The organism is Rhodococcus sp. AG1013, assembly GCF_003350365.1.
Lineage (GTDB): Bacteria > Actinomycetota > Actinomycetes > Mycobacteriales > Mycobacteriaceae > Prescottella.
Genome location: NZ_QQAT01000008.1, coordinates 1 through 115343 on the forward strand (window position 1 = coordinate 1; position 115343 = coordinate 115343).

Consider the following 115343-nt stretch of genomic DNA (forward strand, 5'->3'; position numbering starts at 1 on the left):
TCGACCCCCACGCCGGCCACATCCTCACCAACCGAGGGACGCCGACCACTTGGAGTGAACTCACGACAAGTCGTGTGTCACTACATACCGTCTAGGGCGTGTCTCCCGAATACGCGTAGTCGGTGCGCGACACCGTTCAGTGTGTCGCGCACCGAGTATCTGACCGATGAGCAGTGGTCGTTGATCGAACCGTCGCTTCCCTCGTCCGACGGATGTCGGGGCCGCTCGTTCCGGGACAATCGTCGGGTTGTCGAGGGCAGCGTCTACCGCTATCGGGCGGGGATCGCGTAGCGGGACGTGCCGACGGATTTTGTTCCGTGGCAGACGATCTGGAAGCGTCACCGCCGCTATGCCGGCGACGGGACCTGGGACACGATCTTGAATGCGCTACTTGCACACGCCGATGCGAATGGGCTGGTCGACTGGACCGTGTCGGTGGACTCGACGATTCGTCGAGCCTACACGCACGGCTCGGACCTCGCGCGCGACACAGAGCGATCTGTCGAATTACACGAACCTTTTCGCCGATCCGGCTGACCATGCTCTCGGACGTTCGCGGGGTGGGCTCGGCACGGAGATCCACCAGCTCGCCGACGGCCACGGCCGACCTCTTGTCCTACTGATCGGGCCAGGTCAGGCCTGCGCCACGCCAAATGTTCCCGATCATGATGAACGCGTTGTCGGTGCCCCGGATCGGGTCTGGTCGAGCCCGAGTGCTGTCACTGGAACTGATCCAGATTTGTGTGATCTGGAGGCCTCGTAAAGTGTGATTACCAGCTGGTCAACCTATCCAATCCGTATGCAGCCCAGCACGCTCCGCCATTCGTGAACACCCTTCCATCACGCTTTTCACCGCACCATCATCGAAACCGGCACCACCTCATACCGACTCAGTCACACGCGAACGCAGGGCTGACCCCCGCGAGTCAGGTCAGCGAACGTGCGAACTTGTCGACACGTTCGGCTACTTCGTCACACCAATGCGGTTCGAACTGCCCATGCGGCATGCCAGGGACAACATCAGCGGTGACGCCGAACCTCCTGGCAGTTCTTCGTGCTTCCTTGACCGTGAAGATCGCATCATTCTCACCGGCAATGACCGTCATCGGGATGGCGGGGATGTTCTTGCGTCGAGGAGGCAGTGCGAAGGTCATGTCGACGACGGCACGATACGAATCGTCTTGAACATGGCTGTGAATTTCGAGCACTCGCTCTTCGGTCGTTTCGGACCCGAGAACCCATTCACGAAAGTAATCCGGCCTTTCCAGGATCGGCATCAGGCTCAGCGTGAGATGACAGCGAAGCCACACCAGTGGATGGCGGCGAATCAAACGTATTGTGAACCCGCGAACCCCCGCCGCCGGCACCGGCGTGAGTAACACGGCGGCCGCAGCGGGGTGTCCCTTCGTCAAATACCGTTGAAGGACAAACCCGCCCATCGAGTGGCCGACAATCAGCGGCGGCGTGGGCAGAGAATCCGCGACCGAGCGGACATCGTCAACAAAGTTCTTGATGCTCGCCCAGCGGAGTTTGTCCCTGCCCTCACTCTTGCCGTGACCGCGCAGGCTCAGTGCATACACTTCCCAGCCGAGCTCGGTCAGCTTGTCGATGAACCCGTAATCCCAGCACCAAGCACCAACCCAAGCGCCGTGCACCAGCAGAATCGGCGGGCCGTTCGGAGTTCCGGCTGGTTTGCGATGAATCAGTTCGAGTTTCGGCACGATCTACCCTCCGTAACAGCAGCTTTCAACAAAAGCTGATCTGCAGAGTGCGACTTCGTCGAACACGGCGAATGTGTTCCTTTTGACGGACCGCTCACCGCTGGGTCCCCAGGTCGCATCACCACTCAACCACACGTCGGTGGTCTCGAATCAGAGCGTCATGTGGTCCTGAATGGGGTTGGCGCATGGTCCCCCCGGCCCCACGCGACGCCCTAGACCCTGCCAGCTCCGCCACGGCACTCGTACACCGCTGCCACTGAGTTGCCGCGTACACCCAGCGACTCCAATTAGCCACCATACCCCTCACAGCAGTCTCCATGAAGACCCCTGAACGGGGCCAATCTCCGCGTGAGGGAATCGTTCGCGGTGTCGATTGGTGAACCCAAACGGGCATTCTGGGTGAACACCCTATGGGTGGGTGAGCGCGTGAGCGCGAGAGAGAGGACCGTGCGAGAGATCGATGGACCGAACCGGGCGAACCACCTGTGAGAGCACCACCGATGGATAGAGGGACTCGACCTGGATGGAGAGGTGTTCACCAATGGCGCCGGCCCTGGACGGCAGACTTTGTGGCTAGACCGACCGATCGGTAGTCACACTTAACGAGGGCCCCTGATCACACAAATCTGGATGAGTTCCAGAGTGCAGGCCACTTGTCTTGTCACCACTGAATGCCGCAGTCCCCGAAAATACTTCGCGCAGGCGGCTCGGATCGGATGGCGTAAGGCAATGTCGAGGGCGTGGCGGCCCCGCTGGTCTCGGGTCGCCACATCGCCAACAGCGAAAGGATTGGCAAGGTGCACACGATCAGTGGGGTGTCGATGGGGACCAGAAGGTCGCCACTACGTGCACAGTGACGTCAGGGGACGACCACGTCCGTCGAGACCGGAATGCTCGGGTGGTCGGTCCGCATGGTGAGCCGAACACGTCCCGGGCCCGTACCCACATGCACGTATACCGGCCAGGCGCTCGTGTTGCTCGCAGGGATGTATCGACTCACTGTGCCGGTTTGACCGGTATCGAGGTTCTGCCAATCGATGATCGCAGTTGCGTTGCAGGCCAGGACAGTCGACCCCCACTCGCCCAAAGGTGAGAGGCCCTGCGTAACTCGCAGTTCGACGGAATGGACCGCCCCTGGAGCGCTGGAGTACTCCGACAGTGGTCCGTCGAACGCATTCCCGGAGGCGACCAGCATCCCTGGACAGATGCCGTCTCCCAGTGTCCACACCGGGGCCATCCCGACGTCTGTCATAGCGCACGTTCGTGGTCCCACATTCGACCACCCGAGCTGGCAAGGATCAGCGGCGCTGGCCACACCCGGCGCCGCAACGAACATGGCAGCGCCCATGAGCCCGGCAGCCGCGGCTGAAGTAAATCGATGTGAAATGTTCATGCTCCAAGCATCGCACGGTGTGCCGTGTTCAGTACGTATTGTGTGGATCCTGCTGTGCAGGAACCGTTCCGGCTTCTCTCGATAGGCGGAGGCTCGGCGAACTCGCGCGCCGCCGCCCGCTCCAACGACAACCGAAACATGCAGCGGATCGCCGATGCGGTGAACAGCACCAGCATCTGCTCGAGGAGTCCATCCGTGCGGGCTTCGACGACGGTTTGCCCGCTGAGGCAGATTGATTCGCTATGTGCTCGGTCGGTGACCACACTTTTCGGAGGCCCCTGACCACACGACGCCTGTCGACCCGATATGGCGTCGGACCTCACGACTTCCCGGTAGAGGTGGCCGAAAGTGGGACGACACCTCGCAGATAGGCAGTGAGGATGGATTCCAGGGGGGTGGTTCCGCGGATGACCGTTCGCGTGAACACCAAGGAATCCGTGAGCGAGATCAGCTCCTCGATCCGTTCGTCGGAACTGGGAAGGCCCGCGCTGGTGAGGAGTGACGAGGTCACCTCTCGGGTAACCGCATGGACTTCGGACTGCGTAGTCAACTTCCCCTGAAGCAGGGGAACGTCATCGAGTTCGAGGATGAGTGCGTAGCGGGCTTTCATGTCGTCGCGGCGGTCCGAGAGTCTCTCGACGAGTGCGCCGATCACGTCTGCAAGCTCGGTGATGTTCAGCTGGTGTTCGCCCTGAGGCGTTGCGGCCAGGGCGTCTGCGGCGTGCTTGGCGTCAGCTATCGCGCGTTCGGCGAGCGTGTCGACTACAAGTTCGAGTAGCGCGAGCCTGGTTCTTGCATGATGGGAGGTCGACCCCTGCGGGATCCCGGCTTCCCGGTCGACGGCTCGGTGTGTGAGCGCCCGAAGTCCGTCGCGGGAAATGATGCGGATGGCGCTGTTTGCGACCAGTTCTCGGCGTTCATCGGCGCCGGTTGCTCGTGTAGACACAACCACATGCTACAGGTGTAGCGTACTGGTCAGAATGTGCTACACCTGTAGCGCAACCTCGCGGTGAGGGTTGCTGCGCAGGGGTGGGATTCGGTGGCCTGGGTTTGGTCACCGAGCGCGTGCCGGCCCTGTAGAGCGACGTGAAGAGATGGTCCGGACGAGGAGGGCGCTCAATGATGATCGATTTCGTTCCCGACGAGACCCTGTATCCGTTCGAGTCGCGATGGTTCGACTCGTCTGTCGGTCGGGTGCACTACATCGATGAGGGATCCGGACCGCCGATTCTGTTCTGTCACGGCTCACCGACGTGGAGTTTCCTATACCGCCACATCGTGAAGGGCCTGCGTGACCAGTATCGGTGCATCGCCGTGGATCATCTGGGCTTCGGACTGTCCGAAAGGCCGGAGAATTTCGACTACAGGATCGCTGAGCATGCGACGGTCCTGGGCGAACTGATCGACCATCTGCAACTGGACGGCTTCGTCGTGATGGGGCACGACTGGGGCGGCCCCATCGGGCTGAGCGCGGCAACCGCGCGGGCAGATCGAGTCAGAGGGGTCGTGCTGGGCAACACGGTGTTCTGGCCGATCGATCCACTGGTCAATAGGGCATTCAGCGTGATCATGAGCAGCCGCCCCATGCAACGTCGCATACTCGGGCAGAACCTGCTTGTGGAGCGATTCCTGCTCGGGGAGCTGGGCCGCACGCTCACCGAGGCAGAGGCCGACCACTACCGCATGGTGCAACCCACCGACGAAGCGCGACGGGGGCTCACGTTCATGCCCAAGGAAATTCGCGCCGCACGCCCGTTATTGGACCAACTCGCCCAAGACGTACCCGCCCTGCTGGGACACAAGCCGACGCTGGCAGTGTGGGGGATGCGGGACATGATCTTCCGTCCGAAAGTGTGTATCCCGCGGATGCATGCCGCATTTGCCGATCTCGACGTCATCGAGCTACCCCGTGCGCGGCACTTCATCCAGGAGCGCGAGCCAGACGAGATCATCTCGGCAATCGCCAATCGGTTCCCGTGAACAGCGCGGAGGGTGCGAATGCGTGCGCCCGGGTGGCTCATGATGGCTGGATGGCGGCTGGCTGAGGAAGAGAACCGTGAGATGGAGTGGAGTGGATGGATGGATGGAGAGGTGTTCACCTGTAGCTGGTCCTGTTGTGCCGTCGGTTCATTGCGTGAACTGACGGATCGGTAATCACGCTTGGGAGTGGCCGCTGATCACGCCGAATCTGGACTGGTTCCACGGTTGGCGGCGGTCGGGTAGGCGGGGCCGTCGCGACAGGTTGCAGCTTCGCACCTCTGCCGGTGAAAAGCCGAGCACTCGCAAGCGTCGTCGGATCAGATGCCCCCCCACGGCAGGTAGCGTCGCTGTCGTGGGGACAGATCAAGCGCGGTCGTGGTGGGACGAATACAACGACGATATTCTCCGCGCACGCGAAACCGGTTGGGGACGGTACGAGCCGCTGCTGTCCCGACAGATGTGCGAGTTACTCGCCGACGTCGACGCGGCATTCGCGACCACCGGTGCAGCCACTCCTGGATGGCCGCACCCCTACAAGGATGGCCACGCTCCTGACGCGGCAGCGTACGAGAAAGTCACCAACCCGGAGAAGTTCCTGATCGTGGTGGCCAGAGCGCGAGCGTGGACGAAGGTTCTCCTCGACCGCGGCTGGGCGCGAGAAGCATCGCAAATAGATTGGGCGCTCCGCCCCTTTGATACAGGCGGTGCCGACACCGTCCTCGAGCCCGCAGCCGACGGAGCAGTCCCCCTGGTTCTGACGACGCACACACCGGTGGACAACGACCACATCGTCACCGTCACCGTTGCAGCGGGAGACCCTGCAATGAGGTTGGCATCGATTCCCGATTGTGGATGCGACGCGTGCGATCGCGGGTCCGCTGAACTGCTCAGAGATATGGACCGATGGGTGCTGTCCATCGTCGACGGTTCCCTCGCCGTTCACCTCACAGCCAACCGCTACTCGGTGCGCGCATCATTCGCCAATGAAGGTGGCACCGTTCAGAATGTTGCCGAACCCACATCGTTCACAGCAGCACCGTGGCCCCCGAACTGGGTGTCGCGCCCCGTCTGAAACCAGGTCGAAACTGCCGCTCGCAGGACCAGCGTTTCCATGATCGGTTGTGGCCCCAACGGATGGGTGGGCATCCAACCATCCAAAGGGGGGTCACCCTTTCATGCCCGTTGTGTTTCACCGACGGAGAGAGCGCGACAGTGGAAAGGTGTTCACCTATGGCGGTTTGTTCTGGGTTGCATGCGGATTGGATGGGTTGACCAGTCGGTAATCACACTTGACGAGGGCTTCTGATGACACAGATCTGGATGGGTGCCACTTGGTGCAGTAGCCGAGTGCCTGGCTCTGGGTTCAGTGTTCGCGGACAAGCTCGGGATGGCCCGTCTTCCACTTTGCTGACTCGCTCGTGCTGTGGGCACCTCAGCGGCGATGTGCTGCGTGGAAGCCGGACACGCACGGCACCACCTCTATCCGAGCGTGAGCATCGCCTCGGTGACCTCGCCGACCGCCGCATCGGGTATCGCGGTGGCGGCCTCTTCGAGGACGAGCAGCCGTGCCGTGGGGATCTCGCGCGCGATCGCCTGGCCGTTGCCGACGGGGAAGAACCGGTTGCGGCGGCCGTGGACGACGAGCGTGGGGACCTCGATCTCGGGCAGGCGCTCGCGCCAGCGGGGTTTGCAGCCGAGCCTGGAAAACACCAGGCCCATCTGGTTGGCCATCTGGACCGGGGGTGCGGTGCCGGGCGTGCGGTCCCAGATGCGCGCAGCGATTGCACGCGCGGCGACGGGGTCGTCGCCGAGGATCTCCGCGCCGGCGGCGGCGAACTCCGCGACCGCCTCGCGGTCGGTCCAATCGGGCATCGGGCGCGCGAACAGTCGGCTCATCGTCGCCTGGTCATGGTCGGGGAGGTCATCGTCGGGCGGGCCAGGGGCAACCGGGCGGGTGCCGACCAGGGTGAGCGCCGAGAAGGCGCCCGGATGGTCGAGCACGGCCACCTGGGCGACCATCCCACCGACGCCGATTCCCGCGAGGTGTGCAGGCCCGCCGCCGAGCGCGTCAGCAAGGGCCGCCGCGTCGGCGGCGAGGCCGCGCAGGGAGTAAGCGGGCGCCTCCGGATCCGTCGTCGTCGACTCGCCGCTATCGCGCAGGTCGTAGCGCACCACACGGCGTCCGCCGGCGGCGAGGCGCTCGCACAGCGCGTCTGGCCAGGAGAACATCGTCGTTCCGCCCGCGAGCAGAACGAGCGGCGCGCCGACGTCCCCGAGCGACTCGATGCCCAAGGCAATCCCATTGGCGTTGATAGTGGTCATCGGATCACCCTAAGACGTTGTAGATCGGGTGCGTCGCGGTCGATGTCGAGCTGGAGGTCGCGGCCGAGGACGACGGCGCCCGAGCGGGAGGTCCCCTCGCGCAGGATCCGGCGGTCGTCGGGGTAGTCGAAAAGCGCCCACGTGTGCAGGGCCTCGCCGCCGGTGCCCAGACCGTAGTCCGGGCTGGGATCGGGCCCGGTGACGAAGCCGTCCAGAGAGACCGAGATGTCGGCAACAATTCGAGTCATGCCAAGGCAGACCCGATCCGCCGCCCAAACTCATCGCTGACGCATGAATGGTATGGCGGATGCAACTCGATAGCACGACGCGTGTGGCGGCACGTCGGATGTACACCGGACGATCGCCCGCGACCATCTAAGAGGCGCATATGCACGGGTGAAAGCACATGGCTTCATTGGTGTTCGGGGTGGCCCGGTGAACGTTGGTCACGTCCATGCGTCCACGTTGCGCCGCCGCTTGGAGAGATGGCCCCACGGTGGCCGCCGGTGTGAGTAGTGGATGGATGATGGAGCGAGCGAGCGTGAGAGAGAAGAAGATCGCCAGCTGGCTGGAGAGAGATGGAAGAAGTGGAGGGGTGTTCACCAATGCCGGTTCATTCTGGCCTGCATGCGGATTGGATAGGTTGACCAGTCGGTAATCACACTTGAGGAGGGCTCCCGATCACACCAATCTGGATGAGTTCCAGGTTAGTGGCGTGCGGGTTGCCCCTAGGGGCGGTTCCACCGCGCAGTTGGGCGCTGAACGCATCCTGAAGTTGTGAACAGCGAGGGTGGCGGGGCCCGCCTACGTTCCGTCCTCCTGGCTAATCCCGAGTGCTCCGGTCGTCTAGAGCAGATTCTCCTGTTCCGTGTCTTGAAGACGCGCCTTGGTCGGGGCGACTGCTGATCTACGATTCGTGCATGCCTCGCGGTCCTGTCTTCGACCCGCTTGATCGAGAGCTCTTCGACACGCAACGGCAGCGCTTTGACTGGAGTCTGTTGCAGAACGGATCCGTGTACAGGTACGACACCCGATTCGGGCTCGACTGCGCTTCTCGGCGACTCGATGAACTCGGCTACCTGGTCCATCGGATCGATCTGCAGCACAGCATCACCGTCACCGACGTGCACACGGTGTTGGCCGGTGCACTGTCCTTCCCCGCTTTCTACGGCAAGAACCTCGATGCCTTCAACGACCTGATGTACGACGTCGGCGAGTTTCGATACGGCAGCGACCCGGATACCACCGGCACAGTCCTCGCCCTTGCCGGCTACGACGCCCTGGTGAACCTGGACCGTCACACGGCAGATGCGCTGCTGACGATTTTCGCGGAGCATGCGCGCCTGGCGGCGCTCTTCTCGCACCCGATGTTGTGCATCGTCGAATCGACCGCCCACGATCTCGGTCCCGTCAATGGACGACCGGTCCAAACGGGGAGCCTCTGGGACACACCACCGAGTTCCTGGCGGATCACAGCGAAGGAGATCGTCGAGTTTGAATTCGAAACGACCAACGCTGATGCCGCGGCGATGATCGAAGTCATCGCGTCCACGCTCGTGGAGCGGGTTGGTGGGTGGGCGAAGTGGCAGATCCTCGACCCGGTCCAACTCGATTCTGCTGATTCAGCTGAACATCCCGCAGAGCCGCAGCGACAGCGTTGTGATGTGGTCGTGTCGGTGGGAATACGCGGGGAGGGCGACCTCGGCGAGATCGACGAGGACGTCTATAGGGCGTTGCGTGATGCCGGCCTGAGAGTGGGTTTTTCAACGGGCGCAGGCTACCCTTTCGGCGCGGAGAGGGAGCGCGTCCTCGGTAAGTACAGCGAGCTGCGCGATAGCTCCGACGATCAGTAACCTGCCAGCATCCGCCCATGCTCAAGCCATACGCCGCGCGACAATGTTGCCCGCCGCGAAGGCCTCGTCGCACCCGTAAGGGGCGGTGATCGCGGCGCGGCTGGAATTTGGCGCTGACGCTGTCCCTGAACGCATATTGCTGTTCGGTGTGCCCAGTCCATCACGATGCCCCAGGGGATCTGCCGCCTGAAATCGTGCGCTCGGAGCTGTGGAAAGAGACGGCGCGGCGCGATGGAGTGGATGGGTGTTCACCAATGGCGATTCGTTCTGGGCTGCATGCAGATTAGATAGGTTGACCAGTCGGTGATCACACTTAACGAGGGCTCCAGATCACACGAATCTGGATGCGTTCCAGCTTGTGTGCGACGGTGGGCGAACCGTCCGAGTGACCTGTCAGGTCAGTGGATGGCCGTCGGCGCGCGACTTAGACTGGGCGGCAAGCGTTTCGGATAGGTTGACCGGGCGGTGATCACACGCAACGAATGCCCAGATCACAGCAAATCAGGACCGATTGCGTCGCCGCTGCTTCTTGTCGTCCGCCGACGATTCTTGACGGAGGGCCGGCCGCCCGGCCACAGTGCTCTCAAGCGATCCCGAGTCCGCGGCCGTCGTGCCGCGGTTCGTCGAGTGCTCGGGACATGAAATGCACAGGTTCACCGAACCAACCCAGTTCCCGCCGATTTCGACATCATCACTGTCTTCGTCGACGATGGACTCGTGATGCAGCCGAGTAGTGAATCCCTCTGGCGTCCGGGGGCCTCCACGACAGGGGTGTTTCCCCTGGACGATCCGCGTTGGAAGGATTTGTCGACCAGAGACGGTGATGCTGCGTGGGTGCCCGACTGGTTGCGCGCACTGGATGCGGATCCTGTAGACGGCGAGCGCTTCACCGCGCAGTGGCCCGCACTCGTTTCGGAAGGCACCACCTGGCCGGCCGCTGTCGCTGCTTTTCCATACCTGGTCAGCATCGCTCGGCGCGTGAGCGCCGAGCAGCGACTCGAATACGTCACCGTGCTCGGGCTCATCGTGAGTGACTCCACGCCCAGCATGTGGCAAGAGACGATCGCCGCCGTTTCGCCTCGGGACACGGGGCCTGATCCTCATGCCGAGGCTCTCGTCGAGGCGCGAAGGATCACCGCCGAGACTGCCACGCTTCCCCATCGGGACGAGCGCGACCTCCGCTACTTGCTCATGACCCTCGCCGCGCTCAACGGCCACTCGGAACTCGCGGCAGTAATTGACAACCTCGACGACGAAGAGACATGCTCGCGCTACGCAGCACATCTCTGGGGAGCGGGCGGGGGTGCCGACAGCTGATTCGTCCGCGCAGGCCGCACTCGTGTTCGTCGTGCGAGCCGCCGATGGCAGCGTCACGTTGCGCGGTGAGCTCGGGCCTATGCAGGCGTACTGGAGAGACGAGAGAGAGACGCGCCACGCCTATGAGCGTCTGACTAACTGAATGAATGTAGAGAGCGCGTGGAGTGGAGCGATGGGCAGCTGGAGGGGTGTTCACCAATGGCGGAGCGTGCTGGGCTGCATGCGGATTGGACAGGTTGACCGGTCGGTGGTCACACTTAACGGGGGCTCCTGATCACACGTCTGGATCAGTTCCAGTTGCTTTGGCCAGCCCTCTGGTCGAGGGTGGGCGCGGATTCCGAACGCCGGCGTGGCTGTCGCAGGCGCATCCAGGTCTTCTGGGCCGATCGCCCCAGTGTCACGTCGCCTGCTGCACGGCCTGGATCTCCGTTGCCTGTGACCAGATCGCCTGCCAGCGGCCGTCGCGGAGTTCGTAGCTGTCGGTGTGCCAATAGCGTGTCCGGGGAACGCGGTACGCGCCGAAGACGATCTCGAGCATAGCCCGATAGCGAATGATCGCCGCGTCTCCGAGCACACGAACCTCGATCTCGTCGGGTTCCCACAGTCGGTAGTCGATCTGGCCCGCGGCGATCGCGCCTAGATACTCGTCTCGGGTCAGCGCGGCACCGATGGGTGTGATGAGTTGGAAGTCGTGGCCGTGCATCGCCTGGGCGGCTTCGATGTCGGCGGCGACGAGCGCGCGTAGGCGTGCGGTCTCGGTAGTGCGGATGAGCTCCATCGTCGATCTCGTGTCTGCAGGTGAACTGGTGGAACCGTGGCTCTCGGGGTTCATGTGGTTCTCGGTCATGGGTGTTTCCTTTCGATTTGGGTGGAATGCTCGGCGCGTGCGGGGTGAAGCCCAGGCGGTCAGGGCTGGACGATCCCGGAGTTGATGAGGGAACGGCCAGTGTCGTGCAGGGTCGCCGACACGGGTCGGGGCTCCCAGCCGAGGAGCGAGCGCGCCTCGGTCGTGTCGACGCTGAGGTCGCGGCCGCGGGAACCGTCATGGCTAGCAGGTGGGCCTCGGCGACGTCTCGCACATCCGCAATGGAGAAGCCGAAACGGGGGATGCCCCGAATCGGCCGGACATGAGCGCAACGAGCAGTCCGAGCGAGGATCCGATCCGCGGGTGCAGGAGCGGGCCGAGGACAACGCCCGGCTTGGCGACGGCGAGCTCCGTGCCGTTCGATTCTGCGAAAACCCACGCGGCCTGCTCTGCAAGGGTTTTCGACCGGTCGTAGGCGGTGGCCCGCCGGTCGGCGACGTCGGTTCAGTCCTTCTCCGTGTACGGCGGACGGCTGGCCCCGCGGTTGGTGGCTGCGAACCGAGGAGGTCGGCATGACCCGGGCTACGCGGGCCCGGTGCGCCGCCACGAGGACGCGCAAGCTGCCCTCCCGGGCTGGATGGATGACCTCCTCGGCGTTCCGGGGCGCGGCCGCAGGGAAGCGCGAGGCGGTGTGGATGACGAAGGTGCAGTCGCGGACGGCGGCGCCGCATCCCGCGTCCGCGTTGAGGTCCGCCGTGACGATCTCGAGTCTCTCGGAGGGGACCCCGGCGGTGGCGGTGACGAGCGTACCGAGCGTCGCCCCGCGGGAGCGGTCGCGCACCGTCCCGCGGACCCCGGTATCCCGCCGCGAGGATCCGAGTGGCGATATGGCCGCCCAGGAATCCGGAGACTCCGGTCACCAGCACGGTCGCGCCCGTCGCTGGCTTCGCGATTTCGGTCATCGTGGCTGGCCCGACCTCTCGTTGATGCGGACGATTCCGCCCATGCATGGACACTCTGACAGTATTTGTCTAGGTGCACAAGTGGACGCCAATGGTCCAATCTGTCAGGCTGTCGTTTGTGGCTGACGACGAAAAGACCGGACGGATCCTCGATGCGTCCCTCGCTGTCTTCTGTCAGTACGGTTTCGGTAAGACGACCATGCAGGACATCGCCCGTGCGGCCGGGATGTCCCGCGCGGCGCTCTATCTCCACTTCAACAACAAGGAAGATCTCTTTCGCGCCGGATCCGAGCGCGCCCATCTTCAGGTCATGAGCGAGGTCGACGCCGCCCTGGCGGCCGATGGTGACGTCATCGACCGCATCGATGCTGCAATGACGGCCTACCTCTGCGGCCTCATGGAAGAGATCAGCGCCAGCGCGCACGGCGCGGAACTCTTCGACGCGGGCCTTGCTCTGACAGGCGAGATCAGCCGCAATACTCAGACCTGGCTCGTCGAGCGGCTGGGGGAGGTCCTCGACTCTGCCGCCACCGCGGGTGAGATCGACCTCTCCGGGGTCGAGGCGGCCCCAGCTGAGCTTGCTGCCATGATCCTCGCGACCGCGGACGGCATCAAGAACACGCAGGGCGGCGGTGCGGCGCTGCGCACGGGCGGCTCACTCTTGATGCGTGTGCTGCGGGCGGCGCTCATCCGCTGAGCTGCAGCGCTCGACAGATTTGCCTTGATTGCAGTCACCCTCTCGGTCCCGCTCAGTGCGTAGTCGCATTGGGTACGCGGCGCCCCGCCTGTCGTGCAAGGCATCTCATGGTCTTGCGGACGCCATCTCACGTCGGGGCCGTCGACGACGGCTTGACCTAGTTCCGCGCGTATCGCCTCGAGACGGTCGCATCCGCTCGCTGTGTGCATCAGGAATTCCGGGCCGATGATCTCGTGTCGCTCGACGGACAGGCGGAGGTCAGGGGCGTGGGGTTCGGAGTCCAACCAGTTCGTGGTCGCCGCGTACCAGTGTCCGGCCCGTCCGTCGCGACTGCGCCCGCACAATCCGCTATCTGAGTTGATGGATAGAGGAGTGGATGGACGCGCCCCGCCGCTGACAGAGAAGGGTATTCACCCATGGCGGTCTGGGGTGGCGTCATCTGGATTGGATAGGTTGACAGGTCGGTGATCACACCAAAGGCGCCCCTAATCACACAAATGTGGATGGGCCGAATGCCGATGCCAGCTGATCGCGGACGAGTCTGCGCGCAGTGGCAAGTTCTCGATGTCGGCCGGAACGATTTGATAGTGATGCTGACGCATGAGGAAGACGGCATGCGCGTCTGTCGGTCGGGACTCGGTCTGTATTGAACTCGGTCCGGTTCAGTGCTCCCGACGGATTCTGCGATGTGCCATGAACGAGCCTTGGTGGAGGACGACGCTCGACGATTGCCGCGACGACCCGATCGACGGCTTCAGTCGTCGTTCAGCAGTTCGTCGACAAACTTTCTCGCTGCGAGAGAGTCGCGATCACCGGTGAACGGGCGCGCGACCTCCTCGACTCTCTGCGCAGCCTCTGCCTGTGCCTTCTGAATTGTGTCCCGCAACAGGTTGCTCAGCTGGACGTCGCCGAGGCGTAGTGCCTGTGGCGTGAGACGGACGTCGGTGACTTTGGCCTGTGCGTCAACCGCGATACTGAGTTCACCGTTGCGAGAATTGGTTCGAACCTTGATCTCAGCCAGTGCTTCACGCAGTGACTTGTTCTTCCGCCGCCAGCTGGCAACAGCAGCACGCTGTGCAGCGTTCCACTCATCCAAGTACTCCATTGCAAACTCCTGAAAGAAGTATTTTCGTCCGACCAATCGTGCTTTCTCACGGGATGGTCGGACTTGGCGTTCGCGGGAATCGGCTAACGTCCGTGGTTCGTCGGTGTACTTTCCGAACTCAGGAACGAGCGACGCAGGTGATCTATATCCGAACGGTTCAACCTGACGTCGGCCTGAATTGGTCGGCGTCATTCATCGTAGAACCCAACCTGGTAATCCTGCGAATCGTCAAGCTTGAAGGTCTCGTCGATGTACTCCGCGAAGCTGGGGAGCGTTTCTGGTGGAATGTCGTAACCCCCCGCTTCGAGTGGGTACTTAACCCCGCCAATTTCCACGGTGTCGCCGAGGTTGAGTAGCTTCTTCAGCGTGGCCGTGTTCAATCCGGGCATGGCATAGTCACGAACTTGCAGCGCGGACTCCCTGTCGAAAGCCTCCAAATACCACATATGGTTCATCGCTCCGGTCTACGTTTCGGATCAGCTGGCTTTGTTTGCGCACCGGTGTCGGGATTATACTCGCCTTGATGCTTTCCGTTCTTGTCATATTTCTCGATCGCGCCGTGCTGATAGTCCCACTCGTACGTATTTCCCTTGTCGTCTTGCCATCTTTTTCGGTGGCCGAGTCGTTTCGCTGGCCGCGCATTAGGGAATCCCGACAGATTCTTCGGCGGCGTGACGTAGTTGTGTGCGCCTCCACCCCCGCCGCTAGTCGTGGTCGAGTTGAACGTGGTCGGGTTTGCTTCGAGCAAGGGTTGTAGGTCGGTGGCCACTCCACCGATTGCGACACCGGCGGCAACCGTCGCGCCTACTGCGGCCGCGGCCGCGGCGTCGAAGGTGATGAGGACCGTGACGATGGATGCTCCGGCTGCACTGCCGGCTGCACCTGCAGCGGCCGCCGCCCCGGTCCCGGCCGTGAAGAAGCCCGCGACGCCCCCGATGATGAGGCCTGCACCCAGGGCGCCGGCGAGGATTGCGAGGATCTTGTGGTGAGCGTCCTCTATCTTGTCGGCCCAGTCCTCACAAGACGACGCGAGACTCTCGTATTGGGCCGCCACTTGCTCGGTGTCGGTGAATACCAAGTCCATCTGTGCCAAAGCCTGAGGTATCTCGCCCGAGACGATGTCCTCGAGGAGGGGGAATGCCGATCCGGTCTCGTCTCCTGCGCTCCGGAGTCCTTTCGCGGCGGCACGCCACGCATCGCCGAGCGCCCGCAGCTTGTCGGGGTCTCCGTTGGGCCACGTGTGGCCTTGTAGCCAGCTGCTGACCAAGCCCCACCCGAACGGCTCGTCGGTGTCACCGCCGAACGCTCCCTTGAAGGTTGGCGACGTGCTGCTCGGGAGTTGTGGCGGCGGTCCGTCCGGGGGTTCCGGGGGATTCTTGTTGGCCTTCTCGACATTTTCGTGGTTGAGGGCGGTGAAGGCGAGGAGATCGTGCATCTTGCCGAATGCGTTGACGATGTCGGTCCCCGCGGCGATAGCGTCGAATGCCGCCGGATCGTAGCTCGCTGCCCAAGTGGCGCCCGCGCTGTCGCTCCCGGCGCAGCCCCAGTTCGCGTCGAGCACCGCCGCGAGAGTGATGGCCACTTCCTGCCCGCTGGCTTGTGCTGTTCCGTACAGTTCCGCCGCATCGGCCAGCAGTGAGGCGTCCATGGTGATCGGGGCCATCAAGGCCACATCCCCATGTTGTGCTCGACATTTGCAATGTACCTGTCATGCGCGCTCTGTGTGGCGGTCTCGAGTGCAGCCAAGGCGGTCTGCATATCCATCATTTCGCGGTGCCAGGTAGCGGCCTTACCTCGATGCGCATCGGCGGCATCTCCTTGCCAATCAACATGTAGCGCAGCAACTTCACGTTCAACCTCGGCGATGCGCTGCTCGAATTGTCGACCGATTCGGCGGGCTTTCTCGACAAGCGCGAGAATCTGTTCTGTGTTGGCGACGTAGCCTGCCATCAGGCGTCGAGCTCCAGCCTGAGACTGTCTGCTTCGCGCGCATTGCGGTTGTCGGCATTCGTGTAAGCGTCTGCTGCTTGGTGCAGCAACCCGGCGTCGCCGCTCAGCGCCACGGACACGCGTCGCGCCGAATCGACCCACTCCGCCCACAGCGCCGCATGGGTGTCAGCCGCATCGCCAGCCCAGTCGTCCTCCATGAGGTTCTCGGCCTCGCGGCGGAGATTCTCGACATCGTCCCAGAATTCGTCAGCCAATGTGGCCACCCGATTCGCGGTCGAATGCATCCGCTCCGGATCACTTCTCATCATCACCCCTGACCCGCCGGTAACGGGTGACCCCCACCCCGTCGCGAGATTACCAGCGCCTGTCCTGAGCTCAGTTGACTCGCGGGGTGTAGAGGTTCAGGCGGCGAGTGGGACCTGGTTGAGGGGCACATGTTCGACAGGAGCCAGGCGTCCGAGGTCGCGTTGGCTGCATCGGCGGTGGCAAGTGCGTTGAATCAAGCGGATGATCGCCAGTCGCAGTTTGTCGCGGTGGCCCAGAGCTGCCGGTCGAGGACGTTCTTCTGCGGCAGCGAGGAGAACGGCTCCATCGCCGTGTCAATGGAGAGGGAGGGATGGATGGAATGGTTGGAGAGATGGATGGAGGGATGTTCACCAATGGCGGAGCGTGGTGGGCTGCATGCGGATTGGATAGGTCTACCGGTCGGTAATCACGCTTAAGGAGGTCTCCAGATCACGGAAGTCTGGAAGAGTTCCAGACTTTGTAAGTCCGGGTGCGCTCGAGTCCGGTGTAGGCCACCTTTCCCGGACTGAATGCAGGACGGTTACCGGGACGCCTGCGCCGGCCGCTGGGCGAGGTCGTCCCGACGCTGTGCCGCGTGGAGGGCGGCGAGGTACGTAGCGGACCTGCCAGCACAGATCACCGCCTGCGCCCAGGAAACCGAGGCGCTGCGGCGTGCCGACATGCGGATCGGACAGATGATGGACCTGCGCTCGGTTCATCCTGTAAATCCCAGCCGGATCGTGTCCAGCTTCTGGGTACCCCGTGGGGCCATCGCCATCATTTCCAGGTCGGTGGGGGACTCTACGCCGAACTTCCGCAATGCCGCTGTGGTCTCCGCGGCGATCCGGCGGCCTGATTGGAATGCGGGTGGGTACGACCGCTCGAACGGCTCAGCTCCCGGCAGATGAATTTCCAGACCCGCACCTTCGTCGGAGAACCAACCTCGAATGAAGATTCCGGGCTCCTCGGCCACCCGAAATCCCCACAAAACCCCGGTCGCATACGGAGCGAGCAGCGCCAGGTCACGCGCCAGCGACGGGAACAATTCAGCGATGTAGTCGTCGAGCATCGACCACGTCACCGCGCGCCGTTCCGGGACCCACCAATCCCGGGTCCCGAAGCGAACTCCGTCGGCACCAGTCGTCACCCGCCAACTCTCCGGCGGGTTCCAGTCGTCACCCCACTTCCACTCCCAGTACTCCAACCCTTCGACGGACTCGGTCGGCGTTGCGGTGAAGGACAGCCCACCACCGGAGTTCGACAGCGTGTAGGTGACGTTCGCTCCGCGCCAGATCGCCTGCGCGTTAGGGCCTCCGACGACAGGCGGTGGACCGAGCAACTCGACGCACGACCGGAGTGCGGCAGCGTAGGCCTCCGGCACGACTCGCCACGACAGCGACTGGCGCAGAGTCAGTCGCCAGTACTCTCCGAAACCCCACCGGTCGGCATCCATGTAGTCCTCAGTCCGACTGGCATGCAACGAGGCCCGCACCGCGTCCCCGTTCAGTTCGGCTACCAGATCTTCTCGGAACAGGCGTCCCTCACTGATGTCGATCGGCCACCCGACCGCCTCGAACAACGGATCCAGATCGGAGCGGGACCACGACCCCAAGTGCGCGTTCGCGATTCGCGGTAGCACGGCGAGGAACGGCGCAAAATCAGTGCGCTGCTCATCCCGTTCCCGCCATGTTTCAACCGACCTGTGCGCTTCAGGGCTGAGCAGGCGGTAGTACGCGCCATCCGTCAGACAGTGCAGTTCGACAACCACCTGCGGCAACACCCAGACGAGACTTCCGGTTTCCCCGTAGATATCCGAATCAGGCTCGCTCCAAGCCTCGATCAGATCCATACGAAGGGCAGCGAACCCCGTCCGCAACGCGTCGCGCTCCGCATCGTCGACCGAGTTGTTGCTGATACCCGCGATATCAATTATCACGACATCGAGTTCGGTGGTCGTCGCCGAGTGCACCTTCGAACCACGCAACTCGATCGGGGCGAGCAGGCTTTGCAACTGCTCGATATCGCTGGCCGACCACGACCATTCGAATCGCTCCACCCCCCGCGCTACTCGCATCGCTTCAGCAACATCAAACACGGGCGATTCGCTCACACGGCGCGACGTTACCATCAGCCACCGATACCCTGACCATGCATAGAAGGACCCCGCGCTCGGCGAATTGCTCGACCAGCAACCGTAATCCCGCGCACCTCTATGCGATGGTGTGCGGGAGTTCCTGCCTCGCTCTCAAGATGCTGGCGATAGCGCGCGCGAGTGAGCGAAAGTGGCGCTGGGTGAGCGCTCCTACCAGCCCGACTCTGCGGCGCCGGGTCGTCCGCATCGGGAGAGTCCCCTGGAGTGGTGGGAATCGGTGAGGCTCTGACCAGCTGACCTTGCTGCGTGTCGCTGCCAGGTTCGGGGTGGGCCACCGCGTACTTGGTGCGTTTGCGGAGGAGATGGACCGAGACGTCTGGATAGTCATCGTCTCGTCGGAAGTAAGTCTGGATGGAGCTCTGGAGCCGATGACGGGAATCGAACCCGCGTATTCAGCTTGGGAAGCTGATGTTCTACCATTGAACTACATCGGCATGCAGGGGTTTTACCGTGATCCGAGGATCCGGCCCTGCAAGCGGCAACTGTAGCAGAAGCCTCCGCGTGCGTGTTCGATGCCACTGAGTGTCCTGGTGTCGGCCGGCGATCGCCGAGGTCCGCGCCCGTCACAATGGTCGCCCCGGTAGCCTCTTGCTGTGCTGCTCTCAGATCGTGACATCCGTGCCGAGATTTCCTCCGGACGACTGGGCATCGACCCGTTCGACCCCGAGATGGTGCAGCCCTCCAGTGTCGACGTCCGACTCGACGGACTGTTCCGCGTCTTCGACAACACCAAGTACACCCATATCGACCCTGCGCTCCGTCAGGACGAGTTGACGTCGCTGGTCGAGCCGACGGCGGGGGAGCCGTTCGTACTGCACCCGGGGGAGTTCGTCCTCGGATCCACCCTCGAGGTGTGCACCCTTCCCGACGATCTGGCCGGCCGGCTCGAGGGCAAGTCGAGTCTCGGACGCCTCGGCCTGCTCACCCACTCCACCGCAGGGTTCATCGATCCGGGGTTCAGCGGCCACATCACGCTCGAACTCTCGAACGTCGCCAACCTGCCGATCACGCTGTGGCCGGGCATGAAGATCGGCCAACTGTGCCTGCTGCGCCTCACCAGTGCTGCGGAGAACCCGTACGGCAGTTCGGTGGTCGGATCGAAGTATCAGGGTCAGCGCGGACCGACCCCGTCGAAGGCCTACCTGAACTTCGCCACGCATCCGGGCGGCCGTACGCGCTGACCCACGCCCTCGTCGTCCTCTTTCTGAGCGCCGTTGGGATAGTTGAACATTCAGGCATGTGGCGGCTAGGCGTCCGTCGTGTGGGCAGATTCGGCATTCTGCCCGCCATCGTCAAGATGTGATTTCCGACACATTGACATACCGTTTGGTTTGCGCCGCTGGGCGCCATCTCGGCCGCGGTGGTGAATCAATCAAGAGGATCTTCCGTGTCCGTGCGGGGCTGGTCATGCCGCCCCTGTGCGGAGGGAGGGCTTGCCGCGGGCGGCCGAGAAGGCTGCAATGAGGCACTGGGTGCGGATGGTCTTCGCAGGTCGATTCGGTTACCAGAGAGTAGTACCGCTGTACCAGTAGTTGCTAAAAGGTCAGTCTCCCCGTTAATTTCGGGTAGGGACTTTGTTCCCTGGTGTGCCGGCATTGTGGACGTTCGTCCAAATCCTTGAGTCCGTGAACCGGACGAATGCCCAACTCTTCCAGTCGGTCTCTTCGACTTTTGGCGAGCATCGGGCCGTGCTAGAACGATTCCGTACAGCTGAGGGTGCAGCGGCATTTCGCACCCGATGCGCATCTGTTCCAGGGGTGAATTCACGACTCGCGCAGGCTCTCCAGTCGGCGGGTCGGGGGATGATCCCGAGCCGGTGTCGTCGCCTTCGTGCGCCGGGCCGGGGGGACTGGGACAGGTGATGCGGACTGTGCGCCTCGACCGTGTCGAGCGCGGAGTTCGGGCTCGACAACAGATCGACCCGTCGGGGGTCATGTCATGTGAATGGTCGATGGAGGTGAAGGCGTGACGGCTTCGCGTTACCTGGAAACGGGAGCCGAGGTGGGGTTGGATGAAGGTCCCGCTCCGCTTCGACTAGTGGATGAAGCTTCTCCGCAACATAATTCGCGCAGCCTGTGGCAGCACTGCTACGTCAGTCGACTACGGATGGTCGACGCGGCCATCGTGGGATTGGCCGTCGCGGCAGCGCAGGTTGTTCGATTCGGAACGGCTACCGAGTCGGTAGCAGCCGGAACAACTTCCGGTCTCAGCTACACGATGATGTCCGTTGCGCTGGCTGGTCTGTGGATCGCGATGCTCGCGATCCACCGCACGCGGTCGACTCGTGTCATCGGCGCCGGCGCCGAGGAGTATCGCCGAATCGTCGCCGCGACGTTCCAACTCTTCGGGCTGATCGGCATGCTCAGCCTGTTGTTCCGTGTCGACATCGCCCGCGGATACCTGGCGATCGCCTTCCCTGCCGGACTCGCCGGACTGCTGGTCGGGCGATGGGTCATGCGGAAGGTCGTCACCTACAAGCGTGCCCAGGGCGACTGCCACACTTCCGTGCTCGTTGTCGGGAGCCAGCAATCCGTGCTGACGATGACGCGAAACTTCGAGCGTGAGTCTTCGTCCGGCTATCGCGTGGTCGGTGTCTGCATGCCCGGCTACGGCTACCGCGAGGACGAGCACGTCGTGGTCGACGGTCGCGAGATCCCGGTGCTCGGTAACGAGTACTCGGTGGTCGATGCACTGCGTGCCTGTGGTGCCGACACTGTGGTCGTGACCGCGACCGAACAGCTTGGTCACGACGGAATCCGCAGTCTTGTATGGGATCTGGAGCCCCTGAACGTCGACTTGGTTGTGGCACCGGGCGTCGTCGACGTCGCCGGACCGCGGCTGGTGATGCGTCCGGTCGCCGGCTTCCCGCTGATCCACGTCGAGAAGCCGCGGTACCACGGCGCGAAGCGCTTCGGGAAGACCGCATTCGACGCGTGCTTCGCGATGGCGGCGCTGATCCTGATCTCTCCGGTGATGCTCGTCGCGGCGATCGCGGTCAAGGCCACCAGCAAGGGACCGGTCCTCTACAAGTCGGAGCGCATCGGGCTCAACGGTCGACCGTTCCCGATGTTGAAGTTCCGCACCATGGTCGACGGCGCCGACAAGCAGGTGACAGCGCTGCTCGGCCAGAACGAGGGCGCCGGTGTCCTGTTCAAGATGAAGGACGATCCCCGCATCACGCCGGTCGGAAAGTTCCTGCGCAAGTACAGCCTCGACGAACTCCCGCAGTTCGTGAACGTGCTGCGCCGCGAGATGAGTGTCGTCGGCCCCCGCCCGCCGCTGCGGCGCGAGGTCGAGGCCTACGACGGCACCGTTCGCCGCCGCATGCTCGTCAAGCCGGGCCTGACCGGTCTGTGGCAGGTCAGTGGCCGCAGTGACCTGTCCTGGGACGAGACTGTGCGACTTGATCTTTCATACGTCGAGAACTGGTCGATGATGCAGGACATCCTGATCGTCGGCAAGACCGTCCGCGCCGTCACGGCCGGCAGCGGAGCGTACTGACCAACCGTCGCGGCTTCCGCGATCCCCGAATCCACCGGCAAATACCGGCGATCGTCCGACGCCGGTATTTGTCGATCACGAAACTCGAAGATTGAGGCAGATCATGAGCACTCCGATGGCGGTATTCGGTACCGGCTACCTGGGCGCGACACACGCCGCATGCATGGCAGAGCTTGGGCACCAGGTTCTCGGTGTGGACGTCGACGAATCGAAGCTGGCGAAGCTCGAGGCCGGCGAGGTCCCCTTCTACGAGCCCGGGCTCGAAGAAGTTCTCAAGCGCAACATCGAGGCTGGTCGGTTGCGGTTCACATCGTCGTACGAGGAAGCCGCGGAGTTTGCGGATGTGCACTTCGTCGGTGTCGGAACCCCGCAGAAAAAGGGCGAGTTCGCGGCAGACCTGTCGTACGTCGACGCGGTGATCGACACGCTGGCACCGCTTCTGAAGCGTCCTGCGGTGATCTTCGGCAAGTCGACGGTTCCCGTGGGTACGGCCGCGCGCCTCGGTGCGCGTGCCCGCGCGTTGGCTCCGGCCAAGGACGCGGTCGAGGTTGCGTGGAATCCGGAGTTCCTCCGTGAGGGATTCGCGGTGCAGGACACCCTCCATCCCGACCGTCTCGTTCTCGGACTCGATCGGGAGAAGCCTGGCCGCGCGGAAGAGGTTGCGCGGGAAGTCTATGCGCGTCTCCTCGACGAGAAGATTCCATTCCTTGTGACCGACTTGGCAACCGCCGAGCTGGTGAAGACCTCGGCGAACGCCTTCCTCGCGACGAAGATTTCGTTCATCAACGCGATGGCCGAGGTCTGTGAGGCTGTCGATGCCGACGTCACGGTCCTCGCGGACGCAATTGGTCACGATGCGCGGATCGGGCGGCGGTTCCTGAACGCAGGCCTCGGGTTCGGCGGTGGGTGTCTGCCCAAGGACATCCGCGCCTTCATGGCCCGCGCCGGTGAGCTCGGCGCGGATCACGCGCTGACCTTCCTTCGGGAGGTGGATGCGGTCAATATGCGTCGGCGCACGCGTATGGTCGAGATGGCGCGAGAGGCATGTGGCGGCAACCTTCTCGGTACACGGGTTGCGGTTCTCGGCGCGGCCTTCAAGCCGGAGTCCGACGACGTACGGGACTCTCCGGCGCTCAACGTAGCCGGCCAGATCCAGCTCCAGGGTGCAACCGTCACGGTGTACGACCCCAAGGCGATGGAGAACTCGCGGCGAATCTTCCCCACCCTGAACTATGCGGCTGACGTCAATGAGGCCGTCGAGGGTGCGGACGTGATCCTGGTGTTGACGGAATGGCAGCAGTTCCGGGATCTTCGGCCCGCCAGACTGAGCAAGTTGGTTCGGCAGCGCAGCATCATCGACGGGCGCAACTGCCTGCACCCAACCGCATGGCGAGACGCGGGTTGGAACTACCGAGGCATGGGGCGTCGCTGAGCGGTTCGTTGCGATCGGTCTTCTCCTGGAGTGAGCCCCCTTCGGAATGAACCGAGCATCGACTGGATCGATACGTACGCCATGAGCGGTGACGGCTCTTCCGCCGCCGAACACTGCGCGCCTCACTAAGGAGATTACCTGTGACAGAGAAGCATCCACTGGCTCAGCTCGTACCGCCTCAGGCGCGCGTGCTTTGGGTCGCGTCGTCGGGAGGGCACTTCTCGCAGCTGATGCGAATTGCGGATGCTGCTGACGCAGCTGACGATTCCGATTGGGTTACCTTCGCGAATCCACAGACGTTGGGTGCGCTCGACGGGAAGCGCGCGCACTTCGTGGACTACATCGCACCACGCGATGTGAAGAACGCGGCGAAGGCCGCGCGCTGGGCCGCCGGCCATCTCCGGAACGAGAAGTATGATCTCTGCATCAGTACCGGTGCGGCGCTGGCGGTCTCCGTCCTTCCTGTGGCAGCAGCCCGCGGCATCGAGACGGTATACGTGGAGAGCATTTCTCGTGTCGACGGACCGTCGCTCAGTGGGAGGATGCTGCAGCGTTTCCCGCGTATTCGCACGTTCACCCAGCACGAAGGATGGGCATCGACGAAGTGGCAGTGGAAGGGTTCGATTCTCGACAGCTGGGCCGCCGAGAATCGAGAGACGAGCCGCGAGCCGAAACGATTCTTCGTCACCCTCGGGACCATCCGTCCGTACCGATTCGACAGGGCGATCGACGCAATTCTCGCCGTGCTGCAGCCGGGGGACGAGGTTACCTGGCAGCTGGGCTGCAGCGAGCGCGATGACCTTCCCGGTTCAGTTCACCGTGAGGTGAAGCCCACGGAGTTCCGTAAGCTCGCGCAGGAAGCCGACGTGACTATCACGCACGCGGGTGTCGGTAGCATCCTCGAACTGCTCGACATGGGCATTACGCCGGCCATCGTTGTGCGCTCACAGGACAACGCAGAACATGTCGACAATCACCAACGGCAGATCGCCGCGGCGATGACATCTCGAGGGCTTGCGTTCGAATTGGATCTGGAGCAGCCGTCACGTGGAACCTTGGTGCGTGCTGCGGAGTTCGGCGCCATGAGTGTGTCCGCCTGATATGACGCTGGGGGCAGAGACCCGCTGCGCGGAACGAACTGATGGAGAGCGACAGAAATGACCGAGACTGACCTTCGGCCGAGGATCACGGTGCTCCACGCGTTGGGCAAACCGGACGGAACCACCCGGTATGTCGACCACATGATCGACAGCGCGCCAGAGGAACTGAAGGTTGAGACATTCTCCTGGACCGAAGCTCTGTTCGGTCGATACGATGTTTTCCACATTCACTGGCCCGAGAATCTGCTTCGAGGTCGGCGTCGCGGTGCCGGCGCGCTGAAGAAGCTGATGTTCCTGATGCTCGTGGCGCGCCTGCGGATCACGGGTCGTCCGATCGTCCGTACCGTCCACAATCTCGACCCGCATGAAGACGGCGGCGCGGCCGAGGGGGCACTTCTCAGTTTGTGTGACTCGGTCACGAACGGGTTCGTCCGGTTGAACACGACGACACAACTGCCCGAGGGCAGGTCGTCGACAACGATCCCACATGGACACTACAAAGATCGTCCCGAGTATCAATGTTCGGTCCCTCAGGATCCGACACGACTGCTGTATTTCGGGCTGATTCGCCCGTACAAGGGCGTCGACGATCTCTTGCAAGCTTTCGCTGAGTTGGAATCCGACGACCTGAGCCTTCGGGTGGTCGGAAAGCCTCAGGATGCGGGGCTCGCTGCCCAGATCCACCAGGCTACCGAATCCGACAACAACATCTCGTGCCGACTCGAATTCCTACCCGACACAGATCTGGGGGAGGAGATCGCCCAGGCCATGCTCGTGGTGTTGCCGTACCGGGAAATGCACAACTCAGGCTCCACGATTCTCGCCCTGTCCATGGCGCGCCCTGTCCTGGTGCCCTCGACTCCGGTGAATCGTGCCCTGAAAGACGAAGTGGGTCCCGGCTGGGTGTATCTCTACGATTCTCCCGCACTGGATTCGGAGACACTTCGCAGAATTCTGCACGAGGTGGACACAGATCGTCTGACGAGATCGGGAGAGCCGAACCTGTCCGATCGGGACTGGGGCACCGTGGGTGAGCGACACTATGCGCTGTATCGAGAACTGCTGACCGCGGGCGGCAGTAAGAGTCGCGCACGGGTATGACAGCCGATTCGATCACGGAACGGGAGCCGTCTCTGGGCGCCGTCGCAGCGCGCGGCGCGGCGGTGACGCTTGCCGGTCAAGCGGTCAAGTTCGGAATCCAGTTCGGCGGAATCATCGTTCTCGCCAGGCTTCTCTCCCCGGAGGCTTTCGGACTGGTAGCCATGGTGACAGCGGTCGTCGGAGTCGGCGAGGTACTGCGTGACTTCGGCTTGTCTTCAGCTGCAGTACAGGCGAAGTCGCTCACGCCAGGGCAGCGGAGCAATCTGTTCTGGATCAACTCCGCAATCGGAGCTGCGCTGTCGGTGGGTGTCGTTCTCTGCGCGCCCTTGATCGCCGGACTGTACGGGGAGCCTCGGCTCGAAGCTGTCGCGCGCGTACTTGCGGTCACGTTCCTTCTGAACGGGCTCACAACTCAGTTCCGTGCGAACATGACCCGGCAGTTGAAGTTCGGGAAGCTCGCGGTTGCCGATATCGTCGCCCAGGCATGTGGGCTCGGGGTCGGAATCGGAATGGCCCTCGGTGGGGCCGGCTATTGGGCCATCGTCGGACAGCAGGTGGCTCAGGCGGTTCTGACGCTCGCACTCACTGCAGTGCTCGGGAGGTGGGCGCCGGGCTGTCCGCAGCGACGTGAAGAGATGCGCGGGCTGCTGTCCTTCGGGTGGAATCTGATGGGCACTCAACTGCTGCAGTACACAAGTAAGAACATCGACTCGGTCATCGTGGGACACCAGTTCGGCGCAACGAGCCTCGGCTACTACAACCGTGCCGGGCAGATAGTCAACGGGCCGCTGAACCAACTGAACGTTCCGGCGTCGACAGTAGCGCTACCGATCCTCTCGCGGCTGCAGGACGATCGCCCGCGCTACCGCAACTTCATCTTGCGCGGACAGACCGCGCTGATGTCGCTGGTGGTCGCGGTGTTCTTGTTTCTGTCGGCCCTCGCGGAGCCGTTCGTGGAAATACTCCTCGGCACCGAATGGCTGGCATCGGTTGACATCTTTCGATTGATCGCGATAGGTGCGGCCTTCCAGGGTGCCAGCTACGCAACCTACTGGGTGTTCACCTCGAAAGGGCTCACGCGGTCGATGCTTCGATATGCGGTGGTCGCCCGTACGATTTCGATCGCGCTGTTGTTCGGTGGTGCTTGGTTCGGTGTCACCGGTGTCGCGGCGGCCTACGCGTTGGGAATCGCAATTACCTGGCCGCTGGGTCTGTACTGGACTTCCCGGATCTCGGACGCCCCCGTGTGGGAGATGTTCACCAATGGTCTGCGAACGCTGGCGGTGTACACGGCGGCCGCCGTGGTGGCGTACCTGGCAGCCAGGTCGCTCTCAAATCCAATAGCGGAGGTGGGCGTGGGTGCGGCCGCTATGGCGGGGGCAGCGGCGGTGATGGCGATCCTGATTCCACGATACCGGGCGGATCTCATTGCGATGAGAGAAATCGGCGGTCTTGTGAAGCGCAGGTTGTGAAATGGCGAACGTCTGGTCGTTTCGAGACCGTTCTGCTGTCGACGATGAACTGAAGGGGCTGGTCGGGTGATCTACTACTGGTGCGCGGGTCAAGACGACAATGTCGGTGACATCATTCTGCGTCGGAGGATGTTGCGCAGCCTTCAGGCTGCCGGCCCGAGCTGTGACATCTATGTAGGCAAGGCGACTCGTGACTTCATCGCAGCTCTCGGTGCTCGTCCGGAGGACAAGATCTATACCAGCTTCGTTCGCTTCATTGCAGTAGCCACGCTTCACAGCCTGCGAAAAGACTGGATGTTCGGATTCAATCCCGGAGAGATCAAGTGCAATCGCAAGCAGAGTGTCATGCATGCACTGCTCATCCCGATGATGCTGATCTCGCTCATCCACGGGAAGCGCTGTGTCCGTGTCGGTGTCGGTGTCGGGATGCACGAGTATCGCCAACTGTGGCGGAACCTGATCTGGGTGACTGTGCTTCTGGCAAAGGTCAACGTCTGGCGCGACGCGGCTTCGAGAGATGTGTTCGGAAAGGGAACCGTCGGCCCGGACTGGGCATTCGATGAGGCATTGGAACAGCCATCGGCGGACGAGGAGTCGTCGGGACGCGGGTTGCTTGCGGTCTCTCTTCGGGCGGATAGTCCAGCCACGAGTCCCGAATGGACCGAGGGCATTCGCGAGCTGGCGCGGGAACTTGGGTTGATACCGACTGTTGTGGTCCAGGTGAAGCGGGACTCGGCGAGAGCGCGTGAATTGGCAGCCGCACTCGAGTGCGAGATCGTCGATTGGATCGACGAGTCTCACACAGACCAGGAGAAGAGGTTGCGATACACGTATCGCAAGTGTGAGGTCGTGGTCAGCGATCGGCTACATGTACTGATCATGGCGCTGACCGAGGGGGCCGTTCCTCTGGGTTTGATGGAACACGAGGACGAGAAGGTTGCGAGACACTTCGCTGCCGCCGGGTTTGACGCCGTCAGTTGGGATGTGCGTGGCTGGGACACCCAGGAGATCGTCATTCGTGGTGCCGCCAGGGCACGCGAGCGGAACGAGATCGAGTTGAGCACCCGTATCGCACAGTCGCGCGTTCGCGCGCTCGATTCAGTAGTGAGGGCCTGATGAGTAACGACGGTCGGTCAGCGACTCTTCCGCACGGCGATCTGGAGGGCCGAAGCCTGGAACCCTCGCCGTCGATTCACTATCTGGTCGGGGGTTTCCGTATATCCCTGGGTGATCAGTCGAACACGCCTGGTCCACGGACTCACATTTTGAACTTTGTGCGGGGACTGTCCCAGATCGGAAGGCGAACCGAGCTGCTGACGGCGTCGTCCTTCCCGATGATGGGCCGATTCACTCAGATCAGGCAGTCCGACTATGCAGGCGCGGACGGATCCAAGATCTGGATCGCCGATGTCGTGCGGGGTGCTGCGGCGGTGTGGTGCGGTGTCAACGTTTTCGTCCGAACGGCGAGACAACCCGCGCCGCAACTCATCTACGAGCGAGTGGCCGTGTTGCAGACGCTGACGAGCTTCCACGCACGTAAGGGATCCGCCGTGCGCGTCGTTGAAGCGAACGGGATTCTGTCCAGAGAAACCGCGCAGGACAGGAAGGTCCTGAAGGCCGAGCGCATTGCGCGGTATCTCGAGCGGCGAGTATTGCGTCGATCCGACATCGTCGTTGCGGTCAGTGAGCGGTTGTGTGACGAACTCGTCGAGTTTGCACGGATCGATCGGGACAAGGTGTTGGTGGTTCCGAATGGCGTTGACGAGAGGTTGCTGGACTACCATCGTTCGGAGAGTGCCTGCCGTGTAATAGGATTCGTAGGGTCTGTGGTGAAATGGCAGAACCTGGACCAGTTGATTCTGTCCGTCGCTCGCGTGGCGAATGGGGCGAGCGAACCGGTCCGCCTCGAGATCATCGGAGACGGTGCTGAGCTCGGAAATCTGAAGCAGCTGGTGAAGGATGAAGGGCTGTCGGAGCTGGTCTCCTTTCATGGCCGGATGCCACAATCCGCCGCGTTCGAAGTGATGACGGCGTGGGACGTCGGGATCGCGGGTCACCAGAAGTCGTCCAGCCAGTCGATGTATCACAGCCCCCTCAAGCTGTACGAGTATGCGGCGCTCGGACTGAGCATCGTCTGCACCGAATCCGCCGACGCCGAGTCCTTGGCGCGTTCCGGGGCCGACATCCACATGTTCTCCGACACGGTCGAGTTCGAGGCAACACTGAAAGAACTGGTCGGCGGAGCCAGGCGCTCGAGCGGCGATATCGAGCTGAGTCGAGCAGCAGTTGTGCGCGATCATGCCTGGAGTACGCGTGCGACGGCGGTGCTTGATCGAGCCGGTCTCATCCCACAGAGTGACAAGCGGCCGGCGCGATGACGGTCCAGACCTTGGACATCCGCTCGGGCGATCGTCCAGCCGAACCCACGATCGGACCGGGCGTGGACGACACGCGGCCGGCCGTCAGGTGGGTCGGGCTGTTGCTGGGGGTGGCTGCCGCGGTTCCGGGCGTTCCGGCCCTCGTTCCGGTTCTGGGTATTCGGCCCTGGCACATGTTGGTCGCGGTTGCGATCCTCGTTGCCTGCACGCAGGCCGCCTCCGCCGCTGTGCCGCGGCTGCGTATTACCAGCCTCGATATCGTGGTACTTCTATACACGCTTGCCTCCGTGCTGGCGGAGTACACGAATTCCGGTGACCTCGGATACGGATTCGACCTGGTCGGTGCCGTGACTCCGCTGTTCTACCTTGTTGGCTACATCGCTGCCCGTCTCGTCATCGACAGCAGACAGAGTGCACGTGCCTTCTTGACCTCGTTCGCGGTCCCGGCTATACCCGCCGGAATTCTGTCGGTGCTCCAATTGGGATCGCCGGCCTTCTCCCTCATGGTGCTGAAGATCGCTCCAGGCCCGGGTCTTTCCGAACGCATCGTGGACGGGCGTCTGATCCGGGCAACCGGGCTGGTCGGACACTGGACTGGACTCGGCTTCTACTTCTGCACGGCACTTGCCGCATGCTGCTCGGCGGTCTTGCTCGCCGAGCGGGGACAACGACGGTTCACGCTGCCTCTCGCGGCGGCACTGTTTGCATCTGCCTTCGGAGCTCTCGCGTCGTTGACGTTGTCCGTGCTCGCGACGGTCGCGGTGATCGTCTTGGTGACGCTGTTCGTGATGGGGATCCGTATAAGTCGAGTCGTCGGCCTTGGCGCCGTAGTGTTACTCGGTTACATGCAGTTCGGCAGCTACCTGGACGAACGCTTCACGCAGCAAACCGCCTACCGCCCGGAGTATCTGCCCGGCTGGGTGCCGAACACGATCGCCTACAGGTGGAAAATCTGGACGCAACAGACGATTCCAGCCATCGAGGATCGCTTCTGGACCGGGTGGGGCTCGAGCGTCTACACGGGGCACTGGCGGCCGAGTCAGCTTGTTTGGGGATCGCCCGAGTCGCAATGGTTCGGCACCGCAGTAGCGTCGGGTGTCATAGTGGCGGTTCTGCTCGGTCTGACGCTGCTTGTCGCGCTTCGGTATGTCCTGAGGGGTACGGCCGAACGTCGTGCGCGGTGGAAGCTTCCGATCGGAGCTCTCGTGGTTTCGGCGTTGGTCGCATCGCTGACAGTGCCCGCGTTCACGAATCGTGGTCTGCCGATCGGCCTGTGGGTGTTGTTCGGAGTGGTCCTCGCGCTCGAATTCGCAGCCGATTCGGGAGGCACCGCTGATCGGGGCGGCACCCATCCAACAACGGTCTCGGAATGTGGAAAGGAGTCGTGCCAGTGAGTGTGACCGAAGCGCCGGCACTACCGGCGAAGGTCCAATCTGGGCGAGACTTTCGCGCAGACATCCAGGGCTTGCGGGCGGTCGCTGTCGGAGCAGTCGTCCTCTATCACGCTGGTGTGCCCTGGTTGACCGGCGGATACGTCGGTGTAGACGTGTTCTTTGTGATTTCCGGCTTCCTGATCGGCGGGCATCTGCTCGGCGAGCTCGATCGAACGAACAGCGTCTCGGTGATGCGGTTCTACGCGCGTCGCATACGTCGACTCATGCCGGCTTCGATCTTCGTCGTGCTGGTTACGCTGCTGCTGGCGCGAATATTCATACCGCCACTGGGGTTCGGTGACGTTTCCAAGGACGGAACAGCTGCGAGTCTTGCGGTTTCGAATCTGTGGTTCGCCGTGACGGGCACGGATTACCTGGCCAACGAGGCGCCGTCGGTCTTTCAACACTATTGGTCCCTTGGGCTGGAGGAGCAGTTCTACTTCGTATTCCCTCTGCTGGTCTTGGCGGCGTATCGCATCCTCCGCGGTAATCGACGCGGATTGATGGGCGTGATCTTGTCCGTCACGGCGGCATCATTTGTGCTGTGCGTCGTGTTGACCACGGTGAACCAGCCGGTCGCATTCTTCACGCTTCCCACACGTGCATGGGAACTCGGTGTGGGCGTCTGCTTGGCGGCGGTCGTCGGCCGATTGCGCGGACTCGGGCAGACCAGTGCCGCTGCACTCCAGTGGTTGGGGCTGGGAATCACCCTTACGGCGATCGTCTTCTTCGACCATGGCACGACCTTCCCCGGGGCGATGGCGGCGGTTCCGGTAGTCGGTGCGGCGATGTACATCGCGGGCGGATGTGGGCGACCTGCGGGGCGGCCAAGTTTGATCATGGAGAACGTGGCGATGCAGTTCGTCGGTCGAATTTCCTACTCTCTGTATCTGTGGCACTGGCCGCTCCTGATCGTCCCGGTCATGTACTCGGACCGCCAGTTGACCTGGCTGCAGGCCCTTGGGTTGGTTCTGCTGGCAGTCGTTGCTGCAGTTCTGACAGAGCGGTTCGTCGAGCGCCCATTTCGAGACGCACGTTGGATCGGCGCCTCGCTGGGACGCACGTATGGCTTTGGCGCGGCAACGGTGCTGGTTGCAGTTGTAGCCTGTGTCGCCGCGTCGACTCTTCCCAAGTTGTCGACCGATACCATTGCTACGGAGTGGATCGCGGGGACCCTGCCCGCCGATGTCGCAATACCGGCGGTGGTCCCCGCGAATCTCTCACCTTCCCTTGTGTCTTCGTCGAGTAGCGTGCCCGTGATCTACGCAAATGGGTGCCACGGCGACTTCTCGGCAACCGTGCCGCGCTCGGACTGCGTATTCGGCGACCGAGGTTCCGAACGATCGATCGTCCTCCTGGGGGACTCCCATGCGGCGCAGTGGTTCCCGGCACTCGAAGTAGTGGCATCCACCCACGGTTACCGGCTTGTCACGATGACGAAGTCTTCTTGCCCTGCCGCGGAGGTGACAGTTTGGAGCGATTCGTTGAACCGTCGCTACACGGAGTGCGAGACATGGCGGGAGAACGCTCTGACGATGATCGGCGAACTGGCTCCGGATTTTGTCATCGTGTCGAACTTCCAAGGCCAGAAGCCTGTCGGTGTCGCAGACGCCGACGAAGCCTTCGCCCGCGGGGTCGGTGCTCTACTGAACCAATTGCCGGCGGAGTCTGTTTCGGTTGTGCTCGGCGATACGCCGATGCACGACGTGGCGCCGCCGATCTGTCTTTCAGGTCACCTGTCTTCGACTGCTGAATGCGTCACGAGCGCCGAGCACGCGGTTGCGGCTCGATGGTCACAGAAGGTCGACGAATGGACGACGAAGTCGGGTGGGCGGTTTGTTGATCCCCTTCCCTGGTTGTGCCCGGGAGGTTTGTGCGTGCCGATCGTCGGGAATGTCTTGGTCTACCGTGACAGGCACCATTTGACGACGGAGGCATCGAACCTGCTGGCAGAGCAGTTGAAGAATGCTCTGTACCCGATCGGACTCGCCCACGGGCAGATTCACTGAGGACTGTCCGGATCCTGCTATCGACAACTACGAATGTCCAGATCGAGCGAGGGCTCTGCGATGAAGCTTTGGAGTGCGTATGCCGGTTGAAGTAGTGAACTGGAACCCGCGGAAGCGGCGTGTTCGTGGGCCGCTGGGAAGGGTGATTCCAAGAAGGCCACCTGTCAACAATTTTGGTGATCTTCTCGGTCCGCTGATCGTCGAGGAACTTCTTGCCCGTCAGGGAATCGATCCTGCCGGAACGTCGATCCGTCACCGATTGCTCAGTGTCGGTTCCATTCTTCGACTCGCGAACGACGGAGACGTCGTCTGGGGTTCGGGTGTCAACGGGAAGAGTCTCGACCTCGAGTACCAGTTCTCTGATCTCGATGTCAGGTCGGTGCGCGGGCCCCGAACGGCCGAATTCCTCCGTAGTCGGGGCATTTCGGTACCGGAGGTCTACGGCGATCCTGGACTCCTCGTAGGTGTTCTCTGGCCGCGTGAGAGTTTGGTGGCGCCGCGACTGTCCGCGGGCGTAACTCTCATTCCCAATCTGAACGACGTCGAGAAGTATCGAGGCCACCCGGACTTCTGGCATCCCTGTCGGCCGCTGTGGGACACGATCACACGGATCGCGAATAGTGAGTTCGTCATCGGAAGTTCCTTACATGCAGTTGTCCTCGCCGACTCGTTCGGAATCGAGGCACGGCTGATCGGCTCTGACCACGAACCACCCTTCAAGTACCAGGACTACTATCTCGGGAGTGGTCGCAGCGGCTACACGGCCGCGACGACCGTGGACGAGGCGCTGGCGATGGGAGGCGAGGAACCACTCGAGTGGGATCCCGCTGGCGTCTTGGGTGCGTTTCCGTACGAGCTGTGGGCGCCGTGAGTGAACGTGAGAAGGACTGCATCCGCGGTTCGACAACAAGACATCGAATGATGCTGCGCTAGTGCGCGATGAACCGGATCCTCCATCCGTCCCTGCGTGCGAGACGGAGGACTAGGCGTCTCCTCCTGGTCCTCGTTGTGTACGTAAGCGTCCTTGCGCCGGGAATTTTCGGGGCAAGGACTTACACATACGCAGGCTTCGATAGGTTGACCGACGTCGATGCCATTGTGGTGCTCGGAGGTGCGCACGATGGTCGCGAGAAGTACGCCATGGAGTTAGCGCTCCGTGGCTATTCCGATCATGTGGTTCTCTCGAATCCGTATCGACGGACTGATGTGCGGATGCGAGAGCTTTGTTCGACAGAACACGCCTCATTCGACACCACCTGTTTCGTTCCGGATCCGCCCACGACGCGTGGGGAGGCGACGGCGGTAGCGAGACTGGCATCAGAGAACGGGTGGGACAGCGTCATGGTCATCAGTTGGCGATACCACCTGCTGCGTGCACGGTACATCTTCGAAAAGTGCTTTTCAGGTGCGGTATTCGTGCGCCCGGTACCCCGGGAGTACAGGTACAGCATTCCACGCTGGGCGTACGAGTACCTCTACCAAACAGGAGGTTTCGTCAAAGAGACCTTGCTCGGCCATTGCTGAGGGTGTGTGTCGGAACTCAGCAGCTCGGAACGTCTATCCCGGCATCGGGTTGATCGAGGAGAGGTTGGATGGGCACCGATGCCGTTCCTGCCGTCGCTGGTTCGGTCAGTTCGTAGACGACCTCCGCGGTCTTGCCCTGTCCGATCGGGAACTGGATGTCGAATACCGGGTGTCCCAGTTCTGCTCCGGTGAAGGCGAAGGCCGGCTTACCGTCGACGGTGACCTTGTCGAGCTTTGCGCCGCGGGTTGCGACCAGCGACAGGTTCGTCAGGTTGGTTCCGGCGGGTGCGCCCATTGGGTTGTCGAACATTCCGGCTACATACTTCGTGTAGTCACCGTTCGGAAGCGTATTCGTCAGGCGCACTCTCACGGTGCTCTTCCGCACGCCGTCGGTGCACGACTCAGCGGTGTACGTGATCTCACGGCGGAGATAGTAGTCGAGCTTGTTGCCACCCAGGTTGTTGACGACCACGCCGGCGTAAGGGGCGTCGTCCTCAGGGACGATGTGCCCCAGTGCGGTACCGGCGAGGACGGTCTGTTCCTCGGGGTGTGAACTCCAGACTGCGATTCGTCGTTCGCTGGCCGCTCGTCCCAAGGCTTCGAGCAGCGCCTGCGGTCGGGAGATCTTCCCGGTCATCCGTTCGACCACCTTGGCAGCGACAGTCTGGAGATACGCCTTGCGCGCGGCATTGTCGTCACCGAATCGCGAGTATGCGATGGATTCAGTCAGCTCTACGACGTTCTCGGCGGTGACCTTCTCGCCGTCGGGCATCGTGATCGGTCCCACCACGTCGAGTACGTAGCTGAGTGCGACAGGATCGGTTGCGATGACTCCGTCGACCTGCTCACCGGATTCCTGTGCCCATAGGGATCGCCAGATCTGCGCGGCGTAAGGGAAATGTGAGCTGGCGTTACTGTTCCGGAAATCTGTTGTGGCACGACTCTGCCCGTACTGGCGCTCGAAGTCCGGACCGAGATCGATCGGTTGATTGCCGTTCAACGAGAGTTCCCGGTTGCTGGCGAGCTCATCAACGCGCACGGTGCCGTCTGCAGTACGCAGTTCGCCGAAACCACCGAGCAGCCCACCGGTGCCACGGGCCTCGGCGTTGGTCTGGAATCCTATGAAGTAGGTGCGGGGACCATCGGCGCCGAGCATCGCTGGGGCGATCTCCGCTGCGGTCGAGACGTTTCCGAGGAGGGTGGACAGATCCGATGTCTGCTGTTGGAGTTGTACGCGAGCGTCCTCGATGGGTCCGATGAACGTGCTGCCGACGCCTGCAGCGTCGGCAGCCAGCGCCTCGGCTGCGGTGGCAGTGTCGGCAAGGCTGGGCGCGGCGTCACGCAGGGCCTGCAGGTTGATTCGTGCTCCGTCGAGGATCAACTGGCTGGGTGCCATCGCCGATCCTGCCTGCGCTGCCGGGGTCAGGACATCAGAAGTGAGCCCCCGAACCACGTCGGATATCTGCCGGGTCGTGTCGAACGGACTGCCCAGCCACGGAATCGCTCCGGCGACACGCCAGCTGACCGAGTGGGCGGCGTCATAGGCCTGGTCTGCGTAGCGGTCCGCATCGGCCGCAGATCGTGTGCCTGTCTCCGAGTTACCCGCCAGTAGTGCATCTTTCGATTGCGTCGCGTGATCCGATGCTCGTTCAAGATTCAATCTGATCTGGGTTGCCTCGTACGCGAGATAGCAGCCCCAGGCACCGACGATCGCGACCGCGCACGTTGCGCCGATCGCGATGCGGCGTCGCCGCTTCCGCGCCGTTACCGCAGGTTGTGACGTCCGGCGGCGGCTTGTTCGACGGGCGGGCGCCGGATCGATCTCCGTCGTCCTTGATGCGGCTTCGGGCTCGGACTGCTCCACGTGGTGGACCCCCTTCGGTCGGCATGCTCTGGGCAGGCTAACCCGGATCGAGAATTGGTCGGGCGTTCAACTGGTGAATGGTGCACTCGCACAGTAAGTTATTCCTACCCGATCCAGGCAGGTTGGATCGGGTGGGTTCCGCTCGAGCGCGCTTGCGTGCCAGCGGTGGAGCTGTCGGGATACCTGCCGGATAAGAGGGGGTGCGCGCTTGCGTTCGTTTCCGCTTGCGCCATCACAGAGAGCGCTTCTGTTCGCTCAACAGCTGACGCCCGACACTGCCCTGACAGTCGCGCAGTATCTGGATCTGCGTGGGCCGCTCGATCGCCCGGCCTTCCTGGCCGCATGCGACCGTGCCGCCCGCGACATCGAATCCGGCACGGTTGTTCTCGTCGACGTAGACGGTGAACCGCACCAGCGGCCTGTCCTGGACATCGATGACGCGCCGAGGTTTCTGGATCTCGGTGGTGCGGACGATCCTCACACTGCGGCAATCGAGTGGATGACCGACCGAACGTCCCGACCGATCGACCCGTTCTCGGATCGGCTTGCGGAGATGACGCTCATCCGGCTGGGAAACGACCGGCATTATCTGCACTGTTTCGCACACCACCTCGTGATGGACGGCTCGGCCGCGCAAGTCCTGACCAAGCGCATCTCCGAGCTCTACACCGCGATGGTCAGCGGTGTGGAGCCGCCGCAATGTGCCTGCGCGCCGGTCGAAGAGCTGTACAGGAGTGTCGAGGCCTACTCCGGGAGCCGGCGCGAGGAACTCGACCGCGAGTACTGGCGTGAGCGACTGGCGGCGCTGCCGCAGGTCGTGTCACTGGCCGACCGGGTGGGGACGTTGTCAACACCTGCGCTGCGCACAGCCGGTGTTCTTCCGGAACGCTTTCTCGAGGCGCTGGACCACGCGGATTCCGCACCCGTGCCGGAAGTCCCCACGCTCGTTGCGTCGTTTGCCGCGTACGTGTCGCGGGTGACGGGCGTCGATGACATCGCTCTCAGCCTGCCGGTCTCTGCCCGTACCACCGCTTTGCTGCGCCGGTCAGCAGGATCGGTCTCGAACGTCGTGCCGCTGCGGGTGTTCGTAGATCCTGAGGGCACCGTCGAGGACCTGATCCGACGAGTCCAGTTGGAGATCACCGGTGCTTTGCGGCATCAGCGCTTCCGCTACGACGCGATGCTGGATGAGATGCCGGACTCCGCGGTCCACGGGTCCGGGTTGGGCGGGGTGTTCGGACCGGTCGTGAACATCATGCAGTTCCCTCGGCACTCGGTGTTCGGCGAGGCCGAAGGTGAACTGCATATTCTCTCGACCGGGCCTGTCGACGATCTGTCGCTGACCGTGTATCCAGGGTCGGGCGATCGCGCGACCCGAGTGGATTTCGAGGCCAATCCAGCGCGCTACTCGCAGGATTCACTGGAGCGACACCATTCCCGGTTCCTTGATTTCGCGGGGGAGTTCGTCTCCTCTGGGCACCGACGGGTGGGTGACCTTCCCCTCGGGCGACCCGGAGAGTCGGCGTCCGTCGAGCCTGTCCGCGGCGCCGACATCGGTGCTGAGATCACCTTGCTCCCCGAGGCGCTCACCCGTCACGCCGCGAGCGCGGAAGCCGCCCTCGTCAGCGGCGACACCACACTCACGTATCGGGACCTCGACGCCCGCTCGTCGGCGCTCGCTCGGCGGTTGATCTCGCTGGGCTGCGGTCCGGAAGGTGCCGTCGCGGTTGCACTTCCCCGATCCCCCGCCTCGGTACTCGCGCTGTGGGCAGTGGCGAAGACCGGTGCTGCGTACGTACCGGTCGACCCGGATCTTCCGTCGCTGCGCCTGACGCAACACCTCGATGGCATCGAGGTTGTCTTCGCCGAGCAGGATGTCGCGTTGCCGCCCGAGGTGATCCGCGTCGATATCGCGGCCGACGACTGGTCGACCGAACCGGTCACGGACGCGGATCGCGTCCGGCCTCTGCGGCCGGACAATCCGGCGTGGATCGTTCACACCTCCGGCTCGACCGGACGTCCGAAGCCCGTGGTGGTCTCCCACCGCGGGATCGCCGGACTGCTCTCGACGCTCCGTTCGCGATACGCGGTCACGGAGGACTCTCGTGTCCTGCACATCGCGTCTCCCACGTTCGATGCGTCTATCCAGGAGATCCTGACGGCTGCGGACGCCGGTGCTGTCCTGGTCGTGGCCGATCCGGATACCGTTGCGGGTGAGGCTCTCACGCGTCTGATGGGGGACCGCGCCGTCACCCATCTGGTTTCGGCACCGGCCGTGCTGGCGGCGACGTCCAGCGTGGGGCTGCCGCACCTGCGAATGTTGGACGCCGGCGGTGAGGCGCTCCCGATTCCCGTCGCACGTCGGTGGGCAGAGGGCCGCACGATGGTCAATGCGTACGGTCCCACCGAGACGACGATCCTCGCGTCGGTCAGCGGAGAACTCGATCCCGAGATCCTCACGCGGTTGCCGTCCGTGCCGATCGGGCGGCCTGTCGACGGAACGTCGCTGGTGGTGCTCGACCGGCGACTCCGGGTGGTGCCGCCGGGCGTCGTCGGCGAGCTCTATGTGATCGGTCCTGCCCTGGCACGGGGGTACGGTGCCCGTCCGGGGCTCACCGCCGAGCGCTTCGTCGCCTCGGTATTCGGGGGCGACCGGATGTATCGAACCGGCGACCTGGTGCGTTGGGGTGTCGACGGTCAACTCGAATTCGTCGGCCGAGCCGACAACCAGATCCAGATCCGCGGCATCCGTGTCGAGCCGGGTGACGTGGATGCCGCGCTCGTGACACACCCCGACGTCGACGGCGCCGCGACGGTACAACGTGACGGTCGGCTGCACTCCTACGTATCGGGCCGCTCCCCGACGGCGAGGGACCTGCACAAGTGGCTGACGGCTCGACTCCCGCGCCACATGGTTCCCGACAGGATCCTCGTCGTCGAGTTCCTGCCGCTCACCCCGGGCGGCAAGATCGACCGCTCGGCATTGGCCGCGATGGCGCCGCCCGCAGAGGACGCCGACGCGCGCGCGGTACACGGCCCGCTCGAGGCGTTGATCGCCGATGCGATGGGTGAGGTGCTGGGCGCCGAGGTTCGGGATGCGTCCGCCGACTTCTTTGTGCTCGGCGGCAATTCGCTCGATGCCACCCAGCTCGCCGGCCGCCTCGCATCCGCGACCGGTCGACGGATCACCGTCAAGGACGTCTTCGAGCAGCGCACGGTGGCCGGGCTGGCGGGGTCGGTGGCCGGCGTCGACGAGCGGACCGCGCTGGTCGGGGGTGCGACGGAGTCGAACTCGCTCGCGCCCGCTCAGCGGCGGCTGTGGCTACATGCGCAGACTCGACGCGACAGTACCGCCTATCACGTGCCGTTCGCGGTGGAGATGCGCGGACCGCTGTCAGGTGATTCCCTCACCTCGGCTCTACGGGACGTGATGGTTCGGCACTCCCCGCTGCGTACGGTGATCCACGACGGTGACCTCGGGCCGGAGCGGCACGTGTTGCCTGTCGAGGAGGCGTTCACGGTTCCGACCGTCGTCGACGTCACGTCAAGAGCCGAGTCCGATAGCGATGCAGCAGAATTCGTCAGCCGACCGTTCTCGCTCGCGTCGGACGTGCCGGTCCGATTCAGGCTCCAGCGATTCGACGCCGATCATCACGTACTCGTCGTCGTGGCTCACCACATCGCCCTCGACGGTCTGTCCTTCGGGCCCCTGGTGAACGACCTGGTGAGCGCCTACCGTGCACGGGCGGCGGGCGAGGAGCCGGCATGGGCGCCTCTGCCGGTCACATACACGGACTATGCGCAGTGGCATCAGACTGTGCTCGACTCCGGCGTCCGGGACGACGACCTCGACCACTGGACGTCGGCGCTGGCCGGTGCCGCGGACGTTCCGGGCCTTCCCCTCGACCGGACCCGGGGCCCGCTGGCCGGCTCTGCCGGACGCATCACCACTACGCTCGGCGCCGAGGTGCGAAACGCTCTCCACCGCACAGCCCGACAGCACGACACGACCGTCTTCATGCTCGTGCACGCCGCCCTCGCCGTGGTCCTGTCGGCTCTGACCGGATCCCGCGACACCGTGGTCGGAACCGTGGACGCGGGACGTGGAGATCCCGCCCTGGACGCGCTGGTCGGCATGTTCGTCGGCACGATCGCGTTGCGTGCCCAGGTCACTCCCGAGGAGACCTTCGACCGATTGCTCGACGCGGTCCGCGCCGACGACATCGAGGCATTCGTGCACAGCGCGACTCCGTTCGACAGCGTGCAGGAGCTTCTGGGCGCGGGCGTTTCGTTTCAGGCGGTGCTCACCTACGAGCACTTCGACGATCCGGTGATGCGGGTGTCGGATCTGAACTTCGTCGGACGCGAGCTGACAGGGACTGACGCGCGATTCGACCTTGAAGTCGCCATCCGGGAGCGGCCGGGCACCGAGGTGGAACTGTGCCTCACCTACGACGAGAGCATCCTGGACGGCGGAACCGTCCGCGGGTGGGCGGCGCTGTTGCGTGAAGTGCTCGAGTCTGCGGTGGCGGACCCGACGGCGCGGATTGCCGACCTGCTTCCCGCGGGGCCCGTCGACCGGGGGCCGTCGAACTACGCCGTTGCCACGTTGCGCGAGGTGCTCGGAGGTCCGACGCGGATCTGTGACGAGGAGGGCAAGCTCGTCGACATCGGTTCGGTGGCGGAGGCACTGGCACGCCGTCTCGCGCGGCTCGGTGTCGGTCCCGAGGACTTCGTCGGCGTCCTCCTGCCACGCTCGATCGACGCGATGACCGCCGTGTTGGCCGTCGCTCGGACCGGTGCGGCGTTCGTACCTGTCGACCCGGCCCAGCCGCGGCGACGCATCGAGGCCATCCTCGCGGACGCGGGTACACGATTCGTTGTTGCCGATCGGAGTGCGGTTCTGCCGCAATGGGTCACGCGGATCGATCCCCAGGCGGACAACTCGGTCGCACCGTCGAACAGCGAGTACCGGTTCGTTCCCCCGCATCCGGACAATCCGGCGTACGCGATCTACACCTCGGGGACGACGGGCGCGCCCAAGGGTGTCGTCGTGACGCACCGCGGCCTGGCGCCGCTCGCGACGGCGCTGCGCCGGGAGTTCGCCGTGACCGAGAACTCCCGGGTGTTGATCGGTGCATCGCCGTCGTTCGACGCATCCGTCCTCGAGTATCTGATGGGGTTCGGGACCCGGGCGACCGTCGTGCTCCTGCCGCCGGGAGCATTCGGCGGCCCCGCACTGGCGGAAGTTCTCGAGTCGCAACGCATCACGCACTGGTTCACCACTCCCTCCGTCGCGTCGGGTATCCCGCCCGAAGGACTCGACCAACTACGTGTGGTCGGGCTCGGCGGTGAGGCGTGCGCCGCGGACGTCGCCGTCCGGTGGGGCGCGGGTCGGACCCTTCTGAATCTCTACGGTCCCACCGAGGTGACCGTCGTCGCGACCATCGGTCGACTCGACGACAACGGCGGTTCCACCCCGATCGGCGCGCCGATCGATGGAATGACGGCAGCGGTGTTGGATCGTGGGTTGCGAGCGGTTGCGGTCGGTGTGGTCGGTGAGCTGTACCTGTCCGGTCCGGGACTCGCTCGCGGATACCTGGGGCAGCCCGCTCGGACCGCGGAACGTTTCGTGGCCTCGGTGTTCGGCCCCGGCCGGATGTACCGCACCGGCGATCTGGTCCGGCGGCGTCCGGACGGGCAACTCGAGTTCGTGGGACGTGTCGATGATCAGGTCCAGATCCGTGGTATCCGTGTCGAATTGGGTGAGATCGAGACCGCGATTGCCGGGCATTCCGACGTGGAAGCCGCTGTCGTTGCCCTGCATGAGGGAATCGTCGTCGCCTACGTGCACGGCTCCGGCCTCATCGACACCGAACAGGTGCGCCGATACGCCGCCGACCGACTGCCCCGGCACATGGTGCCGGGCATCGTCCAAGTCCTCGACGCAGTGCCGCTCACGACGGCCGGAAAGATCGACCGGTCCGCGTTGCCGAGTCCCGCCCGTCCGTCGACGTCCGACACGGGCCTCCGCGGGCCGGCGGAGGAGATGGTCGGCCGTGTTGTGCAGGAGGTTCTCTCGGCCGAAGCAGTGGGCCGGGACACGGACTTCTTTGCACTTGGGGGCGACTCCCTGTCGGCCACTCGACTGGTCGCACGCCTCGGCAGCGTACTCGGCAAGCGGGTAGATGTCCGCGATGTTTTCGAGAATCCCACTGTCGCAGAACTTGCGGCCACTCTGTGGGGCCGGGACGATCTGCCGGAGTTCCCGACGGCGCCGGCGTCGTCGGGACCCGCGCCGCTGGCCCCCGCGCAGCAGAGGATGTGGCTGCTGAACCGCGTCGACCGGTCCGGTAGTGACAACATCGCATTCGCATTGGACTTCGAGGGCGACCTCGACACGGTTGCTCTGCGCCGGGCCATCGGCGATGTGCTGGAGCGGCACCCGGCTCTACGGACCGTGATCTCCGACAACGGCGACGGCCCGGTACAGATCGTGGAGGCCCCGGCGCCCGTCCCGGCGGTCGTCGACACTCCGGGCGGGTGTGAATCGGAACTGGACGCGCTCGCCTCGTCGGAGTTCGACCTCGCGATGGAACATCCAGTGCGCCTGCAGTTGTACCGACTCGACGGGAACCATCACACGCTCGCCGTGGTGGCCCACCACATCGCGGTGGACGGGTTGTCGGCGGTGCTGCTCTCCCGTGATCTGGCCCATTCCTACACCGCGCGCCGCGCAGGCCAGGCGCCCCACTGGCCGTCCCTCGAGATCCAGTTCGCCGACTATGCCCGCTGGCACCGGACCGTGCTCGGTGACCCCGCCGCCCCGGAGAGTCGCGCGCATCGGGATCTCTCCTACTGGCGATCTGTTCTGGACGCGGATGCACCGCCCCTCGCGTTGCCCAGCGACCGGCCGCGTGGCGGGCCGATCGAGACTGCAACTTCCGGCACCGTGCGGTTCGAGGTGCCGGCGAACCTGCAGGCGGCGTTGGAAAAGATCGCACGCGAATATGACTCGACCCTGTTCATGGTGCTGCACGCGGCGCTGGCCGTGCTGCTCGGCAAGTTGGCCGGTACAGACGACATCAGTGTCGGATCGCCGGTCTCCGGGCGTACCGATCCTCGCCTGGACGAGGTGGTGGGAATGCTCGTCGGAACCGTCACCCTGCGAACCCGTGTCGATCCGCACCGGTCCTTCGCCGATCTGCTCGCCCGTACCCGCCGCGTCGACATCGATGCCTTTGCCCATGCGGACCTGCCGTTCGACGAAGTCGTCGCTCACCTGACGCGGCGTCCCCCGACCGCCCATCATCCGCTCTTCCAGGTGATGCTCGCGTACGAGAACTTCGTGCCGGACGAGGTCGAGCTGCCCGGTCTGCAGGTGACGACCCGTGAACTGTCCAGTGAGCGAACCCGGTTCGATCTCGAGGTCCGGCTGCGGGCGCGGGACGCGGACATGGGGGAGGCGGCGGGACTCGACGGTAGCCTCACGTACCCGCGTGCACTGTTCGACCACGAGTCCGTAGCAAGGTGGGCGCCGTGGCTGCTTCGGATCTTGGAAGCGGTCTCGGACGATCCGACGATCGTCGTCGGTTCGATCGACCTGAGCGCACGTCCGATGGACGCGCGTCGCCCCCTGCTCGGCGCGGACGCTGACCATTTGCAGGCCGGGATCACCACCGCGGCAGGCTCGTTGGGGGAGCTCTTCGCACAACGGGCTGCCGAGTCTCCAGATGCGATCGCGATCGTATGCGGTGACGATCGCATGACCTACGCCGACCTCGACTCGCGTTCGAGGGCCTTCGCCCGCCGCCTCGTGCGCGAGGGAATCGGGGCGGAGGACGTCGTCGCGATTGCGCTGCCCCGCTCACCCGACCTGATCGTCGCGATGCTGGCCGCGGTCCGCGTGGGCGCGGCCTACCTCCCACTCGACGTCACCCAGCCGCCCGAGCGCCTGAACGCGCTGATCCGCCAGGCGCAGGCTGCGCTTGTGGTGTGCCACGACGGGTTCGCCGCCCCGGAGCGCTCGATCACCCTCGACATGGACTTCGCAGCAAGCGAACTGGATCGATGCGGAAGTATCGATGTGGCATGCGACCCCGACCGCACCGCCTACGTGATCTACACGAGCGGGTCGACCGGAACACCGAAGGGTGTCGCGGTGACCCACGCGAACGTGCTCGCGCTCCTGACCAACACATACGCGGGGTTGGGCTTCGGTCCTTCCGACGTGTGGACGATGTTCCACTCGCCGTCCTTCGACTTCTCTGCGTGGGAGATCTGGGGGCCGTTGACCACCGGGGGACGCGTCGTCGTGGTCGATCACTTCGTGGCCCGCAGCCCCGAGGAGTTCCGGAAGCTGCTCGTCGCTGAGCGGGTGACCGTGCTGAACCAGACGCCGACCGCGTTCGGCCAGTTGGCCGAGGTGAGCGGAGACCCGGCGGACCTGTCGCTGCGTCTGCTGATCTTCGGCGGTGAGCCGCTGGACGGGGACCGCGTTCGTGGCTGGCTCGAGCGACATCGGAACCTTCGAGCGGTCAACATGTTCGGCATCACCGAGACCACCGTGCACGCCACGTGGACGGAGGTCCGATCGGCGCCGGCAGGTCGAAGTGTGATCGGTGTTCCACTGCCCGGTACCGGCGTGCAACTGCTCGACCGGCTCCTCCGGCCGGTGCCGCGCGGCGCGATCGGCGAGATGTACGTCTCCGGACCGCAGGTCGCTCGCGGCTACCGGGGACGGGCGGGTCTGAGTGCCGTCCGGTTCGTGGCGGATGTCGACGGCAAACTCCGGTATCGGACGGGTGACCTGGCTCGGCTACGCAACGACGGGATGCTCGAGTACCGGGGCCGGGCGGACGGTCAGCTCCAGATTCGCGGTCACCGCATCGAGCCAGGCGAGATCCGGGCGGCACTGTCCAGGCTCCCGGAGATCGTCGATTCCGCGATCGACGTGCGGGACGGTCGGCTGGTCGCGTACGTGGTGGGTGCGGTGCCCCGAGTCGGGCGGCAGGACCCGGATATCGACTCACGCACGGTGATCCGTGCATTGCGAACGATCCTGCCGGACTACATGGTTCCCGCGGTGGTGGTAGCGGTCCACCACTTGCCGTCGAGTGCCAACGGCAAGGTCGATCTCGCGGCGCTGCCGACACCGTCGGTACCCGCCCCTGCTGCGGAGACAGCTACCGGGCCACGGGGTCCGTTCGAGGAAATCGTTGCGGGTGTCTACCGCGAACTGCTCGGCGCCGACCGAGTGGGACGTGGCGACGACTTCTTCGAGTTCGGTGGTAACTCGTTGCTGGCAACCAGGCTCGCCGGTCGACTCGCTGCGATCACCGGGGCCGACGTCGGAGTGCGGGACGTGTTCGAGGCGACCACGGTGGCCGAACTCGCCCTGGTCGTCGAGGAACGGGTGGGTGGGGGTGCACGGTGCGAAGGTCCTCGGCCGTCCACGCCGGCAGCGACGACCGGTCCGCTGTCGCCCGCGCAAAGGCGACTCTGGTTCCAGCAGAACTTTGCTCCGGACTCCGCGATGTACAACCTTCCGTTCCTGCTGCACTTCGACGGTGAACTGGTCGAGGACGCGCTGGCGTGCGCGCTCCACGATGTGATCGAACGGCATCGGATCCTGCGCACGGTGTATCCGACCGTCGCGAGCGGACCGGTCCAGCAGGTGCTCGACGTCCCCGACCTCGACCTCGGTCCCGTCGCGATTGCGCCGGACATGTTGTCGGACACGGCTCGAGCCTTCGCGACCGCGCCGTTCGACGTGGCAACCGAGCCGCCGATTCGCGCGCGTCTCTACCGGACCGGTCCCATCCGCCACACGCTGGCTGTCGTCGTTCACCACATCGCCGCCGACGAATGGTCGCTCACACCCCTGCTTCGAGACCTCGCGCAGGCGTATCGGTCCCGGGCAGCCGGGCACGTACCGCAGTTGCCGGTCCCGGCCATCGAGTACATCGACTACGCCCGTTGGCAGACCTCGGCCGGCGAGGACGGACTGGAGTACTGGTCGGCGGCACTGGACGGTGTCCCGGACGAGTGCACCCTCCCGAACGATCGTCCGCGATCCGGCACGAGCTCGACGCGCTCGGCCACCGTCGGGGTGCGACTGGGGACCGAACTGGCGACCCGGGTTGTGGCCACGGCTCGCCGACATCGCGCGACGAGTTTCATGGTCCTGCACGCGGTTCTGGCCGCGGTGCTGGCACGGCACAACGGCTCCGCGGACGTCGTGATCGGTACGGCGGTGGCGGGCCGGGGAGATCCGAGATTCGACGACGTGGTCGGAATGTTCGCCTCGACGGTGGTCCTGCGGACCGATGTCGACGGGGACGGTTCGTTCGCGAGTTTGCTCGAACACGTCCGGCGCCGCGACGTCGAGGCGTTCGCCCACGCCGACACCCCGTTCGAGACGATCGTCGAACGGCTCGCCCCGCTCCGGGATTCCGCTCGCCATCCGCTGTTTCAGGTGGCGCTGTCGATGCGCCGTCCCGAGACGGTGCGGATCGACCTCTCGGGGCTGGTGGTCACGGCCGAGCCCGCGGCGCAGGACACCGTCCAGTTCGATCTCCAGTTGACGGTCACCGAGACCCCGGGTGCCCTCGAACTCGAATTCGCCTATCGGAGTGATCTCTACGATCACGACACCGTCACCGCGTTCGCCGAGCGGTTCGAGATGTTCCTCGACGCCGTGACGGACGATCCCGCGAAGGTGGTCGGAGACGTCGACCTGCTGACCGATGTCGAGCGGGCATCACTGGTGCCGGCCTCGGGGGAAGCCGGCACGCCGGTCGGTCTGTGGGCACTGCTGTCCGACGGGGCCCGCCGTGGCGGCAGCAGGGCAGCGGTCGTGGCGCCAGGCATCGAAGTCTCCTATCGCGATCTCGTCGATCGCGCGGAGGGCCTGGCGGCAGCCCTGGGCGCCCGGGGCGCGGGGCCGGGGGTACCCGTCGCATGTGCGCTGCCGCGGTCGTTCGAGTCGGTGCTCGCGGTGTGGGCGATCTCCCGGACCGGAGCCGCCCCGGTGATGGTCGATCCCACTCACCCGATCCACCGGATCGCCGCGATGCTCGAGCAGTCCCGGGCGCGCCTCGGTGTCACTGCGGCCGATCTCGTGGCGGAGCTACCCGGAGACACGCAGTGGATCGACGTCGCGGCCGTCGGCGACACCGACGTTCCACTGCCCGAGGTGCTTCCGGATCAGCCGGCGTACGTCGTGTTCACCTCGGGCTCGACCGGGCGACCGAAGGGAGTGGTGCTCACGTCCCGAGGCCTCGGCGCGCTGGCAGCCGACCTGCGCGACGTGTTCGCGGCAAGTCCGCAGTCGCGTGTGCTCCACGTGGCGTCTCCGGGATTCGATGCGGCCCTACTGGAGATGTTGGTTGCGGGCGCCGCAGGGGCGCCGTTGGTGGTGGCGCCGGTCGAGGCCTACGGCGGTTCCGGGCTGGCCGATCTGCTCCGACGCGAGCGGATCACCCACGCCTGCATGACACCGTCGGTCCTCGCAACGGTGGGTCCACGGGACCTGCCGGACCTCGAGGCACTGATGCTCGGAGGCGAGCGAGTCATGCCGGATCTCGTGCGGCATTGGGGGCCCGAATGCCGCCTCTACAACGGCTACGGCCCCGCCGAATCGACGGTGTTCGCGACCTTCGCCGGCCCACTCGGTCCCGGGGATCCGGCGGTGATCGGCAGCCCCGCCCGAGGGATCGACGCGGTAGTTCTCGACGTGCGACTGCGGCCGGTGCCGCCGGGGGTGACCGGCGAACTGTATCTGGCCGGTGATCGCGTCGCACACGGATACGCGGGCGCACCTGTGACAACGTCGGCGAGATTCGTTGCGGGAGAGAACGGTCGACGCTGGTACCGGACCGGTGACCTCGTTCGGTGGGTGAGCGGCGCGCGCGGACCGGTCCTGGAGTTCTGCGGACGTAACGACCATCAGGTGAAGATCCGTGGGATCCGGATCGAACCGGCGGAGATCGACGCCGTCCTCACCCGGAGCGGGGCGGTGTCGGCCGCCGCGACGGTCGCACGGGTTGGGACGACGGGATCGCCGGTCCTGGTCTCGTACGTCGTTCCCGCCGATGCCGACGTCACCGAGCTGCGCCGCAACCTGGCCGCGGCGTTGCCGTCGTACATGGTGCCCGCGTCGGTTGTCGGCGTCGCCGAGATCCCTCTCACCGCGAACGGGAAGATCGACGTCGAACGGTTGCCGGAACCTGTGCTCGACTCGGCCACCGGACCGGTAACCACGACGGAGGAACTCGTCGCCGACGCCTTCTCGGCCGCGCTCGGCGCCCGAGTCGGTCGGACCGACGACTTCTTCTCCGTCGGCGGCGACTCGCTGCTGGCCACCAGCGTGGTCGCACAATTGCGTGCTTCCACCCATACGGATGTCCCGCTGCGGTTGCTCTTCGCTGCCCCGACCGTCGCCGAACTCGCCGCGGAATTGGATCGGAGCCGGTTCGCCGAGATCGACCCCGGCCCGGTCGCCGTCTCGCGGCCGGATCGGATTCCCCTGAGCCGTAGCCAGAGCCGCATGTGGGCACTGCGCGGAGTCAGCAGGGAGGAGGCGTACCGGCTGCCGGCTCGTGTGGTGTTCCGGGGGCCGCTCGACGTGGATGCATTGGACGCCGCGCTCGCCGACGTCCTGGTGCGGCACGAGTCCCTGCGGACGTCGTTCGCCGTCGACGCTGACGGGCCGCACGCGATCGTCGCGGCGGCGGAGGACGTCGTTCGGCCGTTGAGGAGTGCCGCGTCCGATCAGCCTCCGGGAGCACTGGACGTGCGCCTGCGTGAGGACGGCGCCGACCGGCACGTCCTGGAGGTGACGATCGACCACCTCGCCGCCGACGGCACCTCGGTCGCGGTGCTGCTCGCCGACCTGAGAGAGGCGTACCGGGCCCGCCACGCAGGTGCCCCTCCCCGCTGGGATCCGTTGCCGCTGCAGTACGCCGACTACGCGGTCTGGGAGCGTGCGCGGGTCACGGACGGCGCGGATCTCGGGTTCTGGCAGCGGGAACTCGATGGCTTCGATCCGGTCGTGCTGCCGATCGAGGCGGGGAGCGCCGCACCGGGAACTGGCGCGACCGTGGAGTTCGCGCTCGACGAGGACACTGCGCGGGCGATCACGGAGCTCGCGACGGCCCATCACGCTACCGAGTTCATGGTGATCCACGCCGCGCTCGCTGCGCTCCTGTCACGGCTCTGCGGTGGCGCCGACGTGGGAGTGGTCGCGGTGGTGGCAGGCCGCAGATACCCGCAACTCGACTCCCTCGTCGGGCTGTTCGTCGACACCGTCGTGCTGCGCACCCGGGTGGAGTCGGACATGCCGTTCGGCGCGCTGCTCGCACAGGCTCGAGACACCGATGTCGCGGCATTCGACCGGGCCGCGGTCCCGATCGAGGAAGTTCTCACCGCCGCCGGGGCCCGGATGCCGCAGGTAGCGGTCGCCCTCCAGGACTTCACCCCGCCGATCGTGCGGATCGGCGACCTCGAAATCGAATCCCACGAACTCGCCGAGGACGCGGCGAAGTTCGATCTCCAGTTCACGCTGTCACGAAGCGGGGCAGCAGGATTCCACGGCACCCTGGTCTACGACGCCTCGAAGTTCGGCGCCGAGACAGCACGAAGCCTTGTGGACCAGTTCGTCCGTGCTCTCACCGGCGCAGCAACACGGCCCGACGTCACTGTGCAGGACTTGCCGATCGCGGTCACCGATGTCGTCCACGGCTGCGCGGCGGATGCACCGCGGACCCTGGCCGGGTTGCTGCGCAGTACCGCGGCCGCGCATCCGGACTGTGTAGCAGTCGTCGACGGTTCCGCCGCCGTGACGTACCGAGAGCTCGACGAGCAGTCCGACGAGTTGGCCCGACGCTTGATCGAGGATCACGGTGTAGGACCCGAGGATGTGGTGGCCCTCGATCCCGAACGGTCGTTGGGCAGGCTCCGCATGCTGTGGGCAGTCACCAAGACCGGGGCGGCGTTCGGGCCGACGGATGCGTACGTCGCCGCGCCGGTCCCCGCACCCAGACAGTCGCAGTCGGTCGATTCGCCCGCATACGTCATCTCGACCTCGGGCTCGACCGGTGAACCCAAGCTCGTTGCCGTGACGCATCGCGGCCTGGCGGCCCTGGCATCGGCGGCGCGAGGACGGTACCGCGTGGGTCCGGGCGATCGGGTACTGCACGGATACAACCCGGCGTTCGATGCGGCCGTGCTCGAGATTCTGCTCGCGCACACTTCGGGCGCGACACTGGTCGTCGCGCCGCCGGACGTGTACGCCGGCCCCGCGCTGCACGGGCTGCTGCGGCAACATCGCGTGACCCACTTCCTCTCCACCCCATCGGTACTCGCGACGATTCGATCCGACGATCTGGACGACCTGCGGGTGGTGGCCAGCGGCGGTGAGAGTCTCCCCGCGGAGATCGCTGATCGGTGGCGGGCGGGCCGCACGATGCTCGACGCCTACGGGCCCACCGAATGCACTGTCGTCGCCACCCTCGGTGAGGTCGACGGTTGCACCGGTATCGGCACACCGATACCGGGAACCTCGGTCGCGGTCCTGGATACGCGGCTACGCCCCGTCGCGGTCGGTGGCGTCGGCGAGCTGTACCTCGCCGGCGGCGGTCTCGCCCGTGGCTACCTCGGCGCGCAGGCGCTGACCGCAGCGAGCTTCGTTGCATCGGTGTTCGGCCCGGGCCGTATGTACCGCACCGGAGACCGCGTCCAGGTGCTCGCCGATGGGCGGATGGTGTTCCTCGGGCGTGTCGATCGGCAGGTCAAGGTCCGCGGGGTCCGGGTAGAGCCGGAGCAGGTAGAGGCGGCGCTCATGCGCTGCAGCGGTGTTCGTCATGCGGCCGTCGTCGTGCGCGGACCAGTCCTCGTCGCATTCGTCGCGGGGGCAGGTATCGATGCCGCAGCCGTCCTCGCTCGCATCGCGGGTGAGTTGCCACCGGGGTTGGTGCCGTCTCGCCTGCACGTACTGGACAGCCTGCCGACCACACCGAACGGCAAGCTCGACCACGCGGCACTGTCGACGATGGCGGACAGTCTCGCGGCGACCACCTCAGATCGATCACTCACGTCGACCGAGGTGCTGGTCGCGGCCGTCGTGCGGGACGTCCTCGGTCACGACGTCGACATCGACACCGGCTTCTTCGCGCTCGGTGGCCACTCTCTCGGCGCAGTCGAGGTAGCCGCCCGTCTCGCCGACGCGCTGCACCGCGACGTGCCGCCTCGAGCGGTTCTCGAATCGGTGACGCTGGCGGCGCTCGCCGGTCTGCTCGATCTCTCCGAGCTCGATGTCCGACCTCCGCTGACAGCGGCCGGCCCCGAACCTGCGCCCATGGCGCCCGCACAACGACGCCTGTGGATGCTGCACCGCGCGGACCCGGCGAGCTATGTCATGCCGATCACGTTGCGGCTGAACGGCTCCCTCGTTGCGGACGCACTCGGGGCGGCGCTGGCCGATGTCGTCGAACGCCACGAGCCGCTCCGGACCGTCTACCCCGACGAACATACTCAACGGGTGTTGAGCGCCGATCGGTTCGTGATCGACTACACGGTTGCATCCGTCGATCCTGACGACGTGGACCACCGGGTGCGCGAACTTGTCGAGCGTCCTCTCGATCTCGTGGAACATGCTGCTCTGCGTGCGGGTCTGTTCCAGGTGGACGACACGGAGTGGGTCCTCGCGATCGCCGTGCACCATATCGCTCTGGACGGCGCGTCGGCCGTACCGCTTCTGCGTGACCTCGAGTGCGCGTACGCTGCACGACTCGCCGGTACGGCGCCGCCGTGGACGCCGCTTCCGCTGCGCTACAGCGATTTCGCGCATTGGCAGACGAAGATGCTCGGCGATGTCCGCGATCCGGACACTGTCGGTGGTCGTCAACTCGCGTACTGGGCGCACACCCTCGCGGGAGCGCCTGACACGCCGCTGGATCTACCGACCGATCGCCCTCGACCCGACGTCCCTACACACCGCGGCGGCGTCGTACACGCCGAAATCGGTCCGGATCTGCACGCGGCAGTGACCGATCTGGCGCGTACCCACGGGGTCAGCGCATTCATGGTCCTGCACGCCGCCCTCGCCGCGCTCCTTGCACGACTCGGCGGCCGCGACGACGTCACGGTCGGTACCGTCGTCGCCGGTCGGACCGACGCTCGACTCGCCCCTCTCGTCGGGATGTTCGTGGGTACGCTCGCCCTGCGGACCCGGGTCGATCCGACCGAACCGTTCGCGGATCTCGTCCGACGGGTGCGCGACGTGGACCTCGCGGCCTTGGCCCACGGAGACGTGCCCTTCGACGATGTCGTGGCCTGCATCGCGCCCACTCGTACTGCCGCACACCACCCGATCTTCCAAGTGCTGCTGGCACACTCGACGGCGACACCGGAATTGCCGAGCCTGCCCGGCGTGGAGGTGGCAGACCTCGCGGCGGGTGCGCCGACGGCGCAGTTCGATCTCGCGTGGGATGTCGTGGAGTCACCGGATGGATCGGGTATCGACGTGCGCTTGGTGTTTGCCACCGACCTGTTCGACTGCGGAACCGCCGACATGTTGCTCACATCCTGGGTGCGCCTGCTGGCTCATGCCACGGCCGACGCGGCCACCCCGGTGGGTGATCTCGAGCTCGCGCTCGACCCGTCCGTCGCGGACGGGAGCTCGGCCCCGGTCGCCCGCACCCTGCGCGAGATACTGGCGGGGTCGGTTCGCACATATCCCGACCGAATCGCGCTCCGGGCCGGTGACCGGCAGTGGACGTACGCCCAACTGGACGTCGCGGCGGCCCAGCGAGCCGACCTCCTGCGAGCCGAGGGCGTCCGCGCGGGTGACGTCGTCCCGATCCGAGCGGTACGCGGCCCGGACTGGGTGCTCGACGTGTGGGCGATCACCCGAATCGGAGCGGCCTGGGTGCCGGTCGATCCGAAGCTCCCGGACGACAGGCGCCGGCGGGTGCTCGACAGCGCGCGCGGATCGACGGACGGGTCGCTGGCCTACCTGCTGTACACGTCGGGGACGACCGGGGAGCCCAAGGGTGTCGCGGTAACGCACGAGGGACTGTCGGCGCTCGTCGATCTACAGGCCGATCGACTGCTCGTCACCCACGAATCCGTTGTTCTGCAGGCGGCTTCGCCGATCTTCGACGCGTCGGTGTTCGAACTGCTCGCGGCGCACGCGCACGGGGCGACCTTGGTGTGTGCACCGGAGTTCGCCTACGCGGGCGCAGACTTGCAGGCGGTGGTCGAGGACGAGGCCGTCACCCACCTGAACCTGACGCCTACCGTCCTCGCGACGCTGGAACCGGCCGGATTCACTCGGAGCCTGACCGTGGTATCGGCAGGCGAGAGGTTGCCGGTCCCGTTGGCGCACAGTTGGTCCCGGCACCATCTTTGCAACGGTTACGGGCCCACCGAGTGCACAGTCGGCGTCACGTGCAGCGACGTGTTGGGGACCGGAGCAGTGAACATCGGGGCGCCCCTGGCCGGCGCGCGTCTGCGAGTTCTGGACGGGCGACTGCATCCGGTTCCGGTGGGTGTCGTCGGTGAACTCTACGTCGGTGGCACGGGGCTCGCGCAGGGATACCACCGGCTGCCCGGTACGTCGGCCGGCCGATTCGTCGCCGACCCGTTCGGTGCACCGGGGGCGCGGATCTACCGGACCGGGGACCTGGTGCGCCTGCGCAGTGACGGCACCCTCGAGTACATCGGCCGCGGTGACGACCAGGTCCAGATCAACGGCGTGCGTGTGGAACCCGCCGAGATCGACACTGCACTACTGGCGCACCCGGCGGTGGTTGCGGCAGTCACTCTGCCGAGGTGTCGACCGACGGGCGAGACGGTGCTGGTGTCGTACGTGTCGACCCGGCGTGGAGGCACCCTCGAACCGCGATTCCCGCGTGCGCACCTCGAGCGCGTGCTGCCCCGCCATCTGCTTCCCGCAGCGGTAACCGTGATTGCCGAAATGCCGGTGTCGGCAGGTGGAAAGATCGACCGGAGCGCGCTGCCGGAACCGGTTTTCGACGACGGATACGTGAGCGGTGCCGAGCCGGAGGGGATCATCGAGCGGCGCGTGGCCGCCGAGATGGCGGACGTGATCGGGTTGTCCGGTGCTCCCCGAGATCGCAGCTTCTTCGAACTCGGCGGAACATCCATGGGCGCCGTCCGCTTGGTGACGCGGCTACGGGAACGGTACGGCTACGACGTTGCGCTCGCCGCACTCTTCGCCGATCCAACGGTCGCCGGCACGGCCCGGCAGATCGAATCCGGAAGCGAGGATCCGGATCCGTTGGCGACGCTCGTGCGCCTGAACCGGCCCGAGAACCCCGATGCGGCACCGCTCTTCTGCGTTCACCCCGTCAGCGGGCTCGCCTGGTGCTACGCGGGACTGGCCGACGAGTTGCGCGACAGGCCGCTGTACGGATTGCAGGCAACCAACGAAAGCGTCGACAGCCTGGAGGGACTGGCGCGCCGGTACATCGCGCAGGTGCGAGCGGTGCAGTCGCAGGGGCCGTACCACTTGCTCGGCTGGTCTTTGGGCGGCAACATCGCGCATGAGATGGCGGTGCAGTTGCGCGCGGCGGGAGAAGAGGTGGCGGCACTGGTACTGCTCGATTCGCTCCCGCCGGAGTCCGTTCCGTCGAACGCCGCCGTGGATGCGGTTGGCGCGATCGATGACGTCCCGGGACTCGACCCCGGTGTTGTTCAGCACGTGGTTCGGACCGGCGCAGCGTTGGAAGCCGCGGCCCGTGGGCACCGTTCGGGAGCCTTCGACGGCGACGTCGTGTTGTTCGTCGCGGCACACGAATCGGAGGAACGGGGAAATCTGCGTGGTCTGTGGAGTCCCTACGTTCGGGGCGACGTGACGGAGCATCGCGTGCCGTGTGCGCACGCGGAGATGACCTCGACGGATTCGCTCCGGCGCGTCGCGCACCTTCTCGCCGAGCTGGACGGAGGTGCGCCGTGATACGAACTCGCGCATAGGGTATCCGCAAGTGTTGTACCGAAAACAGGACGGGGAATCGGGGATATGGAAGTACAGGACTACCTACGGATCGTGCAGACACGGTGGAGGATCATCGCGCTGACAACACTGGTCGGCATACTCGTCGCGCTCGGAGCCTCGCTGATGTCGACACCGATGTACCAGGCATCGTCCAGGCTGTTCGTCTCCACCTCCTCAGGTGCGTCGGTCAACGAGGTCTACCAAGGCAACCTGTTCTCGCAACAGCGTGTCGCTTCCTATACCAAACTGTTGACCGGTTCCACGCTCGCCCAGCGCACGCTCGACAAGCTGGGGAAGTCCGACCTCACTGCGGAGCAACTGGCCAAGAAGGTCAAGGCAACCTCGACGCCGGACACCGTCCTGATAGACACCAAGGTGACGGATGCATCTCCCGAGGTCGCGCGCGACCTCGTGAATGCACTGTCGGACGAGTTCGTTCTCATGGCAGAGGAACTCGAGAGCATGGAGGTCGGGAAGCCTCCGATGGCCCGCGTCGTGGTGGAGCAGCACGCGTCGACTCCGTCCACTCCTGTGAGCCCCAAGACAAAGCGCAACCTGGCACTGGGCTTCGTCGTCGGACTTCTCGGCGGCATCGCCCTCGCCGTCCTGCGCGACCGCCTGGACAACACCGTGAAGAGCCGTGAGGTGCTCGACGAGCTTGCCGGGGTCGGCCTGGTGGGTACGGTGCCGTTCGACAAGGATCGGGAAGAGAAGGCGGCCATCGCTTTCCAGGACGGGTATTCGGGCAGCGCCGAGGCGTTCCGTGAGCTGCGCACGAATCTGCAGTTCCTCGAGGTGGACAACCCGCCCCGTGTCATTGCGATCACCAGTTCGCTTCCGGGAGAGGGAAAGACGACGACGGCGATCAATCTGTCGCTCGCGATTGCGGAGGCCGGCTACTCGGTGGCTCTCGTGGACGCGGATCTGCGCCGCCCGCGTATCGCCAAGTATCTCGATCTGATCGGGTCGGTAGGTATGAGCACGGTGCTGGCCGGGCAGGCCGACATCGACGACGTGTTGCAGTCGACGCCGTTCCCGAACGTCTCGGTACTCGCGTCCGGTCCGCTGCCGCCGAATCCGAGCGAGTTGCTCGGCTCCACGCATGCCGAGAAGTTGTTCGCGGATCTGCGCTCGCGTTTCGACTTCGTCATCATCGATGCCTCGCCGCTTCTGCCGGTGACGGACGCGGCCGTTCTCGCGGTCAAGGTGGACGGCGCGTTGGTCGTGGTGAAGCACGGGCAGACCAAGCGCGAGCAGGTCTCGCGGGCTATCGGCAATCTGCGCAGCGTGGGTGCGACCGTCCTCGGCACGATCCTGACGATGACGCCGGCCAAGGGCAAGGGGGCGTACGAGTACAAGTACTACTACGACTCGGATGCGCCGGTGCAGAAGGTGGAAGATGCCCCGGCGAAGGTCGATCCCGCGCCGCTAGTCGCGCAGGCGGGGCAGAAGGTCGAGTAGGGCCTCGTCGATCTGACTGCCGACGTCCCCGAACACGATCGCGCTGCGGCCGATCGGGTCGGGGACGTCGACGTTGTCGGGTCGGGGGACCTGACCGCGGACCGCTGCGAGGTCGGCGACGGTGGCCGATCCGGTCGCGCGCGCCAGATGGGTCGCCTCGAGCAGCGTGAACGTCCGCTTGAGCTGGCGCGGTGCCGTGCGAAGCACGGCGTCGCGGTGGGACTCGGTCATCGTCAGGATCAGGTCGGCGGTTCCCGCGATCGCCGGGTTCAGCTGGCGCGCCGCGAAGCCGTCCGGCGTGCCGCCGAGGTTCGAAAGAATCTGTGCTGCCGTCGGTTCCATCGGGCCGCCGACTACCGCGCGGGTCCCTGCGCTGGATGCGGCCAGATCGGTCCGCCCGGTGCGGGCCGACCAGGCGGCGGTGAGCCGCTCTGCGGTGGGGGAGCGGCAGATGTTGCCGGTGCAGACGAACAGCAGTTGCATGGGGTGAGTGTAGGGCGGCTGTATAGACTCGGCTCGTCCAGCACGCGGCTCGCGCGGCGACCGTTTGCGACCACGATCGAAGGCGGCTCATGGGTGGGGTTCTGGGAGTTTCGGTGGGGGCCGGATTCGTTCGTCTGGTGCGATCCGATTCCCCGGACGGATCCGGTGAGTTCGAGTACCAGGCGATCGAGGTCGGTGGGCAGATCGCGGAGGATCTGGCGGCGCAATCGGTCGGCGTGATCCTCGCGGAGGCGGCCGAGTCGGGATCGGCCGTCGGCGTGGGTATCTCCTACAGCGACGAGGGCCAGGCCGCTGCGCTCGACGTGGCGATGCGACGGCAGGGTGTCACCGGCTTTCGCCTCGTCCCCGAGGTGACCGCGGTACTCGAGCAGTTGCGCGGTGTCGGCGATATGGCGGAGTTCCGGACGGTCGTGCTCTACGACCTCGGTAGTTCGGGGTTGACCGTCAGCGTGGTCGACCGGTCGACCGGAGTGGTCGCGGCAACGGAGCGCACCGACGTCCTGTGCGGCGACGACCTGATCGGACTACCACGTGAAACATTCGACAGCGTCGCGGTTCCCGCGGTCCAGCGTTCGGCAGACCTGGTGGCCGAACTGATCGTGCAGTCCGGGCACAGGCCCGACGCCGTCGTGCTTCTCGGTGGCGGAGCCCATCTGCCCGTGGTGCGGGCCGTGCTCGAGTGGAGGCTCGGTCTGCCGATCGTGGCGCCGCACGCGCCGGAACTGGCCGCTGCCCGCGGCGCCGCGTTGCTTGCGGCGCCGGTGTCGGCGGCCGGGCCCGCTCGTCCACGGCCGTCCACCGCGCGCGGGCGGCACCGGCAGGCGGTCTCGCGGCGTCAGGTCAGCGGTGCCGGTATCGCCGGGGCCGCGCTCGTCGTCATCGCCGTCGTCGGGTTCGGACTGGGCTACGGCAGAACCCTTTTCGGTCCGGATGCGGCAGCCACCGCCGACACACCCACCTTGGTACCGCCGAGTTCGTCGACGACGGTCCAGACCTCGCTCCCGTCACCCCCGCCGCCGTCCGAAGCGCCGACGACGCCGCCGTCCGAGCAGGGCGCGTCGCAGCCGGTCGGGGGCGGTGGGGGCGCCCCGGCCCCACCTCCACCGGCCCAGCCCCGTCCGGCGGATCCACCACCCTGGTGGGAGATCCCGGAGCTACCCGGGATCCCGCCGCTCCCGCCGCTGCCGCAGCTCCCGCAGTTGCCGTTGCCTCCGGTGGAACTGCCACCCTTGCTGCCCCTCCCGCGGCTCTGACGGGCGGTCGGTCAGCGCGCGTGACGCCCGCCTGTACGCCGCCGCGGTGACGGAGCGGCGAGCCGGGGCCGGGCGAGGAGCGCGGCGATCCCGGTTGTCAGGGGCACGGAGAGCGCGAGTGCGATGCCGCCGACCGACGATCGGACGATCTCGATCGCCACGGCGTCACCGGTCAGGACGTCGCTGACGGGTCCACCCGCGACGCTGAACAGCAGCAGGAGCGGAAGCGCACCGCCGGCGTACGCGAGCACCAGGGTGTAGACCGTGCTGGCGATGTGGTCGCGTCCCACCCGCATTGCGGAGGTGAAGACGGTTCGCCGGGAAGCGGCCTCGTCCATCGACGCGATCTCGAATGCCGCCGACGCCTGCGTGATCGTGACGTCGTTCAGCACACCGAGCGAGCCGATGATGAAGCCGGCCAGGAGGAGTCCGGTGATGCTGACCTGCTGGATGTAGGCCTGCACGTTGGTGTTCTGTTCCTCGGACAGTCCCGTCAGATGCGTCATCCGAATCGCGATGACGGACAGGACGGCTGCGACGAGCATCGAGGCGAGCGTGCCGAGCAGCGCCGCGCTGGTGCGTAGATTCACGCCGTGCGCCAGGTAGAGCACGGCGTACAGGATCACCGCGCCCGAGACGAGTGCGACGGGCATCGCCGGCTTTCCGTCGAGCAGTGCCGGCAGCGTGAAAACGACGAGGACGCCGAAGGTGATCCCGAGTCCGAGGAGCGCCCGCGCACCCCGCCACCGGGCAACCGCGACGATCGCGACGGCGAACGCCGCGACGACGAGGAGCAGGGGAAGCCCGCGGGAGTAGTCGTTGAACGAGTAGATCGGGGTGCCGGACGAATCCGTCTGCCGGACAAGCCGGATGTGCTCACCGACGCTCAGATTCGGTTGCCCCGGACCGGGCACGATCTCGAGCAGCGTCCGGGTTCCCTCGTTGGGGCCGGAGTCGATCGTCACCAGGCTGCGTCGGCAATCGAACGAACTACCGGTCGGGGGAGGTGTGGGATCGCCCGGAAACGCCCGGCCCGCAGACGGGCTGCCGCACGGTGTGATGTCCTGTGCGACGACGGTGCCGGCCTCGGTGGTGACGGCTCCACCGCCCGCGTTCTGGAACGGCAGCGGGATCTCGATGTGCTGCTTGCCCGGCCACAGGATCGCGGCCGCCGCGACGACGGCGATTGCGATCGCGACGAGCAGTCCGACCACAACGCGTGCAGCGGTCGGGCCCACCGGGAGCGGGCCTTCGAAATGGCCGTGGCCGTGGCCATGACCGTGGAGGGCTTCGGATGTCATCGGATCGGCCTCTGCACCGGATCAGGCTAGCGGTGGCGGTGGCAAGCGACGGTGGCGGGGAGCAGGGGGGGTCGTCCCCGCCACCGATACCTCGTCGCCCAGGGGGGAGGGGGCAAGACGAGGCGCTTACGGACACTCAGAGGTGCCAATCGGTCAATCTACCCATACCGGGGCGATCCCGCAGGGTTGAGGGAAAATAGCGTGTCGGCCCACCATGCGATCACCTGGATCACGTTCGGATGCAGGTGCTTCCGAGGTATCGGGTGCACCTGCATCCGGGCCGGGCGGACAGGTCCGACGGGCTACTGCTTGTAGCTGGACAGGAAGTTGCCGAACCGCTCGATCGCCACCGCGAGATCCCGCGCCCACGGCAACGTCACGATGCGCAGGTGGTCGTGATCGGGCCAGTTGAAACCGGTGCCCTGGACCATGAGGATCTTCTCCTGCAGCAGCAGATCCTGCACCAACTTCTCGTCGTCGTGGATCTCGTAGACGTTCGGATCCAGCCGGGGGAACGCATACAGCGCGCCGCGCGGCTTGACGCACGAGACGCCGGGAATCATGTTGAGCCGCTCCCACGCGACGTCACGCTGCTCGAGCAACCGGCCGCCCGGCAGGATCAGATCCTCGATGCTCTGGTGCCCGCCGAGCGCAACCTGGATGGCGTGCTGACCCGGAACATTGGGGCACAGGCGGGTGGACGCCAGCAGATCCAGACCCTCCAGGAACCCGGCAGCGTGGTCCTTCGGGCCGGTGATGGCGACCCAGCCGGAGCGGTAGCCCGCGACGCGGTACGCCTTCGAAAGCCCGTTGAACGTCAGGCACAGCATGTCGGGCGCGAGCGTGGCCAGCGAGATGTGCTTGGCGTCGTCGTAGAGGATCTTGTCGTAGATCTCGTCAGACAGCAGCAGCAGCTGATGCTTGCGGGCCAGGTCGACGAGCTGCGAGAGCACCTCCGCCGAATAGACGGCGCCCGTCGGGTTGTTGGGGTTGATGACCAGCAGCGCCTTGGTCTTCTCGGTGATCTTGGACTCGATGTCCGCGATGTCCGGGTTCCAGTCGTTCTGCTCGTCGCACAGATAGTGCACCGGGGTGCCGCCCGACAGGCTCGTCATCGCGGTCCACAGCGGGTAGTCCGGAGCCGGGATCAGGACCTCGTCACCGTCGTCGAGCAGTGCCTGCATCGTCATCGTGATGAGTTCGGAGACGCCGTTGCCGAGGTAGATGTCGTCGACGTCGAGCTCCGGGAAGCCGGGCACCAATTCGTACCGCGTGACGATCGCGCGCCGTGCGGACAGGATGCCCTTGGACTCCGAGTAGCCCTGCGCGTACGGCAGAGCCGCGATCATGTCGCGCATGATCACATCGGGTGCCTCGAATCCGAACGGGGCTGGATTGCCGATGTTGAGCTTGAGGATTCGGTGCCCCTCGGACTCCAGTCGCGCCGCGTGCGCATGCACCGGCCCGCGGATTTCGTACAGCACGTTCTGCAGTTTGGTGGACTGCTCGAGAGCGCGCTGCGGCCGACGGTTGCGGACGGAATCTGGAGTGCTCACGCAACCATGATTCCACTCGCGCGCAAACGGAAATCGGCCGCCCACGAGCGGCCACTCCGGAGCGGCGCCGAAATCGGACATGTTCGGCCTGGTGGGGGCGCTGATCGTGGGTGTCGGGACGCGCGCGGGAAAGGTCCGTCGAGGCCCGTGGACGTGACGGACGCCGCCGCGCTCACGACGCCGACCACGCCCGCCACCGAACGTCGCCGATCGCCACGACCGGACCGGCGGGGCGCATCGATCGGTACTGCGGATACTTCGCGACCAGCGCGTCGATCGCGGACCGGCCCTCGCTGCTGTCACCGGACAGGATCCGTGCGGCGCCGTCGACGCGGACCCACCACAGTCGCGTCCAATCGTGGTCGTAGTGGTCGACGATCAGGCTGACGCGTCCGGTCGCGGTGATGTTCGCGAGCCGACGCAGCCGGCGGGTGCTCTTCGGCTTGTCGTCGACCGCGGTGTAGATCGTCTCTCCGAGCACCGCGAATACCACCGGCACCACGTGCGGGTCGCCGGCCTCGGTCACCGTCGCCATGCGGGCGATCGGGGCGTCGGTGAACCGCGAGGGCAGCTGCGCGGGCATGAGGAAACGGTACGTCGCGCGGCGGTGTCCCCGCGATATTCCTGGCTAGGGTGTGCGCATGACATCTGCCGCTCGAACCGTCGCCCCCTACGGCTCGTGGACGTCGCCCATCGCGGCTGCCGACCTGGCGGCCAGCGGTCACCCGGTGGACGGAGGCCGGTTCGTCGGAGATCAGGTGTGGTGGTCGGAGCAGCGCCCCACCGAGGGCGGCCGGACCGCGATCCGCCGGCTCGGACCCGACGGTGAACCGGCCGACGTCCTGCCGATCCCGTGGAACGCGCGCACCCGCGTCCACGAATACGGTGGCGGAGCCTGGACGGTGGCCCGCGACTCGGTGCTGGTGTTCGCCGAGTTCAGCGACCAGCGGCTGTACCGGTTCGACCCACGCGTCGACGCTGCGCCGGTGCCGATCACCCCGATGTCGCCCACCCCGTCCTCGGACCGCTACGGGGATCTCACCATCGTCGGCGACGAGGTGTGGTGTGTGCGCGAGGTCCACCGCGGCCCGTCGCCGATGCGCGACATCTGCGCGATCCCCCTCGACGGATCGGCCGCCGGCGACCCGGCCGCGGTGCGCTCGATCGTCGGCGGCTCGGACTTCCTCGCCTACCCACGGTTGTCCCCGGACCGGACCCGGCTGGCCTGGATCGCCTGGAATCACCCGCAGATGCCTTGGGACGGAACCGAACTGCGTGTGCTGACGCTCTCGACCGGTCGGGTCGACGTTCTGCTCGGCGACGCCGAGGAATCCGTCCTGCAACCCGAATGGGTCGACGACGCGACACTGCACGTGATCAGCGACCGCAGTGGCTGGTGGAACCTCCACCGCGTTGCGCTCGGTGACGGCACCGTGACACCCATCTGCCCGACGGACGCCGACTTCGGCGCCCCGCTGTGGCAGCTCGGTGCCCGCTGGTACGCCGACCTCGGCGACGGCACCCTGCTGACCACTCGCACGGTCGGCACCGACACCCTCGCCGTGCTCGATCCCGCCACCGGTGCGCTCCACGACATCCCGCTCGACGGCATCTCCTCGGTGCAGATCGCGGACGTCGACGGACGGCGGATCCTGTTGCGGTGCGGCGGAGCCCGCGTCGCCTCCGGGCTGAGACTGCTCGACCCGGACAGCGGCGAGCTCACCGACGTGCGAATGTCGGTCGACGACCTGCCGGACGTCGCCTACCTGCCCGAGGCGCAGTCCCTGACCTTCCAAGGCCCCGAACGCGAGGTCCACGCGATCGCCTACGCGCCGCGGAACCCGAACTACGAGGCGCCCGACGGCGAACTGCCGCCGTACGTCGCGCTCGTGCACGGTGGCCCCACCGCGCACGTCGCACCGGCCGTGCACCTGGTGTACGCGTACTTCACAAGCCGCGGTATCGGCGTCGTCGACGTCAACTACGGCGGCTCGAGCGGGTTCGGACGTGAATACCGCAACCGACTGCGCGGACAGTGGGGAATCGTCGACGTCGAGGACACCGTCGCCGCCGTGCGGGGGCTCGCCGACGCCGGTCTGGCCGATCCCGCGCGTCTCGCGATCGAGGGCGGCTCGGCCGGCGGCTGGACCGTGCTGTCCGCCCTGACCACGTCGGACGTGTTCGCCTGCGGCGTCTCGTATTACGGCGTCGCCGAACTGGTCGAGTTCGTGAAGGAGACCCACGACTTCGAGTCCCGCTACATCGACGGCCTCATCGGACCGCTGCCCGAGGCCGCCGACCTGTACGCGCGGCGGGCGCCGGTCAACAACGTCGACGGGCTCTCCTGCCCGGTGCTGCTGCAGGGCCTGTCCGACCCGATCGTCCCGCCGTCCCAGGCCGAGCGATTCCGTAGCGCGCTGCTGCGCAAGGGCATCCCTCACGCGTACCTCGCGTACGACGGCGAGTCCCACGGATTCCGGAAGCTCGAGACGATCGTCAGCGCTCGGGAAGCGGAGCTGTCGTTCTACGGGCAGGTGCTCGGCTTCGAGACACCGGACGTGCCGCGCCTGGAGCTGTGGCGGCCGTAGGGCGCTCACGGGCGGGGCACCGGTTCAGTTCGTCCACGAGGGCCGGGGCGTGCCCGGCCGACTGCTTCCAGGATGCGCTCGACGATGACGCGAGGAGTCGCCAGTTCATCCCACACCCAGCGCACCACTTCCCATCCGGCGCCGCGGATCGCGTCCTCGCGTAGCTTTTCCGCCCACAGCACATCCTCCGGGACTCGGCCGTCGGGAGCGAGACGGCCGTACTTCGACCTCCCGTCGAATTCACCGACGACTCCCTGTTCGGTGAACAGGAAGTCGACGCGACCGAGGAATCTTCCGTTGGACGAGTAGAGCTTCGGCTGGCAGTCCGGGATCGGGAGTTGCTCGCGGATCATCAACACCCGGCTGCGCGATTCGCCGACGGACTCGGATCGCCCGTCGAGCAGTTGGAGGACGCCGGCAACCTTGCGACGCGAGGTTCGGGGATCCGTGGCCGCCAGGTCACCGGCGGAGCACCGCCCTGAATGGAGTGCATGATCGCCCGCTACGAGCGCTTGCTCGAACGGGAGTGTCCGCGCCAAGTCCACTATCGTGCGAGCGGCCGTCGTCACTCGCAGACCGGCCACTGACGTCGACTCGTCGGGGAGCAGTGACGTGCAGTGCACGTGTCGAAGCGCGGTGCGGCTGCCGCCGGACTGGCGGTTGCGAGTGAGGTGGACGGCGGCAAGCGGGGTGTTCCACAGATCGATGCCGTGCACGATCGCGGCTGACTGGTGGCTCAGTATCGCGTCGCGTGACGCGGACTCGAGTGTGGCGACGGACCGTACGCGGTGGCGTTCGCGAGCACTCAGCTCTGCAAATGTTTCCGCTGACAGGTAGGAGCCGCGCCGGAGCCGGTGCCAGGAACCGTTCCGGCACAGATGCTGCAGATTCCAGTCCGTCGCGCCACGCTGCAGTGCTTCGGAGCGCCGGATGATGAGTGGGTCCATGGAGCTGGGGACAAACACCATTGCCGCAGGGGTTGTCGCGCTGTCGCAAGGGCTGTCAGCGCGGAATCGCCATGCGGTGCTCGCACAAGCCCTGCGGCAGCTGGCGTCGGGAGCGCGGAAACGAAAGCGCCCCCACCGCGAACGGTGGGGGCGCTTGTCGTCAGGCGACTACTTCTTGCGGCCCGGTGCCTTGGCGCCGGCCTTGAAGCCCAGCGCGCCGGGCTTGGCCTGCGGCGGCGGAGGCGTGTTCGACGCATCCTGCTGGGGCGCGGCCTCGGCCTGCGGCTCGGCAGGTGCCTCGGGCTCAGGCTCCGCGACTGGCTCCGGGGCAGCAGGTGCCGCCGGTGCCGGGGCGGCCTTGCGGGCGCCCGGTGCCTTCGCGCCGGCCTTGAAGCCCAGTCCGCCCGCCTTGGGCTGCGGTGCCGGCTTGGCCTCGGCAGCCGGTGCGGCCGGAGCCTCGGGTGCGGTAGCCGCGGGAGCCTCGGCTACGGGCGCAGCCGGTGCCGGTGTAGCGGCCTTGGCGCCGGGAGCCTTGGCGGCGCCCCTCATCTGCAGGCCCTTGCCTCCGGGCGCCTTGGCGCCGGACTTCATGCCGAGTCCGCCGGGCTTGGCGGTCGGTGCGGTGGGAGCCGCCGGTGCCTCCGCAGCCGGAGCAGCCGGAGCAGCCGGAGCGGCCGAATCGGCAGGAGCGGAGGGTGCCGGTGCGGCAGCCTTCGCGCCGGGTGCCTTCGCGGCGCCCTTCATCTGCAGGCCCTTGCCGCCCGGTGCCTTGGCCCCGCCCTTCATGCCCAGGCCGCCGGGCTTGGCGACCGGCGCCGCAGGTGCCTCGGCAGCCGGTGCAGCAGCCTCGGCGGCCGGAGCGGCAGCCTCGGCCTTGGCGCCGGGTGCCTTGGCGGCGCCCTTCATCTGCAGACCCTTGCCGCCGGGAGCCTTCGCGCCCGGTGCCTTACCGAGACCCTTCATCTGCAGGCCCTTACCGGCCGCGGGAGCGGCGGCGGCAGCGGCCGGTGCCGTCTCGGCGGCCGGAGCCTCGGGTTCGGCGGCGGGAGCAGCAGCGGCGGCCGCGGGTACAGTGACAGCCGCGGCGGCGACCGGCGTCTTCTCGCGCGGCTCGACCTTGATGTTCGCGGTGAGCTGTGCAGGATCGAGTCGCGTGACCGAGCTCAGCATCAGCTGTGCGACGTCGACGACCTCGACGCCCTCGCCCTGGCCCTGCTCCTGTCGGGCGGTGACGCCGTCGGTGAGCATTACGCGGCAGAACGGGCAGCCTGTCGCGATCTTCTTGGGCGAGGTGGTGAGGGCCTCGTCGACGCGATCGATGTTGATGCGCTTGCCGAGCTGCTCCTCCATCCACATGCGGGCACCACCGGCGCCACAGCACATGGACCGCTCGCCGTGACGCGGCATCTCCTTGAGATTCGCGCCCGACGCCTCCATCAGCTCACGCGGTGCGTCGTACACCTTGTTGTGACGGCCCAGGTAGCACGGGTCGTGGTAGGTGACGTCCTCGTCGAGCTTGGCGACGGGGATCAGCTTCTTCGCGCGCACCAGGCGGTTGAGCAGCTGCGTGTGGTGGACCACCTCGTAGACGCCGCCGACCTGCGGGTACTCGTTGCCGAGCGCGTTGAAGCAGTGCGCACACGTGACGACGATCTTGCGCTTGGTGTCCGGGGTGCCGTCGAAGACCGTGTTCAGCAGCTCGATGTTCTGCATCGCGAGCTGCTGGAACAGGAACTCGTTGCCCGCGCGGCGAGCCGAGTCGCCGGTGCAGGTCTCCTCGGCGCCGAGGACCATGAACTTCACGCCGGCGGTCGCGAGCAGCTCGGCGACGGCCTTGGTGGTCTTCTTCGCGCGGTCCTCGTAGGCGCCGGCGCAGCCGACCCAGAACAGGTACTCGTAGTCCTCGAAGGAGTCCGCGTCCTGGCCGTAGACCGGGATCTCGAAGTCCATCTCGTTGATCCAGTTGAGCCGGTCCTTGGAGTTCTGGCCCCACGGGTTGCCCTTGTTCTCGAGGTTCTTGAACAGACCCGCGAGCTCGGACGGGAACTCCGACTCGATCAGCACCTGGTAGCGGCGCATGTCGATGATGTGGTCGACGTGCTCGATGTCGACCGGGCACTGCTCGACGCACGCGCCACACGTGGTGCACGACCACAGGGTCTCGGGGTCGATGATGCCGCCCAGTTCACCCTCGACCGTCTCGCCGACGAGCGGGCGCTCGGCCTCGGCACGCGCGGCTTCGGGGATCTTCGCGAGGGCAGCCTCGTTCGGCTTGCCGTCGGCGTCGACCAGGCCGACCTCGTCGCCACCCATGTCCTTGCGGCCACCGGCCAGCAGGTACGGGGCCTTGGTGTAGCCGTGGTCGCGCAGCGACATGATCAGCAGCTTCGGCGAGAGCGGCTTGCCGGTGTTCCACGCGGGGCACTGGCTCTGGCAGCGGCCACACTCGGTACAGGTCGTGAAGTCCAGCCAGCCCTTCCAGGAGAAGTCCTCGATCCGGCCGGCGCCGAGGGTGTCGGTGTCCGGGTCGACGTTCTCCATGTCCAGGGCGCGGCCCTTCGACATCATCGGCTTGGCGGCACCGAGAGCGACGTCGCCGTCGTCCTCACGCTTGAAGTAGATGTTCGGAAAGGCCGAGAAGCGGTGCCAGGCGACGCCCCACGTGATGTTGCGGCCGACCACGAAGAGCCAGATCATGCCGGACATCAGCTTGACGAACGCGAAGACCGAGACCATGACGGCGCTGGCGGGCAGCAGGTTGGCCACCTGCATCGTGAAGAAGTCGGTCCACGGGTTGGAGTGACCGGTCATCGCGATGCGGCCGGCCTTCACCATGATCATGCCGAGGCCCTCGATGAGCACGACGATCTCGACGAAGTACGCGGGGCCGAACTTCGAGCCACTGAAACGGGAGAGGCGCGCCGGGATCCGCGGGTGGTTGAGCTGGCGGATCACGATCAGCGTCAGGATGCCGACGACGGTGCCGATGCCCAGGATCTCGTCCCACAGGTGCCACACCCAGGTGTTGCCGAACAGCGGCCAGTGGAACTCGGGGTTGAACGTCTGGCCGTAGGCCTCGAACCACAGCAGCGCACCGCCGAGGAAGCCGATCATCACCAGCCAGTGCGCCCAGCCCACGGTGCGGAACTTCTGCATCCGGGTGTGCGCGATGAACTCGACGATCATCTGCTTGAAGCGAGGGAAGAAGGGTCGCCAGCGGTCGGGCGCCGGCTGACCGATCTGCACGGTCTTCGCCATGGTCCAGGCCCCACTCAGGAATGAGGCCCAGCAGACAAGGCTCAGCAGCGCGCCGACGGTGCCCAACGTAATCGTCAGGGCATTCATGTCGATGCCTTTCGTTTCGGGGCAGCACGCGTGCCGCCTGGGGTCAGCCCACAGATCCTAGCGCCCTACAAGTTACCCGCTGGTAACTTGTGAGCACTACCTGTCGGTAACATAGCGCGTACCGTCGTTTCCTGCATCTTTGTCTGTGAAGAACCTTCCCGGGGGCACGCAGACGTCCGGTTCGAAGGGGTGCGGGGCGGGCTGGGCCCCGGCCGTTCGGGTCGGATTCAGTTAACGGTATGCGGTGCCGGTGTGACGTATGTCGTGTAGGTAGACCTAACTCGCGCGGGTGGGTGTGAATCCCAAAAGCAATTTGGACGTTTGTTCATTTAATATTCGATATGAATTAGTGACAATTCCGTGTTGTGTCGGGTTATGATTCGCCGCGAATCGGAGGGCTTCTCGCGGCTCATTTGCGCAGGTGGGAGAGCGCCGGGAGCGCTTCGAGGGTTCGAATACCTATTCGGTCGGAGAGCCACTCGTGGCAGTCACAGAACGGAAATGACAGCCTTATGAAGTTCACGAAGCTTGCCGCAACGTCGGCATTGGTGATCGCCGCAATGGGCGTCGGTGCGGGCACGTCGTACGCCGCGCCTGCGCAGGATGCGGTCGGGTACGAGGCACACATCGACGGCCGCTCGGTCGTCACCGTCCTCGACGCCGGCGGATTCCACGTGACGTCCGACGGAAAGTTCGTCGAGATCAAGAACGACGCCGGCACCGTCCTGCAGGCGCTGCCGCTGTCGTACCGGATCGGCGATCGCGAGTTCTCGATCGCACCCGTGATCGAGGGCCGGCAGTTGGCCCTCACTCCCGAGACCGATCCGGCGAAGTCCACGCCGGTCGATGTCGCGGGTCCGGCACTGCCGCCGATGCCGATCGACCTCTCGATGCTCGACAAGTTGGTCGAGGGCGTCGACTCCGCGGTCACCGTCGGCACCATCGTTGGAACGCTTGTCGGGGCTGTAGCAGGCTGCGCGATCGGTGGAGCGCCGCTGGCGCTGACTGGGCTCGGAATTCCAGCCAGCGTTCTTACGTGCCTCGGTGGAGCGGCTGCCGCCGCTCCGGTCGGCGGAATGATCGGCACGATCCTCGCCGCCGGGCCCGTCCTCGCCTACAACGGATGGCAGGTGTTCCAGACGATGAACCCCGCACCGGCGCCGGCGGCGTGACCTGACGCACCGGGACAGAGGAGAAGGAGCCCACTTCCGTGAGGAAGTGGGCTCCTTCTCTATGTGCGTTCGGACGGGCTAGGACGTCCGGATGCGGAGGCCGGGGTTGTCGCGGAGGATCGCGTTGATCGGGGTGGCGAACAGTTCCGGGGTCTGGCCCATGACGGAGCTGACGAAGCCCGCGACCTCGCACAGGCCGTACTCGCCGACGGTCGACGCGCTCGAGATGCCGAGGGCGAGGGTGCCGGTGAGGATGGTGCCGCCGCTGTCACCCTGGAGTGCGCAGAGGTTGGTGGCGAACCCGCCGGCGAGCATGCGGGCACCGACCTTGACGTTCTGGTTGGTTTCGGTGACGACCCCGCAGTTGAAGCCCGAGGTGTTGCCGGCCTTGCAGACGGGCGCGCCGACGACCGGGTCGGCGGTGCCGGTGATGGCGACCGGGGCCGCTCCGGGAACCCGCACGCCGTTGTTCTCGAACCGCTGCGCGGATTCGGGGGTGGGGCGGATCACCGAGTAGTCGAGGCGGTCGAGGCTGGTCTTCTCGAAGGTTCCGATCATGGGCCCGGCCGAACCACCCGCCGACGCATACGCCGTCGACGCGTCCGCCGTTCCGGCGACGTCGCGGCTGGGGTCGCAGTGTCCGGCGCTGATGTTGACGGGTGCACCGTTGCGGTCGATCGCGTTGAATCCGAGCGAGCAACGCAGCCCGATGCCGCCGCCGGCCGCCACATACGGGTCGCCGCCGAGGAAGGCGTCGGGCGCGTACTGGCCAGCGGCCGGACCCGGTGCCGGCGGCTGCAGCGAACCGAGTGCGGGACCGAGCGCGACCCGTGCAGCACCCTGCAGGAACGGGGGCAGGAGGTCGAACAGGTCGCCTGCGGCGTCATCGGCGCGCAGCACCAGGGTGTTGCCGGCGATGTCCACAGTGATACCGCGCACCAGATCGGCGATCTCCCGCGGCAGCGTGTCGATCCACTTGCTCAGCGCGGCGCGGTCGGACTGCAGTTGGATCTCGCTGCGGTCGACGTCCCTGCTCGTGAACCCGGCCTGCTCGACGGCTGCCCGCGCGGCGTCGCGGCCCTCGCCGGCGAGCCCGACGATCGGAGTGCCGGACGGGTCGATCCACGCGCCCGCGAACGCGTCGGGGAACTCGTAGCGGGCGAGCGCGGCGAACTCCGCGAGCTTCTGCCCGAGCTCGGACCGTTCGAGGTACTGATCCGGGGTGAGCTGCAGATCTCGCTGCAGCGCGTCGACGAGTTCGATCGGGAGATGCGCCGCCTGATCCGATACGCCCGACGTGGACGACGATTCGGCTGGATCGGCCTGGGCGGCCGCGGTTGCGGGGCCGAGGAGTAGGAGCGCGGCAGAACCGAACACCGCGGCGCGACGTGCGAGCGAGCTTCGCATGTGGGCCTTTCTATTGTGTGCCCTGCGCGCAGGATCCAGACGCGCGCAGAGATGAGCGCCCGGTGTCAGTGGATGCCCCCGAGCCGCGTACGACTATATGGGTTCGGTACTGCCGTGCCCACACGATCTGCGTAATTCGTGGGTGGGTCGTTCGTCAGTGGTCGGCGGCGCCGGTGCGCACGGACAGCCCCGCGCCGAGACCTCCGCCCGAGGACGCATTCGCCGAGTCGAGCACGTTCCGAATCGGAATCCCGAGGTTCGATGTGCCGCCGTCGAATGCGAGGACGAGGTTGGCCTCGGCGCAGTTCGGGGCGTCGGTGCTGTTGGATCCGCTCGTGATGCCCAGTGCGAGCGTGCCGGTGACGATTGCGCCGCCGCTGTCACCCGCGAGTGTGCAGGCGGTGCCGGCGAAGCCGCGCACGATCCGACTGTCGTTGGTATCTGTCACCAGTTCGGCCTGGACGTGGTCGGCCGAGACGACGCCGCACGTGAACGACGACGTCTGCCCGGACTTGCAGATCGGCGCGCCCACGACGGGGACGGCTGTGCCGGTCACGGTGAGGGTGCTGCCGCCGGCGCCGCGGACGACCGGGCGGTCGAGTCCGGCCTTGACGCCGGCGTCGTTGATGCGGATCAGGGAGTAGTCGAGTGCGTCCGCGTTCCCGACCTCGGAGCGCGCGAAGTCGCCTACCCGAAGGCTGTCCTTCATGTTCGCGCGGTTCGGCAGGTACACGCCCGCTCCGGCGCCCGGTGCCGGGTCGCAGTGGCCTGCGCTGATGTTGATCGCGTTGCCGTTCCGGTCGACACCGTTGAATCCGAAGGAGCAGACCCCGATTTCGCCCGGCCCCGCGTTCGCGAGCGGCCCGGAAGATGTCACGTAGGTGTCGCCACCCATCGGTGCGCGCTCGACCGGAACGGGTCCGAATGCCTTGAGTTGGACCTTGACGTTCGCGATGTGGGTCGGCAGGTCGAGGGCCCGCCCGGCGGGGCTGTTCGCGATGTCGACGACGATCTGGTTGTTCAGGACGTCGATCGACGCGGCACCGATCTGCGACGCGATCTCGCGGGGCAGATCCGAGACCCACCGGTTGAAGTCGGCGAGGGAACTCTCGAGTCCCTCTGCGGAGACGGGTGCCAGGCGTGTGCGATAGCCGTCGCGCGCTGCGATCTGCGCCGCCTCGGTCGTGGTGACGGCGACGATGGGGTGGCCGTCGAGTCCCATCCATGCGCCCGCGAAGTCGTGGGGGCGCTCGGCGCGGAAGTCCTCGGCATACGAACCGAGTTCCTGCGCGCGGGCGGCGCGGTCCAGGTACTCCTGCGGGCTGATCTTCAGGTCTCGTGTGATCGCCTCGGCCAGTTCGGCGGGCAGTTCGTCGGCCGACAACTGTGTCACCGAGGACGTGGGGGAGGTCTCGGGGGCGGCCTGCGCGGCCGCGGTGAAGGGTCCGAGGAGCAGTAGCGCAGACGATCCTGCGACGGCGACGCGGCGGGCCAACGAATGGACTGCGGCGCGCGGCGCCAGCGAGGTACGCATTGAATTCCTTCGGGGTCTTCGGGATCAGCCACCAACAATAGGGCAAGTTGCGGTGGGAGCGCCCGGGAACAAAGTCCCGAAGTTCACGATCCCGACGACTCGGAGACTCCGTGGCCGAGTGCACGCAACATCGACAGCAGCTCCGAGCGGGAGTGGGCCCCGAGCCGCCGCCGGATCCGCGCCACGTGGTGTTCCACAGTCTTGGGGGCGATGTAGAGGCGCGCCCCGATCTCGCGGTGGGTCAGCCCCAGCAGCAGCAGTTCGGCCACGTCGGCCTCGCGATCGGTGAGGGCACCGGTGGCGGGCTCGGGGGTGCTCGGCTCGGCGCCGACGGGTGGCGCCGCCGACGCGTCCCGGAGCGACCGGGCCACCTGCAGCAGCGTCGTCGCCCCCCGGGTGTCCGAGACCCGCAGCGCGGCTTCGCCCGCCAGCCGTGCGCCGTCCCACGGCAGCCCGATCCGCTCGAGCGCCCGCGCCGCGGATTCGACCTCCGCCGCCTCTGCCTCTTCGCGGAGCACGCGGAGCCAGACGCGCCCTGCCGCCGCGAGTCCCGCGGCGTACGAACTCACCTCGGCCGACGCGGCGAGGGCCCGCGCGTGCGGCAGCAGCTTCGCCGGGTTCTCGCCGAGAATCGCGGCCTGCACGCCGTACCAGTGCAGCGACGCTCCCCACAGTGCGGGCTCTCCGAGGCGGGCCAGTAGTTCCTGTGCTTGTTCGACGAGGTGCGTGATGCGCGGCTCGTCGCCGAGTCGTACTGCCGCGAGCCAGAGTTCACCGAGCGGCAGAAGGCTCAACAGGTCCACCGAGTATCCCGCCACGACCGGCTGGGCGTCGGCCCACTGACGTTGCAGCGCACCGAGATCGCCGTGTCGCCGGGCGAGTCCCACTCGGAGTCCGTGGACGAACAGGGCCTCCCGATGGTGCAGGGGCCGGTCGGTCGGCAGCGTGTCGACGAGCGCGGCGGCACCGGCGAGATCGCCTCCGACCATCGCCGTCCACGCGGCCAGCACACGATGCCGGAGTTGGGTGACACTGCCCGGCGGATCGGACTCCAGGGCCCGACCGAGTACGGACTCCGCGTGTGCGAGTTCGCCGGAGTGCAGGCACAGCAGGGCGGTGACCGCGGTCGCGCTGTCGGGCAGCAGTCGGGTGTGCGCGCTGGTGGACAGCAGCGACATCGCGCGGGTCAACGAGTTCATCGCGACCGCACCGGAACCCGCGATCGACTGCGCGAGCCCCTCCGCGACCAGGGCGATGCCCGCGGCTCCTGACGTGGGCGGACCCTGCGACCCGACGGCGAGGGCGGCGGCGGCCGCGTCGGGTCGCCCGGCCGCGAGGAGCACCGCCGCGGAGACCGCGGTGTCGGCGCCGACCCGCGTCGGCCCCAACCATTCGTAGAGGTCGGCGCTGCGGCCGATCGCACCACGGTAGGCGGCGACGCTGGCGGAGATGCGAACGGCAGCAGTCAGTTCCGGAGGATCGAGGGAATCGGCGCGGGTCAGCAGCGAGTCCGCGATCCGTTCCGCGGTGTCGAGGTCTCCGCTCAGGGCACTGACCTCGCAGTGGCGCACCGCGAGGCGGCCGGCGTCGGCGCCGGCTCTGACGGCGGCGGTGTACAGGTCGGCCGCCGCGGTCGGCTCCGCGGCATCGGCACAGGTGCACACGAACTCGGCCAGTCGTGGATCCTCCAGCCCGGCCTCGACGAGGGCCACGGCGGTCTCCGCGTCCAGCGTCCCGGCGTCCAGTCGGGTGGCGAGCAGACGCAGCTGCAGATCGCGCACCCGGGTGACCCCGGTCGCGATGGCGACGTGTGGGCGCACGAAGGGCAGTACGGAGCCGGCCCGGGTGACGAAGGCGCTCGCTCGGATGCGGTCGGCAAGGTCCTGTCCCCGCCGCGGATCGACCTCGAGGGCGGTGCCGATGTCGCTCGCGTCGATCCCGGAACTGTACGAACACAGGGCAAGTGCGGCGAGCATTTCGGCATCGAGGTGGCGCAGTGTGGTCTGCAGGTGTGTGGCCGCTGCGGCGCGGACGACGTCGTCGTCGCCCGGGGCGGTTGCCGCGGCGGACAACCCGGCGTCGACGCCCGCGAGCACGCCGCCTGTCGAATCGTCCAGCGTCCGGGTGAGCGTCGGGGTGGGCGAGATGCCTCGCCGTCGGGCGCGTTCGGAGATCTCGAACGTGGTCAGTGCGCGCAGGTCGACCACCGCGCCGAGGGACTGCACAGCCGTGACGAGCGAGCGCAGGATCGGGTCGTGGGGGCGCGGTTCGGTCGCGACGACGATGGTGCGGTCGCCGCGTCGCACGAGCTCGAGCAGGGCGGCGCGCTCGTCGTCGGGCAGCATGTGCGCACCGTCGAGCAGTAATGCGCCGCTGTGAAGTTCGGCTGCGGCCACGGTGGCGTGCACGTCACCGCCGCGGGTGTCCAGCAGTGTTCGGGCTGCGGCGAGGAGGAGCGACTTTCCGCTGCCCGAGTTGCCTCGGAGCAGGACGCAGCCGGGAGCCGCGACATCGACGGCGTCGAGGAATTCGCGGGCGCCGGGGACACCCGCGACGAGGTCGTCCGGCGCCGTGTCGACGGCCTGTACGGTCCGCATCGACTACTTTCCGATCAGTGCGCCGGTCAACGGATCGACGACCGCTCCGACGAGGCCGCCCACGCCGGTCCCGATGCCGGTCACGGCAGCGCCGAGTCCTTGTCCGATTCCATTGGCCGCCTTGGCGAATCCCTCGCCCACCTCGCCGGGGGTGGGAGCGTTGATTCCGGGATTCGGCGGGACGAATTCGGGAGCGGGGGGTGTGTAGGCGGGCGGAGCCGCGGTGTCTCCGGTGCCGGTGTTTTCCGGAGCAGGGGTTCCCGGTGCTGCCGCCGGTGAGTTAGGGGCCGAGGACCGGGCGGCGGGCTGCCCGTCGGTGGCGCCGCCGACGACGCCGGCTCGATTCGCACTGGCGGTTGCCGTTGTCGCACCGCCGTTCCCGCCGCCGATGGCGCTGACGGTCGACACCTCCGATGGGGTTCCGCCGTTCGCCACGCCGTCCGCTGTCAGGGCGCCACCGTTCGGCGTGGACGCCGGTGCGCCCGGGGTGGACGTCACCACTGGCGTCGGCGACGTGTTCGCCGCCGTGCCGATCGACAGGCCGCCGGCGGTGAGGATTCCCACCGCGGCTGCCGCCGATGCGATGATCGCGATGCGGCGTCGGGTGCTCGACCCGTTGGGGGCGGAGTGCATTCGCGACGGGAAGCTCGCCGTGACGGGTGCGCGGTAGACGCCGTCGGCGGCACGATTGTCCCGGTCCACGGGGGTCGGAACGGCTGCGGCACCCGACGACGCGGTGTCGCCTGCCAGATACGCGGCACCGATCGCCGCGGTGAGCGCGGGGACCGGGGCGGCGACCACGGTGAGCCCCAGTTCGGACGACACGAGTTCCGCCGCCAGCGGGATCGCGCCACCGCCACCCGCGAGCAGGACGTGGGTGACGTCGGAGACCTCGATCTCGGCCGAGCGGAGGGCCTCCCGGATCAGCTCGACCGAACTCGACAGGGGTCGGCGGATCAGATCCTCGAGCTCGGACCGGACGAGTCGTACGTCGGTCGTGACGCCGGGCAGGGCGACCGGGATGGCCGTCTCGGTGTCGGTGGACAGCTTTTCCTTGGCCGTGGCGCAGTCGGCCCGCAGCACCGACAGGGCGGCGATGGTCGCGGGGTCGAAGGGGTCGAGGTCGCCCGTCTTGTCCGCGATCGCGTCGAGCACGTAGCGGGTGATCAGCTGGTCGAAGTGGGCGCCGCTGAAGTCTTCCGAGCGGAGCGGCTTGCCGAGGATCGCCGACTCGGCGCCGGTGCGCACCACCGTGATGTCGAGCGCGGAGGCGCCCAGGTCGAAGACGACGATCACTCCGTCGTCCGGGCGCCCACGTGCGGCTTCGAGCCACCGCGCGCAGGCTGCGGCCTCCGAGACCAGTCCGGCCGTGGACAGCCCGGAACGGTCGAGCGCCGATTCGAGGGCCCGGACGGTGTACTTACTCCATGCCGTCGGATGGGTGACCACCACCGTCGCGGGGGTTTCCGGCGCGGCCAGGCACGCCACGGCGGACGCGAAGAGATCCGCCCCGGCATGGATGCGGCCGGCATCGTCGAGCAGCCCGACCGGGTCGCCGACCCGCTCGACGAAACCCGACAGATGTGCTCGTCCGGCGTCGTCGCCCGGCTCCGGGAACACGGCCGTTCCGTCCGACAACAGGTGCAGGATCGTCGGTCGGGACGACGTGACGGCGTCCGCCTCATCGGTGAAGGTTCCGTCCGCTGCGATCGATGCAGTGCCCGAATTGGTCGTTCCGACAGCAATTCCGAGCACGGCGCCCATGCGCTTCTCCCATACGTTCGGGGCGGATTGCGGCACCGCCGGTGGTATGGCGATTGTCGGCGCGAGCACGACGATCGTTACGGGAACCCCGCGATCTCGCCCCAGGTCGAGGGCGATCCCCCTAATCGTCCACAATCCCCTAGGGCGGGCTGTTCGAATCCCCCTGTCCGCGTTCGGGGGGATGCGCCCCGTTCCCGTTCGTCTCCCGGATTCGTAGCGTGTTAACCAATCTCGCCGCAGTGTCCGTTCCGGAACCGCGGTGGCCGGCCTACCGACCGTCAGGAGTTACCTCATGGCCAGCAACGCAGTTCTCGACTTCATCCTCCGGCTTCTCCGCGACGAGGACGCCGCCGCCGCCTACTGCGCGAACCCCCAGGCCGCGCTCAGTGCGGCGGGAATCGGCGATGTGTGCCACGCCGACATCGTCGCCGTCGCCCCGATGGCGGCCGAGTCTGGTCTGTTCGGCAGTGCGGGCGCCGATCTGGGTGCGATCCTGGCGGCCGGAACGGGCGCGGCGGGCTCGCTCGGCGCGGCCGCCGGCGGCGGCGGACTAGGCCTGGGAGGTGGTCTGGGTCTGGGTGGTGGCGCGGGCCTCGGTCTCGGCGCTGGTGCGGGACTGGGCCTCGGCGCGGCGGTGGGCGGCGGATTCGCCGGTGACCTCGACCTCGGCGGCGACCTGGTGGCGGCGCTGGGTGCCGCCCTTGCGGTCGGCGGATCGATCGGCGCGCAGCTCGGTGCGGCTCTCGGCGCCGCGTTGGAAGCCGCCGTCGGCCTCGGTGGCGGGCTGGGCGGCGGTCTGGACCTCGGCAGCCTGACGAATGTCGGCGGCTCGCTGGATCTGGGGGGTGCGCTGGCGGCCGCTCTGAATGGGGCGCTAGGTGGCGTCGTGGATGTGAACGGGTCGCTGGTGACCGACCTCGGTGCAGCCCTGGGTGCCGCGCTCGAGGGCGTGACCAGCTTCGACCTCGGCGGACTCCTGTCGGTGGACGGCGGGTTGAGCGCCGCGCTGGAGAGTGCTTTCGCGATCGGCGGCGAGCTCGGTGGGGAGCTGGGTGCCGCCCTCGGCGGACTCTTCGGTGCGGCAATCGAGGCCGGTGCCGAGCTCGGTGGGGGGCTCGGTGCCGGCTTCGAGAGCGCGCTCGAGGCGGCGCTGTCGCTCGGCGGCAGCCTGGGCGGCGCACTGGACGGTGACATCGCCGGCCAGTTGGGCACGGCGCTGAGCGGACTGCTCGAGTCGGCCCTGTCGATCGGGGGATCCGTCGGCGGCGACCTGGGAGCGGCCCTGGGCGGGGCGCTGGAACTCGGCGGCGCGCTGGATATCGCGAGCGCCCTGAATCTCGGCAGCTTCCTCGATCTCGGCGCGTCGCTCGGCAGCGTGATCGGTGGCTCGCTGGGCGTGGACGGTGCGCTGACCGCGGACCTCGGTGCCGCGCTGGGCGCCGCGCTGGCCGGTGCCGGCAGCGTGGACCTCGGTGGTCTGCTCGAGGTCGGCGGCGGCCTGACGGCGGCGCTCGAGAGTGCCTTCGGGATCGGTGGAGCGATCGGTACCGACCTGGGTGCCGCCCTCGGCGGGGCCCTCGACGGTGGACTCGGCGGCGGCATCGACCTCGGCAGTCTGATCGGGTCCGGTGGGGACCTGGGTGCCGCGATCAGCGGGGCCCTGGGCGGTGCGCTCGACGTCGACGGTGCCCTCACCGCGGCGCTCGGGACCGCACTCAACAATGCCCTGGCCCTCGGCGGCAGCCTGGAAATCGGCGCCGAGGCGGACCTCGGTGGGCTGCTCGAGGGCGCGTTCGGTGTCGGCGGCTCGGCGGACGCCGATCTCGGTGCAGCGCTCGGTGGTCTGCTCGGCGGTGGGCTCGAGTCGGTCGGCTCGCTCGAGGGTTTGCTGGGTGCCGGAAGCTCGGCCGGTGGCGATCTGGGTGCGGCCCTCGGAGCTGGGCTCGGTGCCGGCCTCGGGGGTGACCTGGGGGCGAGCCTGTCGGGCGCGCTCGGATCGGTTTCGGATCTGGGTGAGCAGGTCGGTGCCGGTCTCGGCGCCGCGGGACAGATCGACGGCGGCTTCGGCTCGACCGGTAACGCCGACGGTGGACTCGGTGCCGGTCTTGCCGGCGCCTCCGACATCGCGGGCAATCTCACGACGGACCTCGACTCGGCACTGCAGGGCGCGCTCGACGCGGCCGGCAGCCTCACCGGTGGTCTGTCCGAAGCGGTGACGGGCAATGCGTGGTCGTCGATCGACACCGACGCGTTCGGCTCGGCCCACTCGGATGCCGGACTGTTCGCGAACGGTGTCGGTGAGGTGGAGGGCCAGGCGGGCTCCGTCGCCGATCCGACACCCGCGCACGTCGATCTCGGAGACCATCTGCTGCCGTGACGCCCGGACACGACCTGTAACGAACGGGGCCCCGTACGCGCTAATGCGAACGGGGCCCCGGTTCGTATCCAGCGGAGCGGCGGATCAGTCAGCGCGTGCACAGCGGTGCGGGCGTAGGTCGGAACACAGAAGCGGGGCAGCGAAACCCATGGACAACGCGACCTCGGACACGGCGGAATCGGCGAAGTCGCCGACGCGGAACCGCGCGGTGCCGGCGCACGAGGCCGCGCTGACGGCACTGCTGGACCGCACCACCGGGATCGCGGCGGCCGCGGGCCGGACGGATCTGGTGGATCGTCTGGACCTGGTGCGCACGCGGGTGGTCGACCCCCGGTTCCGCGTCGTGGTGGTGGGACAGCTCAAACAGGGCAAGAGCCAGTTCGTCAACTCGCTGCTCAACCTCGCGGTGTGCTCGGTGGGGGACGACGAGACCACCGCGGTACCGACGGTCGTGCAGAACTCCGAGCGGGCCTTCGCCGAGCTTGTCGTGGCCGAGCCCGGTGGCGAGCCGCGGCGGGTCGAGGTTCCACTCGCGGAACTGGATTCGGTCAGTCCGTCGACTCCGCGCGCGGAGGGACGCGAGGTGCTGCGTCTCGAGGTCAACGTGCCGAGCCCGCTGCTGGCGGACGGTCTGGTGTTCGTCGACACCCCCGGCGTCGGTGGGCACGGAAATCCGCACGCGGCAGCCACTCTGGGACTGTTGCCGGCCGCCGACGCGGTTCTCGTGCTCTCCGACGCGAGCCAGGAGTTCACCGAGCCGGAGCTCGCGTTCCTGCGCCAGGTGACCGGGCTGTGTCCCGCGGTCGCGTGCCTGATCACCAAGACCGATCTGTATCCGCACTGGCGGCGGATCGTCGACGCCGACCGAGCGCACCTGCAGCGCGCGGGCATCGACGTCCCGCTGGTGCCGATCTCGTCGGTGCTGCGTTCGCACGCCCTGCGCCTCGACGACCGGTCCCTGCACGACGAGTCCGGCTTCGACGCCCTGTACGCGTTCCTGCGGGGGCGGGTGATCGAGCACGCCGAGGGCGGGTTGCGTCGCGCGGTGTCCCACGACGTCCACTCCGTGGTCGAGCACCTCATGCTCGCACTCGGCAGCGAGCTTGCCGCGCTGCGTGATCCGACGAAGGGCGCGGCCGCGGTGGCCGAACTGCAGCGGGCCAAGACGGCCACCGAGGAGCTGCACAAGAAGACGTCGCGATGGCAGCAGACCCTCGCCGACGGGATCGCGGATCTGGCGTCGGACATTGATCACGACCTGCGGGACCGGCTGCGGCAGGTGACCCGTGAGGCCGAACGTGCGGTCGACGAGGGCGATCCCGGCAAGGAGTGGGGCGAGCTGGGCGAGTGGCTCGAGGAGCAGATCGCGCAGTCGGTGGGCGACAACTTCGTGTGGGCGCACGACCGTGCCCTGTGGCTCGCGGAGGTGGTGGCCGAGCACTTCGCGGACGCGGGTGCGGTGGAGATGCCGCAGCTCGACGTCGCCGATCTCGACGGTGTGCTCGAACCGGTGGTCGCGCTGGCGGACCTCGAGTCGGGGCGGATCGGCATCACCCAGAAGGTGCTGGTCGGAATGCGCGGATCGTACGGTGGCGTACTGATGTTCGGCCTCATCACGACGCTGATGGGGATGACGCTGCTCAACCCCATCTCGGTGGGTGCCGGAGTTCTGCTCGGCACCAAGGCATATCGCGACGACCGGGACGCCCGGGTGGTCAAGCGGCGGGCCGACGCGAAGGTGGCGATCCGACGCTTCACCGACGACGTCAGTTTCCAGGTCGGCAAGGAGTCCAAGGACCGGCTCCGGTTGATCCAGCGGTTGCTGCGCGACCACTTCACGGGGATCGCGGAGCAGACGCTGCGGTCGCTCGGTGACTCGTTGCGCGCGGCACAGGACGCGGCCACCGTCGAGTCGACCGCGCGCGCCGGCCGCGCCGCCGAGGTGGAGCGGCAGATGCAAGTGCTCGCCGAACTGAAGGATCGTGCGGCACAGTTGCTTCCCGTCGAGGCCGGGGTGGACGAGGAGGTGCCGGCGTGACGGCGTCGATGTCGTTCGAGCGGGCGCGCGCCCTGATCGTGTCGGCACGCGAGATCTACGCAGACAACCCCGTCGCGCGGGCGCAACTGAACGAGTGCGCGTCCCGGCTCGAGCAGCCGTTGCGCGTCGCGCTCGCCGGTTCCGTCAAGGCGGGCAAGTCCACGCTGCTCAATGCGTTTGTCGGACAGGACATCGCCCCGACCGACGCGACGGAGTGCACCCGCGTCGTCACCTGGTACCGCGGCGGCACGACGCCGACGGTCACCGCCCGCTACGACGGCGCCGAATCCGCCAATGTGGCCGTGCAGCGGCACGCGGGACGCCTGACGTTCGACCTCGGCGACCTCACGGCGGACCGTGTCGACCGCCTCGACGTGGAATGGCCGGCCAGCGCGCTCGCCCAGACGACGATCATCGACACCCCCGGTACGTCGTCGCTGTCGAAGGACGTCTCCGCCCGCACCCTCGAGATGCTGACCCCCGAGAACGCGGTGTCCGGCGCCGACGCGGTGGTGTACCTGCTGCGCAGCCTCAGTGCGTCGGATGTCCAGTTCCTGGGCCGGATCGGTGCCCACGTGGGCGGCGAGTCCGGGCCGCTCGGCGTCGTCGGGGTGGTCTCGCGCGCCGACGAGGTGGGGGCGGGCCGGGCCGACGCGATGCTGTCCGCGAAGGAGATGGCGGCCCGGTTCACGGCGGAACTCGAGCTCACCGGACTGTGTCAGGCGGTCGTTCCGGTGGCGGGCCTCTTGGCGCTGGGCGCGCGGACGTTGCGGCAGAGCGAGTTCGCGGCATTCGAGGCGCTCGCGCGGGTGCCGGGGGAGGATCTGCAGCTGGCGATGCTGTCCGCCGACCGGTTCGTCCGCGACGACGCCCTGCTGCCCGTGGACGCGGCGATGCGCCGTCAACTCGCGGACCGGTTCGGCCTGTTCGGGATTCGGCTCGCGGTGATGCTGATCCGGCTCGGGGTGCAGGATTCGCCCAGCCTCGCCGCCGAGTTGGTGGCCCGCAGCGGGCTCGACGAACTGCGACAGGTGATCGACGTGCAGTTCGGCCAGCGAGCCGATCAACTCAAGACGCACTCCGCGCTCGTCGCGCTCGAACGGGTCCTCGAAGCGCACCCCACCCCGCAGACGCCGCGCATGATCGACGAGGCCGGACGGCTACTCGCGGACGTCCACGGCTTCCAGGAGTTGCGCATGCTCGGCCGGCTCCGCAGCGCCGAAACCGGCCTGTCGGGCGACGATCTGACCGAACTGCAGCGGCTCATCGGTGGTTTCGGCATCGATCCCGCACAGCGGCTCGGGCTGGCGGCCGACGCCTCGCTCGAGGAGGCGCGGGTCGTGGCGCTCGCAGCGGTGCACGAGTGGCGTGAGCGGGCGGCGCATCCCCTGGTCGACCAGTTCACCGCCCGGGCCTGTCGCGTCGCCGCCCGCAGTGCGGAGGGAGTGCTGACCGAACTGGGCGGGACCGGCGGGGTCGGTGGATTCGCCGGGGCGATGCGGCTCGACATCGACGCGGGGGCGGTGCGCGTGGCGCCGGTCGCGTCTACTCCTCGTCGCTGATCGGTCGCAGGAAGCTGCCGGCGATGTCGAGCGCGGGGCCGGAACTCTCGCCCGAGACCACCAGCACCGCGAACGCGACGTTGCCGCGGATCCCGACGAACCATCCGTGGGCGTGCGTGCCGTCGCCGAATTCGGCGGTCCCGGTCTTGCCCATGAGCCCGGAGATGTCGGAGAGGCTCGTGGCGGTGCCGCTGCGCACCGTCTCGGTCATCATTGATTTCAGGTCCCGCACATGGTCGGGGTCGAGCGGCCCCGGTGTGTGGTCGGCGGTCGCGGGCTCCCCGCCGATCAACTGGGGTAGAGGGGCCCGGCCCCCGGCGATCGCCGCCGCGACCATCGCCATCCCGAAGGGGCTCGCCAGGTCCTCGCCCTGGCCGATCGCGGCCTCGACGCGCTGCGCGGGCGTCTGCGCCGACGGCACCGAACCGGTGACGGTCGTCAGTCCCGGTGTCAGGTAGTCGACGCCCAGCCCGAACTCGCGTGCCTGCACCTGAAGTGCGTCGGCGGGCAGCCCGACGGCCAGTCTGCCCATCGTCGTGTTGCACGAGTGGGCGAACGCCGAGTGCAGCGGGACGCGGCCCAGATCGAACTCGTTCTCGTTGGGGATGACGCGGCCCTCGATATTCGCGGTGCCCGGGCAGTCGACGGTGCTGTCGGCGTTGACCGCGCCGCTCTGCAACGCAGCCATCGTCGTGACGGTCTTGAATGTCGAGCCCGGCGGATACAGGCCGGTCAGGGCGATGGGGCCGGACTTGTCGGCGGCCCCGTTCTGCGCGACCGCCAGCACCTGGCCGTTCGTGGCATCGAGCGCGACCAGCGCGGCCGCGCGGGGTTCGGTGTTCACGGCCTGCTGGGCGAGATGCTGGATGCGGGGATCCAGCGTCGTGCGCAGCGCCGTGCCGTCCGGCGGGTCGCCGCCGGTGAGGGTGCCGGCGACGCCGCCGTCGCGCTCGACGGCCTGCACCCGCCAGCCCGCCGAATCCTGTTGTCGCGATTCCCAGGTCGCCCGCAGCTCGGCGACCACCGGCGACGTCAGCGCCCGGTCGACGGTGAGTAGCCGCATCTGATCGGAGAGATGGATGCCGGGGATCTTCGCGAGTTCGGCGCGGATCGGCGCGGCGTCCTGCTGCCGCAGGCTCACCAGGTTCACCCGCTCGCCCGGCTTCGCCGCCGCGCCGGGATTCGGCGGGGCGACTTCGAACCCCGGTACCGCGCGCGACAGCAGACGCGACAGTTGCGCCCGCACCGCAGAATCGGTTGCCAGCGTGTTCGATTCGATGTCGACGACCGTGACCGTCTGCGGCTCCAGCAGTGCCATCCCGTTGGCGTCGAGGACGGCCCGTGTGTCGGCGACCGGTGTGTACTGCAGGGCCTGGCCGGGCTGGAGTCGTTCGTTGACCACCGCGGAGGACCACGACACCCGGCGGGTGCCGTCGGTGTACGTCAACGGCACCGCCGTGGTGTAACTCCAGGACCGTCCGCCGCCGAAATCCCAGTCCGACCGGTAGGTGAACCGTGAGTCGTCGGCGCGTTCGACGGTGAACTCGGCCTCGGCGCCGTCGCCCACACCGTCGAAGGTGCGGCGCAGCACGTCGCTCGCGCCGTCGGGGTCGTCGGTGAGCGATGCGGCGGCCGCCACGTCCCCGCTGCCGAGGGCGTCGACGAACTTGCGCGCCACCTTCTCGCCGGAGTCGGGACCACCCAGCACGCCGCACGACGTCAGCGCCACCGCCGCCGCGAGTGTCAGTGCGCCGCGCTTCCACAACTCCCGCTTGGTCCCGTCGGCCATCATCACTCCGCTCGTTCGATTGGATGTCGATTGGCAGCGAAGCATCGAGGACTCCGGCGAGTCCAATATGCTATTGACGTGAGACCGATACTCGATACGAATAAGGCCAGTTCAGGGCCGTCGTGAACCTTCTGTTGCACCTCGAATTCTTCATCGCCGTGGCCGAGGAGCAGCACTTCGGCCGCGCTGCCGCCCGCCTCGGGATGACCCAGCCGCCGCTGAGCCAGGGCGTGAAGAAGCTCGAGCGTGAACTCGGCGTCACGCTGTTCCACCGCGGATCGAAGGGCGTCGTGCTCACCGCGAGCGGGCAGGCGCTGCTGCCGGACGCGATCGACCTGATCGGACAGGCCCAGCGCTTCACCGACACCGCGCGCCGGCGGCAGGCGCACGAGCGCACCCTCCGCGTCGGCGTCATGCCGAAGGTGCCGACCGCGCTGGTCGCGGACCTCGCGGCGACGGTCCGGTCGTTCGCCGGGTCGGGCCGCGTCGAGGTGAGCATCGCCCCGAGTGCCGATCTCGTCGACCAATTGGGTTCCGGTGCAATCGATCTCGGTGTCATCGAGCATCCCGCCCTGGTGGACCCGCTCACCGGCACCGACGTGGTGCCCCTGCCTCTGACCCTGCTGGTGCCGGCCTCGCACCCGGCGGCGGCGCAGGACCCGTGCGGGCTGTCCCGCCTGACCGGCCTGCGGTTCGCGTCGCCGCCACGCTCCGACGGCCCGGCGGCGTACGACCTGCTGGGCGACGCATTCGCCCGGGTCGGGACCGACCTGGACGTCATCAACGCACCTGACGACCGGTGGGCCCTCGCGCTCGTGGCCGCCGGCCAGGCCTTCGCCCTCACCGCGGACCACACGCTGTCGGCTCCCGGGGTGGGCCGGGTCCGGCCGGGCGACGAGTCGATCCGCCTGCGCCTGCGGTGCCTGCGGTCGGCGTCGGCCGACGTGCCGGACCGGGTGCTCGACGCGATGGCCGCGCGGATCGCCGGCTACGCGGCGGCCGGGCAGGTGACGTCGTGACGGGTACGACTGGACTGTCGGACGTGTTCGTCGACGCCGCCGTGCGCGGATGTCTGCACGCGATCCCGGTGTCGGACCGACGCGCGGGTATCGAGGTCGGGGCATCGCCGGACCAGCCGGTGGTCATGGCCTCGGTGTACAAACTGCCGCTGCTCGTCACGTTCTGCCGCCTCGTCGACGCCGGTGATCTGGACCCGCGCCGGCAGGTGACCCTCGACCCGTCCACCCGCACCACCGGGCCGACCGGTGTCTCGCAGATGTCGGATCCGGTACGAATGTCGCTGCGCGACATGGCGCGCTCGATGATGGCGGTGTCCGACAACGCCGCCGCCGACGAACTGCTCCGGCGCGTGGGTGTGGACCGGGTGAACGAGACGATGGGCGGCCTGGGGCTCTCGTCGACGCGGATCGTCGGTGGCACCGCGGACAGCCTGGAATCGCTGGTGGCGGACACGGGCACGCGCTCGCCCGCCGAGGCGTTCGCCCGGATCGGCGACAACGACACCGTCGTGTTCCCGAGCGGCTACGACCCGGTGCTGTCGAGCGCGACCACCCCGCGGGACATGACGACGCTGCTGTCGGCGGTGTGGACCGGGGCCGTCCTGTCCGCGGATCAGACGGCATTCGTCCGCGTCCTGATGTCGAGCCAGGTCTTCACCGCGCGCTTGCGCTCGGGATTCCCGTTCGCAGACGTCGTCGTCGCCGGGAAGACCGGAACGCTCGGTGCGGTACGCAACGAGGTGGGAGTGATCGAGTTTCCCGACGGTGACGCGTTCGCGGTCGCGGTCTTCACCCGGGCGGCGCGCGCGGATGCGCTGTTGCCCAGGGCGGATGCGGCGATCGGTCTCGCCGCGCGTGCGGCGATCGCGGACTTGCGCCGGCTGGGCTGATCCGGCCGTTCCGTCGGTTCCGTGCACCGCCCGCGGGTGTCGGCGATACTCGAAGGAGGTGTCGGTGCTCCGACGCCACGAGGACCGAGGGGGCCCTTCGTGCTTCTCCGATTACCCGGTGTTTATCGTCCGCAAACCGACAGTTTCCTTCTGGCGCAGGCCCTGAGCTCCGAGCCCGTGGGTGCCCGCACTCGGATCCTTGACCTGTGCGCGGGCACCGGGATGCTCAGCGCGCGTGCCGCGGCGGCGGGCTCGGAGGACATCACGGCAGTCGACATCGGCCGTAGAGCGGTGGTGAACACGCGAATCAACGCGTGGCTCAACCGCGCTCACGTACGGGTGGTGCGGGGTGATCTCACGGTGCCGGTGGACGGCGAGCGGTTCGACCTCGTGCTGTCCAATCCGCCCTACGTGCCTTCGGCGACCGACCGGTTGCCGACGCGCGGCGCGGCCCGCGCGTGGGATGCGGGATCGAACGGTCGATCGCTGCTCGATCGCATCTGCACCGAGGTGCCCGACGTCCTGACCGACGGGGGAGTGATGTTGCTGCTGCAGTCCGCACTGAGCGGTCTCGAGAAGACGCAGGTGATGCTCGAGGAGCGGGGGTTGGAAGTCGACATCGTTCGCAGCGTGGACATACCGTTCGGTCCGATAACCGCTGCGCGCGAGGGCATGCTTCGGCGTCGCGGGTTGGTCGAGGCGGGGCAGGACCGCGAAAGGCTGGTCGTGTTCCGTGCCGGGTGGAGGGAGGCGGTCCGTCGTGGCTGACGGCGCGGGAGCCGAGGTGGTCGTCACGGTGTGCCCCGACGGGCCGCTGCTGATCCGCGGCCCGGTGAGTCTCGTCGACGGCGCCGGTGTCCCGATCGTCAACGAACGCGCGACGATTGCGTTGTGCCGCTGCGGGAGGACGGGCCGGTCGCCCTTCTGTGACAGCTCGCACAAACGGAAGAAACAGCAGAATCCGTGAAATCTTCTCTGCGTCAACTCGAGTGACCTAGCGGTTCTCGAGTCATCGTCGAGTCCGCCCCTGGCGGTGAATCATTCACAGGGCTGTCCACAGGTGTGAGTTCTTTCCTCCACAGGCGGCGTGGCCGAAATCCTGTCCAGCAGAACGATCCGGAGACGGGCAGTATGAGAGTCAGTGCCCGGAAACCTTGCGAACGACGACAAGACGGAAACGGGGTTGAGAACGGATGACAACTGGAGGAACAACCGGTCGAACCGATGCGGACCGACAGAAGCTGAACGAGATCGCCGCCAATCTGGACGCGATGATCGGAAGCGGTGTGAGCCCGAAGACGTCGGGTCCCTCGCGCGCCGAGTTGGGGCGCGACTTCGGTCTGGTGCACAAGTTCCTGACCGCACTGGACATCGGACAGCCCGGCCTGGTCGACAGCGAGGAGTTCGACCGGCTCGTGGCGCAGTACACCTAGGCGCTGCACGGAGCGGAACGGAGGAACGAGACGAATGACCACCGCAGGTGACCGCTACTGATCGGGGAAGCCGATGCCGATGCCGATTCCCGAACCACGCGGTCCCGTGAGCGCCGCAGTCGTCGCGGTGCTGTCCGGCGCGGACGACCCGGCGGCCGTGAACACCGCGGCCCGTGGGTACAGGTCGGAGTCGTCGAACGGCATGATCGACGACGATGACGCGCAGCTGGCCTTGGCGCTGTTGTACGAGCTGCATCTGCACGGCGTCGACGGAGCGGACGACCGGCTCGAGTGGGCCCCGGAGCTGATCGCCGCGCGTGCCGAGCTGGAGGCACCGTTCGAGGCGGCGGTCCGCGAGCTCGCGCGCCCGCGGGTGGAGGACGTCGACCCGTCCGATGTCGTGGCAGCGCTCTGGGAGATGACCGCGCCCACGGTGGGTCCCGGGTTGGCGGGCTTCATGGCCACGGACGCGACCGCGGACCAGTTCCGGGAGCTGCTGATCCACCGATCGCTCAACCAGCTGCGCGAGGCCGACGTCCACACGCTCGGCATCCCGAGACTCGTCGGGCGGCCGAAGGCTGCGCTCGTCGAGGTGCAGGCCGACGAGTACGGCGGCGGGCGTCTCGAGCGGATGCACTCGCAGCTGTTCGCGACGACGATGCGCGAGCTGGGGCTGTCCGACGGGTACGCCCACTATCTCGACGACGTCCCGGCGGTCACGCTCGCATCGCTCAACGCGCTGTCCCTCTTCGGGCTGCACCGCCGTCTGCGGGCCGCGCTCGCCGGACACCTGTGCGCGGTGGAGACCACCTCCGCGCTGCCGAGCAAGAAGTACGCCGCCGGGCTGCGTCGGCTCGGCTTCGGCGCCGCGGCCACCCTGTTCTTCGACGAACACGTCGAGGCCGACTCCGTGCACGAGCAGATCGTCGTCCGCGACCTCGCGGGCGGTCTGGTCGCGCAGCGCCCGGACTGTGCCGGCGACGTCCTGTTCGGCGCGGCCGCGTGCCTCGCGTTCGACGACCTGGTGGGCGAGCACATGGCGAACTCGTGGGCCCGCGGCGCGAGTTCGCTGCGATCCCGCGCGGGCTGAGATCTGGACAGGCGGGCGCGACACCGACCGACACTGACGCGTATGGGTCTGCTGTGGGCGATGACGCTTCCCGGCCTGGCGTGCTTGCTGATACTGCTGGCATTCGTCGAGGTGGTGTTCAGCCGGATCACCGGTCGAGGCCTGCTGCCGTTGATCCGGGTGGATCTGGCGTCCGGGTCCATCCGTGTCGATCGACCGGAATCCGGATCCGACGCCTGACCTTTGCGGGCAATGACCCGGCCGGCGGCCCGGGAGATCACCCGATGTGCGATCGATCGGTTGTCGAGGGGCGCTGTGGAAGCGATCGTGCCGCACGGTGCAATTCGTCGCTCACGGCGGCGAATGGCGGCCGGAACCGACTTCCGAGCCGGTAGGCGATCCGGGTCCGCCTGTGGATCGGGAGAGTCGTGAGCACTACACCCTCCGGGACGTCGGTCGCTCCGAGTTGGGGAACCAACGCCACGCCGTCTCCCGCGGCGACGAGTCGCAGGACCGTCGCGAAGTCATCGACCCGATGGGCTATGTGCGGTTCGAAGCCCTGGGACTGACAGGTGCGTACGGCCATCGTGTGGCAGAGGGTGCCGGTGTTGCCGACTATCCAGCGGCTTCCGGCGTGCCGGCGGACCACCGTCATGTCGACCCCCTCCGCCGGTTCCGTTGACGCGAGGTACACGACCTCGTCGAGGATCGGTTCGGTCTCGATGCCTGGCCCCATGGTGGAGGGCACGTTGTCGTATTCATGAACCAACGCGATGTCCAGTCGACCGCCGCGAAGAAGATCCGGCACGGTGGCGGGATCCACCTCGGTCACCGTCAGTTCCAAACCCTTCTCGGCGCGGCCGATCTCCAGCATTGCGGGCAGCACGATCGTCCGTAGGGCAGTCGGAAACGCCCCCAGGCGAACCGAACCCGACAGGCCCTTCTCGCTCGCGGCGAGCGCGGCCTCGGCTCGTTCCAGGTCGGCGAGCACGACCTCCGTGTGCTCGACCAGCATCGTCCCGGCCGGCGTGAGACTCACCCGACGGCCCGTGCGTGTCAACAGCGGGCGACCGGCCTCGCGCTCGAGGGCCGCAAGCTGCTGTGACACCGCCGAGGGCGTGTACGACAGTGCCTCTGCGACCGACGCGATGGTGCCTCGGTGGGCGAGTTCGCGCAGAAGTCTGAGCTTGCGGATGTCGAGCATCAGTTCAGCTTACGGATAGCGCCATGAACAGTAACTGGATCTTGATTATGTGCGCGGTGAGACTGGGTGCATGACCTTCCACCCGTCAGGAATTCTCGTCCCGCTCGTCACTCCGTTCGCGGACGACGGTGAGCTCGCCGCTGCCGAGCTGGAACTCCTCGCGCACGCCGTGATCGACGAGGGAGCGGCCGGGATCGTCGCGTTGGGGACCACCGCGGAGCCGGCGACGCTGAGCCCACCGGAACGCCGCGATGTCGTGCGGATCTGTGGCAGGGTGTCCCGCGAGCGCGGGGTTCCTCTGCTCGTCGGGGCCGGCTCCAACGACACGGTCGGCACCGTGCGGGCGATCGAGGCGCTGAATGCGGAAGCCGATGTCACGGGCGTATTGGTAGTGGTCCCGTACTACACGCGACCGTCCGAGGCGGGGGTCATGGCGCACTTCGAGTACGTCGCCGATCGGAGTCCGCTTCCGCTCGTTCTGTACAACGTTCCGTACCGCACCGGCCAGTATCTGGGTTGGGAGTCCGTTGTGCGCCTGGCGAAGCACCCGCGGATCGTCGGCATCAAGCAGGCAGTCGGCTCGGTGGATACCGACACCGCGCGGCTTCTCGCGGAGTCTGCGTCGTCGGGTCGCGCCGCAGGGTCCGCTCCTGTGGACGCGTTCTCGGTTCTTGCGGGGGAGGACACGCTCGTCTCGCCGCTGCTCGCGATGGGTGCGGCGGGCGCGATCGCGGCGACCGCGAATGTGTGTGCGAGGGAATTCGTCGAACTGTACGACCTCTGGCGCAGCGGACGACCCGTGCCCGCACGGGCGCTGGCGCACCAATTGGTGGGGCCCACATCCGCACTGATGTCCGAGCCCAATCCCACCGTCATCAAGGCCGTTCTCCATGCCCAGGGTCGGATATCCACCCCGAACGTCCGGCTTCCGTTGCTGCCGGCCGGTGAGCCCGGGGCGATCGTCGACGCGCTCCGGCACCTTCGCCTTGCGCTCTCGCGATGATCGATCCCAACGTGCCGTGGGCCGGTGCGGCGTCCGAAACCTAACGCTCGATTCGCCGCAGTGCCGACCTGGCTGCGTTGTATCCGCCCATCCCGTGCGCGCCGCCGCCGGGCGGGGTCGCGGCGGAGCAGATGTAGACGCCCGGGATGCCTGTCGAATAGGGGTCGATGGCCACCCGCGGGCGCGTCAACAACTGCACCGGATCGTTCGCGCCGGTCGCGATGTCGCCGCCCACGTAATTGGGGTTGTAGGCGGGCATCTCGACGGCGGACCGGGTGAAGCTGCCGACGATGCGGTCCCGGGTGTGGGGTGCGAAGCGCTCGATCTGGTGCAGGATCGCCTCCGTCGCGTCGCCGGTGTATCCGTGCGGCACATGGGCGTACGCCCACACCGGGTGCACGTCACCGGCCGATCGTGAGGGGTCCGCCAGGTACTGCTGTCCGATCAGGACGAACGGACGCTCGGGCATCCGGCCGCGGTGCAGGTCCCGCTCGGTCGCGACCACCTCCTCGAAGGTCCCGCCGAGGTGGACGGTGCCGGCGCGGCGGCATGCGTCGTCACGCCACGGAATGCCGCCCTCGACGGCCAGATCCAGCTTGAACGCCGCCGGACCGTACCGGTACCGGCGGTACGCGCGGGCCACCCGGGCCGGCAGCCGGTTGCCGGCCACCTCGGCGACGCCGGTGGGCGACAGGTCGAGCATCGTGATGTCGGCGCGCGGCAACTCGCCCAGCGAGCGGACACGTCGTCCGGTCTCGATCCGACCGCCGTGGGCGAGTAACAGTGAGGCCAGCGCATCGGTGATCGCGCGGGACCCGCCCTTCGCGACCGGCCAGCCGTAGCGGTGCCCGGCGGCGAGCATCATCAGGCCCGCCGCCGACGTCGTGGGCCGGGACAACGGGTAGTAGGCGTGCGCGGCCACACCGCCGAACAGCGCCCGCGCCTGCGCGGTGCGCCATCGCCTCGCCGTCAGCGTGGCGGGGGCGAGCGCATGGATCCCGAAGCGCACCATCGGGATCGGGTGCCTGGGCAGGTGTACGACGGGACGCAGCAGTTCGCCGGCCAGTTCGTCGAAGTGCTCGGACAGCGGCGCGAACAGCCGTCGCCACGCGGGTCCGTCGGGCCCCAGTCGGCTCGCCGTCTGCTCGATCGACCGTGTGAACACGCCCGACACGGCGTCGTCGAGCGGATGCGCGAGATCGATCTCCGGATACCGCCATTCGAGTCCGTGCGCGGAGAGGTCGAGCGAGCGGAAGAACGGTGACGCCACGCCCATCGGGTGCACCGCCGAGCAGTCGTCGTGCAGCAGTCCGGGCACGAGGCGCTCGGAGGTGCGGGTGCCGCCGCCGATCGTGTCCGCGGCCTCGTACACGGTCACGGAGATGCCGCGCAGCGCGAGCGCCACACCCGCGGCCAGCCCGTTGGGGCCGGAGCCGACGACGACGGCGTCCGTCATGGCGTGCCGCCGGCCGGGCGGTCGAGCCACGCCGAGACGGCGGGTGCGAACAACAACGCCGTGCCCACCACGACCAACCCGGCCTGCAGCAGCGGCGCCCACGTGAGGGCCCCGTACACGAGGTCACCCGCGTCGGCCAGCACGCTCCACGAGGCCACCGACGCCGCGACGGTGAGGACGCCGACGACGGTGAGCCAGATGCGGGGCCGACCGTGGCCCGACCGCAGGCGCACGATCCCGAGGACCGCCGCCAGGACCAGCAGCAGGCCGACACCGCCGACACCCAACACGGTGAGTCCGGACACCTGGTCGACCGTGGCGGACTCGGCCGCCGGATTCCGTGAGGCGAGACCGGTGTCGAGGGCGTCGACGACGGAGTCGTAGTAGACACCGAGGACCCCTGCCACGGCGGCGAAGGCCGCGAACGAGAGGGCCCAGGCCGTGACCGCCGCGGTGAGGGACCGCGGCGCGAGACCCGGATCGGCGTCGAGGGTGTGCAACGGCGCGACGGCGACGTCGGGCCGGGGCGGCCGGGGCCGGTGCGGCTGCGCCGGCACCGCCGTTGCCTCGTGTTCGCCGGTGGTGTCCACGTCCGAATCGTATCCGCGCCCGCGGTCCGGTCAGCCCGGTCGGGAAAATCCCGCAGTCGGGAACAAACCCGTGAGGCGGCCCGTTGACCATTTCGAGAACCTGAGCGTCAGGGACTCAAGTTTCGGATTGACTTCGACCGGAGTCGCATGCAAACTTGAGCCGGATACGCTCACCTGAGGTTCATCAGCTCAGTGTCGAGAAGATAACCGCAGCTCGAGAGGCTGCGAAGAAGGAAAGTGAGGGATCACTATGGCTCGTGCGGTCGGAATCGACCTCGGGACCACCAACTCGGTCGTGTCTGTGCTCGAAGGCGGCGAGCCTGTAGTGGTCGCCAACTCCGAGGGCTCGCGCACCACCCCGTCCGTCGTGGCCTTCGCCAAGAACGGTGAAGTGCTCGTCGGTCAGCCCGCCAAGAACCAGGCGGTCACCAACGTCGACCGCACCATCCGCTCGGTCAAGCGCCACATCGGCACCGACTGGAACGTGGAGATCGACGACAAGAAGTACACGCCGCAGGAGATCAGCGCCCGCACGCTGATGAAGCTGAAGCGTGACGCGGAGGCGTACCTCGGCGAGGAGATCACCGACGCCGTCATCACCGTCCCCGCCTACTTCGAGGACGCGCAGCGCCAGGCCACCAAGGAAGCCGGACAGATCGCGGGCCTCAACGTCCTGCGCATCGTCAACGAGCCCACCGCGGCCGCGCTGGCGTACGGCCTCGACAAGGGCGAGAAGGAACAGACCATCCTGGTCTTCGACCTCGGCGGCGGCACCTTCGACGTGTCCCTGCTCGAGATCGGCGACGGCGTCGTCGAGGTCCGCGCGACCTCCGGTGACAACCACCTCGGTGGCGACGACTGGGACGAGCGCATCGTCAGCTGGCTGGTCGACAAGTTCAAGGCTCAGAACGGCATCGATCTGACCAAGGACAAGATGGCCCTGCAGCGTCTGCGTGAGGCTGCGGAGAAGGCGAAGATCGAGCTGTCCAGCTCGCAGAGCACCTCCATCAACCTGCCGTACATCACCGTCGACGCGGACAAGAACCCGCTGTTCCTCGACGAGCAGCTCACCCGCAGCGAGTTCCAGAAGATCACCTCCGATCTGCTGGATCGCACCCGCGCGCCGTTCCAGGCCGTGGTCAAGGACTCGGGCATCGCCGTCAAGGACATCGACCACGTCGTGCTCGTCGGTGGCTCCACCCGTATGCCGGCCGTCTCCGACCTGGTTCGTGAGCTCACCGGTGGCCGTGAGCCCAACAAGGGCGTGAACCCTGACGAAGTGGTTGCAGTCGGAGCGGCGCTTCAGGCCGGCGTCCTCAAGGGCGAGGTCAAGGACGTTCTGCTGCTCGACGTCACCCCGTTGTCTCTCGGTATCGAGACCAAGGGTGGCGTGATGACCAAGCTCATCGAGCGCAACACCACGATCCCGACCAAGCGCTCCGAGACCTTCACCACGGCGGACGACAACCAGCCGTCGGTGCAGATCCAGGTGTTCCAGGGTGAGCGCGAGATCGCCTCGCACAACAAGCTCCTCGGATCGTTCGAGCTGTCCGGTATCCCGCCGGCCCCGCGCGGCGTGCCGCAGATCGAGGTCACCTTCGACATCGACGCCAACGGCATCGTGCACGTGACCGCGAAGGACAAGGGCACGGGCAAGGAGAACACGATCAAGATCCAGGACGGCTCCGGTCTGTCCAAGGACGAGATCGATCGGATGATCAAGGACGCCGAGGCGCACGCGGAGGAGGACAAGAACCGCCGCGAGGAGGCCGAGGTCCGCAACCAGGCCGATTCGCTGGTGCACCAGACCGAGAAGTTCATCAAGGACAACGAGGACAAGGTGCCCGCCGACGTCAAGGAGAAGGTCGAGGCCGCGGTCACCGAGGTCAAGACCGCTCTCGCCGGCTCGGACATCGCCGCCGTCAAGGCTGCAGTGGAGAAGCTGTCCACCGAGTCGCAGGCCCTGGGCCAGGCGATCTACGACGCGCAGGCCGCCGACGCCGCCGCGTCGGGTGACGGCTCCGGCCCCGCCGCTGACGACGTCGTCGACGCCGAGGTTGTCGACGAGCCGACCGATCAGGACAAGAAGTGACGGCGGAAAACCCCGAGCGCGAACCGGTGACGGCCGACGATCAGGTCGACGCCACCACCACCCCGGCTGCCTCCGAGGAGGCGGCCGGGGCCGGTGCGGCCGAGACGGACGATCTGACCGCGATCACCTCCGAACTCGAGAAGGCCAGCACCGAGCTGGGCTACGCGAAGGCGGAGATCGCCAACATCCGCCGCAACGCGTTGGCCCGGATCGATCGGGCCGTCGAGGACGAGAGGGTCGCGGTGGTCGGGAAGTTCCTCGACCTCGTCGACGATCTCGACCGGGCACGCGCCCACGGGGATCTGGAGTCGGGACCGCTGAAGGCGCTGTCCGACAAGCTCGCCGGTGTGCTCGACGGTCTCGGCCTCGAGGGGTTCGGCGCCGAGGGCGATGCCTTCTCCGCGGAACTGCACGAGGCCGTGCAGATGGAGGGTGACGGTGACAACCCCGTCCTCGGGGCAGTGCTGCGCAAGGGCTACCGCCTGGGCGAACGAGTGCTCCGCACGGCGATGGTGACCGTCACCGACGGCGCGCCTGCAGCCGAAGCGGCAGCCGAGTAGATAGACAGACAACAGTGAAAGGAGGAGACGCCCAGTGAGCCAACGGGAGTGGATCGAAAAGGACTTCTACAAGGAACTGGGTGTCTCTTCCGACGCCTCCGCCGACGAGATCAAGAAGGCGTACCGCAAGCTGGCCCGGGATCTGCATCCCGACGCCAACCCCGGTGACACCAAGGCGGAGGAGCGTTTCAAGACGGTCAGTGAGGCGCATGCCGTCCTGTCCGACCCCGCGAAGCGCAAGGAGTACGACGAGGCCCGCCGCTTGTTCGCGAGCGGCGGCTTCGGCCCCGGAGCCGGATACAGCACCGGCGGTGGCGGTTTCGGCGGCGGCGGCTTCGACATCAACGACCTGTTCGGTGGTGGCGGCGGCGGTGCCGCCGGCGGCGACGGTGGCCTCGGTGACCTGTTCGGCGGGCTGTTCAACCGCGGTGGCGGTGGCCGCACCACGGCGTCGCGTCCGCACCGCGGCAGCGACGTCGAGACGGAGACCACGCTCGAGTTCCGCGAGGCCGCCCAGGGCGTGACGGTTCCGCTGCGCCTGACCAGCAGGTCGGCGTGCACCACGTGCCACGGCAGCGGTGCCGAGCCGGGTACCAGCCCGCGGGTGTGCCCGCGCTGCAACGGAACCGGCGTCGTCAGCCGCAACCAGGGTGCGTTCGGTTTCAGTGAGCCGTGCGACGACTGCCGCGGCACCGGGTCGATCATCGACGATCCGTGCGCCGACTGCCACGGAAACGGCGTCACCAACCGCACCCGCACCATCACCGTCCGGGTTCCCTCGGGCGTGAGTGACGGCCAGCGGATCCGCCTGGCGGGTCAGGGTGAGGCCGGGCTGCGGGGTGCACCGTCCGGCGACCTGTACGTCACCGTCCACGTGCGTCCCGACAAGGTGTTCGGGCGCAACAACGACGATCTGACGCTGGTGGTGCCGGTCAGTTATGGCGAATTGGTGCTCGGTACGACCCTGTCGGTGCCGACACTGGACGGCCGTGTGGGCGTGAAGGTTCCGGCCGGAACCGCGGACGGACGGATTCTCAGGGTGCGAGGGCGCGGTGTGCCCAAGCGCGGCGGAGGCGCCGGCGATCTGTTGGTCACCGTGAAGGTTGCGGTGCCGCAGAAGCTCGACGACCCCGCCACCGAGGCGCTCCAGACCTACCTGGAGGCAGAGAAGGCCAGCGGATTCGATCCGCGGGCAGGATGGGCCGGCGCCTGACCGGCGAGAACCGATCGAACAGGTGAACCATCATGAGCGACAAGCAGCGCAAGGCGTCGGAGGTCCCAGCGGACCCCGATGCGCGGGTGTTCGTCATCTCGGTGGCCGCCGAACTGGCCGGGATGCACGCACAGACGTTGCGTAACTACGACCGGCTCGGACTGGTCACCCCGCACCGCACCACCGGTGGCGGCCGCCGGTACTCGCCGCGGGACGTGGCGCTGTTGCGTGAAGTGCAGCGCCTGTCCCAGGACGAGGGCGTCAACCTCGCCGGCATCAAGCGGATCATCGAGCTGACCAACCAGGTCGAGGCGCTGCAGCACCGCGTCGACGAGATGGCCGCCGAGATCGCCCGCGTCCACGCCAGTTACCGCCGGGACCTGGTGCCCATCCCGCGCAGCAACGCGCTCGTCGTCTGGAAGCCGCGCAACCAGCGCTGAATCCCCGGTTGCTAGTGTGTGTCCCGAACACAACCCGGGGGGGCGACGTGGACGCGTTGACGACTGATCTCGAACATCTCGAGCAACTGAGTTCGATCCTGCATGCACTGGGTGACGAGGCGCGTTCGCTTCGCACCGGTCCGGCAGCAGGTCCCTACGCCTCGACCGTCGGCGGCACCATGTCGTCGGTACTCGAGGCGTCGAGCATTTCCGCTGATCTCGTGGACGGAGCACTCGTCGCCGCGCTCGCTGAGCGTCTTGGAGAGACGGGTGACGTCATGCGCTACGTCGCCGCGCAGTATCGGAACCAGGAGACCGCGAACGCCGAACAACTCGTGCGCACCTATCTCGACGCGACGGGCGACTGGGATGCACCGGGGGACCCCGCGTGACCCTCTCGCGTTCACAGATCGAATCCTGGAATCCGGCCACACTCAACGATGTCGCGGATGCGTGGGAGGCGTTCGGCTCGAAGGTCGAGGGTTTGTTCGACCGCTACGTCGAGGCGGTCACCCGCGTGAACGACGGGTACTGGGAAGGCCGAGCTGCCGAGGCGGCGCAGGATCGTGCGACCTCGGACCGGAAGACCGCCCTGGCCGTGGTCGATCGGCTCGGAAGCCTCGCGGCGCGAGCGCGGCAGGGATTCTTCGAGATCGACGCCCCGCTGTCTCGGGCGCGCAACGCGATCGCCGGTGCCGAAGGGGAGCGGTTCGCGGTGTCGAGCGCACTTCAGCTCACCGACACCCTGTCCGAGTCCTCGCCGCAACGCCGGACATTCCGGATGGTGTCCGATCCGAATACAAGGATCTGTTCGACGACCAAGGAAACCTGCGACCCTACGATGCGATCGATTCTCGGGGTGACAGATGGAAAACAGATCTACGAGCAGTGTTCAACAAGATCGGTGATCCAACAGACGGCCATGGGAGTTTGATGCAGGAGATGTACAACGAAGTAGTCCGCAATGACGGGTAGAAATCGGTCGATTGCCATCGGAGTGATCGCGCTAGGACTACTGGTCGCGTCATGCGGTGTCACTGACGGTGATTCCGATTCCGAGCCTCAGCAAGTGCCGGGGCCTGTGTACTCGAATGTGTGGTCAGCCGGTGCAGACGTCAGCATCTTCAGCAGGGGTGCAGAATTGACGCGCGCTGCACTCGAGGCCGGCGAGTACGCGACGTATGTTGGTGCAGCACAGTCATTCCCCGGCTACCTGGACGCGCTCCCCGGATACATCTCGAGTACGAATCCGGCCGTGGAGGACTACTTCTTTTCGAACCAACCGGGTGAATCCCAGCAGAAGCCCACAACGTTCTTTCGCCACATTGCAGAACTCGAAGAGTCCAAGCGAACCGTGAACGCGACGGTTTGCGATTATTGGATCGACCCAGACGGTACTGCGAATCCTGGACCGAATCAGCTGCGTGGCGCCTGGTGGGTCAAACTGTCGAATCCTGGAGGCGATCCGGGCGTACCTGCCGTCGCAGATACGGATGCACGGACGAACGACCAGCGGGAGCACCCGATACCGACATGGAATGTCTTCGGCTCGTGGAAGATCGACAAGCTCAAGTATGTGCCGATTGAGGAAATTCCGCGTTCCTGTGTTGATTGGTGGCAGGAGCGGTTCCCGACCTTCGTGCCTCGAAACGGCTCCAACGTTCTCGACCCTCCTGAGGGGTACGTGCCCGAGACAATGCCGGTCGCGGTGCAGTATCCGGAGTGGATCGGGCCGCCCACGTCTTGATCAACCGCTGCAGCGGTGGATCAACCGCCGGGCCTAGGCACGGATCACCCGCCATCCGGCTGCTTCGAACGCGTGCTAGCGTTCGACGCCGCGGTTCCGTTGCTCCACCTCGAAGTGGTGGTCGCCGTCGTACTCCTCGATCACGCTGCACAACTGGATGATTCCGCGCGGACCCGGGTGTCGACCTCGATGTCGTTGTGCAGGTAGGTGTCGGGGTAGATGCGCGTGTAGTGGCGTCGGAGTCCACGCCTGCTCACCAGGCCCCGATCGAGGGCGGCCCCGCCGTGGAACGGTACGAGAATTCCCGTCATGCCGGCACTCTCGCGGCGTGCCCCGACACGGAATGCGCCCAGCGCGCCGCGGCGTCGTCGCCTTTGGGCGGTGCCGGTGCTGTGGACAGCCCCTGATCGACCCTGACCAACCCCGGAACGGGAGTTCACGGCACGCTTTCGGCCCCGGGAACGTGCCGTGAATTCCCGTTCAGCGGTATCGCGGGGTATCGCCCTCCCATCCCATGGTCGAGTCGGTTGACGTTACCCACGTCACACCCTTATGCTCCCACTCGAGCAAGTGCTTGGTGAATCAAGCAAGTGCTTGATGGGAAGAGCTCGGTGGGTGTTGATGCAGGGTGACGTGTCGAGGCGTCGCCCAGCTGGGGCTCGCCGAGCTCTTCCGTGTCCAAACACGCCAAGCGAGCGCTTGGTTCTGTAGGTACGTAGCGGGTGTCCTAGGAGGGCAGTCATGAAGAATCGGCGTCCAGTGTTCGTCGCGGCGGTTGCCGCGTCGGTCTTGACGATTGCGGGGTGCGGTGGCACGGACTCCGCCGAGGCCGGCGGCGCCGATGCGCCGTACCGGGTCCTCGTGACCGGCGGTATCAGCGCCCAGGGTGTCCTCGCGGCCAACGCGCAGACCTCGATCCTCGCGACCAAGGCCGGTGTCGAGGTTCAGAACCAGGCCGGTGGCATCGGTGGTCGCCAGATCGAACTGACGGTCGTCGACGACGCCGGTGACGCCACTATCGCGGTCACCAAGGTGCGCGAGGCCATCAACAAGCAGAAGCCGGACCTCGTCCTCAACTCCGGACCGTCGTCCGTCGGCGCCGCGGTGCTGCCGATCCTCGAGCAGAACGACATCCTCTCGTTCAACGTTGCGCCCACGCCGGATTCGACGGATCCGTCGAAGTTCCCGCTGAACTTCGACCTGGCGCCCGGCGCCGGCGACAACGCCCGCGGCATCGTCGGTCACGTGAAGGAGAAGGGCTACGACAACATCGGTGTCATCCACGGCAGCACCGCGTACGGCGAGCTGTTCGGCAAGGAGATGACCTCCGAGCTGGAGAAGGCCGGGCTGAAGCAGGCCGGCAACGAGGAGTACGAGGCCACCGCGCTGGATATGACCGCGCAGCTGCAGTCGCTCAAGAACGCCGGCGCCAAGGCGATCGCGCTGGACGCGTACGGCGCGCCGCTGGGTTACGTCCTGCAGAGCATGCAGCGTCTGGGCTGGGACGTGCCGCTGATCGGCAACACCTCGGTGTCGAGCACCAACCTCGTCGCCAACGAGCCGCCGAACGGCGTCCTCGGTACGCCTGAGGTGAAGAACCTTGTCTCGCAGGTCTTCACGAGCACCGTGTACGACCCGAACAACGAGGCCGTCAACAAGATGGTCGACACGATGGCCTCGATGGGCGCCATCTCGTCGACGCTGATCATCGCTGACAACTACGACGCGTTCCCGCTCGTGGCCGCCGCTGCCGAGAAGGCCGGCACCACCACCGATTCCGAGAAGCTGGCGCAGGCGCTCGAGACCGAAGAGGTCCAGAAGAACGCGAAGACGGCCTTCCTGTCCCGCTACAACTTCACTGCCGACAACCACGGCCCGAACCCGACGCAGGACGAGATGAAGTTCATCGCGCCCACCAAGGTCGTCAACGGCCAGTTCGGCAATCCGGCCGCATGACGTTCATGAACTCTGATTCCCATACGACGCGAAGGAGGTTCTCGCTGTGACGATTCTGTGGTCGGGGCTCGCCCTCGGCGCTGTCTACGTGCTCGTCGCGATCGGGTACAACATCGTGTTCGTCTCGTCGAACACCTTCAACTTCGCGCAGGCGCAGTTGATGATGGTCGGCACCTTCGTGGCCTACACGGGCCTGGTGACGCTGAAGCTTCCGGTGCTGGTGGTTGCCGTGATGGCCACCGTGACGGTGATGATCCTCGCGGCCGTCGAGGAGTTGGTCGCGATCAGACCGGTCGCCGATCACCAGAACCAATTGGTGACGACATTGGGTGCGGCGACGTTGCTCAACGGTGCGACGCAGTTGATCTGGGGCAGTGAGCCGCTGACGGTTCCGTTCTTCGGGTCGAACGACCCGATCACCATTCTGGGCGGCCGGACGTATCCGGTCGAGATCGCGCTGCTGGTCCTGTCGATCGTGCTCGTGATCGGCCTCGGTCAGCTGAGCAAGCGGACCATGACCGGTCTGGCTCTCATGGGTGTCTCCGAGGACCGCGAGGCCGCGATGCTGCGTGGTGTCAATGTGCGGCGCATCGCGATGGGCGCGTTCGCGTTCTCCGGTGCGATCGCCGGTGTGCTCGGACTGTTCGTGGGCCCCAAGACGTTCGCGGTCGCGACGCTCGGTGCCGCGCTGGCGCTCAAGGGCTTCGTGGCCCTGGCGATCGGCGGCTTCGGTTCGCTGCCGGGCGCACTGATCGGTGGTCTGACGGTCGGTCTGGTCGAATCGTTCACCGCACTGTGGGCGGGTAGCCAGTACAGCAACATTGCGGTGTTCGTCGTGCTGATCGTCGTCCTGATGGTCAAACCTGCCGGACTGTTCGGCACGGTGAAAGAACGGGTGGTGTGACCATGCAGATCTGGCGCACTCTGCGCGGTGTCCCGAGCTGGATCTTCGCGCTCGCATTCGGCCTGATCGTGTTCTTCGCACCGATGCTGGGCATGGACGCGACGAACACGCGTCAGCTCCAGCTGGCGTGCATCCTGGCCCTGGTGGTCAGCGGCCTGAACCTGAGCCTCGGCTATGCCGGTGAGCTCGCACTGGGCCAGGCCGCGATGTACGCGGCCGGCGCGTACACGGCCGGTCTGATGTCCCAGGCCGGGCACACCGAGATCCTGGTGCAGTTGGCGGCCGCGGGCGCGGTCGCACTCATCGTCGGCATCATCACCGGCATTCCCGGTCTGCGACTGGGTAGTTGGTCGCTGGCGATGACGTCGTTCTTCCTGATCCTGTTGGTGCCCGACATCCTCGCGATCTTCGGCGGCAAGACCGGTGGCCGTAACGGCCTGTCCGGGATGGAACCGCCGACGCTGTTCGGCCAGGACATCGACAAGAACTTCTACTACGTCGTGGTCGGCGTGACGATCCTGTGGTTCGTGGTGATGCGCAACCTCGTGGTCTCGCGTCACGGCATCGCGTTCCGCACGCTCAAGCAGTCTCCGGTTCTCGCGCAGTCCCAGGGTGTGTCCGTGTTCCGGATGAAGCTGTTGGGCTACGCGATCGGCGCCCTGCCCGCAGGCCTCGCGGGCGCCCTGTTCGCGAACACCGACCTGTTCATCGCCCCCGAGGCGTTCGGTTTCACGTTCGCCACCGCGGTGCTCGCGGCGTCGATCCTCGGTGGTTCGGCAAGCGTCTACGGTGCGGTGATCGGTGCGGCCACCATGCAGTTCGGGCCGAATCAGTCGACCGCGTTCCAGGAGTACTCGCTGATCTTCTACGGCGGCTTCCTGATCATCGGCGGCGTCCTGCTCTCGGGCGGACTCACGAAGGTGTTCCGCAGCCTGGCAACCAGGCTCGACCGCAAGGCCGGTATCGGCGCCCTCGAACGGCCGGAACCGCGGGACCCGGAGGCGATTCCGTATGTCGATCCCATCGCGGGTGCCACGCTCGAGGTCGACGGCATCTCGAAGGCGTTCGGCGGGAACCAGGCGCTCGAGGCGGCGACCCTGCGGGCCGAGCCGGGCCGGGTGACCGCGCTGATCGGGCCCAACGGTTCCGGCAAGACCACGATGCTCAACATGATCTGTGGCTTCTACACCGCGGACTCCGGTCGAATCGTCATCGGTGACAACGAGGTCCAGAAGTTCTCGTCGAACCGGGTGGCCCGTGAGGGTGTGGCCCGCACGTTCCAGACCCCGAACATCCCCGAGAACGTCACCGTCCTCGAGGCGGTCGCCTCGGGCCGGTACATGACGAACCGTGCCTCGATGCTCTCGGCCGTGTTCCGGCTGCCGAGCTTCCGCAAGGTCGCCAAGGCCGACATCACCGAGGCCGAGCGGGTCCTCGAACTGGTCGGAATGTCGCACCTACGGAACGAGGTTGCCACCTCGCTGCCGCTGGGAATGCGACGGATGCTCGAGGTCGCGCGCGCCGTGATCGCCGAGCCGCGGGTCCTGCTGCTCGACGAGATCGCGTCCGGCATGGACGAGGACGAACTCGTGCGGCTGTCGGTGCTCATCCGCGCCCTGCGTGACGCCGGCGCCACCGTGCTGCTGGTGGAGCACAACTTCCGCCTCGTCCTCTCCCTCGCCGACACCATCGTCGTGCTGGCGCAGGGACAGGTCATCGCGTCGGGCCCGCCCGCGGAGATCGAGCACCACCCCCGCGTGCTCAGCGAGTACCTCGGCGTGGACCCCGACAGCGGCACGGCTACCGAGCTGGAGAAGGTGGAGTGATGAAACCGGTTCTGAGCGTTCGGAATCTGCAGTCCGGTTACGGTGACCTGCGCGTGGTCTGGGACGTCTCCTTCGACGTCTACCCCGGCCAGGTGACGGCCCTGCTCGGACGCAACGGTGCCGGCAAGACCAGCACCCTGCGTGCGATCTCCGGTCTCAACAAGGTTCACGGCGGCACCATCGAGATGGACGGCCAGGACATCTCCGGTGTTCCCGCCCACCAGCGGGTGCGCCGCGGCATGGCGTACGTGCAGGAGGGCAAGCGCGTCTTCCACAAGCAGACCATCGAGCAGAACCTGCTGCTCGGCGGCTACACCACGAAGAAGCGTCGCACCGCCCTCAAGTCCGAGGTCGAGCGCATCTACGATATGTTCCCGATCCTCGGTGAGAAGCGGAACCTGTTGGCCGGCTCGATGTCCGGTGGTCAGCAGCAGATGCTGGCGATCGGTGCGGCACTGATGGCAGAACCGAAGCTGCTGCTGCTCGACGAGCCGTCGGGCGGCCTGGCCCCCGTCATCGTCAACGAGGTCATGGAGCGCGTCCAACTGCTCAAGGAAACCGGCCTGGCCGTGCTCCTCGTCGAGCAGGCCGTCGAGGCGGCGATGAGCGTCGCCGACCACGTCACCGTCCTCGACATCGGCAAGGTCGTCATGGACTCGCCGGCGTCGGAGATCGACGACCTCGCAGTCCTCAAGGACGCGTACTTCGGGCGCGTCTGACCGGCACTGCAAACCCCTCAACGGGAGTTCACGGCACACTTCGACAGCGAATGCGTGCCGTGAACTCCCGTTTCGGTGCTTTTTGAAGGAAGAGGAGAAGGACACATGAGGATCGGACTGGACGTCTTCGGTGCGGAGCGACTCTACGACGGCGACCACCGTGGACTGCTCGACCTGGCGGCGGAGGCCGACCGGCGCGGCATCGACCTGATCACGACCTCGGACCACCTGGGCTTCTCGCGGGAGGCTCACGAAGAGCGGGTGCGTGCCAACGGTTTTCCGTTCGAGCTCGAGCATCCGTGGCTCGACCCGATGTCGTTGCTGTCCGCGGTGGCCGCGGTGACCGAACGGGTGGAGCTGGGCGTGTACGTGCTCGTTGCGCCGCTGCGGCCGGCGCTGTTGCTCGCCAAGCAGATCGCGACGCTGGACGTGCTGTCGCGGGGCCGGACGCGGATCGGGATGGGCGTCGGCTGGCAGCAGGCCGAGTACGAGGCGGCGGGGATTCCGTTCGAGCGCCGCTTCGGCCGGTTGGAGGAGACGGTGGCCGCGTGCCGCGAACTGTGGGGTCCGCCGCCGGCGTCGTTCACCGGAACGGGCTTCGCGTTCTCCGACTTCTACAGCCTGCCGCGTCCCGTGCGGTCACGGGTGCCGGTGATCTTCGGGATGGCGCCGTCGAAGCGGAACTTCGACCGGATCGCGCGCGTCGGCGACGGCTGGACCGCAGCCCCGGCGGACATGCCCCGCCTCGCCGAGAGCATCACGCTGCTGCGCAACTGTTTCGAGGAGCAGGGCCGCGACCCGGCATCCGCCGAGGTGCAGATCATGCTGCCGGCAATCGACGACGGATCCGGTGGCGTCGACTTCGACGCGATGGCGGCATCGGCCGACCAGGCGCGGGAACTGGGCGTCGACTCCGCGCTGGTGCGTCCGTCGGCGCTGGCAATCGGGGCAGATGACGTCGATGCGTTCCTGACCTGGGCGGTCGGGCTCGGTGGGAATGCGTAGCCCAGCGGACCCCTGAGCGGGAGTTCGCGGCACACCTTCACCGTCGACGTGTGCCGTGAACTCCCGTCCAGTGCTTCAGGAGCCGGCGATGGCCTGGTCGGCGAAACGGCGGACGGCGTCGAGGCGGGCCCACGGATCGGACGGATCGGCGCCGTAGAGTCGCCACAGGGAGACCCGGACACGGGTGACGCCGATGTCGGCGAGCGCGCGGTATCCGTCGATGTCCGAGACGTCGGTGAGGGAGGCGTCGATCTCGAACGGCTCGTCGGCGCGCCCGAACTCGGCGCGCAGTTCGCCCAGACGCTCGATCGCGGAGGTCAGTTCTGCGACCCCGGTGTTGACGGAGATCCAGCCGTCCGCGAAGCGTGCCGCGCGGCGCAGGCCGGCCTCGCTGTGCCCACCGCCGTAGACAGGCACCGGCAGATCCGGTGCGGGACTGATCATCAGCCGGTCGAAGTCGTAGTGGTTGCCGTGGAACTCGACCCATTCGGGACCACGCCCGGCGCACACGGCCTGCAGGATCTCGATGGCCTCGTCGGTGCGGGCACCGCGGGTCCGCATCTCGGTGCCGGTGAAGGTGAACTCCTCCGGGATCCACGACAGCCCGACGCCGACGGCGATCCGGTTGCCCGACATCACGGCCATCGTCGCGACCTGCTTCGCCGTCAGCAGCGGATCACGAAGCGGCAGCTTCAGCACGTTGGTGTAGAAGCCGATTCGCTCGGTGACGGCGGCCATCGCGCCCGGCAATGCCCACTTCATCGTTCGAACGTAGGGGACGCATCGGTGTGCGTGCCTGGGCGATCCCGGTGGCAGAGACCGGGACCGCCGTCGGATCACTCGAGGCGGCCGGGCACCGGGTAGCTGCGCAGGGACAGGCCGAGCTGTCCGGAGATCGTGAGATCGTCGATGGACTCGCGCAGCTTGTGGCACGTGGGCGTCCACGGACGTCCGACCTCGGTGCGGGCCTCGGCGAACTCGGGGCACGCCCGGTCGGCATCCTCGAGCCACTGGATGCTGGTGTGGGCCTCGCTGTACTTCTCGACGAGGACTCGGTTGCCGCAGCTGTTGCAGCTGACGCTTTCCATGAACGGACCTCCTGACTCCATGCGTGACGGTAGTCACTGTCGTGTCGTACGTCTGCAGTTCTCCCACGGAGCGGGAGGTGCGCTCCCGGTGAGCGGACACTTGCTACCGGGCTGTAACCACCTTCTACCTGGGCTGTTAGGCTTCGGCCATGCCCGAAACCGAGCCCGCCAACGACGCTGTCGACGCCGGCTACCCGTCGCTGCCCGCCACCAGTTGGGCGGTTCTGGGCATGCTGACCCTCGGCGAGGGGCTCACCGGATACGACCTCAAGAAGTGGGCCGACTGGAGTATCGGCTACTTCTACTGGAGCCCGTCGATCAGCCAGGTGTACGGGGAACTCAAGAAGCTCGAGGCGGCGGGCCTGGTGGAGTCCGAGATGGTCTCCGAGCCCGGCGAGCGCGGCCGGCGCGTCTACCGGATCACCGAGCGTGGGACGCATGCGGCGCGGAACTGGTCCCGGGACGCGCCCGTCGACCAGCCCGTGCTCAAGCACGGTTTAATGCTCCGGCTGTGGATGGGACACCTCAACGACCCCGAGCACCTCAAGGCGCTCGTCGAGGCCCACATCGAGAACATGGAGGCGCTGCGCCAGCGCGCCGAGTTGCACGCCGACCACGCCACGCGCGAGCCGTCGTGGGCGTTCTCGAAGATGAGCCTGAAGTGGGCCGAGCGCTACTACCGGGCCGAGATGGACCTCGCGCGGCAGATGCTCGACGATATCGACGAGGCCGCAGAGACTTTCGCGCACGTGCGCGAGCGGGACGAACTTGGCAATCCGATTCCCGAGGTGGCTGGTTCCTGGCGTGATGTCGAGGACTTCGTCGAGGGCTTGGAGAAGGGTGGGCAGCGCTGAGCGCCCACCCCTCCCGCTGACGCTCAGTTCGACGCGGTCCCCAGGATCGACTGGAGGTCCGCCCACAACTGCTTGCGCGCCACCTGGGTGATCGACAGTGCCGGAATCGTCAGGAATCCGTGGAACAGCCCCTCGTACACGCGGTGGATCGTGGGCACACCGTCGGCCGCGAGCCGTGCGGCGTAGGCGTCGCCCTCGCTGCACAGCGGGTCGCGGGTCGCGGTGACGACGACGGCGGGCGCGACGCCGGACAGGCTCTCGGCGCGGTTGGGGGAGATCAGCGCGCTGTCCGCGCCGCCGGGTGCGTACTGCTTCCAGTACCACTGCATCGCCGCACGGGTGTTGAAGTGACCCTCGGAATAGGTTCGGTAGGAGTCGGTTTCGAAGTCGTCGTCGATGACGGGGTAGAGCAGTGCCTGGGCGGCGACGGCCGGGCCACGACGATCGCGGGACGCCAGCGCGACGGTGGCCGCGAGGTTGCCGCCGGCGCTGTCCCCGGCGACGATCAGTCGGGCCGGATCTGCGTTCAGGTCGGCGCAGTTGTCCGCGGCCCAGACGAGCGCCGCGTAGACGTCCTCGAGTGCGGCCGGGGCCGGATGCTCCGGGGCGAGTCGGTAGTCCACCGAGATCACCACGGCGCCCAGTCCGTTCGCGGCCGCACGGCAGATTCCGTCGTGGGTGTCGAGGTCGCAGAACACGAAGCCGCCACCGTGCGCGAAGACGACCACGGGCCGCGGCTGCGTGGAGTTCGCGGCCGGCTCGTAGACGCGGACCGGGATCGGTCCGGCGGGTCCGGCGATCTCGAGGTTCCGGACCGACGCCACCTCCTCGGGATTCGCGACGGGCTGTAGCCGGGCCCGGATCGCGGCCCGCGCATCGGCGCCGGTCATCTCCTCGACGGGGGGAAACCCTGCGTCGAGCAGGGTGAGCATCGACTCGACCTCGGGATCGATCTGCATGGTGCTCCTAGAAGTCTGGGGTCAGGAGTGTCTGGGGATCAGGCGTACTGGAGGCGGGCGCGGGGCGCCGCGGTGGGCATGCTCTGCAGGCGGTTGCGGTGCGCGATCGGCGCCGCGCCGTGGCTGCGTCCGGTGAGGGACTGCAGGATCGCGTTGGCGGCCATGCGGACCGGCGCGGAGTGACGGTGGTCGAACTTGAGGTGACTGGTGGGTCCGCAGATCGACAGCGCGGCGGTGACGCCCCCGACCGGACCGATCGGGACGGCGATGATGCCGATGCCGCCGGAGATCTGGCTGACCTCGTACGCGACGCCCATCTCGCGGACCTTGTGCAGTTCGGGCGTGAACTCGGCGAGGCTGTCGGTGCCGTTCGGCGTGTACGCGAGCAGGGCCTTGCCGATCGCGGAGTTGCGGGCCGGGTAGCGGCTGCCCACACGGGTGGGCAGCTCGGCGGCGAGCCGTCCGCCGACCTTGTCGAGGTAGAGAACGTCGGTGCCGTCGAGGACGCCGAGGTGTACGACGTAGCCGGTGACGCGGTGCAGTTCCTGCAGGATCGGTGCCGCAGCGGAGTGCAGGCGATTCTGGTGGACGGCGATCGAGCCGAGTTCCATCAGCCGGGTGCCGAGCTCGTAGTCGCGGCCGTCGCGGCGCAGCCAGCGCATCTCGACGAGACGCTCGAGCATGCGATGCGCCGACGACCGGGGCAGCCCGGTGCGCTTGACGACCTGGGCGAGGGTGAGGCGGCCGGGGCCGTCGAAGGTGTCCAGGACGAGCGAAACCCGTTCGAGGATCGCGGTCGGGGTGGAGTCTGCAGTCGCTGGTGCGGTCATCGATGTCTCCCTCACTTCTGTCGAGCATCGCCGTGAGACCCATCTGACGTGGGTATTTCGATTAGAAATAATGACACAGGATCCACATTTTGTGAAGTGGATCACCAAGATCGACATACGCCGAAAGGGGGAACCCGATCGTCCCTGGTAGGACGGGGTTCCCCCTGACGGCGGATTGTTCGGTTGGAGTGGGTCCCGCTGCTACATCGCGGCGAGCGGCTCGCTGCCGGACCAGTCGTGGCCCCAGTAGCTGTCGGCGGTGATCTCCTCGGCGGAGTAGTACCGCTCGTCGACCTTCTGGCCCTCGGTGCCGAACTCGATGTCCCAGCCGCCGGGTGCACGGACGTAGAAGGACACCATCTTGTCGTTGGTGTGGCGGCCCAGCGTCGAGGACACCGAGAAGCCGTCCTTGACGACGCGATCGAGGGCCTGGCCGACGGCGTCGAGCGTGTCGACCTCGACCATGATGTGCACCAGGCCCGGGGCGCCGCTGTGCGGTGCCGGGCACAGCGCGAGGCTGTGGTGGCGCTCGTTCACGCCCAGGAAGCGCACCCGCAGTGGGCCGAACTCCGGCGGGGCCGGGATCCGGAACGCGCCGCGCGGCAGGAAGCCGAGGACGTCGGTGTAGAACTCGAACGTGCCGTTCGGATCCATCGTCGGCAGCACGACGTGGCCGAGGCCCTGCGCACCGGTGACGAACTTGGAGCCGAACGGGGTGACGACCGGGCTGTGGTCGAGGACCGCGCCGTGGAAGATCTCGAGCGTCGCGCCGGCGGGATCCTGGAAGGTCACCACCTCCTCGACACGGCGGGCGTCGGCCTCCTCGACCGAGAGCGGCTTGACGGCGATGCCGGCCCGCTCGACGGCCTCGGTCACGCGCACCAGGGCGTTGTGGTCGCGGACCTCCCAGCCGATGGTGACAACCTCGTCGGTCTCGCCGGGGACGACGATGATGCGTGCCGCGCGCTCGTCCATCCGCAGGTAAAGGGCGTTCTCGTCGGGTCCGCTGCCCTTCGCGAAGCCGAGCACGTCGAAGGCGAACGTGCGCCAGCGGTCCATGTCGTTGGTCTGGACCTTCACGTAGCCCAGGCCGCGGATGTCGGTGCCGAAGCCGCCGACATTGGGGTTCGTCATGTTGTCTCCGTTGTGATTTCGAATGGTGGTCAGATCATCGCGCGCAGCGGACCCTGCGGGTCGACGCCCAGACCGCTCAGCGTCGCCGCGTGGTACACCGTGCCCGGCACATGGATCGCGTGGTGCAGGCCGGCGTGCGCGTCACGCCAGAAGCGCTGCATCGGCTTGTCCATGCGCAGGGCGTTGCCGCCGCAGCGGGCGTACACCGCGTCGATGGCCTGGACGGCCTGCCAGGCGGCGTTGACCTGGGTCTCGCGGCCGAGGGCGCGCTGCTCGAACGTCGGCGTCTTGCCGGCATCGACCAGGTCCCACATACGATCGACGTTGGCCAGCAGCGAATCCCGGGCCGACTGCAGCTTCGCGGTGGCCTCGCCGATGGCGAACATCGAGTACGGGTCGTCCTTGACGGCGGTGCCCTGCGGGTTGATCCGCTCACGCTGGTACTCGTTGGCGTGGTGCAGCAGGCCCTCGCAGATGCCGATCGTGGCCGACGTGATGCCCAGCGGGAACATGTTGGACCACGGCATCAGGTACAGCGTCTCGGTGCGCCCGTACTTGCGGACCGCGGTGCCGTCGATGACCTCGTCGCAGTCCATGACCCGGTAGTCCGGCACGAAGGCGTCCTTGACGACGACGTCCTTCGAACCCGTGCCGCGCAGGCCCACGACGTCCCACGAGTCCTCGATGATCTCGTAGTCGCTGCGCGGGATGATGACGTGGAGCATGCGGGGCGGCATCTCCATGCTGCCGTCCGGGTTGCACGCCATCGCGCCGAGGAAGGCCCAGTCGCAGTGGTCGGTTCCGGAGGAGAACGACCACTTGCCGGCGAACTTGTAGCCGCCGTCGACCGGGATACACATGCCGCCCGGCATGTAGGGCGACGCCATCCAGGTGTCCTGGTCGTTGCCCCAGACCTCCTGCTGCACCTTGGGGTCGGCGAACGCGAGCTGCCACGGGTGCACGCCGACGATGCCGTGGACCCAGCCCGCGGACGGGTTCAGCGATGCCATCCGCATCACGGTCTCGGCGAACTCGCGCGGGTGGACCTCGAGGCCGCCGTGCTCCTTGGGCTGGAGCATCCGGATGGACCCGGCGTCCTTCATCCGCTTGGCGGTGGCGTCGGCGACCTTGCCGATCCGCTCCGCCTCGATGCCCTCGACGAAGATGTCGTCGGCGGCTGCCTCGATGCGGGCCAGGACTTCGTAACTCATGTGTATTTCCTCTTCGAGTCGGGGTGTTCTATGAAGCGGAGACTAGGAGGTCGGGGCCGAGTTCTCGGCCTTTTTCGCGATGTTCTCCGCGACTTCCTGCTGCCAGCTCACGACCGCCCGGGTGGTGTCGATCTCGAACTCGAAGCGCTTGGTCATGTCGTCGGTGATGTCCTCGACGTCGACGTAGAACTGCTGGTACCAGCGGCGCAGCTGGTAGACCGGGCCGTCCTCCTCGGACAGCAGCGGGTTGTCGATGGGCGCCTTGTTCTTCCAGATCTCGACGTCCTGCTCGAAGCCCATCTCGACGCCCTCGGCGAACTTCGCGGCCATGTCGGCGGCGTCCTCGTCCGACAGTCCCGGGAGCTTCTTGACGATCGCGCCGTACTGCAGCACGAACTCGTTGTTGCTCACCGGGTAGTGGCAGTTGATGAGGACCGTCTCGATCGTCTGACCGTTGGCGTCGGACTCGAGCCAGTCGATCATGTACGACGGGCCGAAGTACGTGGCCTCCGAGCGCAGTTCGGCGTTCGGGTCGTCGTAGTTGGTACCGCTCACGATGTCCTCGCGGCCCGTGGACTTCATGAACTGCGTCGCGGTGTGGCCCTCGAAGACGTTCTTGAAGTAGCGCGGGAACGAGTAGTGGATGTAGAAGAAGTGCGCCATGTCGACGACGTTGTCCACGATCTCGCGGCAGTGCGAACCCTTGATGCGCAGGGTCTTCCAGCTCCAGTCGGTCCACTCGTCGGATCCGTAGCCCGCGATCTCGGGGATCGTGACGTCGGCCGGCGGCTTGTTGCCCTGCGGGTCGTTCCAGACGTAGAGCTGGCCGTTCTTCTCGAGCGTCGTCCACGCGCGGGTCTTCGCGAGCGGGGGCACGCGCCGGGCGTAGGGGATGTCGGTGCACTTGCCGTTTCCGCCCCAGCGCCAGTCGTGGAACGGACAGGCGATCGAGTCGCCCTTGATCTCGCCCTGGCTCAGGTCGCCGCCCATGTGGCGGCAGTACGCGTCGAGGACCTTCAGATCGCCCTTGCTGTCGGCGAACACGACGAGCTTGGTACCGAATGCCTCGATGGGGTGCGGCTTGCCGTCCTTGAAGTCCCGGGTGAGACCGATGCAGTGCCAGCCGCGCGCGAAGCGGGTGGGGGCTGCCGCGGCCTCGATCTCGCGGATCTCGTCGGTGTCGGTCGTCGAGCCGTTGGTGGGCGCCGTGTCGAGTGACATGTGTTCCTCCGTGCCGTCAGGGGGCTGTCCTGTGATGCGCCTCATAGAACTCGGCGGCGTGTCGCGCGGGAAGGGGTTCTCCCGCTGGATGGAACACCCCGGAGGTCGTGGTATAGCGGCAGGTCGGAGCGGTCGTCGTGCGGTTTCGACGGCGGCGGCACCCGACCGGCCGGGTCCTCCCACCACGCGGGAGGACTACTGCCGGGTCGCCGGATCGGCTGGCTAGCGTCGCCTCACGGTGAAAGGAATGATCATGATGCGGATGGCCGGTAAGACGGTGCTCGTCACGGGCGCCGGCAAGGGGATGGGGCGCGTGCACGCGGTCCGCCTGGCCGAGGAGGGGGCCGACATCGTCGCGCTCGACCTGCCCGGACGCGAGTCGGAGACGGACCTCGCCGAGACCGCGCGCCTGGTCGAGCAACAGGGCCGACGCGTCGTCACCGGCACCGCCGACATCCGGGACTTCGACGCGCTCACCGCCGCGGTGCGGGCCGGTGCGCGCGAACTCGGACCGCTCGACGTCGTCGTCGCGAACGCCGGCATCAGCGACAACCCCGGCCCGTCGTGGGAGATCGACGACGCCGTGTGGAACCGGTCCATCGACGTCAACGTGACCGGCACGTGGCACACCGTCAAGGCCGGTGTCGCGGAGATGGATCCGTCCGGTGGTTCGGTGGTCATCGTCAGTTCGACGGCCGCGATCAAGGCGGTGCCCGGCGCGTCGCACTACTCCGCGGCCAAGCACGCGATCACCGGTCTGGCCAAGACCCTCGCGAACGAACTCGGTCCGAGAGCGATCCGCGTCAACACCGTTCATCCCGGTGCCGTCGCCACCGCGATGACCCTCAATCCCGCCACGTTCGCGCGGCTGCGGCCCGATCTCGAGAATCCCACCGCCGCCGACGTCGCCGAGGTGCTGGCCACCAAGATGCTGCTGCCGGTGCCGTGGGTGGAGTCGATCGACGTGAGCAACGCGGTGCTGTTCCTGGCATCGGACGAATCCCGGTACGTCACGGGCCTGCAGATGGTCATCGACGCCGGCCAGACCCAGAAGGTGGCGTGATGAGCGGACGTCTCGAAGGCAGGGTCGCGCTGATCACCGGCGCGGCGCGGGGCATGGGCCGGGCCCAGGCGGTGCGGTTCGCGCAGGAGGGCGCCGACATCATCGCCGTCGACGTGTGCGCGCCCGTCGAACATTCGACCACGCCCGGTGCGTCGCCCGAGGATCTGGCAGAGACGGTCCGGCTGGTGGAGTCGCTCGGCCGCAAGATCTGTGCGTTCGAGGCCGACGTGCGTGACCAGCAGGCGCTCTCGGCCGCGGTCGACGCCGGTGTGGAGGCACTCGGACGTCTCGACGTCATCTGCGCGACCGCCGGGATCAGCTCGTCCGGTGCGGCCGTCGAGATGGGCTCCGAGCGCTGGCAGACGATGCTGGATGTCAACCTCACCGGCGTGTGGCACACGTGCAAGGCCGGCATCCCACACGTCATCGACGGTGGCCGCGGCGGCTCGATCGTGCTGATCAGCTCCATCGCGGGCCTGCGCGGCCTGGTGAGCGTCGGGCACTACACCGCGGCCAAGCACGGCGTCGTCGGGCTGATGAAGTCGCTCGCGAACGAGCTTGCGCCGCACAGTGTGCGGGTCAACACGATCCACCCGGCGAACACGCGGACCCCGATGATCCAGAACCCGTCCACGATGCGGACGTTCTGCCCGGGCGTCGAGGAGCCGACGCAGGAGCAGTTCGAGGCGGGAACGCAGTCGATGCACCTGCTGCCGGTTGCGATGATCGAGCCCGAGGACATCGCCAACGCGAGTCTGTTCCTCGCGTCCGACGAGGCCCGCTACATCACCGGTGTCACACTGCCCGTCGACGCCGGCCACTGCGTCAAGTAGAACCGCGGAAAGCAGGGACAGCACCATGCGATTCGAAGAACTGAGGGGCGGCACCGCCGTCGTGACCGGCGCCGGCAGCGGCATCGGGGAGAGCGCGGCCCGGTACGCCGCGTCGCTCGGCATGAACGTGGTCCTCGCCGACATCTCGGCCGAGCGCATCGACGCGGTCGCCGACGACCTGCGCGCCGACGGTCACGCGGTGCTCGCGGTACCCACCGACGTTCGGGACGCGGCCGCCGTGGATGCCCTCGCCGACGCCGCGTACGACGAGTTCGGTTCGGTGACAGTGCTGCTGAACAATGCCGGACTCGAGTCGCTGGGCTACACGTGGGACATCCCGGCCACCGAGTGGCAGCGCGTGATCGACGTGAATCTCAACGGGGTCTTCCACGGCATCCGCTCGTTCGTGCCGCGGATGGGCGCCGATCCGCGGCCGTCGCACATCGTCAACA

General features: G+C 66.9%; 83 protein-coding genes and 1 tRNA gene (1 of these 84 running past the window's edge). 49 read left to right on the forward strand and 35 right to left on the reverse strand.

Features of this window, described 5'->3' with window-relative positions:
• Nucleotides 1–926: 926 nt before the first annotated feature.
• Complete coding sequence (locus DEU38_RS12020; protein WP_181818753.1) at nucleotides 927–1721, reverse strand: alpha/beta hydrolase; 795 nt, start codon at nucleotides 1719–1721, stop codon at nucleotides 927–929.
• Nucleotides 1722–3433: 1712 nt separating this feature from the next.
• Nucleotides 3434–4060, reverse strand: coding sequence for a TetR/AcrR family transcriptional regulator (locus DEU38_RS12030; protein ID WP_114721744.1), 627 nt, complete (start codon nucleotides 4058–4060; stop codon nucleotides 3434–3436).
• 173 nt (nucleotides 4061–4233) lie between these two features.
• On the opposite strand from DEU38_RS12030, the gene DEU38_RS12035 reads away from it, so the two are divergent.
• Both DEU38_RS12035 and DEU38_RS12040 read left to right on the forward strand, forming a co-directional pair.
• On the forward strand, nucleotides 4234–5094 hold the full coding sequence (locus DEU38_RS12035; protein WP_114721432.1) for a haloalkane dehalogenase: 861 nt from the start codon (nucleotides 4234–4236) through the stop codon (nucleotides 5092–5094).
• Nucleotides 5095–5446: 352 nt separating this feature from the next.
• Nucleotides 5447–6166 (forward strand): DUF6226 family protein, encoded by a 720-nt coding sequence (locus DEU38_RS12040; protein WP_114721434.1) that lies wholly within the window; start codon nucleotides 5447–5449, stop codon nucleotides 6164–6166.
• Nucleotides 6167–6573: 407 nt separating this feature from the next.
• On the opposite strand, the gene DEU38_RS12045 is transcribed toward DEU38_RS12040, so the two are convergent.
• Both DEU38_RS12045 and DEU38_RS12050 read right to left on the reverse strand, forming a co-directional pair.
• The gene (locus tag DEU38_RS12045) at nucleotides 6574–7416 is read right to left on the reverse strand and encodes an alpha/beta fold hydrolase (protein WP_114721436.1); all 843 of its coding nucleotides are present in this window, start codon (nucleotides 7414–7416) and stop codon (nucleotides 6574–6576) included.
• Entirely contained in the window at nucleotides 7413–7664 is a 252-nt protein-coding gene (locus tag DEU38_RS12050; RefSeq protein ID WP_258557847.1) for a hypothetical protein, read from the reverse strand. The genes DEU38_RS12045 and DEU38_RS12050 overlap by 4 nt, the downstream gene beginning before the upstream one ends.
• A 672-nt stretch (nucleotides 7665–8336) precedes the next feature.
• Here DEU38_RS12050 and DEU38_RS12055 point away from each other — a divergent pair.
• Both DEU38_RS12055 and DEU38_RS12060 read left to right on the forward strand, forming a co-directional pair.
• Nucleotides 8337–9269 (forward strand): barstar family protein, encoded by a 933-nt coding sequence (locus DEU38_RS12055; protein ID WP_114721438.1) that lies wholly within the window; start codon nucleotides 8337–8339, stop codon nucleotides 9267–9269.
• Between the two features lie 834 nt (nucleotides 9270–10103).
• Nucleotides 10104–10586: a hypothetical protein gene (locus tag DEU38_RS12060; RefSeq protein ID WP_147283502.1), complete on the forward strand. Its 483-nt coding sequence runs from the start codon at nucleotides 10104–10106 to the stop codon at nucleotides 10584–10586.
• Between the two features lie 397 nt (nucleotides 10587–10983).
• Here the strand turns inward: DEU38_RS12060 and DEU38_RS12065 are convergent, their stop codons facing one another.
• A complete protein-coding gene (locus DEU38_RS12065; RefSeq protein ID WP_220181908.1) occupies nucleotides 10984–11433 on the reverse strand; it encodes a nuclear transport factor 2 family protein in 450 nt (149 codons plus the stop codon).
• 1038 nt (nucleotides 11434–12471) lie between these two features.
• Here DEU38_RS12065 and DEU38_RS12070 point away from each other — a divergent pair.
• Nucleotides 12472–13050, forward strand: coding sequence for a TetR/AcrR family transcriptional regulator (locus tag DEU38_RS12070; protein ID WP_181818754.1), 579 nt, complete (start codon nucleotides 12472–12474; stop codon nucleotides 13048–13050).
• Nucleotides 13051–13804: 754 nt separating this feature from the next.
• On the opposite strand, the gene DEU38_RS28440 is transcribed toward DEU38_RS12070, so the two are convergent.
• The 7 genes from DEU38_RS28440 to DEU38_RS12110 form a co-directional block, all read right to left on the reverse strand.
• The gene (locus DEU38_RS28440) at nucleotides 13805–14155 is read right to left on the reverse strand and encodes a YbaB/EbfC family nucleoid-associated protein (RefSeq protein WP_181818755.1); all 351 of its coding nucleotides are present in this window, start codon (nucleotides 14153–14155) and stop codon (nucleotides 13805–13807) included.
• Between the two features lie 188 nt (nucleotides 14156–14343).
• Entirely contained in the window at nucleotides 14344–14610 is a 267-nt protein-coding gene (locus DEU38_RS12080) for a hypothetical protein (RefSeq protein ID WP_114721446.1), read from the reverse strand.
• Nucleotides 14607–15818, reverse strand: a complete 1212-nt coding sequence (locus DEU38_RS28835) for a colicin E3/pyocin S6 family cytotoxin (RefSeq protein WP_220181909.1) — start codon at nucleotides 15816–15818, stop codon at nucleotides 14607–14609. Before DEU38_RS28835 ends, DEU38_RS12080 begins: the two co-directional genes overlap by 4 nt.
• Nucleotides 15818–16105: a WXG100 family type VII secretion target gene (locus tag DEU38_RS12090; protein ID WP_114721448.1), complete on the reverse strand. Its 288-nt coding sequence runs from the start codon at nucleotides 16103–16105 to the stop codon at nucleotides 15818–15820. The genes DEU38_RS28835 and DEU38_RS12090 overlap by 1 nt, the downstream gene beginning before the upstream one ends.
• Nucleotides 16105–16410: a WXG100 family type VII secretion target gene (locus DEU38_RS12095; RefSeq protein ID WP_181818756.1), complete on the reverse strand. Its 306-nt coding sequence runs from the start codon at nucleotides 16408–16410 to the stop codon at nucleotides 16105–16107. Before DEU38_RS12095 ends, DEU38_RS12090 begins: the two co-directional genes overlap by 1 nt.
• 695 nt (nucleotides 16411–17105) lie before the next feature.
• A complete protein-coding gene (locus DEU38_RS12105; protein WP_147283504.1) occupies nucleotides 17106–18500 on the reverse strand; it encodes a DUF6301 family protein in 1395 nt (464 codons plus the stop codon).
• Nucleotides 18501–18902: 402 nt separating this feature from the next.
• Nucleotides 18903–18976: transfer RNA gene (locus DEU38_RS12110), tRNA-Gly, on the reverse strand.
• 159 nt (nucleotides 18977–19135) lie between these two features.
• Here DEU38_RS12110 and dcd point away from each other — a divergent pair.
• The 12 genes from dcd (at nucleotide 19136) to DEU38_RS12170 (ending at nucleotide 34492) form a co-directional block, all read left to right on the forward strand.
• Complete coding sequence (gene dcd / locus DEU38_RS12115) at nucleotides 19136–19723, forward strand: dCTP deaminase (protein WP_114721457.1); 588 nt, start codon at nucleotides 19136–19138, stop codon at nucleotides 19721–19723.
• Between the two features lie 763 nt (nucleotides 19724–20486).
• On the forward strand, nucleotides 20487–22043 hold the full coding sequence (locus tag DEU38_RS12120; RefSeq protein WP_114721458.1) for a sugar transferase: 1557 nt from the start codon (nucleotides 20487–20489) through the stop codon (nucleotides 22041–22043).
• Nucleotides 22044–22146: 103 nt separating this feature from the next.
• Complete coding sequence (locus tag DEU38_RS12125; RefSeq protein ID WP_114721460.1) at nucleotides 22147–23475, forward strand: UDP-glucose/GDP-mannose dehydrogenase family protein; 1329 nt, start codon at nucleotides 22147–22149, stop codon at nucleotides 23473–23475.
• A 140-nt stretch (nucleotides 23476–23615) separates the two neighbouring features.
• The gene (locus DEU38_RS12130) at nucleotides 23616–24575 is read left to right on the forward strand and encodes a glycosyltransferase (RefSeq protein WP_147283505.1); all 960 of its coding nucleotides are present in this window, start codon (nucleotides 23616–23618) and stop codon (nucleotides 24573–24575) included.
• A gap of 57 nt (nucleotides 24576–24632) precedes the next feature.
• Entirely contained in the window at nucleotides 24633–25676 is a 1044-nt protein-coding gene (locus tag DEU38_RS12135) for a glycosyltransferase (protein ID WP_114721464.1), read from the forward strand.
• Nucleotides 25673–27148, forward strand: coding sequence for a lipopolysaccharide biosynthesis protein (locus DEU38_RS12140; protein ID WP_114721466.1), 1476 nt, complete (start codon nucleotides 25673–25675; stop codon nucleotides 27146–27148). Before DEU38_RS12135 ends, DEU38_RS12140 begins: the two co-directional genes overlap by 4 nt.
• Nucleotides 27149–27214: 66 nt before the next feature.
• Nucleotides 27215–28264 carry a polysaccharide pyruvyl transferase family protein gene (locus tag DEU38_RS12145; RefSeq protein ID WP_114721468.1) on the forward strand — a complete coding sequence of 350 codons (1050 nt, stop codon included), beginning with the start codon at nucleotides 27215–27217 and terminating at the stop codon, nucleotides 28262–28264.
• Nucleotides 28264–29526 (forward strand): glycosyltransferase, encoded by a 1263-nt coding sequence (locus DEU38_RS12150; protein WP_114721470.1) that lies wholly within the window; start codon nucleotides 28264–28266, stop codon nucleotides 29524–29526. Before DEU38_RS12145 ends, DEU38_RS12150 begins: the two co-directional genes overlap by 1 nt.
• Nucleotides 29527–29537: 11 nt before the next feature.
• Nucleotides 29538–30920, forward strand: a complete 1383-nt coding sequence (locus DEU38_RS12155) for an O-antigen ligase family protein (protein WP_147283506.1) — start codon at nucleotides 29538–29540, stop codon at nucleotides 30918–30920.
• Nucleotides 30917–32968, forward strand: a complete 2052-nt coding sequence (locus DEU38_RS12160; protein ID WP_181818757.1) for an acyltransferase family protein — start codon at nucleotides 30917–30919, stop codon at nucleotides 32966–32968. Before DEU38_RS12155 ends, DEU38_RS12160 begins: the two co-directional genes overlap by 4 nt.
• A gap of 79 nt (nucleotides 32969–33047) precedes the next feature.
• The gene (locus tag DEU38_RS12165) at nucleotides 33048–33839 is read left to right on the forward strand and encodes a polysaccharide pyruvyl transferase family protein (protein WP_114721476.1); all 792 of its coding nucleotides are present in this window, start codon (nucleotides 33048–33050) and stop codon (nucleotides 33837–33839) included.
• 206 nt (nucleotides 33840–34045) lie between these two features.
• Nucleotides 34046–34492: a YdcF family protein gene (locus DEU38_RS12170; RefSeq protein ID WP_258557848.1), complete on the forward strand. Its 447-nt coding sequence runs from the start codon at nucleotides 34046–34048 to the stop codon at nucleotides 34490–34492.
• Nucleotides 34493–34508: 16 nt separating this feature from the next.
• Here the strand turns inward: DEU38_RS12170 and DEU38_RS12175 are convergent, their stop codons facing one another.
• Nucleotides 34509–36314 (reverse strand): DUF4012 domain-containing protein, encoded by a 1806-nt coding sequence (locus DEU38_RS12175; RefSeq protein WP_114721750.1) that lies wholly within the window; start codon nucleotides 36312–36314, stop codon nucleotides 34509–34511.
• A 250-nt stretch (nucleotides 36315–36564) separates the two neighbouring features.
• Here DEU38_RS12175 and DEU38_RS12180 point away from each other — a divergent pair, with 250 nt between their 5' ends.
• A complete protein-coding gene (locus DEU38_RS12180; protein ID WP_114721480.1) occupies nucleotides 36565–55338 on the forward strand; it encodes an amino acid adenylation domain-containing protein in 18774 nt (6257 codons plus the stop codon).
• Nucleotides 55339–55401: 63 nt separating this feature from the next.
• Complete coding sequence (locus DEU38_RS12185; protein ID WP_114721482.1) at nucleotides 55402–56838, forward strand: polysaccharide biosynthesis tyrosine autokinase; 1437 nt, start codon at nucleotides 55402–55404, stop codon at nucleotides 56836–56838.
• Here the strand turns inward: DEU38_RS12185 and DEU38_RS12190 are convergent.
• Nucleotides 56806–57321 (reverse strand): low molecular weight phosphatase family protein, encoded by a 516-nt coding sequence (locus tag DEU38_RS12190; RefSeq protein WP_114721484.1) that lies wholly within the window; start codon nucleotides 57319–57321, stop codon nucleotides 56806–56808. The two genes, DEU38_RS12185 and DEU38_RS12190, sit on opposite strands and share 33 nt — an antisense overlap.
• 137 nt (nucleotides 57322–57458) lie before the next feature.
• Here DEU38_RS12190 and DEU38_RS12195 point away from each other — a divergent pair, with 137 nt between their 5' ends.
• Nucleotides 57459–58595, forward strand: a complete 1137-nt coding sequence (locus tag DEU38_RS12195; protein WP_258557849.1) for a hypothetical protein — start codon at nucleotides 57459–57461, stop codon at nucleotides 58593–58595.
• Between the two features lie 11 nt (nucleotides 58596–58606).
• Here DEU38_RS12195 and DEU38_RS12200 read toward each other — a convergent pair whose 3' ends face one another.
• The 3 genes from DEU38_RS12200 to DEU38_RS12210 form a co-directional block, all read right to left on the reverse strand.
• Nucleotides 58607–59896 carry a YibE/F family protein gene (locus DEU38_RS12200; protein WP_114721488.1) on the reverse strand — a complete coding sequence of 430 codons (1290 nt, stop codon included), beginning with the start codon at nucleotides 59894–59896 and terminating at the stop codon, nucleotides 58607–58609.
• Nucleotides 59897–60198: 302 nt separating this feature from the next.
• Nucleotides 60199–61452 carry a pyridoxal phosphate-dependent aminotransferase gene (locus DEU38_RS12205; RefSeq protein ID WP_114721752.1) on the reverse strand — a complete coding sequence of 418 codons (1254 nt, stop codon included), beginning with the start codon at nucleotides 61450–61452 and terminating at the stop codon, nucleotides 60199–60201.
• A 172-nt stretch (nucleotides 61453–61624) separates the two neighbouring features.
• Nucleotides 61625–62035 (reverse strand): TIGR03668 family PPOX class F420-dependent oxidoreductase, encoded by a 411-nt coding sequence (locus DEU38_RS12210; protein WP_114721490.1) that lies wholly within the window; start codon nucleotides 62033–62035, stop codon nucleotides 61625–61627.
• Between the two features lie 58 nt (nucleotides 62036–62093).
• Between DEU38_RS12210 and DEU38_RS12215 the strand changes: the two genes are divergently transcribed.
• Nucleotides 62094–64040 (forward strand): prolyl oligopeptidase family serine peptidase, encoded by a 1947-nt coding sequence (locus tag DEU38_RS12215; protein ID WP_114721492.1) that lies wholly within the window; start codon nucleotides 62094–62096, stop codon nucleotides 64038–64040.
• A 5-nt stretch (nucleotides 64041–64045) separates the two neighbouring features.
• On the opposite strand, the gene DEU38_RS12220 is transcribed toward DEU38_RS12215, so the two are convergent.
• Nucleotides 64046–64987 carry a hypothetical protein gene (locus tag DEU38_RS12220; protein WP_114721494.1) on the reverse strand — a complete coding sequence of 314 codons (942 nt, stop codon included), beginning with the start codon at nucleotides 64985–64987 and terminating at the stop codon, nucleotides 64046–64048.
• A gap of 168 nt (nucleotides 64988–65155) precedes the next feature.
• Complete coding sequence (locus DEU38_RS12225; protein WP_114721496.1) at nucleotides 65156–68332, reverse strand: (Fe-S)-binding protein; 3177 nt, start codon at nucleotides 68330–68332, stop codon at nucleotides 65156–65158.
• Between the two features lie 512 nt (nucleotides 68333–68844).
• Between DEU38_RS12225 and DEU38_RS12230 the strand changes: the two genes are divergently transcribed.
• Nucleotides 68845–69504, forward strand: a complete 660-nt coding sequence (locus DEU38_RS12230) for a hypothetical protein (RefSeq protein ID WP_114721498.1) — start codon at nucleotides 68845–68847, stop codon at nucleotides 69502–69504.
• A gap of 78 nt (nucleotides 69505–69582) precedes the next feature.
• On the opposite strand, the gene DEU38_RS12235 is transcribed toward DEU38_RS12230, so the two are convergent.
• The 4 genes from DEU38_RS12235 to DEU38_RS12250 all read right to left on the reverse strand — a co-directional run bounded on the left by DEU38_RS12235 (nucleotide 69583) and on the right by DEU38_RS12250 (nucleotide 76806).
• Nucleotides 69583–70911: a S1 family peptidase gene (locus tag DEU38_RS12235; RefSeq protein ID WP_114721500.1), complete on the reverse strand. Its 1329-nt coding sequence runs from the start codon at nucleotides 70909–70911 to the stop codon at nucleotides 69583–69585.
• Nucleotides 70912–71065: 154 nt separating this feature from the next.
• On the reverse strand, nucleotides 71066–72445 hold the full coding sequence (locus DEU38_RS12240; protein WP_114721502.1) for a S1 family peptidase: 1380 nt from the start codon (nucleotides 72443–72445) through the stop codon (nucleotides 71066–71068).
• Nucleotides 72446–72528: 83 nt separating this feature from the next.
• Nucleotides 72529–75042 (reverse strand): LuxR C-terminal-related transcriptional regulator, encoded by a 2514-nt coding sequence (locus DEU38_RS12245; RefSeq protein ID WP_114721504.1) that lies wholly within the window; start codon nucleotides 75040–75042, stop codon nucleotides 72529–72531.
• A gap of 3 nt (nucleotides 75043–75045) precedes the next feature.
• Nucleotides 75046–76806 (reverse strand): Hsp70 family protein, encoded by a 1761-nt coding sequence (locus DEU38_RS12250; RefSeq protein ID WP_114721506.1) that lies wholly within the window; start codon nucleotides 76804–76806, stop codon nucleotides 75046–75048.
• Between the two features lie 292 nt (nucleotides 76807–77098).
• On the opposite strand from DEU38_RS12250, the gene DEU38_RS12255 reads away from it, so the two are divergent.
• The 3 genes from DEU38_RS12255 to DEU38_RS12265 all read left to right on the forward strand — a co-directional run bounded on the left by DEU38_RS12255 (nucleotide 77099) and on the right by DEU38_RS12265 (nucleotide 82783).
• Complete coding sequence (locus DEU38_RS12255; protein ID WP_114721508.1) at nucleotides 77099–79183, forward strand: IniB N-terminal domain-containing protein; 2085 nt, start codon at nucleotides 77099–77101, stop codon at nucleotides 79181–79183.
• 148 nt (nucleotides 79184–79331) lie between these two features.
• The gene (locus DEU38_RS12260) at nucleotides 79332–81221 is read left to right on the forward strand and encodes a dynamin family protein (protein ID WP_114721510.1); all 1890 of its coding nucleotides are present in this window, start codon (nucleotides 79332–79334) and stop codon (nucleotides 81219–81221) included.
• An 8-nt stretch (nucleotides 81222–81229) separates the two neighbouring features.
• Complete coding sequence (locus DEU38_RS12265) at nucleotides 81230–82783, forward strand: dynamin family protein (RefSeq protein ID WP_181818767.1); 1554 nt, start codon at nucleotides 81230–81232, stop codon at nucleotides 82781–82783.
• Here DEU38_RS12265 and DEU38_RS12270 read toward each other — a convergent pair.
• Nucleotides 82767–84575 carry a penicillin-binding transpeptidase domain-containing protein gene (locus DEU38_RS12270; RefSeq protein WP_114721514.1) on the reverse strand — a complete coding sequence of 603 codons (1809 nt, stop codon included), beginning with the start codon at nucleotides 84573–84575 and terminating at the stop codon, nucleotides 82767–82769. The two genes, DEU38_RS12265 and DEU38_RS12270, sit on opposite strands and share 17 nt — an antisense overlap.
• 119 nt (nucleotides 84576–84694) lie before the next feature.
• Here DEU38_RS12270 and DEU38_RS12275 point away from each other — a divergent pair, with 119 nt between their 5' ends.
• The 7 genes from DEU38_RS12275 to DEU38_RS28445 all read left to right on the forward strand — a co-directional run bounded on the left by DEU38_RS12275 (nucleotide 84695) and on the right by DEU38_RS28445 (nucleotide 89223).
• A complete protein-coding gene (locus DEU38_RS12275; RefSeq protein ID WP_114721516.1) occupies nucleotides 84695–85591 on the forward strand; it encodes a LysR family transcriptional regulator in 897 nt (298 codons plus the stop codon).
• A complete protein-coding gene (locus tag DEU38_RS12280; protein ID WP_114721518.1) occupies nucleotides 85588–86481 on the forward strand; it encodes a serine hydrolase in 894 nt (297 codons plus the stop codon). The genes DEU38_RS12275 and DEU38_RS12280 overlap by 4 nt, the downstream gene beginning before the upstream one ends.
• Before the next feature lie 99 nt (nucleotides 86482–86580).
• Nucleotides 86581–87249, forward strand: coding sequence for a HemK2/MTQ2 family protein methyltransferase (locus tag DEU38_RS12285; RefSeq protein WP_114721520.1), 669 nt, complete (start codon nucleotides 86581–86583; stop codon nucleotides 87247–87249).
• Nucleotides 87242–87448, forward strand: coding sequence for a CDGSH iron-sulfur domain-containing protein (locus DEU38_RS12290; protein WP_309473096.1), 207 nt, complete (start codon nucleotides 87242–87244; stop codon nucleotides 87446–87448). The genes DEU38_RS12285 and DEU38_RS12290 overlap by 8 nt, the downstream gene beginning before the upstream one ends.
• 226 nt (nucleotides 87449–87674) lie before the next feature.
• Nucleotides 87675–87914 (forward strand): hypothetical protein, encoded by a 240-nt coding sequence (locus DEU38_RS12295; protein WP_114721524.1) that lies wholly within the window; start codon nucleotides 87675–87677, stop codon nucleotides 87912–87914.
• A 79-nt stretch (nucleotides 87915–87993) separates the two neighbouring features.
• The gene (locus DEU38_RS12300) at nucleotides 87994–89004 is read left to right on the forward strand and encodes an iron-containing redox enzyme family protein (protein WP_114721754.1); all 1011 of its coding nucleotides are present in this window, start codon (nucleotides 87994–87996) and stop codon (nucleotides 89002–89004) included.
• Nucleotides 89005–89046: 42 nt separating this feature from the next.
• Nucleotides 89047–89223, forward strand: a complete 177-nt coding sequence (locus DEU38_RS28445) for a hypothetical protein (RefSeq protein ID WP_181818759.1) — start codon at nucleotides 89047–89049, stop codon at nucleotides 89221–89223.
• A 37-nt stretch (nucleotides 89224–89260) separates the two neighbouring features.
• Here the strand turns inward: DEU38_RS28445 and DEU38_RS12305 are convergent, their stop codons facing one another.
• A complete protein-coding gene (locus DEU38_RS12305) occupies nucleotides 89261–90187 on the reverse strand; it encodes a LysR family transcriptional regulator (RefSeq protein WP_114721527.1) in 927 nt (308 codons plus the stop codon).
• A 70-nt stretch (nucleotides 90188–90257) separates the two neighbouring features.
• On the opposite strand from DEU38_RS12305, the gene dapA reads away from it, so the two are divergent.
• Nucleotides 90258–91190 carry a 4-hydroxy-tetrahydrodipicolinate synthase gene (gene dapA, locus DEU38_RS12310; RefSeq protein ID WP_114721529.1) on the forward strand — a complete coding sequence of 311 codons (933 nt, stop codon included), beginning with the start codon at nucleotides 90258–90260 and terminating at the stop codon, nucleotides 91188–91190.
• A gap of 40 nt (nucleotides 91191–91230) precedes the next feature.
• Here dapA and DEU38_RS12315 read toward each other — a convergent pair whose 3' ends face one another.
• Together DEU38_RS12315 and DEU38_RS12320 are read right to left on the reverse strand one after the other, a co-directional pair.
• Entirely contained in the window at nucleotides 91231–92646 is a 1416-nt protein-coding gene (locus DEU38_RS12315; protein ID WP_114721531.1) for an NAD(P)/FAD-dependent oxidoreductase, read from the reverse strand.
• Nucleotides 92643–93236, reverse strand: a complete 594-nt coding sequence (locus DEU38_RS12320) for a hypothetical protein (protein ID WP_114721533.1) — start codon at nucleotides 93234–93236, stop codon at nucleotides 92643–92645. Before DEU38_RS12320 ends, DEU38_RS12315 begins: the two co-directional genes overlap by 4 nt.
• Nucleotides 93237–93486: 250 nt before the next feature.
• On the opposite strand from DEU38_RS12320, the gene dnaK reads away from it, so the two are divergent.
• From dnaK to DEU38_RS12355, 7 genes are all read left to right on the forward strand, one after another.
• The gene (dnaK, locus tag DEU38_RS12325) at nucleotides 93487–95328 is read left to right on the forward strand and encodes a molecular chaperone DnaK (protein WP_114721535.1); all 1842 of its coding nucleotides are present in this window, start codon (nucleotides 93487–93489) and stop codon (nucleotides 95326–95328) included.
• Nucleotides 95325–95888: a nucleotide exchange factor GrpE gene (gene grpE, locus DEU38_RS12330; protein ID WP_114721537.1), complete on the forward strand. Its 564-nt coding sequence runs from the start codon at nucleotides 95325–95327 to the stop codon at nucleotides 95886–95888. The genes dnaK and grpE overlap by 4 nt, the downstream gene beginning before the upstream one ends.
• Before the next feature lie 34 nt (nucleotides 95889–95922).
• Nucleotides 95923–97101, forward strand: coding sequence for a molecular chaperone DnaJ (gene dnaJ / locus DEU38_RS12335; RefSeq protein WP_114721539.1), 1179 nt, complete (start codon nucleotides 95923–95925; stop codon nucleotides 97099–97101).
• A 32-nt stretch (nucleotides 97102–97133) separates the two neighbouring features.
• Complete coding sequence (locus DEU38_RS12340) at nucleotides 97134–97541, forward strand: heat shock protein transcriptional repressor HspR (protein ID WP_114721541.1); 408 nt, start codon at nucleotides 97134–97136, stop codon at nucleotides 97539–97541.
• A 47-nt stretch (nucleotides 97542–97588) separates the two neighbouring features.
• Nucleotides 97589–97933, forward strand: coding sequence for a hypothetical protein (locus DEU38_RS12345; protein WP_114721543.1), 345 nt, complete (start codon nucleotides 97589–97591; stop codon nucleotides 97931–97933).
• Nucleotides 97930–98475, forward strand: coding sequence for a hypothetical protein (locus DEU38_RS12350; protein ID WP_114721545.1), 546 nt, complete (start codon nucleotides 97930–97932; stop codon nucleotides 98473–98475). The genes DEU38_RS12345 and DEU38_RS12350 overlap by 4 nt, the downstream gene beginning before the upstream one ends.
• A 321-nt stretch (nucleotides 98476–98796) precedes the next feature.
• Entirely contained in the window at nucleotides 98797–99288 is a 492-nt protein-coding gene (locus DEU38_RS12355) for a hypothetical protein (protein WP_147283507.1), read from the forward strand.
• Nucleotides 99289–99428: 140 nt separating this feature from the next.
• Here DEU38_RS12355 and DEU38_RS28450 read toward each other — a convergent pair whose 3' ends face one another.
• A complete protein-coding gene (locus DEU38_RS28450) occupies nucleotides 99429–99599 on the reverse strand; it encodes a hypothetical protein (protein ID WP_181818760.1) in 171 nt (56 codons plus the stop codon).
• A 430-nt stretch (nucleotides 99600–100029) separates the two neighbouring features.
• Between DEU38_RS28450 and DEU38_RS12360 the strand changes: the two genes are divergently transcribed.
• The 5 genes from DEU38_RS12360 to DEU38_RS12380 all read left to right on the forward strand — a co-directional run bounded on the left by DEU38_RS12360 (nucleotide 100030) and on the right by DEU38_RS12380 (nucleotide 105698).
• Nucleotides 100030–101244: an ABC transporter substrate-binding protein gene (locus DEU38_RS12360; protein ID WP_114721549.1), complete on the forward strand. Its 1215-nt coding sequence runs from the start codon at nucleotides 100030–100032 to the stop codon at nucleotides 101242–101244.
• Between the two features lie 46 nt (nucleotides 101245–101290).
• Nucleotides 101291–102148, forward strand: coding sequence for a branched-chain amino acid ABC transporter permease (locus tag DEU38_RS12365; protein WP_114721551.1), 858 nt, complete (start codon nucleotides 101291–101293; stop codon nucleotides 102146–102148).
• Between the two features lie 2 nt (nucleotides 102149–102150).
• Complete coding sequence (locus tag DEU38_RS12370) at nucleotides 102151–103974, forward strand: ABC transporter permease subunit (protein WP_114721553.1); 1824 nt, start codon at nucleotides 102151–102153, stop codon at nucleotides 103972–103974.
• The gene (locus DEU38_RS12375; RefSeq protein WP_114721554.1) at nucleotides 103974–104693 is read left to right on the forward strand and encodes an ABC transporter ATP-binding protein; all 720 of its coding nucleotides are present in this window, start codon (nucleotides 103974–103976) and stop codon (nucleotides 104691–104693) included. Before DEU38_RS12370 ends, DEU38_RS12375 begins: the two co-directional genes overlap by 1 nt.
• A gap of 105 nt (nucleotides 104694–104798) precedes the next feature.
• On the forward strand, nucleotides 104799–105698 hold the full coding sequence (locus tag DEU38_RS12380) for a TIGR03619 family F420-dependent LLM class oxidoreductase (RefSeq protein ID WP_114721555.1): 900 nt from the start codon (nucleotides 104799–104801) through the stop codon (nucleotides 105696–105698).
• A 75-nt stretch (nucleotides 105699–105773) separates the two neighbouring features.
• Here the strand turns inward: DEU38_RS12380 and DEU38_RS12385 are convergent, their stop codons facing one another.
• Nucleotides 105774–106460, reverse strand: a complete 687-nt coding sequence (locus DEU38_RS12385) for a TIGR03619 family F420-dependent LLM class oxidoreductase (RefSeq protein WP_258557851.1) — start codon at nucleotides 106458–106460, stop codon at nucleotides 105774–105776.
• Nucleotides 106461–106534: 74 nt separating this feature from the next.
• Entirely contained in the window at nucleotides 106535–106786 is a 252-nt protein-coding gene (locus DEU38_RS12390) for a hypothetical protein (protein ID WP_114721756.1), read from the reverse strand.
• A gap of 149 nt (nucleotides 106787–106935) precedes the next feature.
• On the opposite strand from DEU38_RS12390, the gene DEU38_RS12395 reads away from it, so the two are divergent.
• Nucleotides 106936–107640: a PadR family transcriptional regulator gene (locus DEU38_RS12395; RefSeq protein ID WP_114721556.1), complete on the forward strand. Its 705-nt coding sequence runs from the start codon at nucleotides 106936–106938 to the stop codon at nucleotides 107638–107640.
• 23 nt (nucleotides 107641–107663) lie between these two features.
• Here the strand turns inward: DEU38_RS12395 and DEU38_RS12400 are convergent, their stop codons facing one another.
• The 5 genes from DEU38_RS12400 to DEU38_RS12420 all read right to left on the reverse strand — a co-directional run bounded on the left by DEU38_RS12400 (nucleotide 107664) and on the right by DEU38_RS12420 (nucleotide 112995).
• On the reverse strand, nucleotides 107664–108599 hold the full coding sequence (locus DEU38_RS12400) for an alpha/beta hydrolase (protein ID WP_114721557.1): 936 nt from the start codon (nucleotides 108597–108599) through the stop codon (nucleotides 107664–107666).
• Between the two features lie 38 nt (nucleotides 108600–108637).
• Entirely contained in the window at nucleotides 108638–109429 is a 792-nt protein-coding gene (locus DEU38_RS12405) for an IclR family transcriptional regulator (protein ID WP_114721558.1), read from the reverse strand.
• 201 nt (nucleotides 109430–109630) lie between these two features.
• The gene (gene bphC, locus DEU38_RS12410; RefSeq protein WP_114721559.1) at nucleotides 109631–110563 is read right to left on the reverse strand and encodes a biphenyl-2,3-diol 1,2-dioxygenase; all 933 of its coding nucleotides are present in this window, start codon (nucleotides 110561–110563) and stop codon (nucleotides 109631–109633) included.
• Nucleotides 110564–110592: 29 nt separating this feature from the next.
• The gene (locus DEU38_RS12415; protein ID WP_114721560.1) at nucleotides 110593–111774 is read right to left on the reverse strand and encodes a hydroxylase; all 1182 of its coding nucleotides are present in this window, start codon (nucleotides 111772–111774) and stop codon (nucleotides 110593–110595) included.
• 42 nt (nucleotides 111775–111816) lie between these two features.
• Complete coding sequence (locus DEU38_RS12420; RefSeq protein ID WP_114721561.1) at nucleotides 111817–112995, reverse strand: Rieske 2Fe-2S domain-containing protein; 1179 nt, start codon at nucleotides 112993–112995, stop codon at nucleotides 111817–111819.
• Between the two features lie 253 nt (nucleotides 112996–113248).
• On the opposite strand from DEU38_RS12420, the gene DEU38_RS12425 reads away from it, so the two are divergent.
• The 3 genes in view from DEU38_RS12425 to DEU38_RS12435 are tightly spaced (at most 25 nt apart) and all read left to right on the forward strand, a layout consistent with a single transcriptional unit that may run on beyond the window.
• A complete protein-coding gene (locus tag DEU38_RS12425; RefSeq protein ID WP_114721758.1) occupies nucleotides 113249–114058 on the forward strand; it encodes a mycofactocin-coupled SDR family oxidoreductase in 810 nt (269 codons plus the stop codon).
• The gene (locus tag DEU38_RS12430) at nucleotides 114058–114891 is read left to right on the forward strand and encodes a mycofactocin-coupled SDR family oxidoreductase (protein ID WP_114721562.1); all 834 of its coding nucleotides are present in this window, start codon (nucleotides 114058–114060) and stop codon (nucleotides 114889–114891) included. The genes DEU38_RS12425 and DEU38_RS12430 overlap by 1 nt, the downstream gene beginning before the upstream one ends.
• A gap of 25 nt (nucleotides 114892–114916) precedes the next feature.
• Nucleotides 114917–115343, forward strand: the 5' portion of a protein-coding gene (locus DEU38_RS12435; protein ID WP_114721564.1) for an SDR family NAD(P)-dependent oxidoreductase. The gene runs 398 nt beyond the window's last position; the window shows 427 of its 825 coding nt (coding positions 1–427); it begins with the start codon at nucleotides 114917–114919; the stop codon falls past the right edge of the window.

What these genes read in the sequence shown, in the direction of transcription:
- DEU38_RS12400 (WP_114721557.1), bottom strand. Translation starts at nt 108,599, where the DNA reads ATGCAGATCGATCCCGAGGTCGAGTCGATGCTCACCCTGCTCGACGCA.
- dnaK (WP_114721535.1), top strand. Translation starts at nt 93,487, where the DNA reads ATGGCTCGTGCGGTCGGAATCGACCTCGGGACCACCAACTCGGTCGTG.
- DEU38_RS12150 (WP_114721470.1), top strand. Translation starts at nt 28,264, where the DNA reads ATGAGTAACGACGGTCGGTCAGCGACTCTTCCGCACGGCGATCTGGAG.
- DEU38_RS12300 (WP_114721754.1), top strand. Translation starts at nt 87,994, where the DNA reads ATGCCGATTCCCGAACCACGCGGTCCCGTGAGCGCCGCAGTCGTCGCG.
- DEU38_RS12415 (WP_114721560.1), bottom strand. Translation starts at nt 111,774, where the DNA reads ATGAGTTACGAAGTCCTGGCCCGCATCGAGGCAGCCGCCGACGACATC.
- bphC (WP_114721559.1), bottom strand. Translation starts at nt 110,563, where the DNA reads ATGACGAACCCCAATGTCGGCGGCTTCGGCACCGACATCCGCGGCCTG.
- DEU38_RS12165 (WP_114721476.1), top strand. Translation starts at nt 33,048, where the DNA reads ATGCCGGTTGAAGTAGTGAACTGGAACCCGCGGAAGCGGCGTGTTCGT.
- DEU38_RS12360 (WP_114721549.1), top strand. Translation starts at nt 100,030, where the DNA reads ATGAAGAATCGGCGTCCAGTGTTCGTCGCGGCGGTTGCCGCGTCGGTC.
- DEU38_RS12230 (WP_114721498.1), top strand. Translation starts at nt 68,845, where the DNA reads ATGAAGTTCACGAAGCTTGCCGCAACGTCGGCATTGGTGATCGCCGCA.
- DEU38_RS12125 (WP_114721460.1), top strand. Translation starts at nt 22,147, where the DNA reads ATGAGCACTCCGATGGCGGTATTCGGTACCGGCTACCTGGGCGCGACA.
- DEU38_RS12265 (WP_181818767.1), top strand. Translation starts at nt 81,230, where the DNA reads ATGTCGTTCGAGCGGGCGCGCGCCCTGATCGTGTCGGCACGCGAGATC.
- DEU38_RS12295 (WP_114721524.1), top strand. Translation starts at nt 87,675, where the DNA reads ATGACAACTGGAGGAACAACCGGTCGAACCGATGCGGACCGACAGAAG.
- DEU38_RS12240 (WP_114721502.1), bottom strand. Translation starts at nt 72,445, where the DNA reads ATGCGTACCTCGCTGGCGCCGCGCGCCGCAGTCCATTCGTTGGCCCGC.
- DEU38_RS12200 (WP_114721488.1), bottom strand. Translation starts at nt 59,896, where the DNA reads ATGACATCCGAAGCCCTCCACGGTCATGGCCACGGCCACGGCCATTTC.
- DEU38_RS12395 (WP_114721556.1), top strand. Translation starts at nt 106,936, where the DNA reads ATGCCCGAAACCGAGCCCGCCAACGACGCTGTCGACGCCGGCTACCCG.
- DEU38_RS12340 (WP_114721541.1), top strand. Translation starts at nt 97,134, where the DNA reads ATGAGCGACAAGCAGCGCAAGGCGTCGGAGGTCCCAGCGGACCCCGAT.
- DEU38_RS12055 (WP_114721438.1), top strand. Translation starts at nt 8,337, where the DNA reads ATGCCTCGCGGTCCTGTCTTCGACCCGCTTGATCGAGAGCTCTTCGAC.
- DEU38_RS12185 (WP_114721482.1), top strand. Translation starts at nt 55,402, where the DNA reads ATGGAAGTACAGGACTACCTACGGATCGTGCAGACACGGTGGAGGATC.
- DEU38_RS12065 (WP_220181908.1), bottom strand. Translation starts at nt 11,433, where the DNA reads ATGACCGAGAACCACATGAACCCCGAGAGCCACGGTTCCACCAGTTCA.
- DEU38_RS12215 (WP_114721492.1), top strand. Translation starts at nt 62,094, where the DNA reads ATGACATCTGCCGCTCGAACCGTCGCCCCCTACGGCTCGTGGACGTCG.
- DEU38_RS12140 (WP_114721466.1), top strand. Translation starts at nt 25,673, where the DNA reads ATGACAGCCGATTCGATCACGGAACGGGAGCCGTCTCTGGGCGCCGTC.
- DEU38_RS12095 (WP_181818756.1), bottom strand. Translation starts at nt 16,410, where the DNA reads ATGAGAAGTGATCCGGAGCGGATGCATTCGACCGCGAATCGGGTGGCC.
- DEU38_RS12225 (WP_114721496.1), bottom strand. Translation starts at nt 68,332, where the DNA reads ATGAATGCCCTGACGATTACGTTGGGCACCGTCGGCGCGCTGCTGAGC.
- DEU38_RS12390 (WP_114721756.1), bottom strand. Translation starts at nt 106,786, where the DNA reads ATGGAAAGCGTCAGCTGCAACAGCTGCGGCAACCGAGTCCTCGTCGAG.
- DEU38_RS12090 (WP_114721448.1), bottom strand. Translation starts at nt 16,105, where the DNA reads ATGGCAGGCTACGTCGCCAACACAGAACAGATTCTCGCGCTTGTCGAG.
- DEU38_RS12210 (WP_114721490.1), bottom strand. Translation starts at nt 62,035, where the DNA reads ATGCCCGCGCAGCTGCCCTCGCGGTTCACCGACGCCCCGATCGCCCGC.
- DEU38_RS12235 (WP_114721500.1), bottom strand. Translation starts at nt 70,911, where the DNA reads ATGCGAAGCTCGCTCGCACGTCGCGCCGCGGTGTTCGGTTCTGCCGCG.
- DEU38_RS12220 (WP_114721494.1), bottom strand. Translation starts at nt 64,987, where the DNA reads ATGGACCCACTCATCATCCGGCGCTCCGAAGCACTGCAGCGTGGCGCG.
- DEU38_RS12255 (WP_114721508.1), top strand. Translation starts at nt 77,099, where the DNA reads ATGGCCAGCAACGCAGTTCTCGACTTCATCCTCCGGCTTCTCCGCGAC.
- DEU38_RS28835 (WP_220181909.1), bottom strand. Translation starts at nt 15,818, where the DNA reads ATGGCCCCGATCACCATGGACGCCTCACTGCTGGCCGATGCGGCGGAA.
- DEU38_RS28445 (WP_181818759.1), top strand. Translation starts at nt 89,047, where the DNA reads ATGGGTCTGCTGTGGGCGATGACGCTTCCCGGCCTGGCGTGCTTGCTG.
- DEU38_RS12135 (WP_114721464.1), top strand. Translation starts at nt 24,633, where the DNA reads ATGACCGAGACTGACCTTCGGCCGAGGATCACGGTGCTCCACGCGTTG.
- DEU38_RS12305 (WP_114721527.1), bottom strand. Translation starts at nt 90,187, where the DNA reads ATGCTCGACATCCGCAAGCTCAGACTTCTGCGCGAACTCGCCCACCGA.
- DEU38_RS12035 (WP_114721432.1), top strand. Translation starts at nt 4,234, where the DNA reads ATGATGATCGATTTCGTTCCCGACGAGACCCTGTATCCGTTCGAGTCG.
- DEU38_RS12120 (WP_114721458.1), top strand. Translation starts at nt 20,487, where the DNA reads ATGGTCGATGGAGGTGAAGGCGTGACGGCTTCGCGTTACCTGGAAACG.
- DEU38_RS28440 (WP_181818755.1), bottom strand. Translation starts at nt 14,155, where the DNA reads ATGGAGTACTTGGATGAGTGGAACGCTGCACAGCGTGCTGCTGTTGCC.
- DEU38_RS12380 (WP_114721555.1), top strand. Translation starts at nt 104,799, where the DNA reads ATGAGGATCGGACTGGACGTCTTCGGTGCGGAGCGACTCTACGACGGC.
- DEU38_RS12375 (WP_114721554.1), top strand. Translation starts at nt 103,974, where the DNA reads ATGAAACCGGTTCTGAGCGTTCGGAATCTGCAGTCCGGTTACGGTGAC.
- DEU38_RS12190 (WP_114721484.1), bottom strand. Translation starts at nt 57,321, where the DNA reads ATGCAACTGCTGTTCGTCTGCACCGGCAACATCTGCCGCTCCCCCACC.
- DEU38_RS12050 (WP_258557847.1), bottom strand. Translation starts at nt 7,664, where the DNA reads ATGACTCGAATTGTTGCCGACATCTCGGTCTCTCTGGACGGCTTCGTC.
- DEU38_RS12080 (WP_114721446.1), bottom strand. Translation starts at nt 14,610, where the DNA reads ATGAACCATATGTGGTATTTGGAGGCTTTCGACAGGGAGTCCGCGCTG.
- DEU38_RS12315 (WP_114721531.1), bottom strand. Translation starts at nt 92,646, where the DNA reads ATGACGGACGCCGTCGTCGTCGGCTCCGGCCCCAACGGGCTGGCCGCG.
- DEU38_RS12245 (WP_114721504.1), bottom strand. Translation starts at nt 75,042, where the DNA reads ATGCGGACCGTACAGGCCGTCGACACGGCGCCGGACGACCTCGTCGCG.
- DEU38_RS12270 (WP_114721514.1), bottom strand. Translation starts at nt 84,575, where the DNA reads ATGATGGCCGACGGGACCAAGCGGGAGTTGTGGAAGCGCGGCGCACTG.
- DEU38_RS12405 (WP_114721558.1), bottom strand. Translation starts at nt 109,429, where the DNA reads ATGACCGCACCAGCGACTGCAGACTCCACCCCGACCGCGATCCTCGAA.
- DEU38_RS28450 (WP_181818760.1), bottom strand. Translation starts at nt 99,599, where the DNA reads ATGACGGGAATTCTCGTACCGTTCCACGGCGGGGCCGCCCTCGATCGG.
- DEU38_RS12425 (WP_114721758.1), top strand. Translation starts at nt 113,249, where the DNA reads ATGATGCGGATGGCCGGTAAGACGGTGCTCGTCACGGGCGCCGGCAAG.
- DEU38_RS12385 (WP_258557851.1), bottom strand. Translation starts at nt 106,460, where the DNA reads ATGAAGTGGGCATTGCCGGGCGCGATGGCCGCCGTCACCGAGCGAATC.
- DEU38_RS12260 (WP_114721510.1), top strand. Translation starts at nt 79,332, where the DNA reads ATGGACAACGCGACCTCGGACACGGCGGAATCGGCGAAGTCGCCGACG.
- DEU38_RS12250 (WP_114721506.1), bottom strand. Translation starts at nt 76,806, where the DNA reads ATGGGCGCCGTGCTCGGAATTGCTGTCGGAACGACCAATTCGGGCACT.
- DEU38_RS12045 (WP_114721436.1), bottom strand. Translation starts at nt 7,416, where the DNA reads ATGACCACTATCAACGCCAATGGGATTGCCTTGGGCATCGAGTCGCTC.
- DEU38_RS12420 (WP_114721561.1), bottom strand. Translation starts at nt 112,995, where the DNA reads ATGTCACTCGACACGGCGCCCACCAACGGCTCGACGACCGACACCGAC.
- dapA (WP_114721529.1), top strand. Translation starts at nt 90,258, where the DNA reads ATGACCTTCCACCCGTCAGGAATTCTCGTCCCGCTCGTCACTCCGTTC.
- DEU38_RS12430 (WP_114721562.1), top strand. Translation starts at nt 114,058, where the DNA reads ATGAGCGGACGTCTCGAAGGCAGGGTCGCGCTGATCACCGGCGCGGCG.
- DEU38_RS12370 (WP_114721553.1), top strand. Translation starts at nt 102,151, where the DNA reads ATGCAGATCTGGCGCACTCTGCGCGGTGTCCCGAGCTGGATCTTCGCG.